Source organism: Bdellovibrio sp. HCB117, assembly GCF_047305915.1.
Lineage (GTDB): Bacteria > Bdellovibrionota > Bdellovibrionia > Bdellovibrionales > Bdellovibrionaceae > Bdellovibrio > Bdellovibrio bacteriovorus_B.
The window spans coordinates 2808553-2923895 of record NZ_CP178622.1; the positions used below are offsets into that span (position 1 = coordinate 2808553).

The 115343-nt window shown below is 45.6% G+C and carries 109 protein-coding genes, 5 tRNA genes and 1 riboswitch (2 of these 115 only partly in view); of the genes, 33 read left to right on the forward strand and 81 right to left on the reverse strand.

The window, feature by feature from the left end; all coding sequences use genetic code 11:
* The 15 genes from ACLWBD_RS13340 to pyrF all read right to left on the reverse strand — a co-directional run.
* On the reverse strand, window positions 1-61 hold the beginning of the coding sequence (locus tag ACLWBD_RS13340) for a hypothetical protein (RefSeq protein WP_413568512.1). 419 nt of this gene lie to the left of the window's left edge; only the first 61 of its 480 coding nucleotides appear in the window; its start codon is at window positions 59-61; the stop codon falls past the left edge of the window.
* Between the two features lie 704 nt (window positions 62-765).
* Entirely contained in the window at window positions 766-1134 is a 369-nt protein-coding gene (gene rplL, locus ACLWBD_RS13345) for a 50S ribosomal protein L7/L12 (protein WP_063204871.1), read from the reverse strand.
* A 65-nt stretch (window positions 1135-1199) separates the two neighbouring features.
* Window positions 1200-1724 carry a 50S ribosomal protein L10 gene (gene rplJ, locus ACLWBD_RS13350; protein WP_063204872.1) on the reverse strand — a complete coding sequence of 175 codons (525 nt, stop codon included), beginning with the start codon at window positions 1722-1724 and terminating at the stop codon, window positions 1200-1202.
* Between the two features lie 222 nt (window positions 1725-1946).
* Window positions 1947-2654 (reverse strand): 50S ribosomal protein L1, encoded by a 708-nt coding sequence (rplA, locus tag ACLWBD_RS13355; RefSeq protein WP_041876464.1) that lies wholly within the window; start codon window positions 2652-2654, stop codon window positions 1947-1949.
* A gap of 9 nt (window positions 2655-2663) precedes the next feature.
* Window positions 2664-3086: a 50S ribosomal protein L11 gene (rplK, locus tag ACLWBD_RS13360; protein ID WP_038448239.1), complete on the reverse strand. Its 423-nt coding sequence runs from the start codon at window positions 3084-3086 to the stop codon at window positions 2664-2666.
* Between the two features lie 89 nt (window positions 3087-3175).
* Complete coding sequence (gene nusG / locus ACLWBD_RS13365) at window positions 3176-3709, reverse strand: transcription termination/antitermination protein NusG (RefSeq protein WP_063204873.1); 534 nt, start codon at window positions 3707-3709, stop codon at window positions 3176-3178.
* A gap of 10 nt (window positions 3710-3719) precedes the next feature.
* Entirely contained in the window at window positions 3720-4097 is a 378-nt protein-coding gene (secE, locus tag ACLWBD_RS13370; RefSeq protein ID WP_063204874.1) for a preprotein translocase subunit SecE, read from the reverse strand.
* A gap of 27 nt (window positions 4098-4124) precedes the next feature.
* A tRNA-Trp gene (locus ACLWBD_RS13375) sits at window positions 4125-4200 on the reverse strand.
* Between the two features lie 260 nt (window positions 4201-4460).
* Window positions 4461-5651 carry an elongation factor Tu gene (gene tuf, locus ACLWBD_RS13380; RefSeq protein WP_063204875.1) on the reverse strand — a complete coding sequence of 397 codons (1191 nt, stop codon included), beginning with the start codon at window positions 5649-5651 and terminating at the stop codon, window positions 4461-4463.
* Between the two features lie 87 nt (window positions 5652-5738).
* Window positions 5739-5813, reverse strand: a tRNA-Thr gene (locus ACLWBD_RS13385).
* 151 nt (window positions 5814-5964) lie between these two features.
* Window positions 5965-6041 (reverse strand) — tRNA-Gly (locus ACLWBD_RS13390).
* Between the two features lie 65 nt (window positions 6042-6106).
* Window positions 6107-6192 (reverse strand) — tRNA-Tyr (locus tag ACLWBD_RS13395).
* Window positions 6193-6219: 27 nt separating this feature from the next.
* Window positions 6220-6295 (reverse strand) — tRNA-Thr (locus ACLWBD_RS13400).
* A 67-nt stretch (window positions 6296-6362) separates the two neighbouring features.
* Window positions 6363-7262: a TrmH family RNA methyltransferase gene (locus ACLWBD_RS13405; protein ID WP_413568517.1), complete on the reverse strand. Its 900-nt coding sequence runs from the start codon at window positions 7260-7262 to the stop codon at window positions 6363-6365.
* Window positions 7249-7968, reverse strand: coding sequence for an orotidine-5'-phosphate decarboxylase (gene pyrF, locus ACLWBD_RS13410; RefSeq protein WP_413568518.1), 720 nt, complete (start codon window positions 7966-7968; stop codon window positions 7249-7251). Before pyrF ends, ACLWBD_RS13405 begins: the two co-directional genes overlap by 14 nt.
* Before the next feature lie 161 nt (window positions 7969-8129).
* Here pyrF and ACLWBD_RS13415 point away from each other — a divergent pair, with 161 nt between their 5' ends.
* Window positions 8130-8552 carry a HAMP domain-containing protein gene (locus ACLWBD_RS13415; RefSeq protein ID WP_413568519.1) on the forward strand — a complete coding sequence of 141 codons (423 nt, stop codon included), beginning with the start codon at window positions 8130-8132 and terminating at the stop codon, window positions 8550-8552.
* Window positions 8553-8691: 139 nt separating this feature from the next.
* A complete protein-coding gene (locus tag ACLWBD_RS13420; RefSeq protein ID WP_413568520.1) occupies window positions 8692-9126 on the forward strand; it encodes a hypothetical protein in 435 nt (144 codons plus the stop codon).
* 39 nt (window positions 9127-9165) lie between these two features.
* Here ACLWBD_RS13420 and purM read toward each other — a convergent pair whose 3' ends face one another.
* The 13 genes from purM to ACLWBD_RS13485 all read right to left on the reverse strand — a co-directional run bounded on the left by purM (window position 9166) and on the right by ACLWBD_RS13485 (window position 24135).
* The gene (gene purM / locus ACLWBD_RS13425) at window positions 9166-10167 is read right to left on the reverse strand and encodes a phosphoribosylformylglycinamidine cyclo-ligase (RefSeq protein WP_413568521.1); all 1002 of its coding nucleotides are present in this window, start codon (window positions 10165-10167) and stop codon (window positions 9166-9168) included.
* Between the two features lie 13 nt (window positions 10168-10180).
* Complete coding sequence (purH, locus tag ACLWBD_RS13430; protein WP_413568522.1) at window positions 10181-11701, reverse strand: bifunctional phosphoribosylaminoimidazolecarboxamide formyltransferase/IMP cyclohydrolase; 1521 nt, start codon at window positions 11699-11701, stop codon at window positions 10181-10183.
* Entirely contained in the window at window positions 11698-12432 is a 735-nt protein-coding gene (locus tag ACLWBD_RS13435) for a phosphoribosylformylglycinamidine synthase subunit PurQ (RefSeq protein ID WP_063204881.1), read from the reverse strand. Before ACLWBD_RS13435 ends, purH begins: the two co-directional genes overlap by 4 nt.
* The gene (locus tag ACLWBD_RS13440) at window positions 12416-15460 is read right to left on the reverse strand and encodes a phosphoribosylformylglycinamidine synthase subunit PurL (protein WP_413568523.1); all 3045 of its coding nucleotides are present in this window, start codon (window positions 15458-15460) and stop codon (window positions 12416-12418) included. The genes ACLWBD_RS13435 and ACLWBD_RS13440 overlap by 17 nt, the downstream gene beginning before the upstream one ends.
* On the reverse strand, window positions 15460-16080 hold the full coding sequence (gene purN / locus ACLWBD_RS13445; RefSeq protein WP_413568524.1) for a phosphoribosylglycinamide formyltransferase: 621 nt from the start codon (window positions 16078-16080) through the stop codon (window positions 15460-15462). Before purN ends, ACLWBD_RS13440 begins: the two co-directional genes overlap by 1 nt.
* Entirely contained in the window at window positions 16077-17309 is a 1233-nt protein-coding gene (purD, locus tag ACLWBD_RS13450; RefSeq protein ID WP_413568526.1) for a phosphoribosylamine--glycine ligase, read from the reverse strand. The genes purN and purD overlap by 4 nt, the downstream gene beginning before the upstream one ends.
* Window position 17310: 1 nt before the next feature.
* Window positions 17311-18342, reverse strand: a complete 1032-nt coding sequence (locus tag ACLWBD_RS13455; RefSeq protein ID WP_413568527.1) for a phosphoribosylaminoimidazolesuccinocarboxamide synthase — start codon at window positions 18340-18342, stop codon at window positions 17311-17313.
* Window positions 18333-19052, reverse strand: coding sequence for an AIR carboxylase family protein (locus tag ACLWBD_RS13460; RefSeq protein WP_413568528.1), 720 nt, complete (start codon window positions 19050-19052; stop codon window positions 18333-18335). The genes ACLWBD_RS13455 and ACLWBD_RS13460 overlap by 10 nt, the downstream gene beginning before the upstream one ends.
* Window positions 19049-20506 (reverse strand): amidophosphoribosyltransferase, encoded by a 1458-nt coding sequence (purF, locus tag ACLWBD_RS13465; RefSeq protein WP_413568529.1) that lies wholly within the window; start codon window positions 20504-20506, stop codon window positions 19049-19051. Before purF ends, ACLWBD_RS13460 begins: the two co-directional genes overlap by 4 nt.
* A gap of 299 nt (window positions 20507-20805) precedes the next feature.
* A complete protein-coding gene (locus tag ACLWBD_RS13470) occupies window positions 20806-21657 on the reverse strand; it encodes a cation:proton antiporter (protein ID WP_413568530.1) in 852 nt (283 codons plus the stop codon).
* 84 nt (window positions 21658-21741) lie between these two features.
* Window positions 21742-22284 (reverse strand): hypothetical protein, encoded by a 543-nt coding sequence (locus ACLWBD_RS13475; protein ID WP_413568532.1) that lies wholly within the window; start codon window positions 22282-22284, stop codon window positions 21742-21744.
* Between the two features lie 58 nt (window positions 22285-22342).
* Window positions 22343-23035, reverse strand: coding sequence for a L,D-transpeptidase (locus ACLWBD_RS13480; RefSeq protein ID WP_063204890.1), 693 nt, complete (start codon window positions 23033-23035; stop codon window positions 22343-22345).
* Window positions 23036-23181: 146 nt separating this feature from the next.
* Window positions 23182-24135, reverse strand: a complete 954-nt coding sequence (locus ACLWBD_RS13485) for a hypothetical protein (protein WP_413568533.1) — start codon at window positions 24133-24135, stop codon at window positions 23182-23184.
* Between the two features lie 16 nt (window positions 24136-24151).
* Between ACLWBD_RS13485 and ACLWBD_RS13490 the strand changes: the two genes are divergently transcribed.
* Complete coding sequence (locus ACLWBD_RS13490) at window positions 24152-24796, forward strand: hypothetical protein (protein ID WP_413568534.1); 645 nt, start codon at window positions 24152-24154, stop codon at window positions 24794-24796.
* Window positions 24797-24847: 51 nt separating this feature from the next.
* On the opposite strand, the gene proS is transcribed toward ACLWBD_RS13490, so the two are convergent.
* Genes proS through ACLWBD_RS13520 form a run of 6 tightly spaced genes read right to left on the reverse strand, consistent with a single transcriptional unit; the run spans window position 24848 to window position 32225 of the window.
* On the reverse strand, window positions 24848-26347 hold the full coding sequence (gene proS, locus ACLWBD_RS13495) for a proline--tRNA ligase (protein WP_063204893.1): 1500 nt from the start codon (window positions 26345-26347) through the stop codon (window positions 24848-24850).
* 14 nt (window positions 26348-26361) lie between these two features.
* A complete protein-coding gene (locus tag ACLWBD_RS13500) occupies window positions 26362-27738 on the reverse strand; it encodes a sigma-54-dependent transcriptional regulator (protein ID WP_063204894.1) in 1377 nt (458 codons plus the stop codon).
* A 13-nt stretch (window positions 27739-27751) separates the two neighbouring features.
* Window positions 27752-29956, reverse strand: coding sequence for an ATP-binding protein (locus ACLWBD_RS13505; RefSeq protein WP_413568536.1), 2205 nt, complete (start codon window positions 29954-29956; stop codon window positions 27752-27754).
* A gap of 15 nt (window positions 29957-29971) precedes the next feature.
* Window positions 29972-30496, reverse strand: coding sequence for a 6,7-dimethyl-8-ribityllumazine synthase (gene ribH / locus ACLWBD_RS13510; protein ID WP_063204896.1), 525 nt, complete (start codon window positions 30494-30496; stop codon window positions 29972-29974).
* Window positions 30496-31626, reverse strand: a complete 1131-nt coding sequence (gene ribB, locus ACLWBD_RS13515) for a 3,4-dihydroxy-2-butanone-4-phosphate synthase (RefSeq protein WP_063204897.1) — start codon at window positions 31624-31626, stop codon at window positions 30496-30498. The genes ribH and ribB overlap by 1 nt, the downstream gene beginning before the upstream one ends.
* Window positions 31626-32225 carry a riboflavin synthase gene (locus tag ACLWBD_RS13520; RefSeq protein WP_063204898.1) on the reverse strand — a complete coding sequence of 200 codons (600 nt, stop codon included), beginning with the start codon at window positions 32223-32225 and terminating at the stop codon, window positions 31626-31628. The genes ribB and ACLWBD_RS13520 overlap by 1 nt, the downstream gene beginning before the upstream one ends.
* A gap of 211 nt (window positions 32226-32436) precedes the next feature.
* Here ACLWBD_RS13520 and ACLWBD_RS13525 point away from each other — a divergent pair, with 211 nt between their 5' ends.
* Entirely contained in the window at window positions 32437-34290 is a 1854-nt protein-coding gene (locus ACLWBD_RS13525; RefSeq protein WP_413568539.1) for a hypothetical protein, read from the forward strand.
* 60 nt (window positions 34291-34350) lie between these two features.
* On the opposite strand, the gene ACLWBD_RS13530 is transcribed toward ACLWBD_RS13525, so the two are convergent.
* Window positions 34351-35517 carry a hypothetical protein gene (locus ACLWBD_RS13530; RefSeq protein WP_253696367.1) on the reverse strand — a complete coding sequence of 389 codons (1167 nt, stop codon included), beginning with the start codon at window positions 35515-35517 and terminating at the stop codon, window positions 34351-34353.
* A 381-nt stretch (window positions 35518-35898) separates the two neighbouring features.
* On the opposite strand from ACLWBD_RS13530, the gene ACLWBD_RS13535 reads away from it, so the two are divergent.
* The gene (locus ACLWBD_RS13535) at window positions 35899-36252 is read left to right on the forward strand and encodes a hypothetical protein (RefSeq protein WP_063204901.1); all 354 of its coding nucleotides are present in this window, start codon (window positions 35899-35901) and stop codon (window positions 36250-36252) included.
* Here the strand turns inward: ACLWBD_RS13535 and ACLWBD_RS13540 are convergent.
* The 3 genes from ACLWBD_RS13540 to clpB are packed head-to-tail and all read right to left on the reverse strand — an operon-like array spanning window position 36249 to window position 39816.
* A complete protein-coding gene (locus ACLWBD_RS13540; protein ID WP_413568541.1) occupies window positions 36249-36746 on the reverse strand; it encodes a hypothetical protein in 498 nt (165 codons plus the stop codon). The two genes, ACLWBD_RS13535 and ACLWBD_RS13540, sit on opposite strands and share 4 nt — an antisense overlap.
* Before the next feature lie 32 nt (window positions 36747-36778).
* Entirely contained in the window at window positions 36779-37219 is a 441-nt protein-coding gene (locus ACLWBD_RS13545) for a DUF2127 domain-containing protein (protein WP_413568543.1), read from the reverse strand.
* A gap of 11 nt (window positions 37220-37230) precedes the next feature.
* Complete coding sequence (gene clpB, locus ACLWBD_RS13550; RefSeq protein WP_413568545.1) at window positions 37231-39816, reverse strand: ATP-dependent chaperone ClpB; 2586 nt, start codon at window positions 39814-39816, stop codon at window positions 37231-37233.
* Window positions 39817-39879: 63 nt separating this feature from the next.
* On the opposite strand from clpB, the gene ACLWBD_RS13555 reads away from it, so the two are divergent.
* The 4 genes from ACLWBD_RS13555 (at window position 39880) to ACLWBD_RS13570 (ending at window position 43202) form a co-directional block, all read left to right on the forward strand.
* Window positions 39880-40143: a hypothetical protein gene (locus ACLWBD_RS13555; RefSeq protein ID WP_063204905.1), complete on the forward strand. Its 264-nt coding sequence runs from the start codon at window positions 39880-39882 to the stop codon at window positions 40141-40143.
* 480 nt (window positions 40144-40623) lie between these two features.
* Window positions 40624-41457: a flagellin gene (locus ACLWBD_RS13560; protein WP_063204906.1), complete on the forward strand. Its 834-nt coding sequence runs from the start codon at window positions 40624-40626 to the stop codon at window positions 41455-41457.
* Window positions 41458-41739: 282 nt separating this feature from the next.
* A complete protein-coding gene (locus ACLWBD_RS13565; protein WP_063204907.1) occupies window positions 41740-42504 on the forward strand; it encodes a hypothetical protein in 765 nt (254 codons plus the stop codon).
* Window positions 42505-42623: 119 nt separating this feature from the next.
* Window positions 42624-43202 (forward strand): hypothetical protein, encoded by a 579-nt coding sequence (locus ACLWBD_RS13570; protein WP_063204908.1) that lies wholly within the window; start codon window positions 42624-42626, stop codon window positions 43200-43202.
* Window positions 43203-43233: 31 nt separating this feature from the next.
* Here ACLWBD_RS13570 and ACLWBD_RS13575 read toward each other — a convergent pair whose 3' ends face one another.
* The gene (locus tag ACLWBD_RS13575) at window positions 43234-43773 is read right to left on the reverse strand and encodes a YdcF family protein (protein WP_413568548.1); all 540 of its coding nucleotides are present in this window, start codon (window positions 43771-43773) and stop codon (window positions 43234-43236) included.
* A gap of 68 nt (window positions 43774-43841) precedes the next feature.
* Here ACLWBD_RS13575 and ACLWBD_RS13580 point away from each other — a divergent pair, with 68 nt between their 5' ends.
* Together ACLWBD_RS13580 and ACLWBD_RS13585 are read left to right on the forward strand one after the other, a co-directional pair.
* Window positions 43842-45008 (forward strand): aminotransferase class V-fold PLP-dependent enzyme, encoded by a 1167-nt coding sequence (locus tag ACLWBD_RS13580; RefSeq protein WP_413568550.1) that lies wholly within the window; start codon window positions 43842-43844, stop codon window positions 45006-45008.
* A 171-nt stretch (window positions 45009-45179) separates the two neighbouring features.
* Window positions 45180-45668, forward strand: coding sequence for a hypothetical protein (locus tag ACLWBD_RS13585; RefSeq protein WP_063204911.1), 489 nt, complete (start codon window positions 45180-45182; stop codon window positions 45666-45668).
* Window positions 45669-45715: 47 nt separating this feature from the next.
* Here the strand turns inward: ACLWBD_RS13585 and ACLWBD_RS13590 are convergent, their stop codons facing one another.
* Genes ACLWBD_RS13590 through ACLWBD_RS13600 form a run of 3 tightly spaced genes read right to left on the reverse strand, consistent with a single transcriptional unit; the run spans window position 45716 to window position 50924 of the window.
* Window positions 45716-46228, reverse strand: a complete 513-nt coding sequence (locus tag ACLWBD_RS13590) for a MarR family winged helix-turn-helix transcriptional regulator (RefSeq protein ID WP_063204912.1) — start codon at window positions 46226-46228, stop codon at window positions 45716-45718.
* A gap of 17 nt (window positions 46229-46245) precedes the next feature.
* The gene (locus tag ACLWBD_RS13595) at window positions 46246-49476 is read right to left on the reverse strand and encodes an efflux RND transporter permease subunit (protein ID WP_413568553.1); all 3231 of its coding nucleotides are present in this window, start codon (window positions 49474-49476) and stop codon (window positions 46246-46248) included.
* Between the two features lie 2 nt (window positions 49477-49478).
* Window positions 49479-50924 (reverse strand): TolC family protein, encoded by a 1446-nt coding sequence (locus ACLWBD_RS13600; protein WP_413568554.1) that lies wholly within the window; start codon window positions 50922-50924, stop codon window positions 49479-49481.
* Window positions 50925-51080: 156 nt separating this feature from the next.
* Between ACLWBD_RS13600 and ACLWBD_RS13605 the strand changes: the two genes are divergently transcribed.
* Entirely contained in the window at window positions 51081-51728 is a 648-nt protein-coding gene (locus tag ACLWBD_RS13605) for a TetR/AcrR family transcriptional regulator (protein ID WP_063204914.1), read from the forward strand.
* A gap of 57 nt (window positions 51729-51785) precedes the next feature.
* Here ACLWBD_RS13605 and ACLWBD_RS13610 read toward each other — a convergent pair whose 3' ends face one another.
* Both ACLWBD_RS13610 and ACLWBD_RS13615 read right to left on the reverse strand, forming a co-directional pair.
* The gene (locus ACLWBD_RS13610) at window positions 51786-52814 is read right to left on the reverse strand and encodes a hypothetical protein (protein WP_063204915.1); all 1029 of its coding nucleotides are present in this window, start codon (window positions 52812-52814) and stop codon (window positions 51786-51788) included.
* Between the two features lie 228 nt (window positions 52815-53042).
* A complete protein-coding gene (locus ACLWBD_RS13615; RefSeq protein ID WP_373998108.1) occupies window positions 53043-54098 on the reverse strand; it encodes a sigma-54 interaction domain-containing protein in 1056 nt (351 codons plus the stop codon).
* A gap of 186 nt (window positions 54099-54284) precedes the next feature.
* Here ACLWBD_RS13615 and ACLWBD_RS13620 point away from each other — a divergent pair, with 186 nt between their 5' ends.
* Window positions 54285-55160: a tyrosine-type recombinase/integrase gene (locus tag ACLWBD_RS13620; RefSeq protein WP_413568555.1), complete on the forward strand. Its 876-nt coding sequence runs from the start codon at window positions 54285-54287 to the stop codon at window positions 55158-55160.
* Here the strand turns inward: ACLWBD_RS13620 and ACLWBD_RS13625 are convergent, their stop codons facing one another.
* From ACLWBD_RS13625 to ACLWBD_RS13635, 3 genes are all read right to left on the reverse strand, one after another.
* Window positions 55161-55604, reverse strand: coding sequence for a hypothetical protein (locus ACLWBD_RS13625; protein ID WP_413568556.1), 444 nt, complete (start codon window positions 55602-55604; stop codon window positions 55161-55163).
* Window positions 55605-55709: 105 nt separating this feature from the next.
* Window positions 55710-56306, reverse strand: coding sequence for a DNA repair protein RecO (gene recO / locus ACLWBD_RS13630; RefSeq protein ID WP_063204919.1), 597 nt, complete (start codon window positions 56304-56306; stop codon window positions 55710-55712).
* Window positions 56303-57289: a hypothetical protein gene (locus ACLWBD_RS13635; RefSeq protein WP_413568558.1), complete on the reverse strand. Its 987-nt coding sequence runs from the start codon at window positions 57287-57289 to the stop codon at window positions 56303-56305. Before ACLWBD_RS13635 ends, recO begins: the two co-directional genes overlap by 4 nt.
* 121 nt (window positions 57290-57410) lie before the next feature.
* Between ACLWBD_RS13635 and ACLWBD_RS13640 the strand changes: the two genes are divergently transcribed.
* A complete protein-coding gene (locus tag ACLWBD_RS13640) occupies window positions 57411-58028 on the forward strand; it encodes a hypothetical protein (RefSeq protein WP_413568560.1) in 618 nt (205 codons plus the stop codon).
* A 48-nt stretch (window positions 58029-58076) separates the two neighbouring features.
* Window positions 58077-59183 (forward strand): fatty acid desaturase, encoded by a 1107-nt coding sequence (locus ACLWBD_RS13645; RefSeq protein WP_413568562.1) that lies wholly within the window; start codon window positions 58077-58079, stop codon window positions 59181-59183.
* A gap of 47 nt (window positions 59184-59230) precedes the next feature.
* On the opposite strand, the gene ACLWBD_RS13650 is transcribed toward ACLWBD_RS13645, so the two are convergent.
* Entirely contained in the window at window positions 59231-60769 is a 1539-nt protein-coding gene (locus ACLWBD_RS13650) for a YiiX/YebB-like N1pC/P60 family cysteine hydrolase (protein WP_413568563.1), read from the reverse strand.
* Between the two features lie 240 nt (window positions 60770-61009).
* Here ACLWBD_RS13650 and ACLWBD_RS13655 point away from each other — a divergent pair, with 240 nt between their 5' ends.
* Window positions 61010-62290, forward strand: coding sequence for a transglycosylase SLT domain-containing protein (locus ACLWBD_RS13655; RefSeq protein WP_413568565.1), 1281 nt, complete (start codon window positions 61010-61012; stop codon window positions 62288-62290).
* The gene (locus tag ACLWBD_RS13660) at window positions 62278-62700 is read left to right on the forward strand and encodes a hypothetical protein (protein ID WP_413568567.1); all 423 of its coding nucleotides are present in this window, start codon (window positions 62278-62280) and stop codon (window positions 62698-62700) included. The genes ACLWBD_RS13655 and ACLWBD_RS13660 overlap by 13 nt, the downstream gene beginning before the upstream one ends.
* Here ACLWBD_RS13660 and ACLWBD_RS13665 read toward each other — a convergent pair.
* Window positions 62690-63592 carry a LysR family transcriptional regulator gene (locus ACLWBD_RS13665; protein ID WP_413568569.1) on the reverse strand — a complete coding sequence of 301 codons (903 nt, stop codon included), beginning with the start codon at window positions 63590-63592 and terminating at the stop codon, window positions 62690-62692. The two genes, ACLWBD_RS13660 and ACLWBD_RS13665, sit on opposite strands and share 11 nt — an antisense overlap.
* A 96-nt stretch (window positions 63593-63688) precedes the next feature.
* On the opposite strand from ACLWBD_RS13665, the gene ACLWBD_RS13670 reads away from it, so the two are divergent.
* The gene (locus tag ACLWBD_RS13670) at window positions 63689-64663 is read left to right on the forward strand and encodes a TerC family protein (RefSeq protein ID WP_413568571.1); all 975 of its coding nucleotides are present in this window, start codon (window positions 63689-63691) and stop codon (window positions 64661-64663) included.
* A gap of 43 nt (window positions 64664-64706) precedes the next feature.
* Window positions 64707-65324 (forward strand): RNA 2',3'-cyclic phosphodiesterase, encoded by a 618-nt coding sequence (gene thpR, locus ACLWBD_RS13675; protein ID WP_413568573.1) that lies wholly within the window; start codon window positions 64707-64709, stop codon window positions 65322-65324.
* Window positions 65325-65351: 27 nt separating this feature from the next.
* Here thpR and ACLWBD_RS13680 read toward each other — a convergent pair whose 3' ends face one another.
* Window positions 65352-65738 (reverse strand): hypothetical protein, encoded by a 387-nt coding sequence (locus tag ACLWBD_RS13680; RefSeq protein WP_063204928.1) that lies wholly within the window; start codon window positions 65736-65738, stop codon window positions 65352-65354.
* Between the two features lie 99 nt (window positions 65739-65837).
* On the reverse strand, window positions 65838-66401 hold the full coding sequence (locus tag ACLWBD_RS13685; protein WP_172795501.1) for a hypothetical protein: 564 nt from the start codon (window positions 66399-66401) through the stop codon (window positions 65838-65840).
* A 570-nt stretch (window positions 66402-66971) separates the two neighbouring features.
* Between ACLWBD_RS13685 and ACLWBD_RS13690 the strand changes: the two genes are divergently transcribed.
* On the forward strand, window positions 66972-67748 hold the full coding sequence (locus tag ACLWBD_RS13690) for a hypothetical protein (RefSeq protein WP_413568575.1): 777 nt from the start codon (window positions 66972-66974) through the stop codon (window positions 67746-67748).
* Between the two features lie 52 nt (window positions 67749-67800).
* Here the strand turns inward: ACLWBD_RS13690 and ACLWBD_RS13695 are convergent, their stop codons facing one another.
* The 7 genes from ACLWBD_RS13695 to ACLWBD_RS13725 form a co-directional block, all read right to left on the reverse strand.
* Entirely contained in the window at window positions 67801-68097 is a 297-nt protein-coding gene (locus ACLWBD_RS13695; RefSeq protein ID WP_063204931.1) for a hypothetical protein, read from the reverse strand.
* Between the two features lie 232 nt (window positions 68098-68329).
* The gene (locus ACLWBD_RS13700; RefSeq protein ID WP_041870091.1) at window positions 68330-68854 is read right to left on the reverse strand and encodes a NuoI/complex I 23 kDa subunit family protein; all 525 of its coding nucleotides are present in this window, start codon (window positions 68852-68854) and stop codon (window positions 68330-68332) included.
* Window positions 68851-70434, reverse strand: a complete 1584-nt coding sequence (locus ACLWBD_RS13705; protein WP_063204932.1) for a 2Fe-2S iron-sulfur cluster-binding protein — start codon at window positions 70432-70434, stop codon at window positions 68851-68853. Before ACLWBD_RS13705 ends, ACLWBD_RS13700 begins: the two co-directional genes overlap by 4 nt.
* Complete coding sequence (gene nuoF / locus ACLWBD_RS13710; RefSeq protein WP_063204933.1) at window positions 70415-71707, reverse strand: NADH-quinone oxidoreductase subunit NuoF; 1293 nt, start codon at window positions 71705-71707, stop codon at window positions 70415-70417. The genes ACLWBD_RS13705 and nuoF overlap by 20 nt, the downstream gene beginning before the upstream one ends.
* Window positions 71707-72180, reverse strand: coding sequence for a complex I 24 kDa subunit family protein (locus ACLWBD_RS13715; RefSeq protein WP_063204934.1), 474 nt, complete (start codon window positions 72178-72180; stop codon window positions 71707-71709). Before ACLWBD_RS13715 ends, nuoF begins: the two co-directional genes overlap by 1 nt.
* A gap of 82 nt (window positions 72181-72262) precedes the next feature.
* Window positions 72263-73945, reverse strand: a complete 1683-nt coding sequence (gene nuoD, locus ACLWBD_RS13720) for an NADH dehydrogenase (quinone) subunit D (protein WP_063204935.1) — start codon at window positions 73943-73945, stop codon at window positions 72263-72265.
* Complete coding sequence (locus ACLWBD_RS13725; protein ID WP_172795516.1) at window positions 73932-74426, reverse strand: NADH-quinone oxidoreductase subunit B; 495 nt, start codon at window positions 74424-74426, stop codon at window positions 73932-73934. Before ACLWBD_RS13725 ends, nuoD begins: the two co-directional genes overlap by 14 nt.
* 319 nt (window positions 74427-74745) lie before the next feature.
* On the opposite strand from ACLWBD_RS13725, the gene ACLWBD_RS13730 reads away from it, so the two are divergent.
* The 4 genes from ACLWBD_RS13730 to ACLWBD_RS13745 all read left to right on the forward strand — a co-directional run bounded on the left by ACLWBD_RS13730 (window position 74746) and on the right by ACLWBD_RS13745 (window position 78450).
* Window positions 74746-76164: a S8 family serine peptidase gene (locus ACLWBD_RS13730; protein ID WP_063204937.1), complete on the forward strand. Its 1419-nt coding sequence runs from the start codon at window positions 74746-74748 to the stop codon at window positions 76162-76164.
* A gap of 78 nt (window positions 76165-76242) precedes the next feature.
* A complete protein-coding gene (locus ACLWBD_RS13735) occupies window positions 76243-76848 on the forward strand; it encodes a YceI family protein (RefSeq protein ID WP_413568578.1) in 606 nt (201 codons plus the stop codon).
* 8 nt (window positions 76849-76856) lie between these two features.
* Window positions 76857-77711: a DUF692 domain-containing protein gene (locus tag ACLWBD_RS13740; protein WP_063204939.1), complete on the forward strand. Its 855-nt coding sequence runs from the start codon at window positions 76857-76859 to the stop codon at window positions 77709-77711.
* Window positions 77680-78450: a DNA-binding domain-containing protein gene (locus ACLWBD_RS13745; protein ID WP_063204940.1), complete on the forward strand. Its 771-nt coding sequence runs from the start codon at window positions 77680-77682 to the stop codon at window positions 78448-78450. The genes ACLWBD_RS13740 and ACLWBD_RS13745 overlap by 32 nt, the downstream gene beginning before the upstream one ends.
* On the opposite strand, the gene ACLWBD_RS13750 is transcribed toward ACLWBD_RS13745, so the two are convergent.
* From ACLWBD_RS13750 to ACLWBD_RS13760, 3 genes are all read right to left on the reverse strand, one after another.
* A complete protein-coding gene (locus tag ACLWBD_RS13750; protein ID WP_063204941.1) occupies window positions 78447-79904 on the reverse strand; it encodes a cache domain-containing protein in 1458 nt (485 codons plus the stop codon). The two genes, ACLWBD_RS13745 and ACLWBD_RS13750, sit on opposite strands and share 4 nt — an antisense overlap.
* Window positions 79905-80021: 117 nt before the next feature.
* Entirely contained in the window at window positions 80022-80771 is a 750-nt protein-coding gene (locus ACLWBD_RS13755; protein WP_413568580.1) for a murein L,D-transpeptidase catalytic domain family protein, read from the reverse strand.
* Window positions 80772-80833: 62 nt separating this feature from the next.
* A complete protein-coding gene (locus tag ACLWBD_RS13760) occupies window positions 80834-81553 on the reverse strand; it encodes a hypothetical protein (RefSeq protein WP_063204943.1) in 720 nt (239 codons plus the stop codon).
* Window positions 81554-81772: 219 nt separating this feature from the next.
* Between ACLWBD_RS13760 and ACLWBD_RS13765 the strand changes: the two genes are divergently transcribed.
* Complete coding sequence (locus ACLWBD_RS13765) at window positions 81773-85918, forward strand: tail fiber domain-containing protein (RefSeq protein WP_413568582.1); 4146 nt, start codon at window positions 81773-81775, stop codon at window positions 85916-85918.
* Between the two features lie 3 nt (window positions 85919-85921).
* Here ACLWBD_RS13765 and ACLWBD_RS13770 read toward each other — a convergent pair whose 3' ends face one another.
* Window positions 85922-86668, reverse strand: coding sequence for a helix-turn-helix domain-containing protein (locus ACLWBD_RS13770; RefSeq protein WP_063204945.1), 747 nt, complete (start codon window positions 86666-86668; stop codon window positions 85922-85924).
* Between the two features lie 261 nt (window positions 86669-86929).
* Here ACLWBD_RS13770 and ACLWBD_RS13775 point away from each other — a divergent pair, with 261 nt between their 5' ends.
* Together ACLWBD_RS13775 and ACLWBD_RS13780 are read left to right on the forward strand one after the other, a co-directional pair.
* Complete coding sequence (locus tag ACLWBD_RS13775; RefSeq protein WP_413568584.1) at window positions 86930-88687, forward strand: ABC transporter ATP-binding protein; 1758 nt, start codon at window positions 86930-86932, stop codon at window positions 88685-88687.
* A complete protein-coding gene (locus ACLWBD_RS13780) occupies window positions 88680-90491 on the forward strand; it encodes an ABC transporter ATP-binding protein (RefSeq protein ID WP_253696377.1) in 1812 nt (603 codons plus the stop codon). The genes ACLWBD_RS13775 and ACLWBD_RS13780 overlap by 8 nt, the downstream gene beginning before the upstream one ends.
* Here ACLWBD_RS13780 and ACLWBD_RS13785 read toward each other — a convergent pair.
* Together ACLWBD_RS13785 and ACLWBD_RS13790 are read right to left on the reverse strand one after the other, a co-directional pair.
* The gene (locus tag ACLWBD_RS13785) at window positions 90422-91402 is read right to left on the reverse strand and encodes a hypothetical protein (RefSeq protein ID WP_413568585.1); all 981 of its coding nucleotides are present in this window, start codon (window positions 91400-91402) and stop codon (window positions 90422-90424) included. The genes ACLWBD_RS13780 and ACLWBD_RS13785 overlap by 70 nt on opposite strands.
* 49 nt (window positions 91403-91451) lie before the next feature.
* Window positions 91452-92237 carry a GYF domain-containing protein gene (locus tag ACLWBD_RS13790; protein ID WP_413568586.1) on the reverse strand — a complete coding sequence of 262 codons (786 nt, stop codon included), beginning with the start codon at window positions 92235-92237 and terminating at the stop codon, window positions 91452-91454.
* 219 nt (window positions 92238-92456) lie between these two features.
* Here ACLWBD_RS13790 and ACLWBD_RS13795 point away from each other — a divergent pair, with 219 nt between their 5' ends.
* Window positions 92457-93371 carry a chemotaxis protein CheX gene (locus tag ACLWBD_RS13795; RefSeq protein WP_253696379.1) on the forward strand — a complete coding sequence of 305 codons (915 nt, stop codon included), beginning with the start codon at window positions 92457-92459 and terminating at the stop codon, window positions 93369-93371.
* A 79-nt stretch (window positions 93372-93450) separates the two neighbouring features.
* Window positions 93451-93548: riboswitch (purine riboswitch) on the forward strand.
* Window positions 93542-94402, forward strand: a complete 861-nt coding sequence (locus ACLWBD_RS13800; RefSeq protein ID WP_063204950.1) for an endonuclease I family protein — start codon at window positions 93542-93544, stop codon at window positions 94400-94402. Its footprint overlaps the riboswitch before it by 7 nt.
* Before the next feature lie 69 nt (window positions 94403-94471).
* Here ACLWBD_RS13800 and ACLWBD_RS13805 read toward each other — a convergent pair whose 3' ends face one another.
* Genes ACLWBD_RS13805 through ACLWBD_RS13820 form a run of 4 tightly spaced genes read right to left on the reverse strand, consistent with a single transcriptional unit; the run spans window position 94472 to window position 97547 of the window.
* Window positions 94472-94876, reverse strand: a complete 405-nt coding sequence (locus tag ACLWBD_RS13805; protein WP_413568588.1) for an acyl-CoA thioesterase — start codon at window positions 94874-94876, stop codon at window positions 94472-94474.
* Window positions 94877-94884: 8 nt separating this feature from the next.
* Window positions 94885-95898, reverse strand: coding sequence for a phosphonate ABC transporter, permease protein PhnE (gene phnE / locus ACLWBD_RS13810; protein ID WP_413568590.1), 1014 nt, complete (start codon window positions 95896-95898; stop codon window positions 94885-94887).
* Window positions 95885-96652 (reverse strand): phosphonate ABC transporter ATP-binding protein, encoded by a 768-nt coding sequence (gene phnC, locus ACLWBD_RS13815; protein WP_413568592.1) that lies wholly within the window; start codon window positions 96650-96652, stop codon window positions 95885-95887. Before phnC ends, phnE begins: the two co-directional genes overlap by 14 nt.
* A 1-nt stretch (window position 96653) precedes the next feature.
* Window positions 96654-97547, reverse strand: a complete 894-nt coding sequence (locus ACLWBD_RS13820) for a phosphate/phosphite/phosphonate ABC transporter substrate-binding protein (RefSeq protein WP_063204954.1) — start codon at window positions 97545-97547, stop codon at window positions 96654-96656.
* Window positions 97548-97639: 92 nt separating this feature from the next.
* On the opposite strand from ACLWBD_RS13820, the gene ACLWBD_RS13825 reads away from it, so the two are divergent.
* Genes ACLWBD_RS13825 through hrpB form a run of 3 tightly spaced genes read left to right on the forward strand, consistent with a single transcriptional unit; the run spans window position 97640 to window position 101554 of the window.
* Complete coding sequence (locus tag ACLWBD_RS13825) at window positions 97640-98368, forward strand: HAD family hydrolase (RefSeq protein ID WP_081112172.1); 729 nt, start codon at window positions 97640-97642, stop codon at window positions 98366-98368.
* A gap of 1 nt (window position 98369) precedes the next feature.
* Window positions 98370-99023, forward strand: a complete 654-nt coding sequence (rsmI, locus tag ACLWBD_RS13830) for a 16S rRNA (cytidine(1402)-2'-O)-methyltransferase (protein ID WP_063204956.1) — start codon at window positions 98370-98372, stop codon at window positions 99021-99023.
* On the forward strand, window positions 99023-101554 hold the full coding sequence (gene hrpB / locus ACLWBD_RS13835) for an ATP-dependent helicase HrpB (protein WP_413568593.1): 2532 nt from the start codon (window positions 99023-99025) through the stop codon (window positions 101552-101554). Before rsmI ends, hrpB begins: the two co-directional genes overlap by 1 nt.
* 789 nt (window positions 101555-102343) lie before the next feature.
* On the opposite strand, the gene ACLWBD_RS13840 is transcribed toward hrpB, so the two are convergent.
* Together ACLWBD_RS13840 and rpsD are read right to left on the reverse strand one after the other, a co-directional pair.
* Entirely contained in the window at window positions 102344-102571 is a 228-nt protein-coding gene (locus ACLWBD_RS13840; protein ID WP_063204958.1) for a hypothetical protein, read from the reverse strand.
* On the reverse strand, window positions 102571-103197 hold the full coding sequence (gene rpsD, locus ACLWBD_RS13845; protein WP_063244188.1) for a 30S ribosomal protein S4: 627 nt from the start codon (window positions 103195-103197) through the stop codon (window positions 102571-102573). The genes ACLWBD_RS13840 and rpsD overlap by 1 nt, the downstream gene beginning before the upstream one ends.
* A gap of 184 nt (window positions 103198-103381) precedes the next feature.
* Here rpsD and ACLWBD_RS13850 point away from each other — a divergent pair, with 184 nt between their 5' ends.
* Window positions 103382-103738: a hypothetical protein gene (locus tag ACLWBD_RS13850; RefSeq protein WP_063204960.1), complete on the forward strand. Its 357-nt coding sequence runs from the start codon at window positions 103382-103384 to the stop codon at window positions 103736-103738.
* A 453-nt stretch (window positions 103739-104191) separates the two neighbouring features.
* Here ACLWBD_RS13850 and ACLWBD_RS13855 read toward each other — a convergent pair whose 3' ends face one another.
* The 11 genes in view from ACLWBD_RS13855 to ACLWBD_RS13905 are tightly spaced (at most 21 nt apart) and all read right to left on the reverse strand, a layout consistent with a single transcriptional unit that may run on beyond the window.
* Window positions 104192-104626: a DUF962 domain-containing protein gene (locus ACLWBD_RS13855; protein ID WP_413568596.1), complete on the reverse strand. Its 435-nt coding sequence runs from the start codon at window positions 104624-104626 to the stop codon at window positions 104192-104194.
* Window positions 104627-104633: 7 nt separating this feature from the next.
* Window positions 104634-105140 carry a serine O-acetyltransferase EpsC gene (epsC, locus tag ACLWBD_RS13860; RefSeq protein ID WP_413568597.1) on the reverse strand — a complete coding sequence of 169 codons (507 nt, stop codon included), beginning with the start codon at window positions 105138-105140 and terminating at the stop codon, window positions 104634-104636.
* Window positions 105133-106101 (reverse strand): 3'-5' exoribonuclease YhaM family protein, encoded by a 969-nt coding sequence (locus ACLWBD_RS13865; RefSeq protein ID WP_063204963.1) that lies wholly within the window; start codon window positions 106099-106101, stop codon window positions 105133-105135. Before ACLWBD_RS13865 ends, epsC begins: the two co-directional genes overlap by 8 nt.
* Window positions 106101-106802 carry a hypothetical protein gene (locus ACLWBD_RS13870; protein ID WP_413568598.1) on the reverse strand — a complete coding sequence of 234 codons (702 nt, stop codon included), beginning with the start codon at window positions 106800-106802 and terminating at the stop codon, window positions 106101-106103. Before ACLWBD_RS13870 ends, ACLWBD_RS13865 begins: the two co-directional genes overlap by 1 nt.
* Window positions 106802-108580 (reverse strand): tetratricopeptide repeat protein, encoded by a 1779-nt coding sequence (locus ACLWBD_RS13875; protein ID WP_413568599.1) that lies wholly within the window; start codon window positions 108578-108580, stop codon window positions 106802-106804. Before ACLWBD_RS13875 ends, ACLWBD_RS13870 begins: the two co-directional genes overlap by 1 nt.
* Before the next feature lie 6 nt (window positions 108581-108586).
* A complete protein-coding gene (locus ACLWBD_RS13880) occupies window positions 108587-109957 on the reverse strand; it encodes an MlaD family protein (RefSeq protein WP_063204966.1) in 1371 nt (456 codons plus the stop codon).
* Window positions 109954-110721 (reverse strand): ABC transporter ATP-binding protein, encoded by a 768-nt coding sequence (locus ACLWBD_RS13885; RefSeq protein ID WP_063204967.1) that lies wholly within the window; start codon window positions 110719-110721, stop codon window positions 109954-109956. Before ACLWBD_RS13885 ends, ACLWBD_RS13880 begins: the two co-directional genes overlap by 4 nt.
* The gene (locus ACLWBD_RS13890) at window positions 110721-111548 is read right to left on the reverse strand and encodes an MlaE family ABC transporter permease (protein ID WP_063204968.1); all 828 of its coding nucleotides are present in this window, start codon (window positions 111546-111548) and stop codon (window positions 110721-110723) included. The genes ACLWBD_RS13885 and ACLWBD_RS13890 overlap by 1 nt, the downstream gene beginning before the upstream one ends.
* Window position 111549: 1 nt before the next feature.
* On the reverse strand, window positions 111550-112752 hold the full coding sequence (gene alr / locus ACLWBD_RS13895; protein WP_063204969.1) for an alanine racemase: 1203 nt from the start codon (window positions 112750-112752) through the stop codon (window positions 111550-111552).
* A gap of 21 nt (window positions 112753-112773) precedes the next feature.
* Window positions 112774-114261 carry a GGDEF domain-containing protein gene (locus ACLWBD_RS13900; RefSeq protein WP_413568602.1) on the reverse strand — a complete coding sequence of 496 codons (1488 nt, stop codon included), beginning with the start codon at window positions 114259-114261 and terminating at the stop codon, window positions 112774-112776.
* Window positions 114262-115343, reverse strand: partial view of an ATP-binding protein gene (locus ACLWBD_RS13905; RefSeq protein ID WP_413568603.1) — the end only. The gene runs 1225 nt beyond the window's last position; 1082 of the gene's 2307 nt are visible here — the last part of the coding sequence; its start codon lies off the right edge, out of view — the gene reads right to left on this strand; it ends in the stop codon at window positions 114262-114264.

The window sequence follows — 115343 nt, forward strand, 5'->3', positions numbered from 1 at the left end:
CCGGTCGACGAAGACTCCATGCCCATCTGTCATTTTTAAGTGTCTTTAAATATTCATCCATTTGCTCACAAGGAGTATATCGATAGTCAAAGACTTCAAAATTACACTCTCTCGCGAAATCAGTTATATATTTCTCCACATTTACGTCAGGAAATTTTTGGTGCTTCATAGTTTGTTTACCTCTCCGAAAATATTTAATACTTCTATAAAACTCGAGGGATCGAATCCGGACCTATAAAGCAAAGTAAGCGCCAACAAAAAAAAACCTCAAAGGACCCTTATTTAAGCTGAAGAGTTTCATTTCTGATAAAATGGATGACGTCTGAAATTAAAGAAAAAAAATACCTGCTTCCTATTCACGAAAATAGGAACCTGGTACCTTATTAACACGAAGGGAAGCAGGTACCTTTGGGCAGAGAATAGCAAATCATCCCATCAATCGGCGCGACAGCGTTGATTCGATAAATAAAAAGGACGTCGTTAAGAGTTTAATTTTTGATGCAGATAAATGCCCTGATACGGGCTTGATGTTTTCTTTCGTTGTAGCATGGAGCCTTGGAGTGGAAGGGTGAGGTATTTTAGAAAATTCAGACCTCCGGCCCCGCAGGATGCGGTATTCAAGGCCGGCGAGCGCCGGATGCGCGCGTCTGAATTTTCTAAAATACCTCACCCTTCCACTCCAAGGCGGCCCCGCTACGAACGAAAGGCAAAAAAAAAGCCCCGTGTTTCCACGAGGCTTTCGATTCTTCGCAAGAAGAGCAAAAACTACTTAACAGTAACTTTCGCGCCTGCAGCTTCAAGAGCTTTCTTGATTTTTTCTGCGTCTTCTTTAGTAGCGCCTTCTTTAACAGCTTTGTTACCAGCTTCAACAAGGGCTTTTGCTTCAGCAAGACCAAGACCAGTCAAGCCACGAACTTCTTTAATAACGTTGATTTTGTTGGCGCCAGCGTCAACAAGGATAACGTCAAAAGCAGTTTTTTCTTCAACAGCAGCAGCAGGACCTGCGCCAGCAGCAGCTACAGGAGCAGCAGCAGAAACGCCCCATTTTTCTTCAAGCATTTTTACAAGTTCAGCGATCTCAAGAACAGTTTTTTGAGACAACGCATCAACTAATTGATCGTTAGTTAGAGACATTTTAAAATCCTCCAAAGGATATAAATTTATTGTTAATTCAAATATTCAGCACCCAAACGTAACTATTACGCTTGTGGAGCTTCTTCAGTAGTAGCACCGCCACCAAGTTTCTCAGCGTAAGCATTTAAGCATCTAGCAAGTGCAGAACCTGCACCCAATAGTGTACCGAGGAACATAGCGCGAAGTTGGTCTTTGCCTGGAAGAGTCGCCAAGAATTTGATCTTAGCATCGTCCAACGCTTCACCGTCCATAACACCAGACTTGATCTGAAGAACTTCAACGTCCTTCGCGAATTCAGCCAATGTTTTTGCAGTAGCGTTCACTTCACCGTATGAGAATACGATGGCGTTAGTACCTTTCATTGAATTAGCAAATGCCTTTTCAATAGCTGGGTGATCTTTGAACGCTCTTTTTGCAAGAGTGTTGCGGACAACCTTCATCTCTGATTCAGCAGCATTCAATTTTTTGCGCAAAGTAGTAACTTGCTCAACCTTGATGCCTTTGAAGTCAACGATGAAAGCTCCTTTAGCTTTTCCGAATTTCTCCGTGATTAGCTTAATCTCTTGCTCTTTATCTGCGCGAGTGATCATAAGTGAGCCTCCTTTCGTTAGATTCTTTCTACTCCAGTTTGCTGAAGTAGGTTGTGCGATTCAGGTTGGTTTGGAGTCACCTAGAACTAGGAAACTTTTTGCCTTATCTCGGTAGGCCCCACACCGTCGTGGGATTACATCTACTAAAAGAAACCTACTGTCTCTGATCGCAATAAAAACTTAAGCTCCGATTTGCACCGGAGCTTTTAATTACATTTAAAATTATGCGTTAGTAGCAGTTAGAGCTGCTGCCGCATTTGGCTCAATCTTAACACCAGGACCCATAGTTGAAGCTACGGAGATAGTTTTAAGATAGATACCTTTAGACGCTGCTGGTTTAGCTTTAACGATAGCACCCAACAAAGTTAGGAAATTATCGCGAAGTTTAGCATCGCCCATAGATTTCTTACCGATACCAGCGTGAACGATACCTGCTTTATCAACGCGGAAATCAAGCTTACCTTTTTTCTCGGCAGCTACTGCTTCACCAACGTTCATAGTTACAGTACCGATTTTTGGATTCGGCATCAAACCACGAGGTCCCAAGATCTTAGCAACTTTAGAAACAGTCGCCATCATATCTGGAGTCGCGATACATTTGTCGAAATCCAACCAACCACCTTGAATTTTAGCTACAAGGTCGTCAGCACCAACGAAGTCAGCGCCAGCCGCTTTCGCTTCAGCCTCTTTAGGACCTTTTGCGAAAACAACAACTTTAACTTCTTTACCAAGACCGTGAGGCAAAGAGATCGCGCCACGAACTTGTTGGTCAGATTGCTTAGGGTCAATACCCAAGCGCAAAGCTACGTCGATAGATTCATCAAATTTAGCTGGAGCAGTCGCTACCACAAGTTTGAATGCTTCTTCAACAGAGTATTTTTTTTGAGAATCAACCTTCTTAGAGGCTGCTTCGAATTTTTTACCTGCCATACATCACCCCTATGCGATATCGATGCCCATGCTCTTAGCTGTACCAGCAACTTGTGACATTGCGGATTCAACTTTCAAGCAGTTCAAGTCAGGCAATTTCGTTGTAGCGATTTGCTTGATTTGATCGTTATTGATTTTGCCTACTTTGTCTTTTTGCGGTTGTTTGGAACCAGATTCCAATTTCAACGCCTTTTTGATCAAAGAAGACACCGGTGGTGTTTTCGTAATGAAAGTAAACGATCTGTCTTGGTAAACAGTGATGATGATAGGGATGATGCTATCACCCAACGCTTGTGTACGAGCGTTGAACTGCTTACAGAATTCCATGATGTTTACCCCGTGCTGTCCAAGTGCCGGTCCAACGGGAGGAGCTGGATTAGCTTTCCCTGCCGGTATTTGCAGCTTGATCATTCCTGTAACTTTTTTTGCCATGACCCACTCCTGCAAGAGGTTTGTTTTAAGAGTGCCTCGACCTATTCGAAGCGCCCCGTGCTTAAAGTGCTACCTATGTAGCGCTTAAATTATTGTTTTTCAACTTGAATGTAGTCCAATTCCACTGGAGTTGGTCTACCGAAGATGCTGACAAGGACTTTCAGCTTACCTTTGTCCTCGTTCACTTCTTCTACAGAACCCTGGAAGTTGCTGAATGGACCGTCGATAACAGTCACATTCTCACCTACAGAGAACTTCACTTTTGGCTTCGGTTTTTCAGCTACGCCCGCCATTTGCTGCGTTACGCGAAGAACTTCAGCTTCCGGTACTTCTGGAGGACGAGTTTTAGTCCCGCCTACGAAGCCGGTCACTTTAGACGAATTGCGTACTAAATGCCAAGTCTCATCATTCAAAAACATCTGAACGAAGATATAACCTGGGAAAAATTTACGCGATTTAGTTTGTTTTTGGCCTTTTACAAGCTCAACAACGCTTTCCGCAGGGATAAGGATTTCCCCGAAGAATTCTTCCATTTTATTGGATTTGATCTTTTCTTCGATCGCCTTTTTAGCGGTGTTTTCACAACTTGTTTGAACGTTAACGATATACCACTTTTTTTCCATGGTCCGTTCCTTACTTCATGAGGTAGTTGATAAAGAAGCCAGAAATCAAATCAAATGAGCTGATGATCACGCTAGAGATAAGAACCATCACCACACAAGCAATTGTCATGGCAGTGGTGTCTTTACGAGAAGGCCATACCACCTTACGAATTTCAGAGACAACTTCTTCACCCCAAGCCATTACTTTAGGATTGAATTGAAGGACTGCGAAGACAACCAAGCCCAAAGCGACCGGAACACCGTGACGGATAACGTCTGAGTCCGCAGCTCTTGCTACAACCCCGAACGCGCCCGCGAAAGCTTTGATGAGAAGAGATGTTGTCAAACCGACCAAGATAGCTGCGATGGCAAAGCTGATTGTCAAAATCTTAGAGTTGGCCTTTTCCATAGTTCCTCTTTGTTTGGATTTCAAAATTGGCAGGGGCGGAGGGATTCGAACCCACGACCTAACGATTTGGAGTCGTTCGCTCTACCACTGGAGCTACACCCCTGCTGATCTTCTTGATGACAATCGCTTATTCCCTTCGTTGCTCGGTCGTCGGCGTACTATTAGTACGCTCTCCTCGGTCGCGCCTCGGGCCTAAGCAATTCTCATCAAGAATCTCCCTATTTGGGAGAACTTTGCAGTCTAAAAGTCGTTCTTAAACTGACTAAAAATTTTATTTTTTAGTCATGCCAAGAAACACCGCGGGGGACCCTTTTGTCAAGGAGTCCCCCAGGTGATTTTAATTTAGCCTATGCTGCGTTATCGTTATTCAACGATTTCAACAACTACGCCGGCGCCAACTGTACGGCCACCTTCGCGGATCGCGAAACGCAATTCTTTTTCCATTGCGATTGGAGCGATCAACTCAACAGCCAATTCAACGCGGTCACCAGGCATAACCATTTCAGTTCCAGCTTTCAAAGTACAAACACCAGTTACGTCTGTTGTACGGAAGTAGAACTGAGGACGGTAACCATTGAAGAATGGAGTGTGACGTCCGCCTTCTTCTTTAGTTAGGATGTACGCTTCAGCTTTGAATTTTTTGTGAGGTTTTACTGAACCTGGTTTAGCCAAAACTTGACCACGTTCAACTTCTTCTTTTTTAGTACCACGAAGAAGAACACCACAGTTGTCCCCTGCTTGACCTTCATCAAGAAGTTTACGGAACATTTCGATACCAGTTACAGTCGTTTTTTGAGTTGGACGGATACCGATGATTTCGATCTCGTCACCAACTTTAACGATACCACGCTCTACACGGCCAGTAACAACTGTACCACGACCAGAGATAGAGAATACGTCCTCTACTGGCATCAAGAAAGTTTTGTCAGTAGCACGAACTGGTTCAGGGATGTAAGCATCACAAGCGTCCATCAATTTCATGATAGCTGGACGACCGATTTCAGAAGTGTCACCTTCCAAAGCTTTCAAAGCAGAACCTTTAACTACTGGGATTTCGTCGCCAGGGAATTCGTACTTAGAAAGAAGCTCACGAACTTCAAGTTCAACAAGGTCCAACAATTCTTTATCGTCAACCATGTCAACTTTGTTCATGAATACAACTAGAGCAGGAACACCTACTTGACGAGCAAGAAGGATGTGCTCACGTGTTTGTGGCATTGGACCGTCAGCAGAAGAAACTACTAGGATAGCTCCGTCCATTTGAGCGGCACCAGTGATCATGTTTTTTACGTAGTCGGCGTGGCCTGGGCAGTCAACGTGAGCGTAGTGACGTTTGTCAGTTTCGTACTCAACGTGAGTTGTAGAGATAGTGATACCACGTTCTCTTTCTTCAGGAGACTTATCGATTTGATCGTAAGACATCGCCTGAGCTTTACCAGCTGCTGCAAGAGTAGTAGTGATAGCAGCAGTCAAAGTTGTTTTACCATGGTCAACGTGACCGATTGTGCCGATATTTACGTGCGGCTTCGAGCGGTTAAATTTCTCTTTAGACATTATTCCTCCTGCAGAGATTTATTATAAAAGTCGTAAACGCTTTAACTAAAAACTTAACTTCAATTTCCAAATTATCCGAGTAACAAGTGGAGCCCATGATCGGAGCCGAACCGACGACCTCACCCTTACCAAGGGTGTGCTCTACCACTGAGCTACATGGGCAAGTGCATCGCCAGATAAATCTTCTCTTCGTTGCTTTGTCGTCGGTGTGCGGTGCACACCTTCCTCGGTCGCGCCTCGATAAGATTTACCTGTCGAAGCACTTCCTCACAACTTAGAAAACTTATCTCGCGATACCCAACTCTGACAAATTTGGAGCGGGAAACGGGTCTCGAACCCGCAACCCTCTGCTTGGAAGGCAGATACTCTAGCCAATTGAGCTATTCCCGCCCTATCAGAGTGCCCGAAGAAGAGTAAACTCCTCTTCCCATTTTCATCTGGGTTAACATTCAAAATGGTGGGCAGGGAAGGATTCGAACCTTCGTAGACGCAAGTCAACGGATTTACAGTCCGTCCCCTTTAGCCACTCGGGCACCTACCCATTTTGTGAATGTTGACCCAGAAAAAATGGAGCTGGTTATGGGACTCGAACCCGCAACCTGCTGATTACAAATCAGCTGCTCTACCAATTGAGCTAAACCAGCCTTACTGAGATAACCGAAATGTTTTACGGATAAAATCTAAGTCCGTCAAAGATAATTATTTGCCAGATTACGATTTTTTTCGGTTTCCGCGCGGTGCGTGCTGCCTGAGAGTTTCAGTTAACGCCATAGCTGTCGCTACAGAAGCGTTATAACTCGCCGAAGAACTAGCCTGCGGAATGAAGACCAATTCATCACAAAGTCTTTCTGTTGTCACTCTCAAACCTTTGTCTTCCGAACCAATCGCCCAAATAACTTTATCTGGAAGATCCAATTCAAAAATAGATCTTTTTCCACGCGGACTAAGACCAAAAATCCAATAGCCTTTTTTCTTTAATTCTTCTGCATAGTTAGCAAAATTGGTCGTTTCCTCAACCGGAACGTGCTCAACTCCACCACAAGCGACTTTATGAACTGTCGGAGTTAGACCCACCGCGCGATCTTCGGGAATCAATACGCCGTGAGCACCTGTAAGCCAAGAAGTTCTCATAATTGCGCCCAGGTTGTGCGGGTCTTCGATACCGTCCAACATTAACACGACGGACTTATCGAAACTATCCAGACCATCCATATCCAAAGTCGGTGCGCCATCGACGAAAATCGCAGCACCCTGTTGTGAAGAACCGAACTTTTCGATCACGTTCTCGGGCTTGATATCGACCTTCACTCTTTTCTCTGTCGCTAGATCGTGCATGTCGCGAAGGTCACCGGAATGCTCCCATCCTTGACGGATCCACATGCCTTTCACTTGGTTAGGACGCACGTTTAAGACTTCATTGATCGCATGTGTCCCGATCACGATACGCCAGTCGCGTGGAATCTGATTTTCAGAGCGAGCGGCAGGATGAGGACCACGTCCCTGCTGTGGACGGCCGCTTTGAGGACGACCTCCCCCAGAGGAGCGAGCACCGCTTTGTTGCGGACGTTGAGATTGAGAACCACGAGACGGACGAGAATTATTTTTCTTCATAAGCAGCCATTACAAAATCTGTTGCAGTTTCCTTGATGTTATTTGATTCAAGGATGGGTCTTCCAACGACCAGTGCCGAAGCTCCTTTACGAAGAGCTTCTTTGGGACCCATGATACGCTTTTGATCGCCGGAATCCTGCATACTAAATCGAATTCCAGGTGTGACAAGGTAAAGATCGCGGTTTTGTAAAAGGTCTAATTCATGCGGAGAGCAAACCACGCCTTGAAGGCCCGAAGAGCTGACTAAATTCACCAGATCGGTCACGTGCTGAGCAATCGGTTGTTCTTTCATATTCCCAGGGACAGAGGCTTGATCCCAAGATGTTAGAATAGTGACCGCCAAAATCTTAAAAGGCCTTTGGCTTTGCAGCTCTTTTTCTACGGCGGCCATCCTTTTTAAGGCTTCGGCTCCGCTGAGAGCGTGAACTGTGACTAAAGAAGCCCCTGCTTCGAAACTTGCGCGAACAGCGGCCTCCATTGTGGAAGGAATATCAAAGTGTTTGTTATCCAGGAAAATCGGGCCTCGTTGCGCCATCTCTTTTACGAATTCCATGCCATAGCGAAGACAAAGGCGCGGACCCAGCTTAAATCCGCCCACGATCTCACTGAGATCATCAGCAATTTTTAAGGCTTGATCGCGAGTGTCGACGTCGAGAGCTAAAATAATCGGATTTCTCATCGGATGAGCACGAAGATTTTTTTTCAAAGGGACTCCTGACATAATGGATTTTTGCAGTTTCTCATTCGGGGATGAACGAGGCAACTATCGGCGCGGGTCGTCTCACCCAGAGACACCTCTTTTTCAGCTTAGAGAATTCATTTAGCCACCTTGGCGGCTGAGTTATACTAAGAAAAAGGCTGAAAAGTATGAAAATCTTCAATCAAAGACGCCGTCTGATCGTCAATCGCGAAGTTCAATACGATGTGCTTATGTACGTGGGCATTTTTGTCATGTCCGTCTTTGCGGTTCAAGCGTTGGCGATGTACATATTTTTAAGCCAGCTTGAACACGTTGTCAGTCATATGACGGCTTTGGAATTTGTCGCTAAGTACAAAGTCAGTATTTTGATCTATCAACTGATTCCGGTCGGTTTCGGAATGATTGTTGGAGTGTATGTTTTTAACAAACTGACCAGTCGAATTGTCGGTCCTTTGTACAACGTTAAAAGAATTCTTCATAATGCCGTTGAAACCCAGCAAATTCCGCAGGAAATCAAACTGCGTGAGCACGACTATTTCCGGGAAGAAATCAACGACATCAATGTCATCTTAAAAAGACGAATCAAGTAGACTCTTTTTTGCGCCTGAGCACCAGACACTTCTTCGACACCAGCCTAGATGGACTTCCCATGAAATAAAAAGAAGAAATCAAAAAAATTTTGCGACTTCCTTTGAAGCAGAAAAAAATAAGGCCATCAAAGGAGGTTCCATGAAGTATCTAATTCCATTTCTATTAAGTATGGCTTTATCCACTCCTGCTTTCGCGCAGGATGTAAATGATAAGACGTCGAATGAAGAAACGTTTGAAATTGTTTTAGGTGAACAAGGAGACGTTGAAGCGCAAACCCGCCATTTTTACTACAACTTCGGTCGCACGTACTTGAATCAAACAAAATCGGCCCGCTTTTATATTCGTAATACGGGAGGCTTACCAATCTATTTCAATGATTTCGACATCAGTGGAAATGGATTTTGGTATAACGAAAACTGCCCACGTTTGCTTTTCTCAGGACAAAGATGTTCGGTGCGCGTTTACTTTAGACCAAATTATATCGGGAACTTCAATGGTCGATTGGATATAGAAATGACCGGAGCTGAAGACATCCGCATTCACCTTCGTGGCCGAGGCATTTGGCCGTTCTAAAAAAATCAAAAGGGGAGTTTTTCGACTCCCCTTTTTTATTTATAGCTTCCAATCCATCATCGTTATTCGACCCGAACCGCGAGAGATCTGTCCCAACTTCCACGCTTTTATTTTTTTAGCATTCAATTCGGCAAGGACTTCCTCGGCCTGAGCTTTCTTAACCAAAACGGTGAAGCCAACACCCATATTGAACGTACGGAAAAGTTCTTCTTGTGATAAATCCGCTCGCTGAAGCATGGGTTTAAAAACAGGCGCCATCTCGTCGACGGAAGGCCAATAGGAAATCGTGTAATCGAAGTTATCACTCATACGTGGAATATTGTGAATACCTCCCCCTGTCATATGGGCGGCGGCAAGAATTCCGTGTTGAAACTTTTGGCGAAGATGAGTGAAAGTTTCCACATAGATTTGCGTTGGCACAAGCAACTTTTCTAAAAGGTCTGTTTCTGTATCCTTCACTAATTTTCGTAAAAGCGAATAGCCATTGGAATGAAAACCACTGGAGGCTAGACCGATTAAGACATCGCCTTCGCTCATGTGTTCTTCTTTGAACATTTCTGAAGGCGCTAACTCCCCGACACTAAAGCCTGCCAGATCATACTCTCCGTCTTTATAGATTCCCGGCATTTCGGCGGTTTCTCCGCCAATTAATGCCATGCCTGACTGACGGCAGCCGTCGACCATGCCAGTAATCAATTCTTCACTGATGCGTGTATCCAGCTTCCCGAAAGCCATGTAATCCAAAAAAAACAAAGGGCGCGCACCAACACACAAAAGATCGTTCACACACATCGCAACCAAATCAATTCCGATACCGTGGTGTTTATCGAGGTGCTGACCAATCTTCAGCTTAGTCCCTACGCCATCGGTACAAGATGCGAGATATTTTTGGTCATTCAATTTGTAGACGGCAGCAAATCCGCCAATTCCTTGCAACACCTGATCGTTGAATGTTGTCGGAACAAGCTTTTTAATTCTTTCAACAAAGGCATCGGCTTTTGTGATGTCGACTCCGGCTTCTTTGTAATCTACTTGTGACATACTTGTTCCTTTCTTAATGAAGAAAATGACGGCGACCCGTAAAGATCATCGCGATATCCAGACGGTCCGCTTCAGCGATCACATCGCTGTCTTTGATAGAGCCGCCCGGCTGAATGATATATTTAACCCCTAAATTCGCAGCAACCTGAATCGAATCGGCAAACGGAAAGAAAGCATCTGAAGAAAGCACGACATCAGAAATATCTTTGATGCCTTTATCACTAAGACGTGAATGGATCAGTTTTTCAATACAATCCACGCGGTTTGTTTGGCCTGACCCCATGGTGAGGAGTTCAAACTCAGGGCCCTCTTGTCGACACAAGGCAATCGCGTTGCTTTTTAGATTTTTAACGGCCAATGCCGCAAATCCCGCGAGCTTTTCTTTATCCACTGCAAACTTTTTCTGAGTTACGGTTTTCATCTGGGACAGATCAAAACTATCTTGTTCTTGCATCAGCACACCGCCTTCAATCGAGCGCACTTGCCAAGAGGAATGGGGTGTTAAGCCGACTTCCATCACGCGACAGTTCTTTTTCAACTTTTCACGAGCCGAGTCGGTGAAAGAAGGCGCTAGAATCACTTCGACAAATTTTTCGGAAAAGAATGTCGCGACTTCGTCGGTTACCGGGAAATTCAAAGCAATGATTCCGCCGAAAGAACTTTTTTCGTCGCCCTTCCAGACTTTTTCTAAGGCGCGCAGAGGCGACTCCGCAATCGCCAGACCGCAAGGCGTATTATGTTTCACCACTACAGCGGTAGGTAAAGCTCTGTCTTTTTGCCATGAATGCACATCTTGCAAAGTCTTTAGAGCAAAATCCGCGTCTAAATAATTATTGTAAGACATCTCTTTTCCTTGAAGGGATTTTGCGTGCGCCAAACCTTCTTCAAATGGATTTTTCAGAACGAAGGCTTTTTGGTGAGGATTTTCACCGTAACGAAGTGCTTCTCCACTTTTCTGAGTCAGAAAACCTGCGATGGCCATGTCATAAAAAGCTGTCATCGTATAGACGCGCGATGCACATTTTTGGCGGAACTCAAAAGAAGTGCTACCCGTATTCTCAAATTCTTGAACAAACTCTGAATACTGATTGGATTCACAAAGCACAGTCACAGACTGAAAGTTTTTTGCTCCCGCACGAAGAAGAGTGGGGCCACCGATATCAATGTTTTCAATACACTCTTCAAAGCCACTTTGCTTTTTCAAGGTTTCATGAAAAGGATAAAGATTTACGACGACTAAATCAATCGGCTGAATCCCAAGCTTTTCAGCTTGCTCGATGTCGCCGGCATCGTCACGACGGAATAAAAGACTTGAGGCAATTTCAAAGCTGATGGTTTTCATTCGGCCTTGAAAGGCCTCTCCATGCCCACTCAATTTTTCAACAGGTGTGACGTTAAGGCCTGCAGTCTCAAGAGCTTTAGCCGTTCCACCGCTAGCGATCAACTCGACATTTTTTGCCGCCAGAGCTTTCGCTAATTCTACTAAACCCGTTTTATCAGACACGCTTAATAAGGCGCGACGAATCTGTCTCATAGTTTTCCCCTTAAGAATTCAACTGCACTTTTAAAAAATTCAAGACCCCAGGCTTTTCCCGCGAATGGCAAATGCCAATCGTGCAAAGCGGCTTCGGGATGCGGCATCAGGGCAAAGACCAGCCCCGAAGGATCACAGACACCGGCGATACGCTCGGTGGCTCCGTTAACATTTTCTTTATAGCGAAGGACGGCTTGTTGGTTTTGCAAGAGGCGTCCCAAAACCTTTTCGTCCTGACAAACAAAGCGACCTTCTCCGTGACGGATCGGCAGCACAAATTCTGCAGGTAAGTTTTTCGTCCAAATACAAGGCGATGAAGAGTTTTTTTCAAGTGTCGTCCAATGATCGATGAAGTGACCTTGTTCATTCTTCACTAAGGCGCAAGATCTTTGAAAATCTGCATCTGGCAAGAGTCCCAATCGTACCAGCGTCTGAAAGCCATTGCAGATTCCAAGAACGGGTTTGCTTTTCACGAAGGTCTGCAACTCTTCTTTCAACGTGTTCTCGAGCTTTAACGCGAGAATTTGCCCACTTCCAAGATGATCTCCAAAAGAAAATCCTCCTGGAAAAACCATGGCCTGATGATCCCTTAAAAGCGCGGGATTTTTTAGGAGCTCGTTCACATGCACTTTGCAAGCTTCACCGCCCGCTAGATCAATCGCTCGCGCCGTTTCGTTTTCACAATTGATTCCATCACCCCAAAGAACTAAAAACTTAGGCTTCATAGACATTTTTAACCCCTTCGGACCAAGGTTTTTGCAAGCTCTGTAAAGATGTGTTCGCCGAGGTCCCGGCAAATTCCACTTTGAATTCCGGCTCGTTTAAAACGGTGCCAAGGTGTTTAAACCATCCGGCGAAATGCGTTTCAAAAGCGACTTTTTTACCTTCAGGAACACTGACCACGAACAAGGATCCCGTCTCGGACCAAAGCTCTTCCCAAGAAAGATCTTTGAACGAAAGCTTCATTCCCAAAGAATTTCCGAAACCACTTTCAGCAAGAGCGGTCATCAATCCCCCTTCCGAAATATCGTGGCAAGAAGACAGCACAGAAGCTTGGTGAGCTTCATAAATCTTTTGGTAAAGTTCGATGTTTTTGTGCAAGACAGGATACTCCGGTTTCACATCGCTTTGGACTTCGAACTCTTGCGCAAACGCCGAAGCATACAAACTGTGTGTCAAATTTCCGACGACATAAATTTCGTCGCCTGCATTCTGAAAAAATCCTGGAGTGATTTTATCAGCGTCAGGAATTTGACCAATCGCTGTCATTAACAAAGTCGGAGGAACAGATATTTTGACAGTCTCTCCGCCTTTTGTCTTTCCGATAAAATCATTTTTCATGCTGTCTTTACCACTGACAAGCGGAGCCTTGTAGGCAAGAGCGGCCTCGTACATCCCTTCGCAAGCGCGAACCAATTGCGCCATCTTGTGAGCGGCATCAGGATTTGTTTTTTTACCAATGGGATCTGGCCAGCAAAAATTATCTACCAAGGCCATTTTCTTTGGATTAACACCCGTTGCGACAAGATTGCGAACAGCTTCGTCCACCGCTTTTTGTGCCATCAAATAAGTGTCATAGTAAGAAAACTGAGGACACAGCCCGTTGGACACCGCTACGGCATTGTTTGCTTCACCACCATGGACAGACAAATCAATGACACCCGCATCGTTAGCGCCGTTCTGAGTTTTACCGGCGTAAGGCTTCACTCTTGTGGCACCTTGCACTTCGTGATCATAGTAGCGCACAAGAGGTTCTCTGGACGCGACATTAGGGGACGCTAAAACATTTTTAAGAGCTGAAAGAAGTCCCTCTGCATTTTTCTGTGGAGCCGTCTTACGAGGAGATTCGCGATGATATTCCTGATAGTTTTTGGGTCCTTCAAAGTGAGCCGGGATCTTCATGCGGCTAAGGCCTTCATGGAGAAAGTGCAGCTCTAACGACGCCAAAGGAGTTTCCCCATAAGAAACATCAAATCGTCCTGAATCCGTAAATTCCCCCAGGACGGTGGCTTCTACACCCATGTCTTTTGCAAGAGACATAAAGTTTTGGATATCTTTTGGGTCCACCGCATAGGACATACGCTCTTGAGATTCGCTGACCAACATCTCCCAGAATTCAAGATTTCCATACTTTAAAGGATGCTGACTTAAATCCATTCTGGCGCCGTCTGAAAACTGCGCCATTTCACCAATGGAAGAACTGACACCGCCAGCACCATTATCCGTGATAGCCTGAATCCAACCACGATCGCGAGCCTGTAATGTAAAATCAAGGAGACGTTTCTGAGTGATGCTGTCGCCGATTTGCACGACGTTCGAAGACACTTGGTCATGCAACGCTAAAGAGCTGAATGTCGCCCCGTGAACACCGTCTTTTCCCAGTCGTCCTCCGGCAACGACAATCAAGTCGCCGGGTTTGATTTGCTTTTTTTCGCTCGGACGCCCGTGCACCGTCTTCGGCATCACTCCCAGAGAGCCCACAAAGATCAAAGGTTTTGCAGCAAATTCGCTGGCAAAATAAAAGCTCCCGTTCACGGTCGGAATGCCACTTTGATTTCCGCCTTCTTCGACCCCTTGATGAACGCCACGGAAAATCACGGCGGGCTCTTTCAAAAGTTCAGGACGCTTTGGTGAATCTGCAGAAGGAAATAAGTCTTTCTTGGAAAGACAGAAGACATCCGTATTTGCGATGGGCTTAGCCCCTAAGCCACAACCAAGGATATCGCGGTTCACCCCTAGAATCCCCGTCAGCGCTCCGCCGAAGGGATCCAGTGCAGACGGACTGTTGTGGGTTTCCACCTTAACACAGACGTTGATGTTTTTATCGAAATCGACGATACCGCCATTGTCTTTAAAAACCGAAACTAGGTAGCCACATGATTCCAGTTCTTTTGTGGCCTTTTGAATATAAGTTTTATAAAGACTTGTGATGTTTTTATTTCCAACGGCGGGGAAGTCCCCTTTTTCTTCGGTGTAATTGACTTCCGCTGCGAAAATTTTGTGCTTACAGTGCTCGCTCCAAGTTTGCGCCAAGCACTCTAGCTCTACTTCCGTGATTTTATTCGCCCACCCTAAAGAAGCTCGCGCTTGATGCATTTCCGAAGACGAGAAGTGCTGAATAATCGTTGTGATTTCTTCATCCACCAAGGCCAGACCGCGCTCTTCATTGATTCGCTTCAATGTTTCCAAATTCAGATCAAAAAGTTGAAGACGACGATCTTCTAAAACCGGTGACTGCCAAAACTGACGAAATTCTCTCCAAGGATTGGAGCGCTGAAGTTCAGCTCCTCGGGCAATTTCCAGTTTGTGCAAAAGAGGATTTGCCAAAGATTGAAAAAGAATTTTTTCGATTTGTTTTTGAGAATAATCCCCGTCTATTTCAAGTTCCCAGCCACTGTGCGCTTCGATTCCAAAATCCTGCCAAGAAGAATTATGTTGCGAAGAAAAAAGCATCAAAGCTTCGGTTGCTGATCTTGCTAGATTGTCTGTCACGCCCGCTAAGAAACGCAGTTCAACGTAGGTGGATTGAGAGCGGAATTCTGGAAAGCCATGTTGAATTTCTTCAGCAACAGGATCGAAAAAAATTTTATCCATCAATGTGTCTAGGCGAAGTTCTTTGCCGAATCCTGGTTTTTTTTCTAACAGCCAATACACACGACGCAGACGAAGATCTTTCAAAGGCGCTTCTTTTTCAAAAGCCTTTTTTAAAGCATTTTCGGTACTGTGATCATAAAGACTGCGAACAGAAATTCTTTGCATTACGGAGTCTCCTTAAAATAGACCGTATCTTGGCTTCCCAAAGCCACTTTCTCTAGAAACTGACAATAAAGGCGGTGTTCCACTTCATGAAATTGTTGTGTCCATTTCGCAAGATTCGCTTCTTCTTTGCGCGAGACAATTTCTTGAACTAAAACCCGTCCCGTATCCATGCCCTCATCCACCAAATGAAGAGTCACGCCGCTTTCTTTGACTCCGTCGTTAAAAGCGCGTGCTATAGAGTCGACACCAGGATAAGCAGGCAATAAAGAAGGATGAATGTTCACAATTTGCTCCGCTCCGGCATGCCAGTGGCGAAATTGCTGAATAAAATCGGCTGAAAGCAATCGCATGTAACCCGCAAGGAAAATCCAGTCTATGTGATACTCACGAAGAAGTTTTAAGACTTCACTTTCGTGCGTTTTACGATCTGTCTTCTTTTCCACAAGATAAGTTCGCACGCCGGCGTTCTGCGCTTTTTCAAGGACGGGAGCTGCCGATTTGTCAGAAAGAACAAAGGCGACGTCGATTTTTTCTTTTGAAAGCTCTTGAGCTTTTGCGACAAGAGCCATCGCATTAGATCCTGTACCCGAAGCAAAAAGAGCGATACGCACAGGTCTCATAGTCCGATATCCTCGCGCACGTACATTCCTTTAAAAGAAACCTTTTGGATGTCTTTGTAAGCAAGTTCACGAGCTTCTTTGCGCGATGACGCCAATGCCGTCACACCTAGAACCCGTCCGCCAGAATTAACCAAAGCGTTCTGTTTTTCACTGACGCCAGCGTAATACAACTGATGATGGACCTTTGATTCGATCATCACCGGGTGTCCCGTATTCAATGGACCTTGGGGATAACCTTCACTGACGGCCACAACATGCACAGAAGTTTCTGCTTTCACCTCGCACTTTTGATTTTTCAACTCGTGAGTGACGGCAGCGACTATGAGTTTTGCCAAGTCTGTTTTTAGCCTTGGCAAAAGAGCTTGTGTCTCGGGGTCGCCCATACGGACGTTGTACTCTAGAACAAAAAGTCCTTCGTTGGTTTTCATCAAACCCGCAAATAAAAAACCTTGATAAGGAAGATTCTTCGCCTGCAAGCAAGACAAAGTCTTAGAAAAAATCTGTCGAATTGTCTCTTCGTCTTGGGAGGTGATAAAGTCGCACGGGCTGTAAGCTCCCATGCCACCGGTATTCGCACTGAAGGGATCCGGAGTGATGCGCTTATAATCACAAGCTGTTCCCAAAAGAACAAAGTCCTTTCCGTCACACAAAGCAAAGGCAGAAAGCTCTTTTCCAATCAAACACTCTTCTAAGAGTAAGGGATAGCCATACTGACTGCCTAAAACACGAACTGCTTCTTGGGATTTTTCTAAACTTTCACAAACCCAAACACCCTTTCCTTGCGCCAACCCATCGGCTTTGACAACGATGGGTTTCTGGAAGTCGTGCTGCTCTAGGAATGTCATCGCTTCTTTTTCAGAGTATCCTACGTGACAAGCGGCCGTAGGAACTTGAGATTCTTTAAGAATACCTTTACAAAAAAGTTTTGAAGACTCGAGTTCGGCCACCTTCGCTGAAGGGGCAAAGCAAGAAATACCTTGAGTTTCCAGTCGTTGTTTCAGATCAGAAAGAATTGCGGCTTCCGGTCCGACGACCACCAAGGACACCTGGTTTTGCAGGCAAAAAGCCTCAATTTCAGCAGGTGATTCGGCTGCCTTACATTGAAGACCCGCGACCTGCATACCGGGATTCCCAGGGCACACCCAAAGGTCATGAACTAAAGAAGACTCTTTTAGCTTTTGCGCCAATGCGTGCTCTCTTCCACCTTTACCGACGACAACGACTTTCATTTTATGACTCCAAAACTTTTTGCGCTTTTTGATGCCACTGTTTTAAATTCAACTCTTCCGCGAAAGGCTTCTTTCGGCCGACCACAAAAGCCACTTCATTGGCCAAGGCTTGATACAAAAGTGAACTGACTTCGATTTGTGCGGCATTTAAGCTTTGAGGAACTTCGCGAAGTTCTTCGCGACAGATCCCTTTCCAGTCTTGAGTTTTGCGTTCTTGCGCCATCTCTTTGGCTTTTTTGACGGCGGAATGCCAAGACGTTGGCGCATACAGCTGGCGAAGGAATTCCTTAGATAATGGAAGACCTTCATAAGTCAGACGAAGTTCGTCTGGACCAATAGAATCAACAAGAAGGAGCGTCCTTGCTCCAGAGGGACCTTTATCTCCAAAAGCAAATTCTAATTTTCCATCCCACAATTTCACACCGAAAGACGCAAAAAGCTTTTCCAACTCTTGCACGACGGCTTGGGTGTGAAGACGCAGATTTTTAAGCTCTTCTTCAGATACAATATTCATTTGTGCGATTTCCGCACGACTGAGATAGCGATCGGAAGTTTCAAGCTTGGTCGAAAACTCGATCAACGCCGGATTAAAAACCGTCGATGCGTTTGGCATTTCTGTAAGCTGCAAATCTTGCAGGTAAGAAGGATTTTTCTTTAAACGACCTTCTAAGGAATTTCCCTGTCCCAGGAATTTTCTAAAAATCACTTCTAAAGGGACCAGACAATTCGTAGGGACATCTTTATAGACAGAGTAATCGTATTGGCCTTCATACCATTCCGGGCGCAGCACTTTAACGGGCTTTACGGCGATCGTATTTTCTCCGGTCGTTTTCACGAAGTGAGAAGGAATTCCTTTATTTGATAAGTATTCAAAGAAAGAAGCCGCCATAGAAGCCAAGGCCGCACCTTTCATCGGGATTTCATTGGGCATTTCACCCCAATCAAAGATCGAGTAACGATTGCTGTAATTAAAGACCAGGCTGTCGCCGTTTTTATAAAGATCTTTGACTGAGCCCTTATAAATTAGTTCCATGCCGATCTCCTCATTTCAGAAAGCTTTTTCCATTGCAAAACAAAGTTACCGATATTGTTGGCACCGACCCAGGCTCCTGAGTGACGTGCTTTTGCAAAGAAATCCAACGCCAAGTTCGAGCTTGTAATCTGCTCTTTTTCGCAAAGGAAAAGGTTTAGGCCGATGACTTTGGGAAGCTCCCAAGGACTGACAATTTCACCCAGACATTTTTCATCTGTGTGTGAACACCATTGAACTTCCGCGCCGCTGTCCTTTTGAATATCCTCTAAAGATTTTTGAATCGGAGAATAAGACTCAAGACTGCGGTTCCAGTGAAGATAGATTTTGTCTTCTGGAAGGTTCTTCCAGCGCAGAAGAAGGTCTGAAATATGTTTGTAATTTTCTTCCGTCACAGCCATGACCGGAACACCCTTCGGCATTTGAACGATCGACAAAAAGGAATCGAGCCCTGCAAATGCACCATTCACGGCAACACCGAACACGGGCTTCGTTGTCAAAGAAGCGACAACGCCTGGTAAGTGAGCCGCTAATCCCGCACCGGCGACAAATACGTCTGCACCGCATGTCGTGACGATTTCGCGCACGCGATCGGGATGACGGTGGGCCGACGCCACTTCCATTTTTACTTCACCGCACTTTTCTAATGAGTGACACAAAGGACCGAAGACTCTTTCATCACTCGCACTGCCGAACAAAACCTGAATTTTCATAAAGGCACCTCGCTTTTACCATCTCCACCAATATTGTGATGTCTTGTTTTCATAAATTTTTCTGTAGCCACTGGAACTGGATAATCTCCGTCAAGGCAGGCACTGCAAAGATTGGATAGCCCTAACCCCTCTTGCAGACGAGGCAATGGCAAGAACACCAGCCCGTCGACTTCTAAAACCCTGGCGATTTCGTCTTCCGATTTTTTGTGAGCTACTAGAGATTCTCCGTCGGGAAAATCAATGCCGTAAAAGCATGGATGACGAATCGGAGGACACGTACTTGCTAGATAAACTTTTTCAGCACCCGCTTCGCGCAAAAGACGAATGATTCGCGCTGACGTCGTTCCCCGCACAATGCTGTCATCCACTAAAAGAATTTTCTTTCCGCGAATTTCGCTTTCTACAGGAGACAGCTTTAGATTTACCATCATTTTTCGCAGCTCGGGCTGATTGACGATAAAACTTCTTTGCACGTAACGATTTTTAATCAGAACTTCACGATAAGGTTTTTCCAAAACCTCTGCCAATCGGCAGGCAGCTGCGCGAGACGTATCGGGAACCGGCGCAACGACATCGACATCCAAACCTTTTTTCTGAACCTCTTCCGCTAAGATTCGCCCTAGATTCAATCGGACTTCATAGACCGGACGGCCATGCCACTCTGTCTCTGACCCCGCAAAATAAATCCATTCAAACATACAGGGACGGGCTTTCTTTTCACTCAAAAGGAATGAATGCAAATTTAAATCTTTATCAACGAAGACGAGTTCTCCGGGGCGCAGATCACGGAAATATTCAAATCCCAGTCCGAAGAACACCTGCTTTTCCGAAGCAAAGCAGTAACTGTACTTATCCCCGTTCTTTTTTCGCCCTAAAAGCAAAGGCCTGATTCCGTGAGAATCACAGAAAGCAAAGAGTCCTTGATCCGCCAGCATCCCAATGGCGCTGTAAGCCCCCTGCACTTGCTGCAAGAGTTCACGAATTGATTCCGAAAGATTTTGCGCAAGCTCTCCAGACTCTTTCCGGGAAGCAAGTCCAATCGCCGTCATGTGCAGCAGAATTTCTAGATCATTGCGGCTGAAAGTCCAACGCAGTTTGCGATTGCGAAGATAATCAACGACTTCGTCATAATTTGTGACGTTCCCGTTGTGAATCATGCCAATTCCATAGGGATAACTTAAGAACAAAGGCTGAAGATCTTCTTTATCAACCGTTCCTATCGTCGAATACCGGGTGTGCCCTAGGGCCATGGAACCTTTTAATCGAAGCTGCCTTTCAGAAGTGAAAACGTCTTCGACCAAGCCAAGGTCTTTTTCAAGATGAAACTGAGAACGTTCAAAATCATAACTCAGAATTCCCGCGGCATCCTGACCACGATGCTGAAGAGCGAATAAAGCAGGATAAAGTTTTTGACCGGCTTTCTCTTCTCCAATCAGACCAACGACTCCACACATGGATTAGGACTCCCCTTGAAAAAACAAAAACGGCGTCATAGAGACGCCGTTTTTATTAAGATACATATTCAAATTTTTTAGACACTTCGGGTATTCAGACACACGGAGGGTGTGGAGTCGGGATTTTTCCCCCGGACTGCCCCCTGATGGAGGGCCATAGAGCGAATTTCTTAAGAACAGTCGCTGAGCCATACACTCTCTACTTAGAAGATTTAAAAGGATGCCCAACGCTATCGACTGTGACAGAGTTCGGTCAAGAGCCCTAACACAATCCTGACAATTCAACACACCTAGACAATTTACGAATGCGGAGCCGACTTCACCGTCGGAATTGCAAGCAAAGCTGTTGCGATTCCCAACAATACCAATGCCGCAAAAACTTCCGCAGAAATAATTTGGGCTTTGTACGCGTAAGACGCAGCCAGTATCTCCATGGCCCCACGAGCATTTAGAAGAGAGCTTAAGTTGAAAGCTTCCGCATGGGAGGCGCCGGCACATCGAGCCGCCACATAAGAACCCAGATACTTTGATGTCACTGCCGCAGCAAAAATAAGTAGGAACGTCTTGAACTCGAATAAGGCAAAGAAGTTTAAACTCCATCCCAAGACAATAAAGAACACGGGAGCACAAATTCCCATCTGCAAGAAAGATAATGATTTTTTTGGGGGGAACGATTTGAGGCGACCAAAGAAGATGCCCAGAAAAAATGAGAGAACTACCCAATGGCTGAACAACCAACCCGTGACATCTTTTTTAGGTAATAGAAATGCCAGAATAATCCACGCCAACACATCACACAGACTGGCCAGAGTAATGACTCTTCTTGCCAGCAAAGTGTTGTACAACTTTTTTTCTTTCAAAAGCTGTATCGCTACCGGTAATGCAGATATTGCAAACGCCGTGGCGACGAAAAAGCTTTTTTCGAAAAGAATGTAACCTGTTAAAAATGGTACTAAAAAAGTACCGATGAAGGTGATGGAGTAAAATCGGGCCTCTTTAAAGAGATGAAAGAACTGAAGCTCCCACCCCGCTAAAAAAAGAAAAAGTGCACCGAAAAACTGGGCCGCTGTGTTGAATCCCGTAGGAAGGGGCAGATTCAAGACACCAGGCCCCAGACATATTCCAATGACAATCCATAATAAAAGCTTCAAAGCATCCTCGCTTCAGCGATGGTTTTTCACGATACAGGAAGACAGTTTTTGTTTTCTCATTTTGAGTTCAACTACCATGCGCAACTACATGGCCGAAGACGAACCATCATTCTTGGGGTCCTTCTTTTTTTTCGATTTGCGATAAGCAAATACCCCTAAAGAAATAAAGGAAAAGGCAATAGCAAGAAGCACATAAATGCGTCCCTCTGTCGTGTCTTCTTCAGCTGACTTGATACCGAAATAAAAGACGGCGGTTTTTGTGACCAAGGTTGCCTGCAGTAAAATCCAAATATAAGAGAAGAGTTCCCAAAAAATTTTGTCTTCTTTGGTTTCAGGCTTCTTTTCTTTTTTAAGTAACCTTTGTTCGCCCCACTGATTTTTATGGAAATCACGAATGACCGAAATCCATGCACTTTGAAAGTCACTGCGAGAAGGCCCTTGCACCTCTGCCGCAAGCTTTTGCATGGCTAGCTTTCGAAAATTTTGGGTTGTTTCTAGGCTCCAATGGCCACCGGCACTTTGCCAAAGATCCTGAGCGATGGTTTTTTCTAAATCTGCGAGAAAAGAAGCTCCCTCGATAGAAAGGTCTTTGTATTGGCTAAATTCATCTTTGAGGGAATGGCTCATGCAGAATTTCTATCGCAAAGACGATAGCCTGACAAGCCACACCTCTATTGAAACGCAATTAGCGATCTTCGACGATGATCAGAGTACGATAGTTCACCCGACGGATGACGTTTCCACGACGATCTCGAGAAACGGTGCCATTTCGGTTGATCACGGGAACCAGGCCACGTCCTTCGGTTTGGATGCGATTAAAGATAAAAGCGGCATTTTCGTGTTGAAGACGGACACAGCCTCCCGACGCGCGGGATCCCAACTGCTTATAAAGTCCCGGAGTCGTAGCGTGCACGGCGATTCCACCATTAAAAAAGACGGCATAAGGCATCGGAGTTTTCCAAGTTTCTGAATAATGATCTTTATTCAGCATGTAAGGATAAAAATATCCGGTAGGAGTCACGGAGAAATAGGTGCGACCACTTTTAGCCGTTTCCCATCGCTCTCGTCCTGTCGAGACCAGCCAGTCATAAGTTAAAAATCCGTTCAGGTATACGCGCATGCGCTGGGCACCGACCCCTGCGGCTTTTTTATTAATGATTAAGATAACGCGAAACTCACGAAAAATATCCATGGATTCGGTGCGCGCGATATCATCGATAGATTTAACGACGATGGGAATTTCCGTGCGCGGAAAACCGCTTTCTTCAGCGATTTCATCGGGTGACATCAAGTCATCCAGGGGTTGAGGTTCTAAGGACTCTTGTGCCTGGGCGTTCAGCGATAGCAACAACAAGAGCGGCAAAAGATATTTCTTCATGGTGTCTCCTTCATATTTTTCTGAGTCGTAAAAAGACCGGACTCAACGCTACTCTCGCGATGAAGGGGGGCTCAAGACGATATTATTTAGTTTGTCTGAATAAACTTTTGACGAGGGTGTACGAAGGATGTCCGCAAAGGCAGCGACTAAAAATGCAGATTCACGTTCACGGTGACGCCAGGGTTTCTAACGAAGTTAGTCTCTCGGACAAAATCGATATTGGGAATGATGTCGTAATCAAGGATACGATTTAAAACGATATGTCGCCATGTCACTGAAAAGTTATAACCTGCTAACTGATAGTTAGGACGATTTGATGATGTGACGAAAATGGCATACGACAAAGAACGACTCTTAGAAAAACTTTGTCCTAAAGACAAACCATTCGTGACCGTAAAAATATGCGGACGACTTTGGTAGTCTCCTTCGTTAATCAAAGTAACTGAGTACTTCGCACTTAAGGGCCAGTTGAAATTCAGCGCCTCAAAGATTCCGGCCCCTTTGCCTGGGGTCGCATAGAACTCAAGCTCTGGATTGATACGATAGGATTTTTCTTCAACGATAGTTTCAAATTTCAAAGAGTGCGATATCGCGGGGGTTCCCTCAAAAGTGATACGCGGCTGAAATGATGTTCTAATATCACCCATTCTTTTAAAAAGGCTTAAGGAGGCCCCGTAATTTCTTTCACGTGGCTCTGTACGAAGATACTTGGTTTTTGCATCTCTTTCTTCATTTTCATCATAACTGGTAAAGGTCAGCTGCCAGTACTCTTCCACGTTCGGAAGACGAAGATCGATATTGAAGTTGAAGGCGCCCGAGGTGCCGTCGAGCTCGGTGTAATAACCCGAAGATTCTAGGGTGACGACGGTTTTATTCGGACGCTGTGTGTACCGTTCTCCCGCCAAAAACACGTCCAAACCGTCGGCCACGCTGTCTAGCCACTCGGATACATTGACGTTCTGCCGAATGATGGTCTCTTCGACAGTTTCATAAGCCCCGAGACTTGAAGGAGCATACAGCAAAAATCCAAGACATAAAAAGGCCTTCCACGACGTGAAGTTCCTTTTGCCTGAAGATTTTGATTGTATTTTCTCGCTCAAAATTTAATCTCCCTACATGGACCACTCTAAACTAATTCTTAGTATCTTGTCCTTTATTTTGTTGTTTTCTTTCAATGAAAACTCTGAAGCTTATATTCCCCAAAGAGGCAACGTCCACACATCGATTGGTCCCTACTTTTTTCGCACCAATTATGACGGAGAAGGTTCAGAGCCAGGATATAAAACAGGAGTAAATTGGGTCATTATCGGAGATGTGAATGATCGAGGCAGTCTTGAGTTCACAACGACTTTCATGAACAAACAATTCGTAGGTCGCGACGATGGTTATGTCGTTATTGAAGAAACTCAAGTGGTGCACGCTGCCGCCGGTTATCGCCGCTGGTTTGGGGAAAGATTCAGTGCGGTGATGTCCCTTTATACATCCTACCCTCTTGGAGATTCGGAAAAAATCTATAATACATTTCCCGGAAATCCCGTGACAACGTACGCCCAAGAAAACGCTGAAACAGGTTTGGATTTTGGTTTGCAGGCCGAGCTCTGGTCCCGTGGACGTTATGCCCTCACTACGGAAGGCCGTTACTCCTGGGCTTTAACAAAAAAGCACGACGAATTTTCAGATCAATACGGCTTGATGATTGTCATACGCTATTTCTTCCAGGGGCAAAACACACCCCGCGAGGATATAGATATTCTAAAATAAAAAGCCCCAGCTTTGAGGCTGAGGCTTTGTTATCTAGCAAATATAAAATATCTAGTAAGACTTCGCGAACAGGACCCATTTCGTCGCTGGTTTACCAGAGAAGATGCAGTTTCCTGTCACCCCTTCCTGCTGCAAAGGCGCACATCTTGGTGTCACTTTAAGTTTTGCCAACAATTCATGCCCCATGCCTTCTTCACACCATGGCACCATTGCAAATCCTGGAGCCGATGCTTCATCGCCCGAGAAATACTTTTCAAAATCGTTCAATGAAGTGATGCGCTTGATGTTGTCGTCACGAAATTTCTTTGCTCTTTCAAAAAGCCCATCTTGGATTTCTTGAAGAAGATTTCCGATATTTGCGACAAAATCCGCCTTCGTTTGCGAAGCTTTTTCTTTAGGGCCACGATCACGGCGACCGACGAAGACCTCGCCTTTAGCCATATCCCGTGGTCCGACTTCTACACGCACGGGAACACCTTGCTTGATGTACTGCCATGCTTTTTCTCCGCCACGCATATCGCGATCATCAATTTTCACGCGCACTGAAGATCCAGAGAAGTTTTGTTGCTTAAGTTCTTTGGACAAAGTTTGAACATACTCAAGAACTTGGGCTTTTTCTTCGTCATTGCGATAGATAGGAATAATCACCACGTGAAGAGGGGCAATTTTTGGCGGAGCCACAAAGCCGTTGTCATCACTGTGGGTCATGATCAAACCACCGATAAGACGAGTTGAAACGCCCCAGGATGTTGTCCATGCGAACTCTTCTTTGCCTTCCGCGCTGAGGTATTTAATCTCAGAAGCCTTAGCAAAGTTTTGACCCAAGAAATGTGAAGTCCCTGCTTGAAGTGCTTTTCGATCTTGCATCAAAGCTTCGATGGTGTAAGTGTCCACCGCTCCCGGGAATCTTTCATCCGGCGTTTTCATACCTTTAATCACCGGCATCGCCATGTACTTTTCAGCAAACTCTGCATAGACATCCAACATTTGCAGAGTCTCTTCTTGGGCCTCTTTCGCCGTGGCATGAACAGTATGACCTTCTTGCCATAAGAATTCCGCTGTTCTTAAGAACATGCGCGTGCGCATTTCCCATCTCATCACGTTACACCATTGGTTCACCAAGATAGGAAGATCGCGATAAGACTTCACCCATTTTGCGAATTGGTGCCCGATGATAGTTTCAGAAGTAGGACGAATGATCAGAGGCTCTTCAAGTTCTCCGTCGGGAACCAATTTGCCAGTGCCATCACCTTTCAGGCGGTGATGAGTGACCACTGCGCACTCTTTCGCGAAACCTTCAACGTGAGCCGCTTCCTTTTCCAGGAAGCTCAAAGGTATCAACAGAGGGAAATAAGCATTCACGTGTCCCGTGTCTTTGAACATACGGTCTAAAACAGCCTGCATGTTTTCCCAAACAGCATAGCCCCAAGGTTTGATCACCATACAACCACGGACCGGAGAGTTTTCCGCCATGTCCGCTGCTGTGATCACCTGTTGGTACCACTCAGGATAATTTTGTGCTCGTGTAGGAACAATCGCTGTATCTGCCATCTGTCTTCTCTTTCTTAATTGTCTTTAGTATCGATACCGTAGGCTTTGATCTTTCTGTGAAGATAACTTCTTTCAAGACCAATGACTTCTGCTGTCTTACTGATGTTTCCGCTATTCTCGGAAATCTTACGAAGCAGATAATCTTTTTCAAACTGAGCGCGGGCTTCACGGAATGTGGAAAGATCCTGCATCTCTACCGCTTTTTCATCGTCTTTGTCGATGAGACCCGCGAAACGCAAGTCATGCACGTCGACGAATTCACCTGGAGTCAAAATATAAACGCGCTCGATAAAGTTTTTCAGTTCGCGCACGTTCCCCGGCCAAGTATAAGCAATCATTTTTTCAATCGCTTTTTCAGAAAAAACTTTTTTTGGATAACCGCTTTCGCGCGACACGTTGTCAGAGAAATAAGACACCAGCACAGGGATGTCTTCCATGTGCTCACGAAGTGCAGGAATGCGGAAAGGAATAACGTTCAGACGATAATATAGATCTTCGCGGAAGCGCCCCTCCTTAACCTCTTTCTCGAGATCTTTAGAAGAAGCAGCAATGACACGAACATCATTTTCGATCAGTTCATTACCACCAACGCGGGAGTATTTTTTTTCATCAAGATATTTTAAAAGTTTCGCCTGACATTCTTTGTTCATCTCGCAGATCTCTGCGATGTAAAGCGTTCCACCTTGGGCGAGATCGAGTTTGCCTTTTTTAACTCGGTCTACACCCGGCATAGCGCCTTTTTCGATACCGAAGATTTCGGAATCAAGAAGGTCTTCCGGAATACCACCACAGTTGATTTCAACAAACGGACGGCTGGCGCGCGCACTCATGTAGTGCACATTTTGCGCAACAAGCTCTTTACCCGTGCCCGCCTCGCCTTGAATCAACACCCAAGAGTTTGTCGGTGCTACACGCGCGATGATTTGTTTCGTCTGCATGATGGAAGCCGCTTCACCGATAAGCGCGATGGACTTGCGGAGTTTATTTAACAACAGCGCTTTTTCTTCTTTTTGTTGTTGGTAACTAAGAATGTTTGAAATCACGATCAGGATTTTATCCATGGACAACGGCTTTTCGATAAAGTCCCAAGCGCCTAACTTCGTCGATTTCACCGCAGTTTCAATAGTTCCGTGACCCGAGATCATCACGAACTCCAACTGAGGGAATTCTTTACGAGCCATCGTCAGCACTTCGATACCATCGTACTTGCCTGGCATCCAGATATCTTGAAAGACGATATCAGGTTGAATTTCACGAATAGCTTTCAGTCCAGACTCTCCATCGTGAGCTAGAAAAACTTGATAGCCTTCGTCTTTCAAAGAAGCCGAAAGCACATCACGAATCGGAGCCTCGTCATCAATAATCAGAATTTTTGTATTTTGAGCTGTCATCTAAGACCTCTTTCTACTCGCCAGCAGGTTTCCAAGCACCTACTTCATTGACTGGCATTTCGATCACCATCTTGACCCCTTTGGGTTCATTGGCTGTCGCACGAATGAATCCATTATGATCTTCGATGATCCTTTTCACAATGGCTAAGCCTAGCCCAGTTCCGCCTTCTTTTGTAGAGTAGTATGGCTCAAAAATGCGACTTCGATCTGCCGCAGGAATACCTTCACCATTGTCTGACACCGTCAAACGCACGGTTTTGATGTCCTTGTCGTATCGAGTCACGATTTCCACTGTGGCCTGTGGCTCTTTTGCAACAGCGGAAACCGAGTTATCGACCAAATTGACGATCACTCGTTTGATCTGATCGGGGTCAAATTTAAAGTCTGGGAGGTCAGTGTCTTTCGAGAAAACAAATTTCACGTTCCCATGAGCTTGTCGATAAAGCCCTAAAGATTCTTCAACCACGCTATTCAGGTTAGCCACCACCGGACGTGCTTGCGGCAGACGCGCAAAATTACTAAACTCATTCACCAGGTTCTTCAATCCATCCACCTGTTTTACAATCATCGTCGTACATTCACTGAATGCCGGATCCGTGATTGAAGCGCCGAACTTTCTTTGCAGGCGCTCCGCGGAAAGTTTGATAGGGGTCAGTGGATTTTTAATTTCATGCGCGATACGACGGGCCACTTCCGTCCAAGCAGCCGCGCGTTGGGCATTGGCAATCGGAGTCAAATCGTCAAACACCAAGATCTTGCCCATCTCGTGGCCTTTTTCATCCTTCAAAATCGAAAGAGTCATCAAAAGAGGCAAGGCCTCCCCTTGCACGTTCAGGCGAAGCTCCTTTTGAATACTTTCGACTTTGTGATCAGCCATGGTCTTCTGCAATTCAGCGAAAGTGCGGAAGTATTCCAACGTTAAAAGATCACGAACAGACTTCCCAATGTATTTTTCAGGATCAATCTTCAAAAGATGAGCCGCATGACGATTGATTGTTGTAACAACACCGTGTTCATCAACGGAGATAACACCCGCGCTGACGTTCTTTAAAACTGTATCTGTGTAACGCGCGTGCTGATCTAGCTCCTCCAGCGTCTTTTCCAGGGTTACGGTCATCTGATTAAAGCTTGAAATCAAGTCATTGATTTCTTCAGAGCCAGCCTGAATTTGCAAAGGTGTGTAATCGCCCCCGGCAACTCGGCGAGTGGCACGACCTAGTTGCACGATCGGAATAGAAAGTTGTTTTGCCAGATAGAATCCAAACCACGTTGCGGCAAGCAGGATCACAAAGGTCATCAAAACCAAGATATAAAGGTAGATCGATTTCAAAGGATATTCCAGCGGATTGATATCTCGGAATTCGTCATAAGCCGTCGAGATGTCATTCATCTTGGAAATCAACGACAATGGCAAGAAACTAGAGACGACGATCGCTCCTTTTTCTGAACCTTCTTGCACAGGCACAATCACGCGCACCAAGTTCCCGTCGCCGAACTGGTGAATGATACTGGCTTCGGCCTGAAGCTTAATACCTTTTTGCAAGAACTCCAAAGACACCGCCGGCACGTTAGGGACGGTATCATCTTCGGCCGCAGAAACTACACGCTTACCGAACAATGAAGGATAGTATTCCACGGCATCCAAACTGAATTCTTCACGCAAGTTTTCAATGCGCTTTTTGATCTCGTTCGGATTTTTAACCGTGCGAATAGAGTCTGCGATCTTGTGAGCGAAGTGGTAATTGTCTTTCTTCGCATTAAAGTAATAAGCGTTCGTGACTTCGATGGAGCTTTTTAAAACGCCCGCCATCTTTGCACTGAACCACTTATCAAAACTCGAATTGATATAAAAGACCGAGATGATGAACATCAAGACGGTCGGAACAAAACTAAACGCCACGAAGGCGGCGATCAATTTGGCTTTCAGGCTGCTACCGAAAACCTTCCCCTGTCTTTCGACGAAAACCTTCACAACGTTGCGGAAGATCATGAACAGAAGAAGTAACAACAAGATGATGTTGAAGTTTACAAGACCGAAGAAAAAGATACTGTGAACAAACGGAAGCTGTTGGCTGGTGGCGAAAAGACGAATTTCAAACCACGTCAGAAGACCAAATAAAAACGACACCAAAAGAACTAAAAAGATCTCGCGGCGTCGTTTCTTAAATTCCTGAGGACCAGGAGGCAAAAAATCGTCGTTTACAGGGGTGTTTTCCATCACCCCTATGCTAGATTACTTTTTTGCTTTTTTCTTCTTTTTTTGTGTTTTTGATGCGGCTTTCGAGGACTTCGCCGCCTTAGGTTTGGCCATCATCGCTGCTGTTTTCAAAGTTGCAGGAATCTCTTGAGTCAAACCGATCATTTCCATAACAACTTGAGCCGCTTCTTCACCTTTATTACCGTGAGCGCCGCCAGCGCGAGCCAAAGCCTGCTCTTCATTTTCCGTCGTCAACACGCCAAAACCGATTGGTTTTTTGTAATCAAGCATCAAACGAGTGATACCGTCAGTCACAGAATTACATACATAATCGTAGTGAGAAGTTTCACCACGGATCACCGCCCCCAAAGCAATAACGCCGTCACAGCCTGCATCAAGGAAAGCCTGGCAAGCCAAGGGAAGCTCTACCGCTCCTGGAACCAAAGCCGCGAAAATCTCAACACCTTCGCAAGACTCTAAGTAAGAGATCGCTCCCTCTTCCAGTTTTTCAGTGATTTCATTATTAAAACGAGCTGTTACTACTCCAACTTTAAGTCCCATTACTTGTGCCCCTTTACATTTTCAATAGCTACGATTTCTACAATTTCAATTCCGAAAGCTTTCAGGCCGACTTTCTTTTCTGGCTTGTTCGTCAAAAGTCGAATCTTATGTGCACCGATTTCGCGCAAAATTTGTGCACCGATACCATAATCACGTTCATCCATCAGCGGCGTTGAAGGACGAACATCCTCCATACCAACAAGAACATTCAATTCTTGCACAAGACCTTGCGTGCGGTTGTTTCCACGAAGCAAGACAAAAGCGCCCGAGCTTTGCTCATTGATGAGCTTTATACTTTCAAGAACTGTGGAGGCGCCTCTTTGTAAGACCGCCATGAAGTCACGAGTGAAATTATCGACATGAACACGCACCAAAGTTTCAGTCTCAGGTGTGATTTCACCTTTTTGGATCACCAAGTGCTCAAGTCCATCCACGGTACTTCTGAAGACACGAGCTTTTAAACCCTCACCGAAAGAGGCTGGCAAATCAACGCTTGCCAGTTCTTCGACCAAAGTTTCATTGGCCAAACGATACGCAATCAAATCAACGATGGTTCCAATTTTCAGATTATGCTTTTTCGCGAACTCTTTAAGATCACCGACGCGAGCCATGCTGCCATCTGGATTCATGACTTCACAAATCACCGCTGCTGGATTCAATCCCGCTAAACGAGCTAAGTCCACGCTGGCCTCTGTGTGACCGGCGCGCTTTAGAACACCGCCTTGCTGAGCACGAATAGGGAAAATATGCCCCGGCATATGAATGTCGGAAGGTTTTGCATGAGGGTTCGCCGCCACACGAAGAGTGTGAGCGCGGTCCGCCGCTGAAATACCGGTCGAGATTCCTTCAGAGGCCTCGATACTCACCGTGAACGCAGTTTTGTTCGGCGCAAAGTTCATGTCGTCACGTACCATCAAAGGAAGTTGCAAACGCTCGATCTGCTGAGCCGTCACCGTTAAACACACAAGACCACGGGCTTCAGTAATCATGAAATTCACGGCCTGAGTCGTGACATGATCCGTAGCTAGAATCAGATCTCCTTCGTTTTCGCGATCTTCATCATCGACAAGGATGACCATTTTTCCATTACGAATGTCTTCGATGATTTCAGGGATTGTATTAAATGACATTAGTCTTTCCTTACTTCAAGAGAGCGCTGAATCGCACGAGCCATGTAGTCGGGCTCGACGTTCACTGAAGAACCTTTTTTTATTTCGCCTAAATTCGTGCGTTTGATAGTTTCAGGAATCAAACACACCGACACGATATTGTCTTTCAATTCGTTCACCGTCAGACTGACCCCATTCAAAGTGATGCTGCCCTTCTTCCAAACAAACGGAAGAATGCTGTCTTTCACCTTCACATCAATGAACAGGGATTCGCCTTCAAGATCAGAACGAAGAACCTCACCCAAACTATCTACGTGCCCAGTAACAAGGTGGCCGTGAATACGATCACCAAAACGCAGGGATCTTTCTAAGTTCACTTTTTTGCCAATCCAGCTTTCCGGATTCCAGTTAAGAACTTTGATAGTCTCTGCCGCCAAAGCAAAGGTCATTTGCTCGTCATTGAAAGCTTCAACGGTCAAGCAAACCCCGTCACAGGCGATGCTGTCGCCAAGCTTTATGTCATTGAATTCACTCGGTTTTTTAACTTGAATTCGGTAGGCATTATCGAGTTCTTGAGAACTCAGAATAGGCATCACCGATTCTACGATTCCTGAAAACATAAGGGCCTCGGTTTGATGCCCAGGAAACTACACTTTTGCCCTCGGGAAGGCAAGGAATCCATCCCAGATCTCAGACCTTGTCCGAGGGTTCGGACAAAGTCGAAGCGATTTTCCCGTCAGCTCAAATATAACGCCACTACAGCCGTCCAAGATCCGGAACGCCAAATGCTTTAGAGGGATTTCGCAAAACAAACTCATAAAAGGAGAAACCATGAACCCTTTAAAAAACGCCCTCTTATCATCGGCTCTGTTAGCAGCCCTCTCTGCTTGCGCCCCTCAGGGAGACTCTACTCCCGAGGCCAAACCTAAAGCGGTCAGCATGACCTCTGACATCTACGTGAACAACGAAAAGGTCGGAGAAATTTCCCGACAAGTAAAATCAGAAGCCGAAATAGAAAAATTGAAAGAGAAAAAACGCTCCTCTTCTCTGACTCCGATTCCCGTGTCACCGGAACACTCCGCCACTGTTTACAAACTTTCCGGACAGTCCGTGAAAGATCAGTATCTGGTGTCACCGCGGGTTTTCGTATATAGCGGATCCCGGCTGAATAGTTTTATAAGAAACAGTGATGGTTCGGTTGTTATTCCTTTTAATATCGCTTTGATTGATGGCTTAACAAACCGGGTTCACACCGCCGACGTTTCAGGTCCAACACAAGAGATTCCAGAATCTTTACGCGTAAAAAATTATCGCCAACTTCTTGAAGAAGTCGCCCGCTTTAGTGCACAAAAATCAGATGAATTCGCCATCGGCGCACTTCCGGGTTGCCCCTCAAGAATCACCGTGGCGGCAGGCGGACTCAATTATGACGTCACTCCCCCCAACTTAACGGAATCGGACTTTTGTGAAATCAATAAACCTTTCACCGTCAGTCTGAAAGTTCCAGAAAATGTAGCGCAGTATATTCTTGGTGATGCTCTTCGCGCCAGCATGGTGGACGTCATAGTCAATTACGCCATCATGGTGCCAGTACCGGTAAGTGAGCTTTCCGTTCGCTTTGATAAGCAAAAGGTCTATGAAGCCATCTTCGTCAATTTGCAGGCGTCCTACCCTCCGTATGGAGAAGCGGAAGTCGAATACGCCGTGGAAAAAGCGATGAAATCAATGAAAATGCACATTCACATCCAAGGTGACTACAACGATCAGATGAAGCGCATTGTGAGCGATGCCATCACCGCTTTTTTTGAAAAAATGCCGCCGAACCCGGACCGCGCTTCCGCAGGGAAATGCTCGAAAATGGTGTGCTTGACCGTAAAACAACAAAAGTTTGAGCATGAAGAAAAATTTGAAGTCCAATGGTCGCAGATAGAGAACATGCGAATGGACAAGGTTCTTCGCTTAGGTTCAAAACTTCGCCCCGTCAACGATGAACAAACCACGATTGGACAAGACAGTGCCATCGGTGCCAGCAATGCTTCAGAGTTCTCGAATAAAAACCTTAACATTAAAACAAATCCCTTCAACGTTTACACCGTAGGGATCACACCTCAAAAAGGCTCTACAGTTCACTTCAAGCCTTCTCTTTACACGTGGGAAAGAAGAAAGCGTGAAACAGAAACCTTAATCAATCATCGCACCTGGAATGATTGTACGGGACGCGTTGGTATCGAAAATCGTTGCAGCTACACCACTCGCCACGAATATCTTTATACTTGGGAATATACGGGAAAGGACATTTGGGTAAGCACGATAAATCCACTGAGTTCCGTGCCGCAATTTTTAAATGGCATCAAGTTGTACTTCCGCTTTGCTAACGGCGAGCAAATCCGTTGCGCGATTGAAGATTTGTACGGAATTAACGAAGAAGGCCGACGTACAATTCGTATTGAGAACACTCCTTCGTGCCCGCTTTTTGATAATGACAGAAAGGTGATCACAAGCTTCGGCATGATCAATGAAATAAAACTTGATGATATTAGCTATATGTCTGGTCAAAGAATGGACTCTAATTATACGCTTCGTTGGAACAAATACGTTCCCGTCATCTACAGCCCGACGGTCCTTATCGCAGGGCAATTAACTCTGCTTGGAGGGTCTTTCGTGTCAGATAGAAGTTTGCAATAAACACGGAACAATAAAAAGGGAGAGTCGTTGACTCTCCCTTTTTATTTTAAAAATCTTAGTTTAGCGCCCTGGCTTCGTCGATGCTCCTGATCCTGGGTTTGGATTCACCGGAGTCACCGGCGTAACGCCGGGATCTGCTGGTTTGTAATCGGCAGCATGGAATTTGAAAAGCTTTACTTTCGCACCAATCACCGCATTTTCATCGTTTTGTTCGATCACGCGGCCACGAGAAATTTCGTCACCCACCCAGTCGATTTCGATTTTTGCCACTGCTGAACTTGCTTGCGCACCACCACCAAGATAACGAGAGTTGCAGGGCTCTCCATCCCAGTAATAGTCTTCGTTATACACAAGCAACTGATCGCCCGCTTCTAGTTTCACGTCCGCCCCACCCACAATAATAAGATGGGTGTCGTGATTCGCCATCACGCGCGTATACCACTCTTCGGATTTAAGTTGGTTATTCAGTGAAGTGACGCCGAGGTTTAATGCATTCTTAGTTACATTCGCAAGTGGCGTTTGATAGTACGCACTCGGTCCCAACGTGAATGCGCCAAAATTAAGGCCAAAGCTCACTTTGGTTTTTGTCTGTTTGGAAGTTACGTTCGCTGCAGCCATCACTTTAGAAGTTAAAGGACGAGTCGCCACCATGGACAAGTCAAGTTGAGCCCATTCTAAGTTGATACCTGCTGATGCCAATCCATTGGTTGGATATGCTCCGCTTGGATTAAACCCCAGAGTGATACCGCCACCACCAATCAATTCAAACGAATTCACTGAGCCCGAAATCTTCGCTTGAGGAATGTTAACCATACACCAAGCCGTCTTCGCATATTGCACACTGTAATTGTCTTTGCCTGCCGCTTCGGCGAACGCCTTCATCATCTGACCGTCTGTTTTAGTCAAGTTGAAGAAACCGACGTCACCCGTTCTGGCCTGAGATGGCGGGACCGCAATCGGCGGGTTGTATTTCAAGGTGAATTCTTTGCTGTCTAAAAGCACGCTGTAAATCTGTTGATTTGCCACGAATTGGAAATCGAAGGCCGTCCCCCCCGGGAACATCACTGAACTAGAACGGATGGAGCCCAGTTCAACTATCTTCTTTAAAGCGCGAGGTGGTGTGGCAACGGGTTGTTGTTCACACTTTTGATTCCCCATCGTCATGGCAGCGCCGGCTACCAGGATCGTTGCTTTAAAAATCTTCTTCGATATATTTTGTGCTTTCATGAGTCCATCCCTTTCCACTCATTGCGCCCCTATGCGATACAGGCACAGTATACGGAGAAAAAGAGCTAGACCTTAAACTTGCGCTAAGTGTTCGAAGCGACTTGCAAAAACAAAACCGATATCAGCCTGAGACACGCTAAGTAATTGATTTCAAAGACAACCTAAAAAATTCGCATTTACCAAAAAAATTATGTGTGTCGAAACTTTGGACTCTTTCATCAAACTTTATACGGGATGTTCGTAGAGTGAACACTCGAGTTGTCGAAGTCTTGTTCAGAAAATTTTGAAATGAAAAGTCTTCGGAAAAATCTTCCAAACACAATCTTAACTTTCAGATTCATGGCGTCTGTGTTTTAAAGCGGGCACGAAGAAGGAGATCCTATGAAAACTTTGGTTCTTATTTTCACTCTATTAATGGGCTTTTCGGCACAAGCAAACACAGCCTGCCTTTCAGAAGACCAAGCTCGTGAACAACTGCTTTTAAAAGAATCGACAGTGCTAAAAGCACTTCATCAGAAAGCCGGAGTCCGTATTTGCAGAGGCACTCCGAACCAAGGATGCATCACTAAAACTCACTTCGTAAAAGCTATTTTAGCCTCAACATGGAATGAGTATCATCAGGCCTTTGTCTCTAACACTCTTTACGGTTGGGATTGTGCCGCGGGAGCCTCTTGCTGGTTGCAAGCCGGCATATCTTGCCAGGGTGAGGTAAGACTTGTTGAAACGGGCGACTAGAAACTACCGCCGCCCGACAAAGTGATGAAGTACTGGACTTCATCCTTCCCTAAAACAAAATCATTTTTATCCGTGCGGTCTTCTAGATAATGGAAGGCCTGCACACCACCACCGATGCGAAGTCCACCGAGTCCAAAGGTGATTCCGGCTTTTCCAAACACCGCGTTGGATTTTTCCGTCGCCACGCGCAGGCCGGGACCAGCAAAAAACTCAACGCCGAAAGCGCGATTCTGAGTGTACAAGTCATAGTTGAATAAAGCGGCGGAATCCAAACCGTACACCGTTTTTATTTCAGTGCCGAATTGAGTGAATAAAGAGTTCCGCCAGTTCAACCAATTCGTCGCATAGTAATTAAGTCCCAGATGAATTTCTGAGTAGGACTCTCCGTCACGCGTACCTGAAGAACCACTCAAATCATAAGTAAAGCGATTTTGCGCAAAAGATGAGAGGGAAACAAAAAAACAAACGACAAAGAGCAAGATAGAGTTTTTCATTAGAATATTGTGCGGACGGGCTCTAAGGAAGGTCAAACTCTTTTTTGTTCACGCGTGCGCACCAGGTAAACCACGATCGTAATGTTCACCAAAGTGATAAGCACCTTAATCCACGAAAAATGAAATAGAAGTTCGTAAAATTCGTAGGGCAGGTAAATGCCTCCAGACAAGATTCCCAACCATTTAGCCCAAGATTTTTCGCGCCATAATCCATAGGCCTCAAGCCAACGCATAAAACAATAGGCAATGATTCCGATGGCCAAAAGCTGCATGTTTTGTTCAGTAAGACCTGAAATATACTGAGCTAGCGGCTTAGGAATCTGATGATGCGCATTGAGACCCGCGTGTGCTAAGAAGTGTTCGCCGACATGTTGCGCGCGGTAATGCAGGAATTCTAAAAAACCCAGGCCTGCTGTCAGCACCGTCAATCCCTTTAGGAATTCAAACAGAGCAATGACTTGCAGGCCCGACATAGATTTACCTCTTAAAAGCTCAGTTGTTGTCCGTTCCCTTTGACATGAATGGTGTCACCGGCTTTTACTTTGCCAGAAATAATCTCTTTGGAAAGCGGATTCAAAAGTTCTGACTGAATCGCACGTTTTAAAGGTCTGGCTCCGTACACCGGGTCGTAACCTTTTTTTGCCAAGAAATCGACCGCGCTTTGATCAAAATCAATATTGATCTTTTTCGCTTTCAATCTTTGCGCAACAAGGTCTAACTGCACTTTCACAATACCAGAGATTTGTGATTCACCTAAAGAATGGAACATCACGATCTCATCAATACGATTTAAAAACTCTGGACGGAAACGTTCGCGCAAAGCTTCATTCACCGCTTCTCGCTTGGCATTTTCGTTCATGGCTGGATCCAAAATCGACTGCGAGCCAACGTTGGAGGTCATGATCAAAACCGTATTCTTAAAGTCGACAGTGCGACCTTGTCCATCTGTCAAACGCCCGTCATCTAACACTTGCAAAAGAATGTTAAAGACATCCGGATGAGCTTTTTCAACTTCATCCAAAAGGACGACGCTGTAAGGACGACGTCGAACGGCTTCTGTCAATTGACCACCCTCTTCGTAACCCACGTATCCCGGAGGTGCCCCGATCAAGCGAGCCACAGAGTGTTTTTCCATGTACTCACTCATGTCAATGCGAACGACGGCTTGTTCATCATCGAATAAGAATTCCGCCAAAGCCTTGACCGTTTCAGTTTTACCCACACCTGTTGGCCCCAAGAACATAAAGGTTCCAATAGGACGATTCGGATCTGAAATTTCAGCGCGTGCGCGACGAATGGCATCCGAAACTATCGTCAATGCATGATCTTGGCCGACTACGCGTTTCTTCAAAGCGTCTTCCATGTTCAGAAGTTTTTGGGACTCACTTTCAAGCATTTTGCTGACCGGAATACCTGTCCACTTCGCCACAACCTCGGCCACGTCTTCCGGGCCGACTTCTTCTTTCAACATGCGACTTTCCGTCGTGCTCTTTTGCTCTTTGCTACGTTCTTCCAAGCCTTTGAGTTTCTTTTCAGCTTCGGGAAGCTTTCCGTATTTCAGTTCAGCCGCTTTCCCCAGATCGCCCTCGCGCTCAGCGCGTGACACTGCAAGCTTCAAATCCTCGATGTCGGCTTTGAGTTTTTTAATCTGATCAATGCCACCTTTTTCAAACTCCCACTGCTCACGCAAAAGTTGGTTTTGCGCGTTCAAGCGAGTGAGTTCTTTTTCGATGACTCCCAAACGCTCTTTTGAACTTTCGTCCTTTTCTTTCTTCAATGCTTCTTTTTCGATACGAAGCTGCATCAGTTCGCGTTCGATCTTATCGATCTCTTCAGGAACCGAGCGAGTTTCAATACCGAGTTTACTTGCCGCCTCGTCGATAAGATCGATGGCCTTATCCGGTAAAAAGCGATTCGTAATATAACGATGAGAAAGTTTCACGGCCGAAACCAACGCTGAATCGGTGATGCGAATACCATGATGAACTTCGTATTTTTCTTTTAAGCCGCGCAAAATGGTAATGGCGTCTTCAACACTCGGTTCTTCCACCATCACTGTTTGGAAACGTCTTTCAAGCGCGGCGTCTTTCTCGATATATTTACGATACTCATCTAACGTCGTCGCCCCGATACAGCGCAATTCCCCGCGAGCCAAGGCAGGTTTTAAAAGCTGGCCGGCGTCCATTGCGCCTTCCGTCTTCCCTGCACCTACTAACGTGTGAAGCTCATCAATGAACAAAATGATCTGCCCATCACTGGAGGTCACTTCTTTAATGACCGCCTTTAAACGATCTTCGAATTCACCGCGGTATTTGGCGCCGGCGATCAAAGCTCCCATATCTAAAGACATGAGTTTCTTACCAACTAAATTGTCGGGCACGTCGTGTTTGATAATTCTTAGAGCCAATCCTTCAGCAATCGCCGTCTTACCCACCCCGGGTTCACCAATAAGAACCGGGTTGTTTTTGGTACGACGAGAAAGAACTTGCACCACGCGACGAATTTCTTCATCGCGGCCTACGACAGGATCCAATTTTCCTTCGGCCGCTAGAGCCGTCAGATCACGTCCATACTTCTTTAAAACTTCGTATTTGTTTTCAGGATCGTCATCCGTGACTTTTTGATTGCCGCGCATTTCCTGCAAGGCTTGCTTAATATTATCCGAAGTAACCTTATTCTTTTTAAACAGGCCGTTTAATTCAGGGTCCCCGCTTTTTAACATCGCAAGGAAGAAGTGCTCGGTAGAGATGTAAGAATCTCCCCAGGCTTGGGCTTCATCTTCAGCTAATTTAAAGACTTTTTCTAATCGGGCACTGGCAAAAAGCTTTTGGCTACCGCCGGTGACTTGCGGAAAACGCTCAATTTTGTTTCTAAGTTCCGTCAGGAATTGGGCCTGTTGCACGCCCACTTTATCCAGCAATCGAGGAACAATGCCTTCGGACTGCTGCACCAGCTCCATAAGAAGATGTTCTGGTTCGACAGAGGGGCTGCCTTTACGCTCAGCCAACTTTGCGGCCGCTTGCATGGCCTCCTGGCTTTTTCGCGTCATTTTTTCAATATCGTTGCTCATACAACCTCCATCTGGAATAAAGGATGAGTCTTATTTTAGCTTTGTCAATGGAGGGTTTTAAGAATGGCTGTGGGAATCGTAAATCCCAAGGGAAAAAACAAATCGCAGCCGCGAATCCACCCTTCTATTAAAAAAGACACTGTGAACCCTCAAGATTACATGCGCTATGAAACACGCTTTTCGTGTGAGGACTGTTCCCACTTTGATGGCGAAAAAGTCGTTTGCACCATTGGCTACAACCCGCAAAATCACCTTCGTGCGGTCCAAACTCACCAGTACGAGACTGCGGGCAATATGGCCTTTTGTCGCTTCTTAGAAATTGACTGAGCCTTCGCCCAGAAAAATCCCGGTTTTCCATCTGAAAGTATTGTATCTAAGTGGTTCAGGACAATCTTACGTCCTGATTCCCCGATCTGTCGTTAGACTAGTATTGTAGAAAAAAGACAAAACCCGCCTGACGTCCTGTCAAGACATCGTCTCAAATCCCGATCAAATGTGTATCAATGATTCACTCAGAAGGAGTCAGAGAGAGAAGGTCACTCTCTCTGTGTAACCGAAAGGAGGGCCTTCAAGGATGAAATAGAAAAGAACAACAGATTGTTCAAGCGCTGGAAGCAGGAACAATAAAGGGAAAGATCCCTGATTAGAAATTCCAGCGAAAAGGTTCGAAAGAATAAAAAGGCCATTACTTTTAGCACAGACTCGGATGTCAGTGCTCGGCGAAGCAGAGTAGGTTCTGCCAAGCCAAAAAAACAAATCAAGGAGGGTATTGAAAATGAAAAATAAATATTAACGGAGGAATTTAAAATGGGAATGAGAGTAACAACTAACATCAGCGCGATCAATGCTCAACGTAACCTAGTTGGTTCACAAAGAGCGATCAACGACTCAATGGCGAAACTTGCTTCTGGTAGCCGTATCAATAAAGCGGCAGACGATGCAGCAGGTCTTGCGATCTCTGAAGGCTTGAAAGCTCAGATTCGTTCTGCAGCACAAGCTCAAAGAAATGCGAACGATGGTATCTCAATGGTTCAAACTGCTGAGGGTGGCTTGAACGAAATCGGTAACATCGTGGTTCGTCTTCGTGAGTTGGGAATCCAAGCGGCTTCTGACACTGTTGGTGAAACAGAGCGTGGCATGTTGAATAAAGAGGTTCAGCAATTGAAATCTGAAATTCAACGTATCTCTTCTGTAACTACTTGGGGTACTACTAAACTTCTAGATGGTTCATCTCCGAAGTTTGATTTCCAAGTTGGTTTGTTCAACAACGCTGAAGAAGATCGTATCTCTTTCAACGCTGGTGAGAACGTTGCAACTTTGGACGCTCTTGGATTGAGTGGTGTAGACTTCTCTTCTAAAGAAGGCGCTCAAGATGCTCTTGCAATGCTTGATAATGCTCAGACTTCAATCTCTGGAACTCGCGCTAACCTTGGTGCCCTTCAGAACAGATTGACTTCGACTGTTGACAACTTAGGTGTTGCTCAAGAGAACTTGTCTGCAGCTAACAGCCGTATTCGTGACACAGACGTTGCTCAAGCATCTTCAGAGATGACTCGTAACAACATCTTGTTGCAAGCTGGTACTTCAACATTGGCTCAAGCTAACCAATCTAACCAATTGGCTCTTAAGTTGATCGGTTAATTGCGCTAGGCGCACAGAGTGCAGGGCGACGCCCGAAACTGAAGTAGCGCTTAAAAACGTAACTTACTAAAAACCCGATGAGTTCGCTCATCGGGTTTTTCTTTTTTTGGCGAAGGACTGACACCAAAAGAATCTGCTTAGCGAACAAAGTTTAGACACCACCCTGTCCAAGATTTGACTTCTTCAAAAAACTGTAAAACTTATTTACCAATAATTTCAAATATTTAGCTCAAGTATCCAGGAATTTCCGCCGAAAATATGTAAGAAGCATGGAGGAATTCTATGAACACGGCGCAAACAGCAAGATTACTGGTGATGGCATTGATGACGACATCCCTACTTGCAGCCTGCAGTAAAGGCGGCTTTGAAACTTTGGCTACGGACGGCAATTCAGGCCAGGGATCTGTAACCCCGGGCGATGATTCTGGCCAAGGCACTCCCCCGCCTGTACCGAGTGCGTTCGATAAATTAGATATGAATGCTTATGTTGGCAGCGGTACTTATGAAAATGAGCAAGTGCTGGCATTGGACAAGGCTAATAAGGCACTTCTTCTTTATCTTCCTTTGCCTCCTGGACCTTTCAGTTCCGTGTACATTGATGTCCCTAGCGTCAAAGGTGTTTCGGTGAAGACGGTTCTGGACTCGCAACAGAAAGCTCGCGTAGCCGTCAGCATTCCGCTGCGCCTGATCGTGAAAGACAAAGTGACCCTCCCACCGGCAACGACTTTGCCTGGTGGCCGAACATTGCCAATGATGCCGAGCGGAGAATACCCTTCCCTAGCCCTGGGTCTTAATCAGAACTCCAGCAACAAGATCTACCTTTATTTAGGTGTCAATGCGGTCGGACTCTTCGTGGAAAGCTCATTCTTTCCTGAATATGTGGGCATCACTGCTCCGATTAAAAACCAAGCAGGTACCAGAACCCTGGGGTACTTTACCATCGTGCCTAAGCAAGGCGTTAACAACGGTGGTTTGTTCCTGTCTTTCTTGATGCCGAATGACTTGGCTGCAATCATTGATGATCACTTGAGTGGTATTATCAACTAAACAAGACTCTGAAAATCTCATTCTAATTTTCTTTGCCTGCCCCCTTAAATGTCGCTAGTCTAAGGGGGCTAATCATTTTTGAACGAAGTTTGACTTCTAGCATTTTCAGGGAGCGATCAATGGCAAAGAAAAAAGCGAAAACAGCTAAGAAAGCCGCAACTAAAAAAGCAGCAAAAAAACCTGCTAAAAAAGCTGCTGCTAAAAAAGCAACTAAGAAAACTGCAAAACCAGCGAAGAAAGCTGCCACTAAAAAAGCAGCAAAACCCGCTAAAAAAGCTGCGACGAAAAAAGCCGCTACTAAAAAAGCAGCTCCCAAAAAAGCTGCGAAAAAGTCTGCTGCTAAAAAACCAGCTGCGAAAAAAGCGGCTCCAAAAAAAGAAAAAGTAGCTAAAGCCGCAGCCGTTGGCGCGGGTGCTGCTGAAGTATTGAAACCTTCCACTTCTCCGGCAGTTGAAGAAATCTCTTCTGATTTCGACGACGAAGCGGAAATGGACAACATGATCGACATCGAAGAAGAAGACACTGGTTCTGACGACGAGTGGGAAACTGAATCCGATGACGAAGACATGGAATCTGAAGACGAAGAAGGTTCTATCGAAGAAGACGAAGAGTCTGAAGACGTCACTTCATCTGACGATGATGACGACGACGAAGACGATGAAGATGAAGACTTCGGCGACGACGAAGGTTACTTCTAATTCTGAAATCTAAATAACTGCGAAGCTCTTTCTAGAAGATTTTATGAAAGAGCATTTGCGGAAAATATTTAAGATTGGAAAAGCGCTCTTTGATGAAAAACAAGAGCGCTTTTTTGTATCTGCGAGGATCTTCTCCAAACGCCTCTGCCTTCATTCCTAAAGACCGAGCCATCGCTAAGGCTCGCGGTTGATGATACTCTGATGTGACAATCAAAACTCTGGGATCTGTCTGAGCCATTAAAGGCCGGCTGTTTTGCATATTGTCCCAGGTGTTTTTGCTTTCACGTTCTTCCAGAAAGTCCGTATGACCTTCCTTCGCTAGAAGGATTTTATAGACGGCCACTTCTCCCCGTCTTTCATCGCCAGAAAGTATTAGCTGCGCATGCGGCCAACGACTTTTAGCTTTTGCCGCATTGCTGGCGCGATCGCGGGTCACGGTACTCGTTAAATCCCCGTTCGCACCCAATAAAAGAATGTAGTCATAATCAGTCAGTGAGCCGTTGCGGGAAAATCCATAAACATACAGTTCCGCCGCTAGAAAATAAAATAAGAGAATGCCTAGAAGAGTCATGTCGATATTGTAGCGCGAAGTGACCGGTCTTTGTAGTCAACGCCCCCGGTTTTGTTTATGATTTTTATATGTACAAGCATCTTTACCAGCGTTTTTTAGAAGCCCATCCCCAAGAACTTCATTTTGCCTGCCACAGTCATCACTATTGGCCGGATGTTTCTCGGGACGCTCATATTCAGTATTGGGATGATTCTGCTCGTTACGTGGATGATAAGTGGGCGCATATTTTTTCGGTGAAGGTGCCAAGGGCGCAGCAGCTGATCGCCGAGGTTTTAAATATCTCGCATTCGGAGCAAATCGTTTTTGCGCCGAATACACACGAGTTCGTATTTCGACTGTTAAGCTCTTTGGATTGGAAAAAGAAGATCCGTATTTTAACGACGGATTCCGAGTTTTACAGTTTTGACCGTCAGATCAACCGCCTTTCCGAGATGGAAAATTTTGAAGTGGTCAAAGTTCCGACTTTACCATTTGAAACTTTCCACGAAAGATTTGAAGCCGAGATGGCGCGCGGTACTTGGGATCTGATTTTCTTAAGCCATGTGTTCTTCAACTCGGGCTTGGTTTGCGAGGTCCATCGCTTAGCCACGAAAGCTCCGCAAGGAAGCATGTTCGTTATTGATGGGTACCATAGTTTTATGGCTGTACCTTTGGATTTTTCTGCGCTTCAAGATCGCGTCTTTTATATCGCGGGTTCTTATAAATATGCTCAAGGTGGCGAAGGGGCTTGCTTTCTTTATGTTCCACCGCAGACGCGACACCGCCCATTTCATACCGGCTGGTTTGCAGAACTTTCTCACCTATCTGCGGTAGGCAATCAAGTGGGATATCCGCAAGATGCCCTTCAATATGCGGGAAGCACGATGGATTTTTCCGCACTTTACCGCCTGATTGCGGTTTTAGAAAAATTTAAATCTGAGGGTTTGAATGTCGCTAAAATCCATCAAGTGATCAAAGACAATCAACGGACCTTTTTAGCTTCTTTAGAAGAACTTCAACATCCGGTATTGAACCGCAAGAATCTATTTATCTCAGCGTCTGCCACCACCGAGCACGGACACTTTCTGACTTTTGAGTGTCCTAGCGTTGAAGCCACTCAGGCCCTTGTTCACCAGCTTAAGCAAGCAAAAGTCCAAACGGATTCTCGAGGGACCCGGTTGCGTTTTGGTTTCGGCCTCTATCATGACAATGGGGATCTTTCAGAACTGGTGCACAGAATTGGGACTCTAGCATAAATTGCAGCTATTTCCGCATCAGTTGCATTCTCGATTCGGGCCGCAGACTTCCGAATAAAGCATGACGTATTTGTTATCATTCTTTTAGTGCATATATAGTTGTTTCCTATTTTATTGCGGAAGGACGTAAAGGACGATAGATACTTCGTCATTAACAAAACGGAGCTATCCATGAAAACACTTTTATCTATCGCCTTGATTTTGGCCTCTACTACTTCGGCTGTTGCTGCAACTAAAGAACCCGCAAATCTTGAGCTTTGCACTTTAGAACTTTATGAACCTAGCGAAGAACTTTTTATCACTGAAGAAATCTTTGATGTAAGAAAAGCAACAAGCGTTTCTAAACTTGAGCTTAAGATGCTCAACGCTCACTTAAACTACATCAGCTTTGAAGAACCTAAAGAATTTACGTTTGAGGACGTCAAAGCTGCGTTTGCTAATGGCTTCGATGAACTTTACATCCTTAAATTGACATCTCGTAAAACCGGCAAAGTATACTTGGAAACAAAGTCTTATCCAGGTGACAACGCTTACGGATTGGTTTTCGACCTTAAAGGAAATGTGATTGCTCAAAACGGCGATGACTCTTACACACTGATCGGTAAAGATGGCAGTGAGTTTTCTTGCTACGAAGTGAATAAAGACAAGTACGACAACTAAATCTTTGCTACTAAAAAGAAAAAAGCCTCCTTCTCAGGAGGCTTTTTTTATTTGGTTAAAACACCCGTGCTTTTCACCATGTTTTCCAGAACCCCAGTGAATCTGTTTAAGTCTTCATTGTTGATCTGATTCCAGAACGTAGAAATCTTTGGCGCCCATTGCGGGAAGATTTCCTTCACCAAAGCTTGTCCCTTCTCTGTGATCTTGATCACGAAAGAACGTCCATCCTTTTCATGCAACTCACGCTTCACCAATTCAGCCTTCTCAAGTCCATTGATGAGTCCTGAAATCGTGGCCTGAGTTACGCCCACGCGATTTGAAAGCTCAGAAGGCATCATTCCCTCTGGTGCGTCCCCTAATAGGAACAACAACGTGAATCGACCGCTGGACAAGTTGTGCGGCGCTAGCAAACTATCTAAATAGTTTTCCATGTCATTTGCCACCTTCATGAAAAGAAGATTCGCGTAGAGCGCTTGTGAATCCACGGCGTCGTGGATTCGCGACGCCGAGACTCTTAGTTCTTCTTTAGAAGGCAGAGTTTGAATGAATAATTTAGCCATAACATACTCCTATTCTATTATCCTTCTGACAAACCTACTTCGTTGGACTCGACAGAACCTTTCGATTCAGAGCCCACTTTCACTTCAACATGACGATCTGCTTTTTCTTTCTTCATATGTGTCGTGAATCGAGAACCCAGGTTATTAGCCCAAATTCTGAAGCGATCGACATAAGTGAACACCGCAGGTACGACGATCAAAGTCAAAATCGTTGATGAAATCATACCGCCGATAATTGCCACACCCATCGCCGTACGAGTTTTCGAAGCCTCATTCATACCGATCGCCACAGGCAGTGTACCTGCGATCAATGCAAAGGAAGTCATCAAAATCGGACGAAGACGTGTCTTACCAGCTTCGACCAAAGCTTCCGCTCTGGATTTACCTTGCGCCATCATTTGGTTCGTATAGTCGACAAGCAAGATACCGTTCTTACCGGCAACCCCGATCAACATGAAGAAACCAAAGATCGCAAAGATCGTTAATGTTTCGCTCATCAAGAACAAGCCCAGGAACGCACCACACAGAGCCAGTGGCAAGGCCACCATGATCGTGATCGGCGTGATGAAGGACTCATACAGACTTGAAAGGATCAAGTAGATGAACATGATCGCAAATCCAAGAGCCAGAACCGTTGATGTCATAAGCTCTTGCATGTTTTCCGCATCACCACCGAATGTGTAACGCACACTTGGAGGGAAAGCATTTGGACCCGTTGTCATAGATTTAACAACGTCGTTCACGGCATCACTTAAACCTACGCCCGGCGCAAGACCCGCTGTCACTTGGATATAACGACCACGGTCTTGACGTTCGATAGATGCAGGGCCCGTCGCCAAGTCGCCTGTCGCTACGTCAGAAAGCTTCACTAATTTTCCGTTCACGTTGGGAACATAAACTTGGTTGAAGGCTTGTTTAATATCACGTTGCTCTGGCAACAGACGCACACGCACTTCATATTCACGTCCCTTTTCACGGAACTTAGCCGGTGTTAAACCTTCCACTTGAGCACGCAATTCGCCACCCATTGTTTTCGTGTTAATACCGTATAATTTTGCAGCTCCTGGTTTCACATGCACTTGCATTTCGGGTTTACCAGGGCGGAAGTTAGAGTCCACGTCTTTGAAGCGCGGATCCGCCTTCATTGTCGCGAGAACTTTCGTTGCTGAAGCTTCCAATTCTTTGGGATCTGCAGAGATAATATTCAAAACGAATGGTTGATCACCCATACCGCCGGACGCATCGTACTGTTTCACAACCGGATTTGCGTTTGTGAAACCAGCTAACTGTTTACGAATCTTATCGCGGAATTCTTCCGTCGTTAACTCACCACGCTCTTTGCCGTCTTTCATACGCACGTAGAACTGTGATTTATTAGACTCCCCGTACAAGCTACCCACGATTTTCGCCGTGTAGTTCACTTCAGGGTTCGCGCGAAGAATATTATCCACTTCGTCCGCTACTTTATTCATACCATCTAAGCTTGTGCCTGGTTCCATTTCCAATGTGACGGCGAACTCACCCGAGTCGTCATCCGTGATAAAGGCACCAGGAACTTTAGTGACAGTATAGATACTAAGTACGAACACCATGAACGTCGCACCAATCGTCATCAATGGATGACGTAAAGTCACACGCAATAATTTTTCGTAAACGTTTTCTAACCAGCCTTGGAAGCGGTCAAACCCACGCACCAAGCGACCCAGCGTTTTACCATAAAGTGTATTATGATCTTGCGGAGAATGACCGGCACCGTGACCTGCACCACCAAAGTAAGCCGTTAACATTGGAATGATCGTCATCGCCACGAACCAGCTGATAGCCATAGAGAACACGACAGTCATACCGAACTGTTTTAAGAACTGGCCGATAGTTCCCGACATTGTACCTACCGGCACGAATACGGCGATAACAACCAGAGTGATGGCCATAACGGCCATTTGAATTTCCGTTGTTCCTTTTTCTGCCGCTGTCAGTGAGTCCTCGCCGAGCTCCATACGACGGTAAATATTTTCGATAACCACGATGGCGTCGTCGATCAGAAGACCTACGGCCAAAGTCAATGCCAGCATCGATACGATGTTAATCGAGAATCCTGCCACCTTCATAATCATGAAGGCACCGATCAAGGAAATCGGAAGCGAAAGGGCTGTGATCAATGTTGAACGCGCACTGCCCAGGAAGAAGAACACGGTGATGATCGTAAGAACGATACCGATAATGATCGTTTCATTCACGTCATAGATATTATCTTTAATTTTGATTGAACCATTCGTCACGACTTGAACTTTGGGCGCACCATCAAGCTTCGCCAATTCAGGTCCGATACGATCTAATTGTTTAATAACGTCGTCAGCCACACGCACGGTGTTTGAGCCGGATTGACGATACACTTGTAAGAACAACGCTTTTTCGCCATTCAAATAAGCGCGGGATTTTTCATCCTGCATGGTATCGACAACTTTACCTAGATCAGCGACACGTGTTGGAACCTCGTTTCCGTAAAGATTCACAAGAGTGTCTGAAATTTCGGGCACGGACTGGAACTCTCCCAGACCACGGAACACAAGCTCTTTACCACCTTGTTGTTCCACTTTACCACTGGGAATATTTTCGCCTGAAGCGCCGACTTGGCCAGCCACTTGGCTGACAGAAATTTCACGCGCACGCAGCTTATTGCGATCCAAGATCACGTGAATCTCACGCTCACGGCCCCCGAAGATTTCGATGGCACCGACGTTGTTCACTTGCTCAAGACGTGGCTTGATAAACTGGTCCGCGATATCGAAAAGTTGCGCATCATTCAGGTTGTTCGCCGTTAAAGACACCATCAAAATCGGGGTGTCTGACGGGTCAAACTTTTTGATCACAGAATCTTCAGCATCGTCTGGAAGTTTTGGTTTTGCGATATTTACTTTATCACGCACTTGTTGTTCAGCGTACTTCACGTCGACCGAGCTATTGAACTCGACGATAACTTGTGAAACACCTTCTAAACTTTTAGAAGTCAGACGTTTAATACCGGAAATGGTACTCACTTCTTCTTCGATCGGACGGCTGACCAAGGTTTCAATCTCGGAAGGTCCCGCACCAGGATAAGTTGTTTGAACGGTGACAACCGGGATACTGACGTCCGGGAATAAGTCCACGCTCATCGATTTGAAAGAGGCCCAACCCACAACGATGATGGCAATCGTCACACAGGCTGTAAAGATGGGTCTGCTGATAGATATCTTAGGTAAGCTCATGATTATTTTCCTCCTTCAACAGAGGCTTGGTAAAGTTTAACTCTAGCTTGAAGTCCAAGAATCTGAGCGGCCGCTTGCACGCGGTTCACTTCAGATTGCGAGAAGTCTTGTTCAAAAAGAAGAACTTGATAAGTCGTAGTTCTTCCCTGACGAAGACGTGTGCGCTCATTGTCCAATTTGGCTTTTTGCGCGTTGACGATATTTGTAGCCAAACGAAGGCTTTCTTTAGCTTCCGCCATTTGTTCTACTAAATTCGTCCATTCTTGTTCTTGATTGAATTGTTTTGCTTGGTAAGAAAACTCTGCCGCTTTGCTCGCTTTCAGTGCTCCGGCTTTCGCATCGTTCAAAGCGAAAACATTTAAGGGAAGATTGAAGCGCAGGCCTACGAAAGCCGTGTCTCTGCCGTCTTCACCCGCTGCCTTTAAAGCGTCATTTAATTCTTCATTACGACCATTCAAAGCATAGCTGCCATAAAGATCTAATGTCGGTTTGTTTTTCTCTTCAGTGACTTTGGCAGAAGCTTGCGCCAAACGGGACTGTGCTTCGGCTGCTTTCACATCATAGCGATCGCCCGGTCTTGCTTTAGGAACTTCAACCGTTCCTAAAGAAGAATAGTTGATACCGTCTAATGCCGGAGCTGGTTCTTCTGCTTTTCTGTTTAGGAAAGTGTTGAAGGCGCGACGAGCGGCTTTTTCGCTATTTTCGGCTTGTTGCACTCCGAAGATAGTGGCTTCCACCATGGCTTTGGCTTGAAGAACGTCGGCGTTTTCGCCTAGGTTCATACGAGCTTTGCGAGAGACATAATCCAAAATACTTTGAGCTTGTTTCAAAGCGCGTTTCTGAACTTGCACAAGTTCCTGAGCTGATGCCAGTGACCAGTAAGCCGCTTCGGCTTCAACCAAAGTTCCAACAGACTCTGCCTCTGCTCCGAATTTTTCTGCGACATTTTGTTGGCGAGTCAATTCTTCATTCGCGCGTGCCGTGCGACCGAAACCATTTCCCCAAAGAGGCATGTTTAGTTCTAGAAGCGGAGTCGCATCCCAAAAGCTGTTCGGAATTCCTGCTGGAAGATCTGCTCCGACAACTTCCGTGCGATCCATCGCATAGGAAAGTTTTGTTTCAAGACCGAAACTGAAATCTTGAGATACTCCTAAAGAGTAATTCTGCATTTTCAGTTCATCATATGTAATGGTGGAACCAAAAGGCTCTTTACCGTCGTAGCCAATTCTTGCATTGGCAAAAAGACGCGGAGTAAAGAACAAGTCTGCTTCGCGTGTCTTTAGTTGAGAAGCTTCGGCCTGCTCAGAGCTCGCCTTGTACCCTAAACTATGTTGTTTAACTTGATCGAGATATTCACTCAGATTCATTGCGGACGCCGAATTTCCAACCAGGGTGGCTGCGAGAATCAGCGAGAAGCTAGCAATGTTTAAAACGTCGGATCTTTTCATTTCATAACTCCGTTATGTAATCGCTTACATACTTAACCTAACCGAAGACCCCTAAGTATGCAATCAATTACTTTCTTGCGTACTGATTTAGCTTATGATACATTATATAAAGATAAGACATTTCAATTACTTAATTGAAATGTCAGGAGATTTTCAATGACGGATTCATCTCAAGTTAAGATCCAAAATGACGAAAGTCCTGCTCATGTTAAGGGCAAAAAAAGGGACCGTTCTGCTTCTGAAGAAAGATTGATTCAGGCAGGCTTAGAGATCTTTGCGAAAAACGGATTTAATGGTGCAACGACAAAAATGATCGCAAAGAAAGCCGACGTGAATGAATCACTGATCGGTCGTTACTTCGATGGCAAAGAAGGTTTGTTGATTGCCATTATTGAAAAGTTCTTAGAGCAAGTTATTCAAGACGAACTTCCCTACCCTCCCCAGAATACCTTAGCTGCGGAACTTGAAAATTATGTGCGCTTTCGTGTGAACCAAGGATGTATGCACGAAGAGTTTGCGCGTATCGTGTTTTCGCAGTGTCTAGTGGATAGAAAATTTAAAAAGAAAGCACGTGAAACGATTCCACTGCTCATTGACCCTAAACTTATTGATCGCGTGCAAATGTTAGCTGATAAGGGCCGCTTGAAAGAAGGCGCCAATGTCTTAGAGATCTGTGAACATCTTGATACTTTTTTAGACGGGATTTTCTTTTTCGATCATATCCTGCATGAGGAACCGCCTGAAGTCACCGGAGAGAAAGCCGCTCGCTTCGTAAGGACTTACTCTCGCCTTTTTGATAAATAAAATATTTTATAACTGAAAAAATAAAAAACCCACAGTGAGAGCTGTGGGTTTTTTGTTTTATTCGTCGAACGCCGGAAGATCGTCGATCGTTGTTGTTGGTGGAGGTGGAATCACTCCAGGTTCTTCCGTTTTTGTCGTGCTGCCAGTACCTGAGTTTGTGCTCGTAGATCCTGTGGAGCCTGTCGAAGTGCCCGAAGATGACGAAGAACCTTTTTTCTTATCTTCCTCTTGCTTTCGTTTTTGCTCTTCCGCTTTTTTACGAGCTTCTTCTTGTTTTCTTAGCTCTTCTTGTCTGCGAGCTTGTTCTTGATTTTGAGTTTGTGACTGACGACGTTGCTCTTCAAGGCGACGTTGTTCTTCGGCTCTACGTTGAGCTTCGCGCTGTGCTTCGATGCGACGTTGCTCTGCCACTCTTTGCGCTTCTTGCTGACGTCTTTGTTCTTCGAGGCGCGCTTGCTCGGCAGCGCGACGTTGTGCTTCTCGACGTGCCTTGATTTCTGGATCGTGTTTCTCTAAGCATGCTCTTGCGACGATATCTGAGTTCTGACCGCGGCGAACTCCATCTTTGATACATGTGTTAAGTTCAAAGTTGGTTTGATTACGGCAAAGTCTTAAGACATCCGTCGTCGCGCGAAGGTTTTCAAATTCTTGTCCGCCGTTGATGTACATATCAGCTGCGCACTCAGCAAAGCGTGGGTTCACCGCCTGCGAACAGATAGAAACGAAATAGTCTTGATAGTCTTTTGAAACCTTCGCAGACAATTGAAGAGTACAGTCTTGAACTCGAGAATCCAAAACTCCTTTTGCGCAGAAAAAACCAGCAACATCTACTTTGCCGTCGCCAAATTTATAACGAGCCAACTCAACCGTACATCTTTGGAACTCGAAATCAGTACGGCCGTAAGAACAAGCTTGATCCGTCAACGACTCGAAAGTACCTAGTTGGGAATATAGATTTGCTGAACACTCTTCACGAGAAACGTAATGAGGCGCCGGCGGTGGCACTTGTCTGTCACGTTTTCCCCAAGCCTGTGCTTGGTTTGCAAATGTTAAAGTCACTAGGACCAATGCAAGAATGTTCTTCATATAAACCTCTTAATCCGGATCTATGTTTTGCAAGGCATAGGCCACGTCATCTCGTTTTAATACGGTTTTTAGGTCGGTGACGTGGCGAGGGTTTTTACAGAGTGACAATTCAGTTTGGCTCGTGAAAACGCTGGCTTGGATAGTTTTTAGGCAAAAAAAAGCCCGAGGTGGGAAGAGAGAAAACCACCTCGGGCTAGCTAGTAATACTCGTACTTTCGTACTTAAGATCTATTTCATGGGCTTCGTGTGAACTGCGAATTTTTCGAACTCGCCGTACTCATGAAGTTTGTTATAAAGAGTCTTGATCGTAATACCCAAGTTGTTAGCTGCTTGAGTTTTATTACCACCAAAGTGCGCTAGAGCTTTCAAGATATAGCGCTTCTCTAGGTCGTGAAGAGTCATTGTAGGATCATACTCAATCACATCTTTTTCAGTCTCACCGTTACGGATATTCTCTGGAATATCGTTCAACATGATCATGTGACCTTCAGAAAGGATCTGAAGTCTTTCGCACACGTTTTGAAGCTCACGGATATTTCCTGGCCAATCATAACGGATCAAAGCTTTCATCGCTTCTTCATTCACTGAACGACCACGATTCAAATACGCGTGTTGAGAGTTGTTCAAGAAGTGGTTGATCAACGCCGGGATGTCTTCTTTACGACGACGAAGAGGCGGAGCACTGACCACGATCGTGTTGATACGATAGAACAAGTCTTCACGGAAGTTACCTTTAACAACTTCTTGGTCCAACTCTCTGTTCGTTGCACAGATCAAGCGAATGTCTACTTTGATAGGGTCTTTACCACCCACGCGGTAAATTTCACCTTCTTGGATGAAGCGAAGAAGTTTAGCTTGGATCGCTGGATCCAACTCACCGATTTCATCAAGGAACAAAGTTCCGCCGTTAGCCGCTTCAGCCAAACCGATCTTACGATTGTAAGCACCCGTGAACGAACCTTTTTCGTGACCGAAAAGTTCAGACTCAAGAAGAGTTTCGCGAAGAGCGCCGCAGTTGATAGCTACGAAAGCTTTGTTTTTGCGGTTAGAACGATCATGGATAGAACGAGCGATAAGTTCTTTACCCGTTCCAGATTCACCAAGAACTAGGATGTTCGCCGTGGAAGGAGCCACGCGGTCGATCATCTTCATCAAGCTTCCCATCACCTCAGATTGGTAGACGATGGTCTTGTTTTCCAAAACTTTGGAAGTTGTATTTGTATTCCACATCACTTGATTTGCATTCTGAGAAGAGGGCAAGATCATAGAGTTGTTATCGTTCATGGGTTCCACCTTTCGGTAACGTACTTTATAAATCTGGGTGGGTGTCTCAGATTGAATATCTCGTTCTGATACACCGCAGCAACGCATTGAGTTATAACTTTGGTCGTGTAAGTTTTGCAAGTAAATTTTTGCATGGCGTTAAATTTTTTTTAGGGCCTATGCTTCAACCCATAGGATTTCAGCATCATGGCAAAGCCGTTTAAACTGGCCGAAAACATTGATAAATATCTGAAATTCATGACTTTTGTGAAGTCGGCCTCCCCCCTCACAATCAAGCACTATAGCTTAGATCTTAAGCAGGCTTTTAATTATGAGAATTCGTCGGCTTCTTTGAGCGAGGCTGAACTGCTGGCTACGGCTCGCAGAGCCTTCAACCAGTGGGCTCACCTTTCTTTGGCCTCCCGGAATCGCAAAGCCGCCACTCTGAAAAGCTTCTTTTCCTGGGCTTTTGACGAGTCACTGACCGAGAGAGATTTGTCTCTGCAAATCACTTGTCCGAAGGTTCCAAAAAAACTTCCGCACTTTCTAAGCGTCGATGAAGCTCTGGCAGTTTTTAAAAGCTTTGATAGCGACAAAGAGGTTTCACTGAAAGAAAAGGTCTTATTCCTGCTTCTTTATGGTGGTGGCCTGCGCGTCAGTGAGGCTTGCAATCTAAAATGGTCCGAAGTCTTCATGGCGCAGAAAATTCTGCGTGTGACAGGTAAAGGATCTAAAGAGCGCGTGATTGCTCTTCCCACTTTGACGGTGCAAGTGCTGCATACATGGAAGAAAGAAAGTGGCTTCAACGAATTCGTCTTTGGCGAAGAACCGCTAAACCCTCGCACGGCCTACGACATGGTAAAATTAAGTGGTCAGCGTGCAGGGCTTTTAAAGCCATTGCATCCGCATGCTCTTCGTCACAGTTTTGCGACTCATTTATTATCTAGCGGAGCCAACTTAAGAACGTTGCAAGAGCTATTGGGCCACGAAAGTCTGCAGGCCACTGAAAAATACACTCATTTAGGGATCGATCAATTGGCGAGGACGCTTGAAAATCTGCATCCTCTGGGAAAAGGAAAGTGATTACTTTCTGATAAATTCACACGTGATCTGATAACCCGCGCCTTCATCCAGCGCCAAAACCACTTTATCACCGTAATTCGTAAGAATATAAGTCTCTGAAAGATAGGCCTCACCGACAAGAGGATACATGATAGTTTTTTGAGTAAGAACATTTCCGTCGACGGTTCCGACAACGTCATAAGCAGAGTAATGACCTTCCTTTAAAGTTACGCGGCGAAAACCTTCTTCTAAAAGAAAGCCTACAGCCTCTTCGCCGTAAACGTTGATCTCGATGTCCTTCGGATTAGACGTCTGCTTGCTATAACTGATGTAAGCTCTTTTTCCCGGAGCTAATTCACATTCTTCTTGGTTCACGGAGTAAGCTCCTAGGAACTGCTGTAGACCCTGAGCGTGAGACATGTTTGAAAATAAAACTATCGCGATAAGTGAGGATACGAATTTCATAAAACCTCCGAGAGAGGCCTTTATAAGCTATCTTCGTCGTAGATCAAAATTCGCCGTGCAAAACTTGTAATAGGTATAAAGCATATTCGAAATTGTCGCTTAGTTTTACAGAGTCGCGTGTTCAAGATAGTGGCGGACCATAGCTTCGACATTGCGAAGTTCCTGATCCACAAGTCCACGTTGGGGAGCAAGCTTGTCCGTATCCGCAAGATGAGCCTTAAAGAAAGGCGCCATCCAAGGTTCTGCATTCACAACACCTTGCTGAAGAAGAAACTTGATATAAAAGTGCATCTTTAAAACGAGAGGATCCTTTGCGGTCTCGACAGCCTTTAGAGCATTCCCTAAAAGGTTGAAAAGAAACTCAGAAGATTTATCACCTTCCTGACTGACTTTGCTCACACAATCAATCATGTGCAGAGCAAGTTCCAGGCGGTCATAGTCTTTACGAATACCAGGGAAGTCGTTCAGCAGAGTCGCTTCTTGAAGAACATTCAGCTGTCCTTCCTCGGCCTGTTTATAGGTGAAACTCACGAAATGGGTGGGTTCAAGCACTCCCCCACCGAAGCGCTTTTTACTTTTCAAGGCACCCCGAGCGATGAATGACAGCTTTTCCCCTACTGGCGAAAGCGCGTGAAGAATCAAGTCGGCTTCCGAGTATTTGATTTTTCTTAGAATGATGAAGCGGTCTTTGCCTTGAGTCACACGTCCCAACTTTGCTGAAGCTTTACTTCTTCATACGAAGATATCACAAGCTTGGCAAAGTCTTTTGTATTCAGAAGATCCAATCCCACAATCAACAGGCCGCGCAGTTGCTCAAGGCTTGGTGTGGGCTCCCACCAGTGACGAAACATTTTTATAGCTGACCAGTGGCACATATTGGTGCTCGCCATTTTCTGCCAGCCCTCAGCTTTTGAAAGACCCAGTTTATTAAAAAGATTTTCCGCAACGGCTTCCGCGCTAACATCCGAAAAACTAAAAACGGCGCGATCAAACAAACGAGCAGCTCCAGATTGAAAATACAAACTAGCTACCACTGAAATTTCTTTTTCGAAATTTTCGACTAACAGGGGGTTGCTTTGATGTTCGCTACGCGCTTCAGAAAGTTCCTTAACAAAGGCTTCCGCCTTCCAACTCATGTTCTGCGCCATCATCGCGGGCGAACGAAATCTTTCTCCGACAACAGCGACCGCCACCGAGGGCGTGTACGAGCATAACCGGACAGTGTAAGGACGAATTGCCATCGACTCTTGAAAATGTTTTGCGTGGGAAACGCGAAAAGAGAAGATGCGTTTTTCATTGAGCAATTTGTCTAGTTCTTCTGCGAACGGAAAAACCTCTCCGGTCACCGGATGATCTTCGGCAAATAGAACAAAACAAGTTTCTTTCTTTAAACTCTCGACCCATTCTTTCACATCGTGAAGTTTTAAATGTGAAAGCGCAGCCACTTCGTAAGTTTCTTTGTAGTAGTAAGGAAGCAGACTTTCGAACACAGAAGTTTGCCCCTGAATCACACCGATGGCTTTTTTATGGGACATAAATTGTGCTGTGCTTTGTGAAATTTCAAAAACAGCAGAGGCAATACCAGGAAAACTACGTGCACGAGCTTTGGGTTCCAAACCTAAGGCGGTTTTGACTTGATCATTTAATTCTTCCCAAGCTTCCGGTCGTACAACGTCGATAAACATCTTTAAAATTTAGCAGATTCCCTCACAAAAGAGAGTGCGACGAAGGTCTTATTTTCATCAGGAAATTGAGTGTTGACCCGATCCCAAAGTAAACTTACTAAGTTCACGTGGGAGTACGTTTATGAAATGGAATATGTTTGTTTTATCTATGGCTTTCTTCACCGTCGGTGCTTTGTCTTCTCCTGCGCACGCTCTTTTTGAAACGCGCGTGACTTACGGAATGCTTGCGAACAACCCTGATTTAGATCCCCTATGTCCAACGTGTGCTGCAGAAACTCCCTCTGTTTCTAATGCTTATGGTCTTGGCGCTGACGCGATCCTAACAATTCCGTTCCCTTTCGTTCCAGGTGTAGGTCTGCGTTATGAAAACATGAGCTTCACGACAAGCGGTATTGACTACACGATGGATTACACTCGCACAGCATTGCTAGTTAATTGGCGTCCCATCGACAGTTTGTTCTTCTTGGGGCCTATTTTCACTTGGGGACTGTCTCACTCGACTCGTCTCAAGGCGGAAGAAGGTGGTGTATTAAAAGCAGATTTTTCAAGTGATTCCGTGAAATCCTACAGCCTGGGACTAGAGGGTGGAGTGAAACTGACAGGCTTCGTTGTTGGAGCTGAAGTCGGTTACCTTGATTTTCGCTGGGATGGCGCAGAAGACGCGACGGGTAATGCAGCCACGCAAGACATTAATATGAGTGGAACTTACGGCAAAATTATCCTTGGCTTTTCTATTTAAGTGTCGAAATCTACACACCTCTGCTAGACTTGATTCTGAGAGGTGCTAATGACAAAAAAACGTATCGAATGGCCAGTCGCCTTATTCCTGATTATCAATCCGCTGGTCACGCTTATTCTAACTCCAATTTACTTCTACTATTATGGTTTCGAGTTAGACATTCTTCTTTTCGCTTTGATCTTTGCGGCCGCGACAAACTTGAGCATCACAGCGGGCTATCACCGTCTATTTTCTCACAAAAGTTATGATGCTCACCCAGTGGCTAAAGCGCTTTTCTTGCTTGTAGGTGCATCAGGCTTTCAAGGCTCAGCTTTAAAATGGTCTTCGGATCACCGTCGTCACCACACTCACATTGATGGAGAAAAAGATCCTTACAACATCAATGAAGGTTTCTGGTACGCCCACATGGGTTGGTTGTTCTTTAAAGACTCTGTCGACCAAAAAATCCACGCTCCTGATCTGCAAAAAGACTGGATGGTGGAATTCCAACACAAATATTATGTGCCTCTGGCGATCTTGACAGGCTTTGCTCTTCCCACATTGATCGGCTGGGCGATGGGTTCGGCGTTGGGAGGCTTGGTTATCGGCGGCGGTCTTCGTATCGCGTTGACTCAACAAAGCACTTTCTTCGTGAACTCTCTTTGCCATACTTTGGGTAAACAAACTTACTCAAAAGAAATCTCGGCTCGCGACTCTTGGTTTGTGGCGGTTCTTACGCATGGTGAAGGTTATCATAACTTCCATCATAAGTTCCAAATCGACTACCGCAACGGAATTAAATGGTATCACTGGGATCCAACAAAATGGGTTATCAAATCTTTGAACCTTATGGGCCTTGCCACGAAACTTCGCCAGATTTCAAATGCAGAAATTCTGAAAGCGCGTTTGCAGGCCGAAGCCGCGGAGTTAACGAAACACGGATTTGCGGAAGAAAAACTGCAAGCTATGAGAGAAAAAATCTTAGAAGCTCAAAACAAAATGAAAAAGCTTCGTGACGATTATGAACAATTCAAAGTGGATGCGGTTCGTAAACGCGAAGATCTTAAAGAAGCTTACGATTTAAAACTTGCGGAAATCAAACGCGAGATGGAAATTGCCAAGCTTGAGTTCCAAATGGGCATGAAGCAGTGGCAGGTGTGTCTAAGATCGGTTTAAGAAATTCAGTTTAGAAACTAAAAAGGGAGCTTTTCAGCTCCCTTTTTTTATTTGCAGTCTTTCGACTTATTATAGAAGAAATAGTGGAATTGAGAAGACTCCGGATTCCCACCGATATCCCTATCATTCGGATATCTGTTGGCTTCGCGGAAAGCTTGCTGCTTCTTACAGTCTTGATATCGGTATTCCTCGTTAATCTTCATCATGTCCTGGAACGAGGGCAAATAGCCTTTCTTTTTATAGAACTCGGCCTCTTTCGCATAAATATTCTTTTCAAGAGTTTTCGCGACCGCTTCAAATTGCACGTTTGTTTTAATACTTCCGATCGGCATGTATTTAGGAAGCGTGTCTTCCGCAATACCAAACTGACGTACAAACTTAGCAAAATAAGACTTGATCGAGTGTTGCGGAGCCCAGTGGTACTCATAGCCCTTCTCAATCATCCAAGAATAGATACTTTGCAGAACCGCATCCTGCATGCGCACTTGACGAAGCAGAGGATACCAACGGTATTCCGCAACGAAGTCAAATCTTGGGTCCACTTCGATATCATAAGGAGCGAACAAGGAAGTCTTAGAAACACCTAAGCTTTTAAGATAGTCGGTATTTTTAAACTTTGTTGCGCCACTGCGATATTTCGGAACCATAAAGCGACCATTGGAAGCTTTATCGTAAGCCATGCGGATCACTTCAGAACAGAAGATCGTTGAGTAGTCATCGTCATCCATCGCAAAGTCGTAACGAATGCCCTTTTTCTTATCTAATGCTGCCTTAGCAATATCGTACATTTTTCTTGCGGCCGATTTCGCTAATGCCTCATCAGGCTGGCGGTACAAAGCAACGCGCGCGTCTTCCGCCTTTCTCCATTCTTCAAGTGGCGTCACAATCACACCATACTGAATCAAGGCTTCCACGACGAATTTCTTACCGGCTTTATCTTCGCCGACAAGGGCCAAGTGTGAGAAGTTACCTTCTTCATCGCCGATACGAGCGATCATCGCTGACACGTGCGATTTTCCGCGCACAAGCATCACGTCACCGCTTTTCAGTTTGAAATCCGCAAACTTGGGATTCGTCCAAGTGCTAGGCTTTGTATTTGCCATAATCGGCGCCTTTTCAAACTTAAAGACTTTCTGGTTATACAGCCACTCTAAGAGATACTCTTCAGAAAAACGCGCATACTGGAAACCTTCACGGATCTCTGTGATACATTCTTTTGAAAGTTCGTTGCGAGAATCAAACTCCTGAAGTTTATCATGCAAGACAACGCGGATTTGGAAGATCGTGTCCATCACTTCACTGCCGCGAGTTTTTAATAGCTCTACTTCTGCAGGAGTTTTAGGAATGAAATGATCCGCTGGAAGATAATAAAGATAGTCCGTGACTTGGTTCACGAATTTCGCGCAAGTTTGCGGATTAAAGATCTGCGGATTGTTTAAATCATTCAACACTTTTTGACTGCCCGTCAGAAGCTCTTCCGTGCTGGCGGGACGACGATAGGATTCTATCTCGCCGGTCTTTGAAAAGGGACTTTGACAGGCTGCCAGTGCCAAAAAGGCAGAACCTAGAAGTAAGCATTTTTTCATTAGGATTTCCCCCGTTTCCCCTTCTTCGGAAAAATCTTGGGTTTCCGTAACTGGACTTTCGAAGCGAAGCAAAATTCAGCTCGGGTTAGCTGTCTAAGTCTTGGTCGTGGCTATGACCGTTTAGGCGTTTACGCAGGATTGTCTCACTCTGAGACATCCATCCGCTTTGTAATCTATTGAAATCATTGATCCGTCTTTGGCAAAGCTCTTGCTTTGTAAGTCCTGTGAGGAGATCTATCCATGAAAACTGGAACACCACTATTATATAAGCTGTTGTTGTTGAACTTGTGTTTCAGCGTGGGTTGGAGCTTGGGTTCGCCTGTCTTTTCTACGTTCGAATTCGCTTCAAGTGATAAAGGTCTTTCTGTTCCATTTAATATTGATGAACAGCCAGCTCCCATCATCGAGCATGCTCTTGATCAGATTGATAAAGCTAAGAATGTTCAAAACCTTTTAGGCAGTCTGAACAATATGAGCAATAAGAACTGCCCTGACTGTGAAAAACAGTTGGCAAATCTGCGCTATAATCAGTGCAACCGTCAAAATGACTACTTGGAAAAAGAACTTGCGCAGACTTCGCAAGGGAACTCATTGCTATCGGCCCTCACTCGCTCCCCTATTCGCGTGAATTCTATTATTAAGCCGATGTGCATGCGCATGTCGATGGAAGCAAAATTTTCGGCTAGCAGTAAATCTTTCCGCCAATGCGCTGCGAACGGAACTACATCTCAAGCATTCCGTCCTTGTATCTCTGAAAACTATTTCAAACTTATCAACAACAGCTTCGACGTCGTCAGCTCATGCATGAAGGACTTCATTGCGCCAGGTGAAAGTGAAGAGATGCAAAAGCTGGATGTTCGCGCCGTTTACGCTCTTATTAACGTTGAATCTGGGTTCCACGTGAACGCGATGAGCGGCACGGGGGCTGGAGGTATCGGTCAATTCACGCAACCAGCCATTCAAGATGTCAACACGAATGAATTAAATGACATCCGTATCGCTTTAGAGAGCAGCAAGAACCGTTTGTGTTCACGCCTTTCCATGGAGTTCTTGGATTCCATGCAACCGATTCGTCCGCAAAAATCTTATGCTTGTGATCGTATCTCTTTAAAGCGTGGCAACCCTGTGACAAACATGATCTACACTTACGCTTATCTTAAAGGTGTTAAGAAAGACATGAACTCGATGATCTTCAGTAACAAAAATTACAAATCGAAGTTCCGTCTTTCCGAATATGACATGAACAAAGTGAAAAGAGCTTTGATGGTTTGGTCTCATAACACGGGCCCTGCAGGAACTTGGACTCCAGCGAAGACTCTGTTGAATACTTACTACCGCAATCGTCAGGTGACGAACGCGGATGAGTTCATCAACCAAATGCAACAGTACATGCAAAAGTTCCCGGCGAGCGCGAATAAGAGTTCCGCACGTCGCAAAGAAACGTCATCTTATTTCCCTGCGATTACTAAAACACTGAACGATATCGAAAAGAATGCTGGAGGTGGATCATGCGTAAATTAATTCTGATGATTTGTTTACTTGCTTCCCAATCGTCCTTGGCTTTTACCGACTCTTTGACCTTGCAAACAGCCGACAATCTTATTGCGCACTTGCAGCGCCAGGACAACATCGTCGCTCGCCTGCAATACTTAGAGACTTACAAACAATTTCTATTCGAGCGTCTTAACACGATCGAGATTCCAGATCTTGCGACAACTCCTGATGACCATCCGGCACTAGAGGAATACCGCAGTCTGACAGAGTACGATAACTACGTGAATTTGATCCGCATGAAAGATATCAATGCTTCGACTTGTCAGCGCACGAAAGTTCGCATTGAAAACTCCACCAGCCGTGACGGCGGACTAGTGCCAGAGGCTGTCGAGGCGATGAAGATTCTCAATGCGCTTTGCAGTCCTACTACAAACTAAAGCCCTTCATGAGTTTTGCGGCGATCGGATTATTGATCTTACGGTCCGCCGCCGCAAGCCAGATTTCCTCGCTCACGCCTTTTAACGTTCCTAAAACCACCAGTTTTTTTTCTTTGATAAGCTCATCTGCGGCCATGAGCGAAATAGGAATGAGCCCTACCCCCTCTTGCCCTAAAAGCTTTTGTAAGCTTGTATCTTGAGTCTCCGCGATGCGGTCCACCCTGATGCCATTGACCTTAAAATAGTGATCTAAATCCCGACGTAATTTGCTATGCACGGTTGGAAACACGAACGGCTGCCCTTCGAGAGATTGCGGGAAGCCTTTTTTTAAATGCTTATACTTCGCAGAGGCGCACACAACGACATCCAGCTTGGCAATGGGTCTTGCGTAAATACTTTTCGTGTCGACATTGGGAGGATAGTTGGCAAGAAGCAAATCGATCTGATGCGCACTGAGTTCGCGCAGAAGTTCGCTTCCTCCCCCCTCGACGACCGAGACTGAGCAGTTCCCCTGCTGATGGGCCTGCAAAATAATTTCTAACAGGATGTGTTTGGGCACGCTATCCAACGCGCCTATCTGCACGTGCACGCGATTGTTTTGAAGACGGTCATGCAGAGCCTCCACCATTTCTGAACCTAAATGGAACACCTGGTCCGCATATTCGTAAGCCAACTTTCCGGCTTCTGTCAGATGCAGCCTTTGCTTGCGGCGTTCAAAAAGATCTTTGCCTAATGACTCTTCCAGTTGGCGCAACTGAGTGCTTAAGGAAGGTTGTCCAATTTTAAGTTTTTCAGCAGCTTTGGCAATGCTCCCCTCTTTAGCGATTGTATAAAAGTAGTGAAGGTGATGATAATTAAGCCACTGCATTTGGTTTGCCACTTTAACAGGCATAAGACCTCTTCGTTAAAATCAAATAACTTGTTAAAGATTATCGATTTTTTATAATTTAGAAAAGCCCTTATACTCTGAGTCCGGAGGTCCTTTTTTGTGACGCAGACTCTATTGTTTCCTTTTGCAGAATATTGGTGGTTTTATGCTGGTTTTATCGCCTTCGTTTTGGCGATGCTTGCGTTGGACCTGGGTGTCTTTCATAAACATTCCCACACCGTAGGCTTTAAAGAAGCTACGATTTGGTCCATTGTTTGGGTCAGCTTGGCTTTGCTATTTAACGCTGGACTCTATTACTACGCCCTAAATAAGTTCCCCGACCCTACCACGGCTAAAGACGTTGCCCTGCAATTCCTTACCGGATACGTCATCGAAAAATCTTTATCTATAGATAACATATTTGTCTTCGTCGTCGTCTTCGGATTCTTCGGCGTTCCACCGAAATACCAGCATCGTGTTTTATTCTACGGTATCTTGGGTGCCTTGATCTTCCGTGCCATCTTCATCGCTCTAGGCTCAGTGCTGATGCAGTACCAAGCCGTAGTTATGCTCTTCGGTGTCTTCTTAATTATCACCGGTCTAAAGATGATGATTCAGCCGGAAAAAGAAATCGATCCCACTCAAAACTGGTTGATCAAGTTCATGCGAAAATACGTGCGTGTTCACGAACGTATGCATGAAGATCATTTCTTTATCGTTGAAAACGGCATTCGTCATGCGACTCCATTGTTCGTTGCTTTGATTTTCCTTGAAGCCACGGACATTATTTTCGCAGTGGACTCAGTACCGGCGATCTTTGCGATCACGAATGAGCCTTTGTTAGTTTTCACTTCGAATATTTTTGCGATTCTAGGCTTGCGTTCTTTGTACTTCTTGCTTGCCGGTGTCGTCGACAAGTTCCATTTGCTGAAGTATGGTCTAGCTGCCGTGCTTATCTTCGTGGGCTTAAAGATGGTGTGGCTGAACAAGCTGTTTGATGGCCACTTCCCTATTCTGTGGTCTCTGGCTATCATCGCTTTCTTTATCGGTGGCTCGGTGGCACTTTCTTTAATGATTAAGCCAAAGAATAAATGACAAGCACCCCTAAGATCAGGATAATGATCTTAGGGGGCTTTTTATGACTAGAAGACTGTTCTTCGCTCTTAATGCCACGGATCCTCTTTCCGAATCCTTCCTACCCACTTACAAAAAATTGAAAATCAATGCCGATCGGCGAGAAATCAATGTGAAGTGGGTTCCCGTTGATAACTTTCACATCACCGTCAGTTTTTTGGGCGAACAGCCTGAAGAAAATATTCCGGCTTTGATGGAGGCTTTAAAGGAGGTTTGCACCCTCTTCACTCCCTTTGACTTAAAAATTGAAGATATGGGAGCTTTCTCTAATGAACACGACGCCCGAGTTCTGTGGCTGGGTGTTCAAAATAAAAGATACTTAGGTGAATTTAAGTATGCTCTGGACGATCTGCTATTAGAACGCGGATTGATTCAACACCCGGATGCTCGCGAATTCAAACCTCATCTAACCTTCGGAAGACTTCGCAATCCCCGCAGCGTGAAAGACATGATTTCACCATTTAAAAGAAAAAGTTTTGGAAAAATTCATGTGAGTGAAATCGTGCTTTATGAATCAAAACTTCAAGGCGTGTTTCCCGTTTATACGCCGATTTTACGCTGCCCTCTTTCGGGCGAAGAAAAGCTCGTGGAAGAAGAGGCTTTCCCGATTATCGCACCATAAAAAAAGGGAGCTGACGCTCCCTTTGCTTTATCTGTGGGCCCATCCGTAAAGGCGGATGTAGATAGTGCTGTTCTTTAAATAGAACATCAAATCGCCATAATAATGACCTTCAAATTGCGGCCAGAAGAAAACTCTTGTCCAGCATGTTTGGCGCGGAGGCAGAACTTTCGGGCAATTCGAAGTTGCATCGTAGGCTTGCCCACGAATGGAGATCCCTTGCAGATCTACTTGTTGGTCACCCGCAGTTAAAGAAAAATCCGCATACATACGGCTATTCACCCAAGTAGAACCAAAGTTGTAACTATAGTATTGGTCCTGTTGCTTGCCTGGCTCCACAGTCAGAGCTGTGACGTCATTTGCTGAAGCCATCACGCTTGAAAAAATCAAAGACGCGAAAAGAAGTAGTTTCATCATAGTTCCCCCTACTCATAAAGTCTGAAAGACCCAAGCTTGTGAATCAATGCAAATGCTCTAAATTTACGCACAGGGTTGCAAAAAAGAAGCAGGCACCTGCTACATGCTTTCTAAGACGCGAATCATGGCGTCTTCATGTGGCTGAATGAGCCCCCGCCCGGGTCTATCTAAATCTTGGATAAGCACAATGACGACGGCAAAGAGGATTCCTAGAACCAGAGGTGCTTTGGCGCTGTGCTTTTTTATTCCAAGGGAATAACTTAATGAGGCGAGGCCCATCGCCGCAATCAGAATGAGAACATCGAAGACCACTTCGGGCACGTGATTTTCAGAAGCAAAAAGTCTTTCTCCGTCTACATCAATCAGATCGTTATTCGCTTGAATGAACGTGGCGGCAACAGGGGACATGTTGTTTTTTACAAGCTTCGTGGTTTCTTGCCATATCTTGGTTTGCAGAGCTTGCATATTCTGGATGAACTCGCGCTTTCCATTACGAATCGACGTGAAGAATTCAATGCGCTGTTGAGTGTATTCTTTTAAAAGTCTTCGGTACTCTTGAACTTGATCTTGGGGAAACAAGTCACTGCGCAAATAGGCTGTGCCGATAGTGTTGGACTCTTTTAATACCAACGAGCTGCGCGTATCAAATCTTGATATTGCCATTGAAAAAGTAAATCCCAGTAATAGAGCTAATAGACCGAGAATCGTGGTTGAGAGAAATTCTGTCGAACCCGGTTCGGCTTTATCTTTTTTGCCGGCGATATAGTGAGAAAGCAGTGAAACCGCGCTAAAAAAAACGATAAGCACAATGAATATCACCCAAAGTTTGGTGTTATAAAAAAATTCCATCTGCATTCCCTTGACCCCTGTATAAGCTTATTAAGGCACACAAATCTAGGCAAAACAAATCGGATCTCTCAACAGCGGAGCGGCTCTCTCCACAACTTACTAAACAGAATTCTTCAATAAAAAAGCTGTCAAACACGTACGCTGAGCGCGCGTTTTTCTTATATAGGAACAATGCTTTTCGCTATAGGAAGGACCTAAATTAAGGCTCATTTGTGTCACTCTCTCGCTTCTTATGGGTATAGGCAGGTTTATTTAGTTTAGAGTGCCTAAAATATCAACGGCGCAAAAGTGGCCCCTGTCAAAATCATTACAGTGGAATTTTTTCTGAGGAAACTCTAACTTCACCTGGTTGGAAAAAATCAAAAATCTAGAAAGGTTCCTGTTATGAAAAAATTGGTTTTACTTGCCCTTTTGGTTTCAGCCACTTCGAGCCTTGCTTATGCTGACAATCGCTGCGGCGGAACTCAGGGTGTTTCCTGCAATGGTTTTTACAATCGTTTCGATGCATTGAAGGTTCTTTTAGAAGTTGAAAACAGCACTCAAGATGCTGAACAGAATCTGGCTATCGTAGAAGCTGCACAAAAGCGATACAACTTGAACTTGCGTTACGTCGTCGACAACTTCGTTCATCTACAGCAAGCCTTAGGTGGCGGCGGGGCAACTGCGGACACCCGAAAAGCCTTCAATCTAATCCTTCAAGCGCTTCGTGGACCGAGAACTCTGGATATGCTTGTTACGAGTTACATCGAACTTCTTAGAGCAGAGAACTCTAAAGAAGACGCGGCATTAAATTTTATTCTGGTGGCGGAAAAAGTGAGCTCATCACCCGCAAGTTTTTCACAGGCCAATCGTTTTTTCACTTCACTACTTCTGCTATTGGGAAACAACCATACAAACTATGCGCGAGATGTGTTTTCTAGAGCGATGTTCGTCAGTAAAACTTATTCACTAACAGACCTGCACAGCAGCTTTAAAATGCTTCTAAATACTGAAAACAGCATCGAAGACTCGATTGGGAATTTTGATCTTGTTTTAAGAGGTGCGGACCGTTGCGGTGACTTGACTAAAGCTACTTTGGATTTTCTTCAGGTTCTTCAGCAATACAGCAACTCGCAAACGAAAGAAGCCCGTAATATGTTTATTCGTCTTTACGAAATCTAATACTCTCTCAAAACAAAAGGAGTCTTTGCGACTCCTTTTGTTCTTTCAGGAATTACTGGCACTGTACGTTGGCCGTTGCATTCACAAAGTAGTACGGTCCATTCGCGTAAACATAAGCGTACTGGAAGCCACCTGCTGGCACCCATACTTGGAACCAAGAATTCATCCACACACCTGTTTGTGTCAGACCGAAAACTTGTCCTTGGCAGAAAGCATTGAAACCCGTGTAGTTGTAAACCTGAACAGCCGCCCATTGAGGTGTCACTTGGAATTGCATTTGCGGAACCCACCAAGCAAAGCTCAGTGAAGGAAGCATAAAGCCCACGATAGCTACAAATAGATTTCTCATAAAAACTCCTCGGTTAGAACTTTCCAGAGCCTCGTAACATAGGCCTCGATGCCGTTTCAACGAAGAAACGACAGACTTGTACTACAAAGAAATTAAGATCGTGAATTGTTGTTTATTTGTATTTGGAACAGATGTTAAGGGACTCGCAAATGCTGTTTATGCGATGGGTTACAAAAAAGAAGCAGGCACCTCAAAAAAAAGGAGCTATTTCTAGCTCCTTTTTTTGTGGTGATTAGATGCCTGATTTTAGACGTTCTTCGTCGTCGACGTGGGTTTGGATACCGCCTTTTAGGTTTGGACGGTAAGCCAGGTGGTTGATGTCGTAGATGAAGTTCGCGCCGTTCACGCCTGGAGTTTGCCACTCAGGGCCCAAACGGATGGCGTCCACGGGACATGCTTCTTCACAGTAGCCGCAGAATACGCAGCGAAGAATGTCGATTTCGTAGCTGATCGGGAATTTTTCGACGTGAGGGTCGTTGTGTTCCGCAGCCACGATTTTGATACATTCTGCAGGACAGTTTGTCGCGCACAACATACAAGCTGTGCAACGAAGTGAACCGTCTTTTTTCACTGTCAAAACGTGATTCCCTTTGAAGCGAGGAGAGTATTCATACTTTTCCTCTGGGTAGTTCAACGTCATCATTTTCTTGCGGTTGAAAAGGTTCACCAACAAGTGCTTCATGGTGATGCCAAGGCCACCAAGGACCCCGGGCAAGTACCACTTTGCTTTTTCAGAGTTATTTTGCATTACGCTCATAGGCTGCCTCTTCTAAATACAAACTCGTTCTTTTTACGAGCTTCCAAAGTCACCTGATCTTCACGCTGATTCATCGGCATGAAAGGCTGAGCTGTCGCTGTTGGGATTGTCAGGTTTTTACCTGCCAACAACAACGCGGCTTCCGTCAAAGTCAGAGCTTCAGAAACAATCGTCGTTACTTTTTTGAACTTCTGTTCAAGACCTGCGTGGTTGATGAACGTGCCATCTTTTTCCACGAAAGTTTTTGTTGGGATCAACCATACGTTGCCAGTCAAAGACATCAACGCATCGTTTTTACCTGCTTGCAACCAGATCAAGTTTTGAGCTTTTGAAAGCTCTTTCACGCGCTCTTGGAAGTCAGGGAAAACCGCTTGGTTTTCAGGACCCGCAACAACCACAGTTTTGATCGAACCGTTACCAAGACCTTGAGTCAAATCAGCCCAAGTTGCTGTGATACCGTGTTTTTCCAAAACTTTAAGAAGACCTTTTGTATTCGGATTTTTATCACCGCGAAGAAGAAGGCCGTCAAAGCTGTCGAAAGTTTCTTTGTTGTTAATCCAGAAGAAGACCTTCTTAGTTTTAAATTCATTCACAAATGTAGAAACAATCGCGTCGAATTCTTCCACTGTGTATTGTGCTGTCAAAACAAGAGCCAAAGAGTCGCCTGAAGTGTTTTTCAAAACTTCATGAGCATTCTTCGCTGCTGCTCCGCCAGCCATTTCTGTCCAACCGGAAGCACCGCGAACTTGCGCTTTCAACAAGCGAGTCTCTTTGTTCACGAACTTATAGATGTCGCGACCTTCGTCACACATCCAGTATCCGTTCACTTTTTCATTGTAAACAGGCTTCACGCGGAAGAAACCTTCCTTGTTGAAGTACACTTTTACGTTACAACCGTTTGAGCAACCGTTACAGACTGTTTCAGCGTCCTTGAGATACCATACACGTTGACGGAAACGGAAATCTTTCGACGTCAATGCACCCACTGGGCAGATATCAACCGTGTTCAATGAGTATTTGTTGTTAAGCTCAACACCTTCGTGAGTTCCGATCTCAGAACGATCACCACGGTTGAAGATACCCAACTCATTTGTCTTAGAAACTTCTTCAGTGAAACGAACACAGCGAGAACACAAAATACATCTTTCAGAGTCCAAAACCACTGTTGGACCCAAGTCGACCACTTTGTGTTTTTTTACTTTGGCTTCAGCCATTTCTGGATCGTACTTACCGTACTCCATGTATTGGTCTTGAAGACCGCACTCACCCGCTTGGTCACAGATAGGGCAATCCAAAGGATGGTTGATCAAGTGGAAGTCCAAGCCCCACTTTACAGCATCACGTACTTTTTCAGACGTGTTGTTGATCTTCATGCCTTCCGTAACCATTGTGTTACATGCGATTTGTACACGTGGATTTCCTTCGATCTCCACCATACAAAGACGACATACACCTGCGACACTCAAACCAGGGTGCCAGCAGTAGTGCGCGATACGATCGCCAGACTGTTGCATGGCTTCGATAATCGACGTGCCTTCTTTTACTTCGACTTCTTTGCCATTAATGGTGCATTTCGGCATATGTCGTTCCTTTTACTTTCGAACGTCCTTCGCGGACATAGAATTCAAATTCATCTCTAAACTTAGTCACAAAGCTCAAAACCGGAAGAGCGGCTGCATCTGAAAGGGCACAGATTGTTTTCCCTTTCATGTTGTCAGCAACTTTGATCAACAAGTCGATGTCTTGCAAACGACCGCGACCTTCCAAGATCGAGTGAAGAATCTTGTTCAACCAACCTGTACCTTCACGGCAAGGTGTACATTGACCACAAGACTCATGCGCATAGAAGTGAGTTAAAACACCCAACATATCCACCATACATTGAGAGTCGTCGATCACGATCACCGCACCGGAACCAAGCATGGTTCCAAGACCCGCCAATGATTCGTAATCTAGATTTGCTTTCGCCACTTCTTCTGCTGTCAAAACAGGAGCTGAAGAACCACCAGGGATAACCGCTTTGAGTTTGCGGCCTGGTTTCATGCCTCCGCCCTCTTTCATAAGCAAATCCATCAAAGGATAGCCCAATGGAACTTCGTAGTTTCCTGGAGTCATCACGTTTCCAGAAAGAGAGAACAATTTTGTTCCCGCAGATTTTTCAGTTCCATGTTTGCGGTAAGTTTGTGCGCCATCGCGAACGATGTAAGTCACAGCCGCCAAAGTTTCCACGTTGTTCACGATTGTCGGTTTACGCAAGTAACCTTGAACCGCTGGGAATGGAGGCTTCAATTTTGGTTGGCCTTTCAAGCCTTCCAAAGAAGAGATCATGCCAGTCTCTTCACCGCAGATATAAGCGCCGGCACCACGGTACACATCAAGGTCAAAGTCGAAACCTGAACCCAAGATGTTTTTGCCAAGAAGGCCTGCTGCATAAGCTTCTTTGATCGCTTTATTTAAGCATTCGATCGGGTAAACGTATTCACCACGAACGTAGATATAACCTTTATTAGACCCCACCGCGAAGCCAGAGATAATCATGCCTTCGATCAATTGATGTGGAGCACGCTCCATCATCATACGGTCTTTGAATGTTCCAGGCTCCCCTTCATCGGCGTTGCAAAGAAGGTAACGAGGTTCTCCATTTTTAGGAAGGAAGCCCCATTTCATACCCGTTGGGAAACCCGCACCACCACGACCACGAAGACCAGAAGCTTTCACTTCGTCGATGATTTGCTGAGGTTGCATTTTCAAAGCTTTCGGCAAAGTTTCGTAACCGCCTTTAGCTTTGTAACCAGCCAAAGTTTGATACTCTGGCAAGTGATAGAATTCCGTCAGTAATTTTGTTTCAGCCATTATTTCATTCCTCGTAGCAGATTCATTGCTGATTCCGGAGTGAGTTTCTCATGATACGTGTCGTTTACTTGCATCATTGGAGCCGTTCCGCAGGAACCCAAGCACTCCACTTTGCTGACTGTGAAACGGCCATCTGAAGTGACTTCGCCGTATTTCACACCCAACTCGTGGCAGATGTGGCTAGCCATCTCACGACCACCTTCAAGAGCACAGGAAATATTCGTGCATACTTGCACGTGGTATTTACCCACCGGCTTTTGATTGAACATCGTATAAAACTTAAAAACTTCGTTAATACGTGCTTCAGGGATGTCCATCACTTTAGAAAGATATGTGATCATTTCTGCAGTGACGAAACCGTTGTTTTCTTTTTGTGCGATGTAAAGGCTTGGGATGATCGCAGAATCTTTCGCTTCATAGCGATTCAATTCTTTTTTTACTTCCGCCAAACCTTGTTCACTTAGTTGAAACATTCTTTTTCCTTTAAATTTTTCAAAACTCTAAGCTGCTTTAGCTTCGGGTCTTGTGACCCTCCGCTTTGAGGGCTGTCGCCCACTATCTATCCAACTCACCCGCAATAAGATTCATCGAAGCGACAGTTGCGATAGCATCTGCCAACATCGCGCCTTTCACCACCGTTGGATACGATTGGTAGATCGCGAAGCATGGTGGACGAACTTTCAAACGGTATGGATTTGCAGAGCCGTCACTCACTAGATAAAAACCTAGCTCACCGTTGGCCGCTTCCGTCGCATCGTAAACTTCACCCACTGGAGGACGAAGACCTTTGATGATCAACATGAAGTGATTCATCAAACCCTCGATGTTTCCGTAAACATCTTTTTTCTCTGGAAGAACGATACCTTTGTCGCGGATCGTGTAATCGCCACCAGGAACGTTTTTGCAGACTTGCTCGATGATACGAACAGATTGGCGCATTTCTTCGAAACGAACCAAGTAACGGTCGTAGATGTCGCCTGTTGTTCCTACTGGAACATCAAAGTCCAAAGCGTCGTAACCGTAGTATGGTTTTGCTTTACGCAAATCCAAGTTCACACCCGAAGCGCGAAGAAGAGGACCTGTGTAACCCCATTGAATCGCATCTTGAGCAGAAACCGGGCACACGTTTTTCGTACGAAGGATGAAGATTTTGTTGTCCAAAACCATCGATGCCATTTCGTCTGTGCCTTTACGGATCTCTTTACAAAGAGCCAAAACTTCGTCGAACCAACCTTCTGGCGCATCTTGAGCCATACCACCGACGCGAGTCATAGATACAGTCAAACGAGCTCCGCAAAGTTTTTCGAACAATCCGTAAACCTGTTCACGAAGACCGAACATATAGAAGAAAGAAGTCAAAGCACCCAAGTCCATCGCACCGGTACCGATAGCAATCGTGTGGTCGATGATGCGAGAAAGCTCTGCCAAGATCACACGCATCGCTTGCGCTTTCGGCGGGATTTCCACGCCCAACAGGCGCTCTACTGCTTTGCAGTAACCAATGTTGTTCATTGGCGCTGAACAGTAGTTCAAACGATCTGTGTACGGGATCACTTGGTTGTACGGATGAGTCTCTGCCATTTTTTCGAAACAGCGGTGAAGATATCCGATTTCATTGTTACAACGAACGATCGTCTCGCCATCCATTTCAGCCATCACACGAAGTGTTCCGTGCATCGCTGTATGGGCAGGACCGATATTCAAAGGAACATATTTATCATTCAACACATCACCTGGAGAACCTGGCTCGTTGTTGAAATGAATTGGCAATGAAGACGTGCAAGGTTGTTGCAAGTTTGCATCGTAGTCTTTACGAAGCGGATGACCCACGAATTGGTGGTGAGTCAAAATGCGGCGCAAGTTCGGATGACCATCGAACTTGATACCGAACATGTCGTAAGCTTCGCGCTCAAACCAGTCAGCCCCCTTCCACGCCGGAAGAACTGTGCCGATAGATTCGTTTTCACCCACTTGCGCTTTTACGCGCAAACGAGAAGAGTCTTTGGAAGAGAATAAGTGATAGACAACATCGAAACGCTTTTCACGGTTTGGATAGTCGACACCACAAACGTCCATCAAGAAATCGAACTGCCCGCTTTCACGAAGATACAAAAGCAACGCCGGAACGTCTTCCTTAGGAACTTCAAGAACATCATCACCCACAGCGTGGATGAACTTGTAGTTCTCGATTTTGAATTTACCCGCCAGGTTTTGTTTTAAAGTCTCAAGTTTGTTCATATGGATTCTTCCAGTTGTCTTTCCAAGGACGTGGTTGATGAGTCGCAATCATACGTTGCAATGCCATGATTCCATCCATCACCGCTTCTGGTGTCGGAGGGCAACCTGGGATGTAAACATCGACAGGAATGACTTTGTCGACACCTTGAAGAACGTGGTAAGCACGGTAGAAACCACCTGAGCTTGCACAGGCGCCCATTGAGATCACGTATTTTGGTTCAAGCATTTGTTGATAAATACGAGTGATAACCGGTGCCATTTTCTCTGTGATAGTTCCGGCAACGACAAGCAAGTCCGCTTGACGAGGAGAGAAACGAGCAACCTCAGCACCGAACCGTGCTAAGTCATACTTCGGTCCCATCACTGACATGAACTCGATACCACAACAAGCAGTACCGTAAGGCATTGGCCACAAAGAATTTTTTTGCCCCCACGCCACCAAAGCATCGAGCCTTGATGTGAAAGCAACATCTCGTGACATATCATCTATGGCTTGAGTTCCGCTTGCGCCTGCGAGAGACACAGAACCCTGCACTTGATCTTTGTGCATAAATACACCTCTGCAATTTCATTTAGCTATCATTAAGTAGTTACTGAAAATCCGTAATCCTGACAACTAGATAAGTAATATAAGGGGCGCGTCTGATTTCTTCAACGCGGCATTCCGAAACGAGGTAATTGAAATTGATTCTCTAGTCGTCTCATTTCAAACTTTAATTTCCACCTAACATCACTCGAGGAGAAGTCCAGTTGTTGATCAGCAGGACTTCGAGGGGACCTCGATAAGAAGGGAAAACAGCATGAAGAAGATGGCTCTGTACGTGAGTTCTGCCATGCTTGCGATCAGCTTAGGGGCGCAAGCTAATTCAAAAAGACAAGATTTGCTCATTAAACTAGCACCGGGCTTTGTTGAGTTCGAAATGCAGGGAGCAAAAATCGAAAAACTGAGCGAATCCTGGGTTCGCGTTCAAGCTCCTCGCGGCATGAGCATTCAATCACTGGAGAAAAATCCAGCTGTTGAGTACGTTCAACCGAACTACAAAGTGAAATTACTTGAAGATTATCGCATTGAAGACCCATTGCGCCGTGCTGCTTTGGCAAAAATGCTTTCTAGAAATCCTCAACTTCGCGCAGCCGCTCGTCAGGACAATCCAGTGATTCCTGACGCTCCGCAAACTACAACAGGCGCAGATCCTTTGTTTTCAAAACAATGGGGCATGATCGATAACGGCGTTGTCGACGCTTGGAAAGTGACTAAAGGAAGTCCAGATATGATCGTTGCCGTGATCGACACGGGCGTGGACTACACTCACGAAGACCTTCTTCCAAATCTGTGGAGAAACGCGAATGAAATTCCAAACAACGGGATCGATGACGACGGCAACGGTTATGTGGACGACGTGATCGGATGGGACTTTGTTGGAAACGACAACAAGCCTTACGACCTGGCTGTCGATACTTTGGATGGATTGTTTAAAGGTGGAAACCCTGGTCACGGAACTCACTGTGCAGGCAACGTGGCGGCTCGTGGAGACAACGGTAAAGGCATCGCAGGTGTTGCACCAAACGTAAAAATCATGTCATTGCGTTTCATCGGCATGACTGGCGGCGGAACAACAGCGGATGCGATCAAATCAATCCGTTACGCTGTTGATAATGGCGCGAAAGTTTTAAACAACTCTTGGGGTTCTGAAGGTGAAGAGCCCGGCGCTCCGGAAAACCAAGCTTTGCGTGATGCTGTTCAATACGCACAAGACAAAGGCGTTCTATTTATCGCGGCGGCGGGCAACGGTCACAAAGGTGTTGGTTATGATAACGACAACGATGCCAACCCTGCCTACCCGGCTTCTTATCCGCACGACAACATCATCGCTGTTGCGGCTTTAGATTCTAATGATCGTTTGGGTTCATTCTCAAACTGGGGCCACAAGTCGGTTGATATCGGCGCTCCCGGCGTCAAAGTATTTTCGACAGTTGTCGCTCAAGGCTACACAGACACAGTGATCGACAAGTTTGGTTTCAAGGCGACTTGGGATGGAACTTCAATGGCAGCTCCTCACGTCGCGGGTGCGGCGGCTCTTTACTGGTCGGCTCATCCGGAAAAATCATGGCAGGATGTGAAAGCGGCGATCTTGGGTTCTTCTCGTAGAATTCAAGCTCTAGACGGAAAATCTGTGTCGAACGGCAAGCTCGATGTTAAAGCTTTGATGAATTACTAAAGCTTTCATCAACTTAATTTGTAAAAGTTTAGCACCTCTAAAAAAGTAGAACGAGCACTTACCGAAAGGATTTCAAAGATGCGCGTTCTACTTTTTTCATTTCTAGCCACTACTCTTTTTTCTGCAACATCATTTGCCGAGAAGTTTGAGCTTGATAAGTCTCACACGGATGTCAGCTTCAGGGCGCCTCACTTAATGGTTTCCAAAGTCAAAGGCCGTTTCGAAAAATTCGAAGGCACATTCGACTTTGACGAAAAAACTCAAAAACTTGAAAATGTGTTCGTCAAAGTTTTCACCACCTCTTTGAACACAAATGAAAAAGACCGTGATAAGCATCTGCGCACGGCGGATTTCTTTGATGTAAATAAGTATCCTGAAATGACTTTCAAGGGTACGAAAGTGGACTATGACAATGGCAAACCTGACAAGATTCACGGGGATCTAACGATTCGCGGTATCACCAAGTCGGCGGTGTTTGATATCGACTACAAAGGCGCCGTGAACGATCCTTGGGGAAATCGCGTGATTTCTTTTGAAGCCGAATCCAAAGTGAATCGCAAAGATTTCGGTTTGAACTGGAACAAAGCCATGGATAAAGGTGGCTGGGTTGTCGGCGACGAAATCGAAATTGAAATTGATGGCGAAGCAAAAGTAGCAAAACCCGCAGCTCCGGCTAAAAAATAGGAGCTGACATGCACCCCTCATCAAGAACACATAAAGTGGGCTTAGGCCTTCGCCAGCCCCATTATTCCTATTTAGAAACGCGACCTCAAACAGAAGCTGCTTGGTTTGAGGCGATCACTGAAAACTATATGAATTCGCGCGGGCGTCCTTTAGAGATGCTCAAACTGATTCGTCAAGACTATCCGGTCGCTTTGCACGGTCTTTCAATGAACATCGGTTGCCCCGAAGGTTTGCGCTTAGATTACTTACAAAAACTGCGCGAACTGATTGAGCACGTTGAGCCTTTTATTGTTTCAGATCATCTGTGTTGGACTGGATCTCCGGAGCAAAATCTTCACGACCTTCTGCCCCTCCCGTTTACAGAAGACAGCATCGAGACTTTGGTGAACAACATTGATTTCGTGCAAAACTTTTTGCGACGTCCGCTGATCTTGGAAAACATCTCCACCTACATCAGCTATCGCAATAACGAAATGAACGAATGGGATTTCATCAGCGAGGTCAGTCGCCGCTCAGGTTGTGGTCTTCTGCTCGATATGAACAATGTCTATGTGAACTCTTACAATCACGGTTTTGATCCGAATTATTTCTTAAACCACGTTCCTCTGGAGCGCGTGGTGCAAATTCACATGTCGGGACCGACGAAGTTCGAAGACATTCTTTTTGACAATCATGGGCAGGAAATTCCGGAACAAATATGGGACTTATTTAAACTGATGGCACCCAAAATCCGCCACTTACCTATTTTAATTGAACGCGACGAAGACATCCCGGACTTCAAAGAACTGGAAGTCGAAGTGATGAAGGCTGTTTACATCTTGGAGGGCTCTCATGAATCTGAACGAAGCACAGAACCTGTTTAAAAAAGGCCTTCTTGGCGAAAACGATCAGGCATTTCAAAAAACTTTAAAAGCCGTGGGACAGATGTCTTTGGAGCGTGCGTTTAAGGTTTATAATCATAGCTACATTCGCCGTCTGACGGAAAGCCTGAAAGAAACCTATCCTGCCATCTTCTGGGTGCTAGGAGCGGACTCATTTCAACAAGTGGCCGCCGATTATATCAATGCACAGCCTTCGTTGTCCTATGACCTTGCGGCTCACGGTGCAGAGTTTCCGGCCTTCTTAAAGACATCGTCGGCCACGACGAACATTCCTTTTATTTATGAATTGGCGCGCTTTGAGTGGACGATTAAAGACATGCATCACACACCGACTCCGCAACCTCTTTCGGAAGAGCATATCGAAGAACTTTTGCGCGAAGAGGATTTCAAAATCCACTTCATCGAATCTATGCATGTCTTTGAAAGCCCTTATTCGATTTATGATGTCTGGAGACAGCGAAACGAGCGCTCATATCACTTTGAAGATATTCACTGGAGCCATCCAGAGCATCTTTTGGTTTATAAAAAGCAACGAAAGATCTACGTGCAAAGAATCGACGCCGTGGAAGCGCAAATTCTTTTGGATTTGAAAGAAGGAAAATCAGTGGCGACGGCTTTGGCGGATTTTTCACATGCTTTGAATGCGGAAAAAGTAACGCAGCTCTTAGAGATGATCACAAGAGCTGGTATTATTGAAGACGTTTTAGTTTTAGAGAATTAAGCCACTTTTTTCCCAATCACTTCGTTAGCCATGCTATTCACCATGTGTTGAAGTGTATTGGCTTGAGCGGACATTTCTTCAGAGGTTGCGGCAGTTTCTTCTGCCGCTGCCGAAAAGGCTTGAGTCTGTCTTTCCAAAGAACCCATGGCCTCATGAATGGCTTTAATACCATCCGACTGATGGGAAGACGTTTCAGAAATCTCTTGATTGAGAACTGTCACCTTTTGCACGGAGCTCACGATTCCATCCAGAACTTTATCGCTTTTTTCTGCAAGTTCTAGCGACACTCGTGTTTGCTCTACACTGCTTGTGATCACAGTCTTAACTTCTTTCGCGGCACTGGCTGATTTAAGTGCCAATCCACGAACAGCCTCTGCAACAACTGCAAATCCTTTTCCTTGCTCTCCAGCACGGGCCGCTTCGACGGCCGCGTTTAAGGCCAACAAGTTCGTTTGAAAGGCGATGTCATCAATAATATCCATGGCTGACGTGATTTCGCCTGAAATTTTGGACATGACGGTAATAGCTTCGATCAATTTCTTTACTTCATTGGCACCTTCAGAGGCTCCCACCTCGGAGGTCTTCGCGAGTTCTGCCGCTGCCTTAGCACGATCTTGATTGGCCTTCACGATTTCATTTAAATCTGTCACCGAACGCAAAGTCTCTTCAATTCGCGCAGCAGATTCCACAGCTCCTTGAGCCACGTTTTGCCCCGCCGTTGAAAGCATATTTGATGCCTCTAACACCTGCTGACTGGCCGTGTTCGTGTCGGTCACTGTCTGTGCTAAAAAATTCATAAGACGGCTGGCAAACAAATAGAAAACCCCAAACGCTAAGACGAAAGCCAATGAAAAACCAATCAGAACTTTGTCGCGGAAGGTAGCCACTGCTTTTTCAACGTCATCAACGTAAACACCACTTCCTACAATCCACTGCCAAGGCTTGAACTGACGCACGAAACTGATTTTAGGTTCAGGCTGCGGCGAACCTGGTTTCGGCCACATATAGTTTGCAAACCCTTCGCCTTCGGCCGTTTGACCGATGCGTGCAAATTCTACGAAGAGCTTAAATCCCGTCGGGTCTTTCATGTCAGAAAGATCTTTGCCATCAAGTTCTGGCTTAATCGGATGCATCATCATGCGAGGGTGAAGATCGTTGATCCAAAAATACTCATTACCACTATAGCGAAGAGCTTTGATAGCTGCTAGGGCCTGTTGCTTGGCTTGTTCTTCAGTGATCTCTTTCTTTTGAAAAAGCTCGTACTTGTGCTCAATGATTTTAGTCGCGAGATCAACAGTGCTTCGGATGGCCACCTTACGATCTTCATACATATTGTCGCGGACCAAAGGAAGAACATAGAATAGAACAATTGCCCAAAGAGGGATGATCGCTACAATGAGTAACGCCAAGGTTTTATATCGATAGCTCCGCGTTTTCCAAATACGATCCAACATGGAATACTCCCTGGGTTGAATGGCCCAGGGCTACATCGTCAAAATATTTTTGCAGCTGAAGTAACTTCTTAATATTCCGAAACACTTTTTGATTTTCGCGCCAGAATGAGGCACATCTCACCTTCCTCCGCCACCTTCCCCAGAGGTACGTCTTGGATTTACTCCGGGCGGAATAATTTCAGAGCCTGCGAGCTCTTGTTGCCAAGGCGAAAGTCGAGATGATCGCATGAGGTCTTTGTGATAGGACAGAAGCAAACTTCCATTTTGCAGAACATCGATCAAATAGTCACGGTCTTGAAGACTGACTGCAAAGCAACCTTCACTCCACCCCAGCCGTCCGTTTTGTGCGATAAATGCTTCGCTGACGTAACCGGCGCCATGCAAAACAATGGCGCGTTCCTTAGCACGATCATTGGATTTATCGATCCCTTCAAGATACAGCGAGCGCCCGTTCACTTTGCTCAGATAAGTTCCTTGCGCAAAGTAAAATCCCAGAGAGCTTTTCCAAGAGTCCACGTAGTTTGAAAAGCTGCGCGCTTCAAGAACGCCGGAATTAATCCCGTGCGCGACATAAAATCTTTCAACATATCCATAATCCAAATGCAGAAGATAAAGCCGCTTCACCGTCGACGGCTCCGAATAATTGACAATCACTACGTACTCGGTATTCGGGATCAGGCCTACGTTGTAGTCGAACATGCGAAAAGTCAGATCTAAGGCTTCTTGGGGAATGCCTTGTTGTAAGAACACGTCAAAAACTTTGCGGCCGTCAGCGATTCTTCGCTCGAAGAGGGATTCAGCCAAGGACACACCGGTAAGAAAAATTATGAATAGAAAGACGGCGATGAAACGCAAAGAGTTTTTCATCCGAATACTCTTGCGGGGAATGATGGGACCCGCAAGTTAAGAATCGGAAACAGTGTTAGACGTTACGGCCAGGGAATATAAGGTACGTCCTGACACACAATCGGTAAGGCGTCTGCTTGAAGCGGAGCCGCGACTTGGTCAATCTCCGATGATTCTTCTAGTAGATAAATATGAGAACGCAACATCAGATTCGCAATGAACATCGTGGAGTCACCCAAACGCTCCATCGCCATTTTTTCGTGACGTGGAATCAAGACAGCGATGCGACGGATAGACTCCAAAATATGACGAACCATGCAGTTATAGCGTGGTTCACGCTCCAGTTCATGGATCAATTCATCGGCATAGTTTGCGAGTTCCGTGTATTCTCGTTCTTTATAGAACTGCAAAAGATACTTCTGCATCACTTCCACGGCGGCAGGACGGAAATTATCTAAAGAGTCCTTACCCGCAGGATTCACCGCTCTGAACTTCGGAGTTTCGTTCATCGAAATGAAGTAATCGCAAGTCATCGGGATGCCGACTCTTTGAAACGGCTGAACCAAAAGATCCGCAACGGGAGAAATCAGTCGCAGCTTTCGTTCCATCGAGATCAAAAGTTTGGTGACCTTTCTGCTTTTCCCGTCAGAGAGCCTTTCGTAGTGAGGCGCTCTTTTTTTATTCAACTCCAAGGCTTCATCAATGTGTTCAGTCAAACAGGCGCGCGGTTTGGTACCGGCAGCTAAACTTGCACTTCCTAACATCAAACTTAGAATAAAAATAAGGCCGTGGCTGAAATTCATAGAGAGGTTATAGCATAGTCCCCTTCGTCCACCCCGTGAGCTCAAGAATCTCTGTAATAAGGGAAGGCTTGTCTAAGCTTTAGACATTCTTACGACCCAGTCATTCTTCCTGCTTTGGTCGAGCTCACGTCCCAAGTTGATACGCTCTATCACCAATACAAGGCGGTTTCACTTAATACTGTTAAGATTTCGACAAATAAAGACCGAAAAGAAGAGAGTATGAAATACACCGGCACGTTCTTATTCATATTTCTGTTTCTAACGGCGGCGTGGGCAGGGCCCAATTCGCTGACTTATCAAGGGCGTATTCTGCGTGCTGACGGTTCTCCGCTTGAATTTAATAACGTCAGTTTTCAGTTTGAAATCACAAGTCCCGATGGTCTTTGCGTTCTTTACCGCGAACAAGTGAATGGCATTAACATGACAAATTCTGGTGGCGTGTTTGACGTCGCCATCGGCAGTGGCAGCAAAAGCTTTCCGACCGACGCCTCTTTTAAACTCTTAGATGCCTTTGTGAACTCAGGCTCCTTAGCCTGTTATGGAAGTTCTAATTACAGCCCAAGTTATGATGATATTCGACGCTTGCGCGTGCAGTTTCATGATGGTTCCGGTTGGAAAGTCATTTCGCCGGATTCTGAAATCCGCTCGGTCCCTTTTGCGGGCTATTCGTATTCCGCAACAAAGCTAGGTACGAATAGCGCTTCTGACTTTCTCTTGAAAGCCGGAATTCCTACGTGTGCCTCGGGAACTTTTTTATCGTGGAATGGCTCGGCATTAACATGCTCTGGTGTCGCGGGCGCGAGCGGAGGAACGGTCACCGATGTGACGTCTGCTAATTCTTACTTAACTATCGTCAATGGGACATCCACTCCCACGCTCACGTTGAATGTTGGAACTGCAGCTAACACCGTAGCCGCTGGTAATGATCCACGTCTTTCAGATGCGCGTATTCCCACGGGCGCAGCCGGTGGAGATTTAAGTTCCACTTATCCCAATCCCACAGTAGCAAAAATTCAGGGCGTGGCGGTTTCTACCACCGCTCCTAACAGCGGCGAATATTTAAAATACAACGGAGCTCAATGGCTTCCGGCGGTCATTACTAGTTCCGATGTCTCAGGACTGGCTGCGACCTTAAGCGGTTATGTTACGCAATCGTATTTTAGTGCCGCAGTCGCAAGTGCGAACTGTGCTCAGCACCAAACAATGTATTGGGAAGCGGCGACAAACAGTTTTAAGTGTCTGGCGATCAACGTCAGTGTTGCAGGTGATGTCAGTGGATCTATTGGTTCAGTCAGCGTAGATAAAATCAAAGGCGTGGCTCTCGATTTTTCCGTGGCCCCTACTTCAGGACAAACATTGAAGTTTAATGGTACAAGTTGGGCTCCCGCTAACGACAATAACGGTGGCGGAACTATCACGGCACTGACTGGCGATGTGACGGCGAGCGGCTCAGGTTCGGTGACGGCAACAGTGAATTCTGTCGGCGGCTCGACGGCGGCAAATATTCATAGCGCGACTCAAGCCGCTAATGCGGCAACGGACGCGAACACGGCTTCAACGATTGTTAAAAGAGACGCCTCCGGAAACTTTATTGCGAACAATGCAACGCTAAACCGAGTCGTCTTAAAAGATTCTGGCTCTAACACGGTGACTTTACAGGCACCAACGGCAGTCTCTACGAGCTATGTACTTAAATTTCCGTCAGCGCAAAGTGGCGCCAATCAATTGCTTTTAAATGACGGGGCAGGAAATCTTTCTTGGACAAGCCTTTCTTCTGTGGGCGTGACCAGTGTGGGTGTGACTTCGCCGATTGTAAATTCGGGAACGGCATCGGCGCCGACCATCGGAATTCAACAGGCCAATGGTTCGCAAGCGGGTTACCTTTCCAGTGCCGATTGGACAAGCTTCAATAGTAAATTGGGCACAACACTCAATTCAGGAAACATCTGGATTGGCAACGGATCGAATGTTGCGACGGCCGTAACACCTGCGGGAGACGTCACGATCTCAACAACGGGCGCGACTTTGGTGGGAAAAATTCAGGGCACCGGCGTTGTCAGTACAACACCGACAGCGACAAACAATATTTTTAAATACAACGGAACAAATTGGGCACCGGGATTTATTGGCGTCGCAGATATTCGCTCTACGGCGGCGGGAAATGCGCAATTCTTCCCTACGACTTGCAGTGCCGCGCAAACTTTGAATTGGGAATCTGCGACGGATAAATATATTTGTACAAACATTGCAATTGGTGATTCGCAAATCACTTACGCTTCCAAAGCGGCGAAAACATTCTTGGCAGCCCCTACAGCCGGTGGCGTTCCATCTTTTAGAACGATCGCCTCTTCCGATCTTCCCACGACAGGCGCTGATGGAGCTTATATCAACGGAGGAAACTCTTTTGGTGCAAATGCCACCCTCGGTGTGAATGATGCCTTTGGGTTAGACATTGAAACTAACAACGTGGCTCGTGTTTCCATCGGCAGCACTGGGAAAGTCGGTGTGAATGCTTCCGGCGCCTCATCTCAGCTTCAAGTCCACGGCGCCGCGAGTGTTCAAACTGACTATGCAATTGCGACTTTCCAAGATTCTTCAAACAATGGCTTAAGCTTCGGTGTCGATACGTCAAATGGTTGGAGCTGGTTGTATTCGCGAACGGCTGGAGTTTCTCCCCGTCCGATCGCTCTTTTTGCTCACAACACAAATCAAACACCGGATCTTTTGGTTGATAACGGGCAAGTCGGTGTGGGAACTGGATCTCCGCAAGCTCCTTTGCACGTTGTCGGAAATGCCAATGGCGGCATTCTTGTTCAAAAAAGTTCCAATGATAATGGTGGCGCCACAATAGTTTTTGCCAAATCTCGTGGGACAAACACGGCGCGCACACCCGCTCAATCGGGCGACCGCTTGATGGGACTTTATGGATCTGGCGCCTACGATGCGACGAACATTTCTAATAACTCCGCGGCCATTCAATTTCTTGCCGCTGAAAATTTCACAAGTACGGCGCAAGGGACGAGCATTGATTTTGGAACGACGCCGATTGGCGGCACGGCTCGACAAACACGAATGACCATTCTTCCTTCAGGCCAGATTGCTGTCGGAGCAATCACGGCTCCCGCCGGTATGCTTTCAAATACGACCATCAACCTTGGGGACTCGGGAACTATTGCGGCGATCAACGGAAATGGGATCGGTCCTGGAGGACTGCAATGGGAAGCTGCGGGTACCGGATATGCGACGACACTTTTTAACTCGACCAATTTAGCAAATGCTCATGGACTCCAACTTTACACCGCTTCAAGCGATGCTAACGTGAACGTTCTGTACGCTCGCGCCAATGGCAATGCAAGATTTTCTATCAAAGGAAACGGATACGTCGGGGTTAATACTGCCAGCCCTCGAGAAACAATGGAAATTAATAAAGGACACTTCCTGCACACCGGTGGGGATTTAGTTCATTTCTTCAATAGCTATCATAACGGTACTCAGAGATACGGTGGTTATGGTGGGGCTTCGGGTTATGCGGGCGGTATTGGATTCAGTCCGTCGACAGGCACTCTTTATTTAACGACGTCTTCAGCTGCCGGCGCTGCGGATGTCGCTGTATCTGGCTCCGGCAACCACGTCCAACTTGATAGATTGGGTAACTTAGGAATTGGCGGCGGAGCTCCTAGAAAACTGAGCGTGACCGGTGACGGGGCCTACTTTTACAACCCTTCGGGCAATGTCGTGCAAGAGTTCCAAAGTGCAGGAGGATATTTATTCCGTTTGCAATCAAGTCCTGCAGGCTTTGATATTTTCGACGCCTCTTCGAATGCCAACAGACTGACAATTCTTAATAACGGAAATGTGGGAATCGGAACTGCGGGTCCCTCTTACAACCTTCACGTTATCGGTAGTGCGGGCTTAAGCTCAGGAACAGCATGGATCAATGCCTCGGACATCCGATTGAAAGATATTAAAGGCGACTATGAGTACGGATTGAATGAAATTCTGAAACTACACACAGTTCGCTTCAACTATAAAAAAGGAAATCCTTTGGGACTTCCATCTGACCACAGGATGACGGGTTTCATTGCTCAGGAAGTTCAGAAAGTTATTCCTGATGCGGTAAGAACTCGAGCGGACGGCTATCTTGAATTGAACGTCGATCCGATTCACTGGGCGACAGTCAACGCCGTTCAAGAACTTCATGGCATTTGTAAACAGTCTGAAGAACAAATGAAATCCGTAGATGCCCGTTTGCAACGTCATGATCGTGAGATTGCGTCTTTAAAAGAAGAAAATCGTCTTTTAAAAGAGCAGCTTGAAAAACAAAGCAAAGATCTTGAAGAGATCAAGAAGAAGTTAGGCCTTTAAAGCCTAATCTTCTTTACCCTCTTTCTTTTTAATAGCACCCATATACGAATACTGCCAAGGGCGGAAGGATAACAAGACACCCGTGTCTTGCACGGGCACGTTGTGCTCCCCTTCAAAGCGTGACTCCTCTTGCATCTCTAACAAAATGCGCTCGAGTTTTGCTTTGTACTTGGCCAGCGCCGGAGGACTGATTTTTAGAAACGAAAAGCGAATGTAGTCTTCGGGCCTAAAATCGTAACTCAAATAGCTGGTCTTTGTTTGATCGAACAAGGCTTTACCTACAGGTCCATCGCGACGGAAACGCAAAAAGCCTTGGCGCTTGAACTTCACTTTGTCGCGAGGATGAAGCTCGATCAAATTCAATCGGTCTAATTGGAAAAGATATTTTTTCGATTCAGAACTGGCGATCTGATAGTCGCGCTCAATCTTCTGTGGAGTCTTCCCCTCTTGTAACATCATGAAGTAATGCAGAAGGCGCGCATTTTCCGCGAGGGCCTTTTCTTGTTCGTCGGAAAGCGTGACCGCTTGATTGGCCTCTTCCAGATTTGCGGATTTCACGACTTCAGAAAAACTGATATCGGCCACGCGACAGATTTCTTCCAGGCGTTCAAGACTTAAACTCTTGTTGGAAAGAATGCGCTTCACGCTAGATTCGCTTAAACCCAAGGGTTTCGCCAAGTCACGATATAGAACATTCTTCGCTTTTAAAGCGCGTTTGAGTGAGTTTAAAAACTGGTCAATTTGCGACATCTCAACCCCCAAAACTGAGGGTAGCGTATTTTAATACTCTAAGCAAGGGTATTGAATAATAGGACCAACCTGCCGATCCTAGAGACAAGGCACTGTAGGAGGTTTTATGGCCATCTTGAAGTTTCTAGTAGACCGTTTATTCCAGTCTCGCCCTTTCTTTTATGGCTGGGAACAAAGAGCATACGAACGACGCCAAGAGCAATATCGAGGGGAAACCCAAAACTCTTGCAGAGTCCGCTGGGATTAACTAAAGTTCCGACGATGCAATCTGCGACAGAGAACTCTTCTTTATTTAATCGCCCTCTTTGGTTCTACATAAAAAACAATCCCCGAGCCTTCAGCTTGGGGATGCTTTTTTTGTTGATCACCAATGCGCTGGACGGAATTTATCCGTTGATTATGAAAACGGCAATTGATCAGATCGAAACAAAAGTTCCGCTCGATGACATCGGTAAAACATGCGCGATGTTTTTCGCGATCATGGCAGGTTTAGCTGTCAGTCGTTATGGCTGGCGCGCGTACTTCGGAAAGTTTCACACTTTCGCAGCCGAACATATTCGTCAAAAACTTTTCCGCCACGTCACCTCGTTAGGACCTAACTTCTTCCACAAAAACCAAGTGGGCGAATTGATGAGTCTTCTTACAAATGACGTTCAATCTTTCCGCCAAGCCATCGGCCCGGGACTTTTAATCCTCGCAGACGGCATTATCATTATCGGCGTGGTGCTGCCGATCATGATTTCTTTGAACTGGGAATGGACTTGGAAAACCCTGGTGTTCTTGCCGATCGTTCCCTTTTTAATTTGGCGAGTGATGCGCCTAATTCATTCAAACTACAAAACTCAACAAGACCGTTTCTCTGAGCTGACTGGTGTTGCGCAAGAAACCGTGGGCGGCATCCGCGTTATCAAAAGTTTTGCTCAGGAAGACAATCGCACAACGCTTTTCAATAACGTCAGCTCCGCTTTTGAAAAAGCCTGTAACAAAGTCGCACGCATTGATGCGTTCTTTATCCCTGTGATGGAGTTCGGTGTCACCTCGGGCAGTGTGATTCTGCTTTTTGTCGCTCGCGATGATATTTATTCTGGCGCCGTTACGATTGGCACCTTCGTCGCTTTTCATCGTTACATCCAAAAGATGGTGTGGCCTATGACAGCATTGGGCATGGGCTTTTCTTATTTCCAAAAAGGTTATGCCTCTTTTGATCGTATTAAAGAGGTTCTGCAAACAGAGACTGATATTCCCGATCTGGGAAAGCACGAGCTGACTTCGTTCCAAACCTTAGAATTCAAAAACGTGTCTTATAAGCATAAAGGCAGCTCGGTCTACGTTCTTAAAAATGTGTCTTTCACTCTGAACGCCGGTGAATCCTTGGGCATCATGGGGCCTGTCGGTGCCGGTAAAACTACAATACTGAACCTGCTTTCGCGCATGTATCCGCTGGAAGAAGGTCAGATATTGATCAACGGGCACCCTATCGAGAACATCACCCAGGAATCGTTAAGAAGAACTTTCCTCCTGGTCCCGCAAGAGGCTTTCTTATTTAGCGAAAGCATTTCTGACAATGTCAGCTTCGGCCTCAAAGCTCGGGCCGCCGACGAAGACATCGTTCGTATGACTGAAGTTGTCGATTTAACGACTGAAATTGAATCACTTCCGCATAAATTTGAATCCCAACTGGGCGAACGCGGCGTGAATCTTTCAGGCGGACAAAAGCAGCGTCTGACGATCGCGCGTGGATTGATCATGAAAACGCCAGTTCTTGTGCTCGACGATTCATTAAGCGCGGTTGATACGCAGACAGAAAAAGCCATCGAGGCCGAATTAAGCAAAAGTCACTCAACGATGAGTCGTATTATTGTGGCTCACCGTCTTTCATCTTTGAAAGCCGTGAATAAACTTTTGATTTTAAAAGACGGACAAGTCGAAGCTTTGGGTCCTTATAACGAGGTTTTGGAAAGAAGTCCGACGTTTCAAAAAATTGTGCAGATTCAAGGAAAGGGGGATCATCATGAGTGAAAATTTCATGCATGAAGATCTAGTCAAAACTAAGATCACCTACCCCGAATTATTCCGTCGCCTGTGGCCTTACGCACGCAAGGAAAAGCTTTTGCTATTTTCAGCCATCGCGGCTGTCGCCGGTGGCGCGGCCGTCGCTCGTATGATTCCATTCCTAGTGGGATACGCGATCGATCATGGTGTGAAAGAAAAAGACTATAGCGTTTTTATCAATGTCGCTTATGCGTATTTGGCTTTAGAAATCTGCCGTTCGATCTTTTCTTTCGGAAATGTGTACCTGTTTCAACGATTCGGAAACCGCATGCTTTTTCACTTGCGTGAAGATCTGATGTCGCATGTCCAGCGCCTGCCTCTGCAGTTCTTTAATAAAACCCCGACAGGACGAATAGTGACTCGCCTGACGAATGATGTGATGTCTTTAGGGGAACTTTTTTCTGAAGGCGTTATTGCGGTCTTTACTCAAAGCGTGGTGATTGTTTCTGTCGTGGTGGCCCTGTCTTTGATTTCTTGGAAACTCACTTTGGTTTCTTTGATCTTAGCTCCGTTTTTTATTGGCGCTTCGATCTACTTGAGCAATCGCATTCGCGAGATCTTACGCGAACAAAAGAAGAAACTTTCTTTGATCAATGCTTTCTTAGCGGAAAATCTGAACGGCATTAAAGTCGTTCAGTTGTACAATCGTGTCACCCGCAATCGGGAGCTGTTCGGAGCACTCTCCACCGATTATCGTGATACAAACATGCGTTCGATCCGTGCGTATGCGCTGATGCAGCCGATTATGAACCTGTTTAATGCCACGACAATCACTTCAGCATTGTACTTCGGTGGTTTATTAAGTGCGCAAAATTCAATCGCGATTGGCTCTTTGGTGGCTTTCTTGATGAACATTCAGGACTTCATCCCGCCTCTGCGCGAAATCTTAGAAAAGTATCAACAGTTTCAAAACTCTTTAACCAGTGCTGAGCGTATATTCACGCTCATGGACGAAAAGAAAGAGTTTGAACTAGAGAACCTTCACAGTCCCCAAGTCGTTCAAGGCGATATTGAAATTCGCGATCTGACATTTCAATACGAGCCCGAGCTTCCTGCGGTATTAAAGAACATCTCTTTACATATCAAAGCCGGTGAATCGATAGCTCTCGTGGGAAGAACTGGAAGCGGAAAGTCCACTTTCATCTCTTTACTTCAGCGCTTTTACGATGCTCCGGAAAAGTCGATTTATGTCGATGGCGTCGCTTTAGAACGTATTGCCCGTCATGAAATCCGTCATCACGTGGGCGTCGTGCAACAGGATAACTTTATTTTCCGTGGCACGATTCGCGACAATATCGGACTCGGCGACCCAAAGGTCACGGACGAACAGATTCAAAGAGCCTGTGAAAAAACGGGATATATGTCGTTGCTTCTGCGCACAGGACGCGATCTTTCAAGTACCGTCGATGAACGCGGCGCCAATCTTTCTGTCGGCGAAAGACAGCTTATTGCCTTCGCTAGGATTCTGGCATTCAACCCCGATATTCTTATCTTGGATGAAGCGACAGCAAATATTGATTCTGAAAGTGAGCACATCATTCAGGAGGCGACAAAAGAAATCACCAAAGGCCGTACTAGCATTATCATAGCTCACCGTCTTTCAACGATTGAGCAGTGCGATCGCATTGTTGTTTTAAATCAGGGTGAAGTGGCCGAGGTGGGCTCTCACGCAGAATTGATGAAAGCCCAAGGACTGTATTATCAGTTTGCTTCTTTAGGTTTGAAATCCACTTTGATGGATGCATCCGCTGCTGGCACGGCGGAACCATAGAAACGAACGGCATTGCTAGACTCAATATAGTCCCAACCATTCACGTTGCTACGAGGAATGGAGACACCATTGATTTTAACCGTGATAGTTTCCACCAGAGGTTTTTTTGAAAGTTTAAAGTCCGTCAAAATCTGATAGATGCGAGATCTAATATTCGTGACCGCTGTAGTCAGACTCGAACTGCAAATGGACTCTGTCACGCCACCGGACGCTTTCGCAATATCAATAAAAGTCAAACCAGACTCAGAGTAATCATTGAATGTGGAGCAATTAATACTGGTAGGCAGTACGCCGATGAAATTGAAAACCCAAGAACGACTGCCGTCCACCCAAGGTCTTTTCAAGGAATCTAAAACATTCGTGTAATACGCTACTGGATTTGATACCGGGCTCTTGTCGTTTTCGTTAGATAAAGCAATGACGACAAGCAAGGCGTCTTCCCTAAAGAAACCACGGCCTTCCCCAGCAAGATAGGAGGGCGATAGGGCGATTTCCATGGATTGAAGACCGCGTTCATTGGAGCTCCCCGCCTCACCCACGATCATCCGACTTTTTAAACTGTTCACTAAATCAGGCGTCGACTTCGTCACAAACTTTGGCGAACCGATGAATTTACCGCCGTCGGGATTTGTACCGCCCACGCTGGTCGTGACGACCGCCATGTGATAATCCATTTTTAAGGAATTTAATTTCGTCACAAGATCAGGCAGTTGACTCGACAAACTTTGCTGATGTTTTAACATCGAAGACGAGTTGTCGACGATCCAAAGAATATCCACCTTATTATTGTAGGTGACATTTTGATCGAAGTTGTCGGAATCCGCCGGTAGATCGAACTTCACATCCTGTGCACACGCCATTAGCATCATCGCACTGACGCCCACTAACAATGCTGAAAATCCTTTTTTCATAGTTCCTCTAAAAGTTGCGGAAGAGGCCTGGGAACCTCCCCCGAAAAAATTAAGCTGCTTTTGTAGTAAAGTTCTTAATGCTTTCACGGACCGACTGACTGAGGGTCGTGAACTTCACACCGTACTTCACAGATTCAGAATCCGGAGCCGCATCTTTCACAAACTGCTTGCTGACGATCTGGCAGACAGCATTGAAAGGAGGAACCCCATCACCCGGTTGGAAATGCAAGAAGAGAGACTGACCCGGTTGCAAATTCGGAGTGTCGATAAGAACACCGGCTCCGCCTGCGCTGATTTCAAGCGCCTGACCACGGAAAACGGTTTTGTTATTATGAACGATCAAAGAAGCGCCGTAAGAAGCTCGCGCATGACGGCGACGGAAAAAGATCTCTGCCACATCGGCATCTTTGGATTCTTTCATTCCGCGGATACTTTGTGACGAAAACTCGTCCACCTCAGCAACACGTTTCCAGGCAGGAAGTTTTGCGTGCCAAATGTAGTCGTATTCAAAAAGAGTTTTTTCTTGCAGCATTTGCACAAGCTCCAGTCTGCAGAAAGGGCCATAGTTATTGCCTTCCTTCAGAATGAACCACTCTTTGTCTTTGAGGTTTTTAGGTGCCGGTGCCGGAGAAGCGCCAGGACGAACCGCAGGCTTTTGGGCTAGCTTGGTTGCAAACTCGGGGTGCTCTAACAACATCATCCATTCGCCGACGTTGTCGTCGTAAACGTAATCTGTCCATTGATGTTCCTGGGCCTCGATCTTTTTAAGAACCGTCTCATGCGTATACGGTCCAATATGGGTCCCATTGTTAGATAAATAGTACTGTTTTGCCATCTCAGAATACTCCTTAGAAAGTCTATCGGCACAAACAAGACCTGACTTAACTGTAGGAAATTAGACAGTTTCTCAAAGAAAATTCGTTATGTTTCGTCGAACTTTTTGACGAAAATAAGGTTAAAGCCTTCCTCATGAAAGCCCGATCAGATTACTGGTGGTTAAGGTTAGTAATGCTCAAACTGATTGAAGCTTATGGTTTTTGTACAGAAGAAAGAAATGAAGACTAGAAAGAATATCCTCATAGTGGACAACAAGTGTGATTTGGAGCACCAGCTCCGCGAACCACTATTTAAGCAGCTGGAAAATTCAGCTGTTGCGCCCATACTTGTACGAGCCAAAGACGGTGCGGAAGCGGCTATCAAATCTGAAAATCAGAAATTCGACATGGTGATCATCGATACAGAAGTTCCCCGTCTGATGGACGGCGGCTTCGTTTATGGCATTCATACTTATAAAAATACCCAAGATGCTGACGTGATCGTGATTTCACAACGTGAAGAAACGGATCTTCCCGAGTCTTTGCAAAATTCGAAATTCTTTAAAAAACCTGTTTCTCCTGGCGAGTTGATTGATGCGATGATTTCAATTTTAAATATTCAGCATCATGGGGCCTCGAAAGAAACACCTCCGGTTGTCGCGGCTTCAAAGTATGCCGTGGATGTGCGCGTGATCAATGCTGTCATCAAAGCCACGACCAGTGTTCTTGGGCAGTTTGGCGTGACGTCAGTCAACATGGGTAAGGCAGGACCAAAATCCCCGCATGAACCTTTGATGGGCGAAGTCTCTTCTGTGATTGATATCAAAAGCCAGTCGTTCCAAGGTTACTTGACGATCTCTTTTGACAAAGGAAGTTACCTTGAAGTTGTTTCGACCATGTTGATGGAAGAGCAAACAGAGCTTACGCAAGACAATCAAGATGCCGTGGGTGAGATCAATAATATCATCTTCGGTAATGCCAAGGCTGAAATCACCAACTACGGTGTGCAGATGACGGTTCCACGCGTGATTTTAGGCGCGGGGCAAACTGTGCACAGTGCTCCGGGAGCTGCGGGCATGATGATTCCGTTTTCAACGGGCAAAGGGCACTTTTATCTGACCGTTGTCGCGTCCCCGATAGCTAAAGTCGCTTAATCCCTCATATTTTAAATGTCAGTATTTTGTTTTGGCGCAGTACGCATTGGATTATGTACTTGCTTCGCTGCCTAATTTCATATTTAAACTTCATACGTTCCGTATATGCTGTGAATAGGGCGCAGCGTTTCTACAAGACACCTAAAATGTCTGTCTATGGAGGGGTTTATATGACAGCAAGTTTACTGTCGGTTCTATTTGTTCTTCTTTCTGGCTCTGTTAATGCAGCCACCATTTCTCAACAAATTCCATACTACGGTGAAGATTTTTATAACGATCTTTCATCGGGTGCTCGAGATGAAGAATTGGTTGAGCGTTTGCACACCGTGCTTAGCAGCCAACACCGTGCGATCCCAGGCCACCTGGATGAAATCACGGATAACTGCAACGGCTCTAACGGTTGTTACCAACACATCTCACTGGGTTATGACCGTGCCCGCATCTTCCTTCTAGGCGTTTATTACCTAGTCGATGAAGGAAACGGAAACTACGGTCTTCCTGATGTTTACTGCGGTAATATCAGACACAGCCACGAATTCCGTGGAACACCTCCTGGTCCTCGCGTCATCCCCGACAGCACGACTCTGAATACAGAGCACACATGGCCTCAAAGCCGCTTCACTGGCAAATTCAACAAAGGCATGCAAAAATCAGATCTTCACCATTTGTATCCCGCCGACTCTGAAATGAACTCTGTTCGCGGCAACAATGAATTCGGTGAAGTTTCCAGAGATTCAAAAATCCTTAAATGTAAAGAATCACGCACCGGCAAAGGCACTGGTGGAAGTGCAGAAATCTTTGAACCACCAACGGCGCACAAAGGAAATGTCGCTCGCGCTCTTTTCTATTTCTCGGTTCGCTACAGCATTCAAATCAGCTCTAACCAAGAAAAAGTTCTTCGCAAATGGCATCTTGAAGATCCAGTTGATGAAGAAGAAATGCACAGAAATAATGAGATCCAAAAAGCTCAAGGCAATCGCAACCCGTTCATCGATTTCCCAGAGTTGGTTGATTACATTCAAAACTTCTAAGATCTGAAGGTCTTAAATGAAAAAAGGCATCCTCCAGGATGCCTTTTTTATTTTCTGCTCCAGAAAAGCTTATTCCATTCCCAAAGCGGCCTTCCACTCTGGCGTAGGCTCGATCAAGCGACGCTCTTTCATATCAAACAACCCGAAAACGAATGTCGCTTCATTTGCGACCGATCCATCCTCTTTGATCATTTGCTGAAGCATGGTCGCAATCTTGCCTTTATAGCTTGTCACTTTAGACACGATCGTGATGTTTTCGCGCAGCCGAATTTCTTTTAAAAATTTGATATTCACTTCAAGGATGACCGGGCCCATCTTCTTTTGATGAATTTCTTTAAAACCAAACCCGCGCGGCGTGATGATTTCCCAACGAGCCTCTTCGTAAATTTGCAAATACGTGGCGTTGTTGATGTGCCCGTATGAGTCCACATGATGTTCTTTGATTGTGATTTTAAAAGGACTTAATTCTGACATAACCACCTCTATTTAAGAGCTTCACGAATATGTGCGGAGGCTAAATCCAGCGCCCACACTACCACGGCGATCACGGCGATAATGCAACCGACTTCGCGCCACATCGCTTGGCCCTGATACTGAACCAACATTGTTCCAATGCCTCCCCCACCAACCAAACCGATGATGGTGGCCATGCGCACATTGATGTCCCAGCGATAGACCGTAAATGAAATATACGGCAGAAGCACTTGAGGAACAATCGCATACCAAATTGTTTGCAGTTTATTGGCGCCGGTCGATTCAATGGCTTCGATGGGACCTTCTTCGACCGCCTCTACCATTTCAGAATATTGTTTGGCGAGCGAAGCAATCGAGTGAATCATTAAAGCGAGCATGCCCGCGAACGGCCCGATGCCAACCCACACAGAAAAAATGATGGCCCAAATCAGCGCTTCGATAGAGCGAGTGATATTTAAAAACGTGCGTAAAACTAAATACACCGTTTTTGCAAACGGTCCGCGCATGATATTTTTAGCGCAGAGAAAGCTCAGGACAAATGCCGCAGGTATCGCCAATGTTGTCGCTAAGAACGCCATAAAGATCGTTTCGATAATATTTAAAACAGCCCTTGGAAGAACTTCCCAATTTGGGTCCAACAGCCCCTTAAAAAGTCGAACGGCGCCAGCAAAGCCGTTTTCATCTAGAATTTCTATTAGCGAAAATTCCGTTTTATAAATAGAGACGATCAAAGCCGTCAGTAACGAAATGATGAGCTGCCACCCCCAGAAGCGGCGAAACCAAGCTTTGTCTTCTAAAGTGGGTGGCGAGGTCTTAAATAAGATGTCACCCAGAGTAACGACCTTCATTTTTTTTAATAAAATACTGAAGCCGCATCCGACGGCAAAAAATGCAAGCGCACTGCCCGCCACCACCGGAAGGTTCAACATCGCGTCCTCTGAAGAAACAAAAAAAGCGACCGTTAAGACGGAAAGAAAGAACCCAAAAATAATTCCATCAAATATAATTTTACGAAATGTCATGGGCGTCTTCTCCGTAAATACGATGGAACCACTCTTGGGTGATCTCTTCTGGCTTTCCGGTGAAAACAATTTCTCCTTCTTTGAGCGCCACCACCCGTGTGGCGTATTTACGCACTAAAGAAAGAAAATGCAGATTCGCGATCACCGTAATACCAAGCTCTTGATTAATCTTTTTAAGATAATCCATCACCGCATGCGAGGTTGCGGGATCTAAAGACGACACGGGCTCATCCGCCAAAATCAACTTCGGTTTTTGAGTCAGCGCTCGCGCAATGGCCACACGCTGTTTTTGTCCTCCTGAAAGATGATCCGCTCTTAGCAACGCTTTGTCGGCAATCCCGACAAGTTTTAGATTTTGCAGGGCCTCTTTCTTATCTTCGTCAGAAAATAAACCGAAGAAACTTTGCCACGTCGATTTTTCTGCCAGTCGTCCCATCAACACGTTCTTCAGAACACTTTGCCTAGGAATCAAGTTGAAGTGCTGAAAAATCATGCCGATGTTCTTACGCAGCCGACGTATGTTTTCACCCTTTTTTAATTGGCCGACATCTTCGCCTTCGAAAAAGATGTGTCCTGACGTTGGTTCATGCAGACGATTCAGACAGCGAAGCAAGGTCGACTTTCCTGAACCACTTAAGCCGATGATGACTAAGAACTCCCCAGGTTGAACTTCTAAATTCACCTCTTTTAAAGCGCGCACCCCATTGGGATAAGTCTTTGAAAGATTTCGCACACTCAGTAAAGGAGTGGTCATTTTATTTTCCTTCAGGCGGCGCCAAGGTTTTTAGCATTTCACGAACGCTGTCGTAATCGCTGTCGGTGGCTTTTTTAAAATTCGTCGCTCCCAACATCAGATCAATAGCTTTAAGTCCTTCGGGAGTTGCCGCAAATTGCAGAAGTGTGTCCACGATTTTTTCTTTCATCTCTTCTGGCATGTCTTTTCTGAAAACGATCGGATCATTGGGGATGGGTTCAGAAAGCTCAATAATTTTTACTTTCTGTTCGACATCAGGATATTGAGTTTTCACCAAACGACGAGCATCTTCAATCTGGCCATTCTGTGCCGGGCTATAGTAGGTAGCTCCGGCATCCACTTGGCCTTGATAAATCATCGTCACCACCGAATCATGTTTCATCGCAAACACAGTGTCTTTAGGTTCGATCTTCAGATCCTTCAAAGTCTTCAGCGGCAAAAGATATCCGGAGGTGGAGGCGGGATCGACAAACGCCACTTTCTTTCCGGCCAAGTCTTTCAGTGTTTTGATTTTGCTGTCCGCACGAGCGAGAAACTGAGATTGATACGTCGCAATTCCGTAACGAATCACCGTCAGTCGGGCTTCAACACCGTACTGCTTATGGGCAAGGTAATAGCCATAAGTGTTGATGGCGGCCACGTCGGCCCTTTTTGTGCCAAAAGCTTCAACGACGGCGACGAAAGATTGAGGGATGGTGATTTCGTACTTGTAGGGAGTGTTTTTCTCTAAATACTCTTCAAGCACTTTGGCATTATCAGCAAGCACCTTAGCATCGACAGCAGGCACAAGATGAAACTTGATAGGATTTTTTTCAGTGCCCAAGGCATCTTTTTTTAAGTTACATCCCGATACCAAAAACGAACTGATCAGGACCATTGTAAGAAGTCTTGTCATGCTGTAAGCCTCCAAAGCTATTATAGAAAATCACTCTGACAGGGCAAGAAAAGTCTTTGATTTCACTGGACTTGTATGGCTAGATGGCCCTTATGTTAGAGCAGGTTCTTGATAATATTCGAGCGATCACTCAACAAGGCGAAAAAAGCCTGGTTGTATTTGATTTAGATTCCACCCTTTTTGATGTCAGTCCGCGGGTGGAAAGAATTCTTCTCGACTTCGCAGCCTCCCCCATCAATCAAAAGAAATTTCCTGAGCAAACGACTTTGCTTAAGAACATTAAAACCATGCGCTCAGATTGGGGTATCACCGCCGCTTTGGAACGCGCAGGTCTTGATGGTGCTCATCCCGAATTTCAAGAGGCCATTCGCGCTTATTGGCAGAAACATTTCTTTTCAAATCACTATCTTCAATTCGACTCTTTGTATGATGGTGCTTTGGAGTTTGTTCTTGAAGTTGAAAAAGCCGGAGCAGACATCGCCTACCTTACAGGACGAGATGTGGAACGCATGGGTATTGGCTCTGCAGAAATTCTTCATCAATGGGGTTTCCCGATGAATGATCGTGCGAAGCTCGTTTTAAAACCTCATCGCAGCATGGATGATGCTCAATTCAAAACCGATTGGTTTATCGAAAACGATAAGAAGAATTTTAAAAAGATCTACTTCTTTGAAAATGAACCCGTGAATTTAGTGCATCTGGAACAATTCTGTCCGCATGTGGAAATGATTTTCTTTGAGAGCACTCATTCAGGTAAGGCACTGGCTCCGGCGAAACTTCCTCGCATTATTAATTATCTGCTAAACCAAAAGGCCAACTAGCGTGTTATATCTTGTTGCTACACCTATCGGAGAAACGAGCGAGATCACCCTACGCGCTTTAGAAATTCTAAAGTCCTGCGACATCGTCATCTGTGAAAGCACGAAAGAAGCTTCCAAGTTGTTGCGGGCCCACGGCATCACCGGCAAAAATTATGAAGTGCTCGATGAACACTCCACTGCGGAAGACAAGGCGGCCTTAGTTCCTCTTTGTGCGGAAAAGAATGTGGCCTTGGTCACGGACTGTGGCACTCCTGGATTCTGCGACCCGGGGGCGGATTTAGTTCGCCTTTGTCGTCAAAAAAATATTCCGGTAAAGTCGGCTTTAGGCGCCTCGGCACTGATGGGCCTTCTTTCATTGAGTGGCCAACGACTGGATGAATTTGTCTTTCGTGGATTCTTGCCTGCGGAAACTGAAAGCCGCCAACGGGCGCTTAAAGAACTGACTAAAGAAAAGCGCGCCATCATCGTGATGGACACTCCTTATCGTTTGAAAAAAACTTTGAATGATATGAAAGAGCATTTTTCAAATCGTAAAGTACTTTTAACGCTCAATCTTTCTCAAGAAGATGAAACAGTTTTGGAAGGACCGATTGATAAAGTGATGTCGTCGGTGCCTTTTGAAAAAGCAGAATTCATGCTTCTGATCTATCCTTAATGACGAATTTGATTTCACTTCCCATTGATAGCTTTATTCCCGCTATTCAGGAAAAACTGAGAAGTGAAAGCAACCTTGTGATCACCGCTGCGCCCGGTGCTGGTAAAACCACACGCCTCCCCCCAGCTCTTTTAAGTGTCGTTGCAAAAAAGGTGATTGTTCTTGAGCCAAGAAGAATGGCCGCGATTGCCGCTGCTCATCGCATCGCTGAAGAACAAGGCTGGCAAGTGGGCCGTGAAGTTGGATATCAAGTTCGATTTGCCAATAAGACTTCAAAAGAAACTCGTCTTATTTTTATGACTGAGGCTTTGCTTGCAAGACAGATGATTCAAGATCCTGAATTGCAAGACGTGGATCTGGTAATTCTGGATGAGTTTCATGAACGCTCCATGCATGTGGACTTGGCGTTGGGGCTATTGCGTGAACTTCAAGAGCTGGGCCGTGATATTAAGATTCTTGTCATGTCTGCCACATTGGAGGCAGACAAAATTTCTGCTTATCTTGGGGGTTCTGGAATTATCAGCGTACCCGGAAAACTTTTTGAGCTGGATGTTCGCTATCAAAAGTCTTCTCAGCATCTGCAAACCTTTCCTGGGTTTTACGACACTGTTTTGCAAACGGTGAAAGAAGCACAAGCTCAGACTGATAAGGATATTTTGGTGTTCCTTCCCGGCGTGGGAGAGATTGATCGAGCCCTGAATGCTTTGCAAGCCTGGGCGGACGGAAAAAACATTGAGCTAGTGCCTTTGCATGGATCCTTAAATATCGAAGATCAACGACGAGCTTTGCAAAAGTCTTCTCGTCAACGAGTGATTCTTTCTACGAATATCGCGGAGTCTTCGGTGACCATTGATGGCGTGAATACCGTGATTGATTCGGGTCTTGCGAAGAATATGAAGCAAGATCATCGTACGGGATTTTCACGCCTTGAGCTTGGCCGAATCAGTTTATCAAGCGCCATTCAAAGAGCCGGCCGCGCCGCTCGTCAGTTTCCCGGCGTTTGCTATCGTCTTTGGAATAAGCACGATGAACTTTCCTTTAGTAAAAGTGAAATCGCTGAAATTCAGCGAGTGGATTTGACCGAAAGCCTGCTTTTTCTGAGTGCTCAAGGAGTGACGGACTTTGAAGCCTTTAGTTGGTTTGAAAAGCCTGCCGCGGTGGCGATTCAGAATGCATCGAGGTTTTTAAAAATTGCGGGCGCCATTGATAGCGCTAATAAAATCACCGAACTCGGAAAGCGCATGCTCCACTTCCCTCTGCCGGTGCGCTTAGCAAAGCTCATGATTGTTGGAATGGAACTGAAAGCGACGGAACTTGCGTCTGAAATGGCGGCTTTGCTTCAAGAGAGAGACATACTGCGCAAAGAAGGCGTGAATTCTTTTATCGGTGATAATTTAGAATGTGACCTTTCTGCGAGACTGGAAGTTCTGCACCAATTCCGTAAAGACAAACGCGCGCCGAAGGAAGCCGCTTTTTTCGCATTACAGACCGTCGACCAAGCCGCTCGCCAAACCGAAGAATTGGCGAAACGCCTTCTGAATAAGGAAGAAAAGTCCTTGTCGAAGGATGAACAAAAGGTTTTAACGAAAAAGATTTTGTTGTTAGCCTATGCCGATCGTTTGTGCCGTCGCCGAGGAAAGTCTGAAAGAGCCCTTATGGTCGGCGGTCGCGGAGTCAAACTTCAACCGGAAAGCTTGGTTAAGAATTCAGAATTCTTTGTGGCGCTGAACGGCGTCGAAGGAAGCTCTGACGCAGAAACTGTCGTCAGCCTGGCTTGCGGATTTGAGAAAGATTTTATTCTTCAGACTTTCAAAGACAGCATCACGAAGGTGAAAGATGTCACCTTCATTGAGGAAAAAGGCCAGTTCTTCTCGCGCGAATATCGATCATTGCATGGCTTGGCCCTAGATGAACCGACTTTATCACCTGCTTCCAGTGAAGACATCGCAAACAAATTGCCTCAAATCTTGAGCGAAAAATTAGAACTCGTTTTTAAATCCAATGAAAAACTTGCTGACTGGTGGCAACGCCTGGAGTTCTTGGAGAAACAAGAACCGCAGAATTTGGATTTAGAAAGTTTGAAATTAGAAGCGTTCACGCAAGCGTGCATGGGTGAAACTAAAATGCAGGTTGTGATGGAAAAAGACCTGGTCTTTTTCTTTGAAAACGTCTTCCCCCAAGAAGTCGTTCAGACTTTAAGAAAAGAACTGCCCGATAAAATTCAGGTTCCTAGCGGCAGTCATATCAAAGTCCACTACCCTTTAGATAAAGCGCCGTACTTAGAAGTAAGAATTCAAGAAGTCTTCGGCATGATGGAGACACCCAAAGTGTATTTCGGAAAAATTCCGTTAACATTTCATTTATTGGGACCGAACTTCCGCCCCGTCCAAGTGACATCGAACTTAGAGAGTTTCTGGAAAAACGGTTATCCCGAAGTGCGCAAAGAATTGCGCATCAAATATCCCAAACACCAATGGCCGGAAGATCCTGCCGATGGAACGCCGGAAGCCAAAGGCCGCCGTCGCTTTTAGTCTTTCTTCTTTCGAGCGGGATTTGCCTTAGAAAGCTTTAAAGTAGATTGTCGCTTCGTTCGGGCACGCCGTCCGGGCTCAGTTGCCGCCGCACTTCGTGCGGTTCGCGCCATCGTGGCGCCGGCAAAGGCCCTCACTACGACACTCTACTTTAAAGCTTTCTAAGGCAAATCTTGCTAGATAGAAGAAAGGCTATTCAGCTTCGCTGTTGGGTTTGGGTCGGCATCCGCCGACGTTGGGGTTTGCCCTGTATAGATCAATTTCGAGTTTCCACCACGTACCCATGAATTTGTGATCAGTGATACAATTTTCTAACTCCAGGCAGCTAACCATGTGGACAAAGTGTACAGTTTACTTCCACGGTGGAAGTAAAACATGGGGCATGCAAGCGGTCCAAATCTACCGCCACCGTGGCGGTAACTGCGGACGGTTCTGCCACTGATTTTCAAGTATCGAAAGCTCTTTCAACCAAAAAAACCCGACAGAAACCACATCTGCATTGAGCACAGCCATAAAAATCTCTAGCGATTTAAAAATAAAAACCGAAAGCAAAAAGAACCAAGGAGCCACTCAAGCCGTAACAGAGAAGAGATTTTGATTCCAGCACAGATTTGGGAGTGGGGGAAGGCCCCTCTTGAAGCCCGTCCGAAGGCTCGGCCTTAGCCGGCGCCACGATGGCGCGAACCGCACGAAGTGCGGCGGCGATTGAGCCAGGATGGCGTGCCGACCGAAGCGACGGGCTTCAAGAGGGGCCTTCCCCCACTCCCAAATCCGTCGCTCGAAGCAAAACTAGTGAACCCGCTTACAAGCACAAACGGCCTCGTCGCCGTCCGCCTCCGCAAGCTCTTCTTCACGGTTTTCAAGATACGCTAGAAACGCGGCAGAGCGAAAAGCCAGATCGTATAAAGTGTCCATATCGATCACGAACTTTTCCTCGCCGAGTTTTAGCGCAGCATAAGAATCGGAAATTTCTTCGAAGGCAATTTGTTCTGCCTCGATGAATTTAGAATTTTTCATTAGCCCCTCATTGAGTAGTAACCGATGACAAGACCTGGTTCGAAAGCAAAAGGAACTGCTTCCAAATTCGGTTCATCAGTCAGGCGGCCTTCTTCTTTACCCGCAACTTCTTCTTTCACCATGAATGTCGGAAGCGGAAGGCGCGGAGCTTGTTTCGCCTGCAAGTAGACTTGGTTGTCGTAAGCTTCGTCTTTCAAACGAACCTTGTCGCCGACCTTAATAATAGCGGAAGCGATGTTCACTTTCTTACCATTCACCAAAACTTTACCGTGAGAGATCAATTGTTTCGCCGCTGGAATGCTAGAAGCAAAGCCCAGACGGAAAACCACGTTGTCCAAACGTTTTTCCAAAAGGTTTACCAAAGCTTCAACCCAGTTTGTAGAAGCTGATTTTTGCGCTTTCGCGATGATACGACGGAATTGCTCTTCACGCAGACCGTAGTGGAAACGGATTTTTTGTTTTTCTTCCAATTGCAAAGCAAACTCAGAATACTTACGACGTTGCAAGCCGTGTTGGCCCGGAGGATAAGGGCGTCTTTCTAAAGCGCCAGACTTCCCCATACCAGGAAGTTCCGTGAGTAAACGTCTTTGTCTTTTAAAGCGTGGAGTTTTACCTGTTCTTTTCATTTATTCGTCCTTCACAATATCGTCAGATGATTTAAAAGCCTCTGAGGTGAAAGAACAGAATTTCCTAAAATTTCTGGATCAATGAAAGTATGAAGAAAACGGAATGAAAGCGTGTTGAGATTGAAAACAAGTTGAAACCAGCTTCTTCCCTATGCTAGAACCCGGGCCACAAAAAGGTGGCACTATGAAATTTGTTGTAGCAATTGCGACGGTATTAGTTGGATTCAATGCTTTGGCCTCTACGGAAGTTCTTTTGAACTGCAAACACATCGACCAAGCAGACATCAGCACTGCGGTTGTTCAAACTTACGCAGACCCAGCGAAAAAATTCTCTTTGGAACTTGTCCTGACTTCTCCTGCTGGCGAGACTCAATCTATCGAAATCGACTCTGAAGACTACACTGAAGGTTGGATCGCTCTTCCTGCTGAAGACACAGCAGAACGCTATTTAACTCGCCAAGAAGGCGGCTGGGAAATCTTCGGCACTATCGGCCAAGCGACTTACTTCGCCACAGCAACATGCGAAGAAAAAGCTGAGTAAAAAAAGTCTTCACCGCTCCCCATACCGGGAACCGAGTGATGATCAAAAAGGCTCATATGCAAGGCGGAGGGTTTTTTCCGAAACGGAGGCGTGCTAGAGGCACGTCGGAGTGAAGGAAAAGGCCTGACAACACAGTCAGATGGGCCTTTTTCATCATCACGAATTTAGTAAGATGGGAAAAAGGTCGTTCTTATTAAACCTTTTTCCCATCTCACTTCGCCTAAACTACCAACCAGTTAGGCGACGACGGCGATTTCTTTTGCGAACTGGAATATTTGTTCCTGTGCTCTCTTGATGAGTTGTCGAAGTTGGCACCGTCTGGATTGTTTCTGTCTGCTTCATAGCCGAACTCCTTTCGTCTAGATTAAGAACTCCATCCATTGTCGCAGAGAAGCAGAGCATCAATCGACGCTTTTAATATTAGTCTTGGGTCATGAAAACAGGTTGAGAATACTATTTCTTCCGAAACAGAGATTGTACGACCCACAAAGGACCGATCAGCAAAAATTGTAAGTCTTTGAAAAATGAAGGCTTTTTACCCTCGATTTGATGACCCTTAAATTGGCCTATCCAAGCTAAAACGAATATAACCGACAAGATATAAACGGGGCTTCCTAGCTGACTCACCGCGTAAGTTAGGACGTAACTGAGGATCACTTGCGCCAACATTACCAAGAAAGCCTGGGCTCCGAGGGTCATATACCATCCAAGGGCGATGGCAATAAGGACCTCCCCCACTCGAATAGGTCCCATAGAAAACGGAATTTGGATCAATAAACCCACGATAGAAAAGAAGATCAAGGGCACGCAGATCTTATGAATCAACTGGTTCTTAGGATTCTGATGACTTTCGCTGTATTCAGAAAACCATTGCTCCAGTGATTTCATAGCTCTCCTATTTTTGTGTGGAAAGAGGGCCTACCATCGTGGCTCCTGGTGGAACATCTTTAGTCACAACGGCATTTGCGCCGATCAAAGCGCCATCACCCACAGTGATGGGTCCCAAAACTTTAGCACCGGTACCAATAAGAACTTTGTTACCTACAGTCGGATGGCGTTTAACCGGATCGAACTTTAAGCCCCCCAAGGTGACTCCGTGAAAGATAATGCAATCATCGCCGATAACAGCAGTTTCGCCGATCACGACGCCCATGCCGTGATCAATCACCAAACGCTTACCTATGGTAGCGCCAGGATGAATTTCAATTCCTGTCAGCAATCTTGAAATCTCGGCCACCAAACGGCCGATGAAAAATAATTCGGCTTTGTAACAAGCATGCGCGATTCGATGAAAGAACAATGCTTTCGGCCCTGGATACAAAAGACCAATTTCCCAGAGGGATTTGGCAGCAGGATCATAGTTTTTATACGTGCGCAAGAACTCTAGAATACCATTAACCATTTAACTTCTCATTCATATCATCGAGCAGGAAATAGCGATCAAAGAGTTCATTGTATCGGGACCACTTTTCGCCCGAGCCTCTTTCCGCGTCCATCAACGTCTTTAACGTCGCTACTTTGCTGTCAAAGTCATCGACCATGGCGATCACCATCGCCTCTAAAAATTTAGGTCTTTTCGGGGAACCGTATTCCAGTTTGCCGTGATGACTTAAAATAATGTGCTTACAAATATCGCGCAGTTCCTCGTTGAATCCCAAGATGCGCGAGGCTTTTTTATCGATCAGCTCACAGGCAATTTGCATATGACCAATCAGACGACCGCGGTCTGTGTAGGAGATACCATTGTCGTAAGAAAGTTCCCACAACTTTCCGATGTCGTGAAAAATAGCGCCGAATAAAAGAAGATCTCGGTTTAAAAAGGGATAGTGAGATCCCATGAAGTCCATGATCTTACAAATCGAAAGAATGTGCTCAAGCAATCCCCCCGTCCACGCGTGGTGAATGGATTTCGCTGCCGGAGCTCTTAAAACTTTCGGGCGAATCTCTGGATCTTCTAAAGTATCTAAGATTAACTGACGAAGGTGATCATTCTTCATGGTGCGAACCATGTTCAAAAGCTCAACCAACATGTCTTCGGTATTACGCGAAGATTTTGCGATAAAGTCTTCAAAATTCACCGTTGAAGAATCCACTCTCTCCAAACGGTGCACGACAAGCTGCTTGCGATTCTGAAAAAGTTGAATCTGGCCTTTAATTTTAACAACGTCACCAACTTCGAATTCTTTTGCCAGCTCATCCACGCGATCCCAAAGACGTGCGTCCAGGCTTCCGGTGGCATCACCCAACTGAAGACCCATAAAAGGACGTCCATTTTTTCCGATACCGACATGCTTTTCTTTCACTAAGAAAGTCATGTCTACGCCATCTTTATCCTGAAGACTTTGGATCGATTTTCTTTCCATTACGGGGCCTCACAGAAAAGTGGTGAATATTCTGGGTGCGTGAAAGTGACTTGCGCTAAGTAAACATCATTGTCTTTTTGGGCGGAGAAAAAGAAAGTGCCGCCCAAAACACTGACATAGCGTTCTTGCGTGGTGTTGACCTTAATACCTTCACCTGCCATTTCTTTTAAGAAACGATCAGTGATATCGAAGAACTGATTGCAGCCGGAGCCAAAAATTTGCTGACCAAGGCGACGCTTGCGGGCTTTGCTGACAAAGATAACTTTTTTTGCCGTCGCCGTTTCGAACTGGGGGAACTCAAACCCTACAAAGAAAGATCCCTGCTTCTTTGTGATGTAACGGGATAAATCCACCGTGCCACCACCTTTAGGTAATAAGAGCTTCACAGCTTTGTTTTCGACAATGCCGTCATTTTTTTCGACTAAGAAAACATTCACTTCAGAAAAAACCAGATTTTTACCAACAGCCGACGGAGCTGGAGCCGCCCCATGTTCGCCACCGCCACCTTCGGCGTGCGCTCCTTCCGGAGTCGCTTTGAATTCCAGCATGTCCCACACTTTTGAGGGAACTTTTAAGTCTTCGGCTAAGTCTTCGAATTTAACGTCATGATATTCAGAAACGTGATAACCCGCAGGATCTGAGGTGCAGCCTGCAAGAACTAGAGACATCCAGAATATAGAAACCTGGACGAACTTGATCATCACTCGTACTCCAGTTGATCCCTCAACTCTAGCAACGGAAGAAAGTTAGGTTCTGATTGAAGTCCCGCACGAACGTAATCATAAGCTGCCGTGCGATCATTGTTTCTCATCATAACCCAAGCCAAACCATAAAGTGCAGACGCACTTTGTTTATCTTTATTATACGCATCCGTGTAAGCTTTTTGTGCGCAAGCAACATCACCTGTATTAATACAGATATCGCCCATCAAAAGATCTTTCACTGACAAAGTTGAAAGCTCTGGCATTTTAAGAATCGCTGTGGACTCTGGCAAACGACCGATTTTAGCTAAGTAACTAGCTTGAGTCGAAAGCACATAAGCATCTTTCGGAGCCTCAGCCATCGCTTCTTGCAAAAGTTTTGCGGCATCACTGTCACGATTGATTTCCATCAAACACACCGCACGCAAAGCTTTAAGCTCCGGATTTGGAGGTTGTTTTTGATAAATTTCGTCACAGTATTTTTCTAAATAATCCCATTGCGTGAAACGCCACTCGACATGCAAAGGATGTGTGTAGTTGCGAGCTTGACCAGGCATTTGACTTAGGAACTGCACAACGGCTTGATTCAAGCCATCAACATCTCCCAAAAGGTTCTGCGCATAGACATTGAAAAGAAGAAGTTCCTGACGAAGATAGCCGGTTTTTTGAACGTTGGCTTTGATATCGCGAACCAGATTCTGCAAAGCGGCCGCATCCGAATTTGCTTTTGCATATTCTACGGTCGACATCGCACGGCCAAAAAGAGCTAACACTGAATTTGGATTTTTACGATAGATACCATCGAAGTCACGCATAGCTTCGCCATAATTGCCTTTTTTCTGCTGGATAATTGCTAAATTCAGCAACGCAGAAACATTGAAAGGCTCGTGACCAATGGCTTTTTGCAGAGTGTCCTCGGCCTGTTTTAAATCACCGTCCATCATGTAAGAAACAGCGATACCTAAATAGGCATCCACGATTTCAGCACGGCTTCTGCCCTCTTTAACCAAGGCTCTTTCTAAAATACGACGCCCCATCAAACTTTGACGGTCTTCTGAAATCAATACCGAGGCCATCTGAACTTGAGATTCCGCATCCGGCTCTTTCAGCTTCGTGGCCTTCATATAGGTCTGTAAAGACTTTTCGTAAAGTCCTAACGTCTTATAGCGAATGGCCTGAGACATCAGCTCATCATAGCCCAAGCTGTTCTTCTTACCTTTTTGTGACAAAGAAAGCACGACGACGCCAGCGATGACCAGGGAGGCTGCAATCAAACTCCAACGAAGAACATTGGATTTCTGACGAATTTTTCCTTGAAGACGAGTGTCACCGGAAGCGCCATAACTTTTTGCGGCCGCCGGAGCCGTCGTCGAACGCGACACGGGCTGCTCGCGAACCGGAGTCACATCTTTAAATCCCGTCTCGCGCACAGGCGGTGGAGTTAAATCTAAGTTCGGTGGAACCGGTGTCGGAGTTAAATCATCGGTCACAGGAATGATATCAGTACGAGTCATCGTGTGATGAGCAATCGACTGAGTCATCGTCTGTTCTGATTGAGAGTCCTGTTCTTCACGGATATTTCTGACGATATCCATGAAAACCTTGTTTTCGCGAATGTAACTCCAACGTCCTTCAGGCAGACGGACTTCATCAATAATAGAAACTTGTTTTGTACGAAGCTGCTCCGTGACTTCGGACAACGTAAACGGGCCCAGGATCCTGGTTGAGGATTTGACGAGCCAATTTTTTTCGTTGCCGTTCACGTTGTCTGTACTCATATCAGATTAGAATGGTGCTTTCGTTAAAAGAAGTTTTAAGTCGTCGTTCGTTAAGAATAGACCCGCGCCCAAATAGCTAGAGCGTCTGTCACCCTGATTGAAGGCGTCGTTGATACCACCAGTAATATAGATACCGCGATACAAAGTGTAAGACAGAGAGCTTCGAACATTTGTATTTTCAAAATCAAACGCTTCTAATGTGAATTTCAACTTACGACGGAAGAAGAAGTAGTCGATACCGAAGCCACCCGAGTTCTCGATCAAACCACCCTTTAAAGTCAGGTCCCAGAAATTCTTCGCGTAAAGAACGGTGAACTTGATCTGGTTATAATAAGTTTTCGTTTCCGTGTAATCAGCTGGAGATTCCGGCCCCGTACCTGTTCTTTTATAACCTGTTTTTTCAACTAAGCCCGCAGGGTCATCCACAACAGCGATGTAGTAATAACGATCTAGCCCCGGTTGGATTTGCACCCCAATGTAGGACTTTGTCGCCCCGACATCGTTCAAGTACTCACCACGGAAATCAAAGGCCGTTTGAATACGATTCGCCGAATCCAACATACCGCTCAGACCATCAATTGCAGAAGACACATTTTCAGCGGTTTGCTCATCGCTGACAAGCTTACCGATCGCGCCCTCACCTTTATTGATTTTCGATGTGATCTCATCCAGGTTTTTAACGGAGTTCGACAAGCGCTTCCAAGTCTCTTTCAAACCCGTTTCGCTTTGGTCGTTCATCACTTCTTTTAAAGAAGACGTGATGTCATGGATGTCATCCACGATGTCGCCCACTTTGTCTTTGTTTTCCGTCGTCATTTGCGCCAAGTCGCCTGTCAGCGTCTCGATGTTCTTAACGATACGACCAAGAACGTGGCGACGAGTCCCATCTTCAGATGTTGCCTCTTGCAGGTTTTTCGCAACTTCTTTCAAAGAACTGGTCACTTCAGAAACTTGAGTCATCAGGTTATCTAGCGATCCACCATCACGAACAATCAAGATTTGTGCATTGTCTTCTAAGGGAGGATCTGTCGGTGAACCCGGATAAACTTCCACGTGCTTGTCGCCCAAGATACCTTGTGCTTTCACCTCGATGGAAGCCGAAGTCGTCAAAGGAACATCGGATTTTACCGTGATATCGATACGCGCTTTTCCGTCTTGCAAAGAAATGTTTTTGATCACACCGACAGGAATACCGGCAGAACGAACGGCCGAGTTTTTAACCAAGCCCCCTGCATTCGGAAGTAAGAACCAAGCTTTTTTGGAACGACCAAGGTATGAAGGATCATCACTGACCTGCATCGACATGACGGCGATCAGTGATCCCACCACGACAACTAACAAACCTACTTTAAACTCTGCAGCGCGAAGCCAATTCATTGATGTTTCATCCCTTTATTCACGAACCTCTTCACAAGCTCGATGTCCGTGTTGAAGAAATCCTCTGGAGTACCAAATAATAGAACTCGGCCACTATCTAACATCGCAATATAGTCGGCAATCCTGAATGCGGCGGACAAATCGTGGGACACCATGATAGAAGTCGTCGCACCAGCTCTTAATTTATGAGTACTCAGAATCAAATTATCCACCATTTCAGTCAGAATGGGATCTAAACCCGTGGTAGGCTCATCATAGATCAAGATTTCTGGATCTAGGGCGAGAGCCCGAGCTAGACCGGTTCTTTTCTGCATCCCACCACTGATTTGGCTTGGAAGTTTGTGATAATGTTTGGACTCCAAACCGACTTGCTGCAATTTTTCTTCGGCAATACGAAGGACTTGGGATTCCTTCAAATCGCGGCGATGCTCGAATAAGGGAAAACACACATTTTCTAACACTGTCATGTCATCAAAAAGTGCGGCCGACTGAAAAAGAACTCCGAACTTACAACGAAATTTTGTCAGCTCATCGGGCGGTAAAGTTCCAATATCGGTTCCCAGAACCTCAATTGTTCCCGAAGTGGGCTTAAACAGCCCCAAGAGATGCTTCAGCATCACGCTTTTTCCAGTTCCAGAAAAGCCGATGATTGCGGTCAAACTGCCTTTGGGGATTTCTAAGTTGATACCTTTAAGAACAAACTCTTTTCCACCATCAAAGGATTTTTTCACGTCCCTTAAGGACACTGCTGATTCTTGTTTCATTAAGAAATCCCCATGATGTTGTAATAGAAGCGAATCAAGTTTGTCGCGAAGTAATCAAGAATGATGATACCGACCATGCTTTGCACCACGCCCTGATTCGTCGCATCCCCCACACCCTTGGCGCCGCCGGTGGTATTAAATCCGCGGTAAGTACAAACCACAGCAAAATAAACACCGAAAATCATTCCTTTGAAAAGACCTTCGTTGATGTGTTTGACCTCGATGAAGTCAGCAATCTTTTGCCAGAACACGGCCTCATCTAAAGAAACAAGTTTCACGCAAAGAAAGTAACTTCCCAACATCGCGACAAAGTCAAAAACTGCAACCAATAAAGGCATACAAATGACAGCGGCTACGATTCGAGGAGAGATCAAATATTGTTTTGTATTCACGCCCATCACATCCAAGGCGTCGATTTGTTCGTTCACACGCATGGTTCCTAAGCGGGCTGCCATAGCGCCTCCCGCTCTAGCAGCAACAATCAAGCCCGTTAGAACAGGCCCTAACTCACGCGTGATTCCCAGCGCCACTGTGGGCCCCACCATGTTCACGGCGTTAAACAATTTAAAACCTAAATAAAGTTGGAATGAAAGAGCCAGACCCGTAAACACCCCTGTTAAACAGATGATGCCGACAGATTGATTTCCAATGAACTCCATATGGCGAATCACTTCGGGAAAACGCGAAGGTTTAGCAAAGATCAAACGCACACTTTCAGTGAAAAACATCATGATCTGACCGGTCTCGGCGATACCATCTCGCACTTTGTTTAAAACAAAGGCGCCAATGCCAGAGATGATCGTATAAAATCTGTCCGCTAAGGTCACTTTACTCTCCCCCAACTTCGTCACGGATGAAACGGGCATCGACGCCAGTGTAAACGCGAGGCACACGCTCACCAACACTGGTCAACATTTCCCACGTGATACTGTGAGCCAGTGTTCCGATTTCGTCGGCGGAAAGAAAGCTTCCTCCGCTGCCGTATCCAAATAAGATCACTTCTTGATCTTTAAATTTCTTCAAATCTTCGTTTCCTACAACGTCGGTCACATCAAGCATCAAATAGTCCATGCAGATGGTGCCGGCAATAGGAACTCGTTTTCCCGCGAACAACAGATTCGCTTTATTAGAAAGAATGCGGTGAAAACCATCCGCATACCCCACAGGAACGACAGCGATAACCGAATCGCGTGTGGCTTTCCAAGTGGCGCCATAAGACACAGTTTCACCCGCTTTGACGTGACGGTATGTTGCCACTTGGGACTTAAAAGTCATAACAGGTTTTAATTGGCAGACTGATTTATCCTCTAAAGGATTATAGCCATAGATCATCAGGCCCGGACGCAAACCCCAGTTTTGCAAAAGCAAAGGATGATCTTTACTTCCACCCTGCTGTTTTAAAGCCATCAGGTTCAAAATGCCGGAACTATTTAAGGCGTGGCAGAAAATGTTAAACGGTTTAAAGAGCTGACTGACTTGATCGAGCTTGCGCAACTGTTCGGCACTTTGCCCCTGAGGGTCTAATGCATCATCACCGTTATACAAGTGAGTGACTAAAGCTTTCAGACGGATTTTTTTGTTCTGCCACAGACGATCAAAAAGTTTTTGGCCTTCTTCGGGACGGAAACCCAAACGGTTCATGCCCGTATCAAACTTCAGATGAATATTCACCGGCTGATCGGCCACCGCTTCAAGATGCTCGATATGTTCCCAAGTGCTTACCACCGGAGTCATTTGATACTGAAGAATTTTTTCAGCACCTTCTCTGTCGAAACCACGGAAGACTAAAATCTCGGCTTTCACTCCGAAATTTCTTAGTAAAAGACCTTCTTCAATCAGGCAGACACCTAGATGTTTAACACCTAAAGATTCTAAGAAGCGCGCTAATTGCACGTCGCCATGCCCATAAGCATTGGCTTTTACCATCGGACACAAAAAAGGAGCTTGCGGAAATGACGACTGCAACAAACGTATGTTGTGCGCCAAGTGATCTAAGTTGATTTCCGCAAAGGTGTGTCGATACATTTCCATTAAATTACTTTTTCCATTCGCCTACTCAGGCGCCACTTCAAACTCGGGACGATGAGTTTCCGGAGCTTTATACAAACAAATTTTATTTCCGCCTTTGTCCGTGATGTGCAGAAGAGCTTTGGTCGATGTTTCGTCCAAAGTTTTCGCGGAGTCACACAAAGATGGATACTCACTCACGCCCAAGCTGATTGATACTTTCATGCCATTGTCCATGAAAGACGTGCCTTCGATAATTCGACGTAGTCTTTCTGAACGAAGTGCGGCTCCTTTTTTAGAGCAGTGAGGTAATATCATCGCAATTTCGTTGGCCGAAGTTCTGCACGTCAGATCATTGGTACGGCTGGTCTTAGTGATGATGGTTGCGACGGATTTTAGCAACTCATCTCTCACTGCTTCACCTAAAGATGATTCAATCTCATAAAAATCATCCATGGCGATCTTTACAACCGAGATAGGCTGCTTCAATCGACGCGCCCGCGACACTTCATCGCTCAAGGCTTTCTGATAGAAGTTGCGGTTGTACAGTTCGGTCACAAAATCTTGGACCTCTAAGGAATCCACTTTCTTTTCCAATGTGAAAGTCGAATAGCAAAGAGACAAAAGACTGAATTCTTCCGCCAGTTGGCTGGCTTCAGCTTGAGTGATATTACCAGAATAGACGAAGACACCCTCTAATGCGTGATGCGCATAAAGTGGCAATGCCTTGGGTGGATTGAAATGAAATGCCTCAACCAACATGTCATTAAAACGTGCCGGCAAAAGTCCCATTGCCATCTGTGTCGTTAAATCTTTCGTGTCGCCAGCTTCTAGTTGGACACCGACACCTTGAATGTCGGATGCAGGAATACCTTGCGCGTGGGTTGCCACGAAAGATCGCACTGAAGGAAGAAACTTAAAGAAAATACAAAGGGCGTTGGGAAGATGATTCAAATATTTTTGAATTAAGTCTTCCTTGCTTTGCGCAGAACGATAATCCGTAATGCGCATTGAAACCTTCGGCGTCGACATTTCAGTCTCAGCTTGCTTCAAGCTGCTGACGGCAGCCGCATGGACTTCTTCCACTTTCGCTTTTGTCACTTGCAGCTCATCAAAAAGCTGTTCGTTTTGATAGGTCAGGTAAAGTTTTTCGCAGGCGCGATCCACGGACCAGACGATACGGGACTCTAAAGCCGCCGATTCATCTGAAATCACATCAACAAAACCAAAGCCATTGTACTGTGCTAAAATATCAAATTGCGAAACGCTTGAGACCGCAATGAATTTAATTTCTTCATTGATGTCTTGCACGATTTTTACGAAATCACTTAATGACCCCGCTAATGCGGCAGTTGAAAACACCAGAAGATGCGGTGGATTTTCTTTTAAACGCTGCTCTAAAGTTTCCGGATCTTGGAAGTAGTAAGCGTCGTAGCCCGCTTGCGAAAGATACACTTTCGCCGAAGCCCCCGCATCCACATCGGTGGTGAAAACAAAAACCGTAAACTGAGAACTATAATCGCGAATATTCAACTAAGGCCTCTTTCCAGGTCGACGAATTTCAACGTGATAAGTATCCAATTTGGTTGTTTTTGCCTTCGCGGTCATTTGCGGAGGCATCACAAAATTCACCGGAGTTAGTTCGTCACTCATCGTTGCAAGTTCTTCCGAAGTTGGCGCACTCACAGGCTCAACCACCGGTACCGCGTCAATTGTCGTTGCCACTTCATCGGCAGTCACAGTTTCCGACAAGACCACTTCCGTCACCGGAGTTGGCGCAGGAGTTTCCACCGCAGTGGCTTTTGCCACGGGCGCTTTGGGTTCTTCACCCAGGAAGCCATCGATAAAACTAAATTCATCATTCCCCAATGCGGGTGCCGTAGGTTGCGTCGCTTTCACAGAAGACGTCGACACAATCGGCGTTGAAATTTTTGGTTTCGAAGATTCCGTTGCGGATTCGACTTTTGTTTCTTCCTGTGCCGGAGGAGGAGCCACCTCTGTCACTTCAGGAAGCTCCAAAAGATTATCGATATTCACATCCAACGGTGAAGCTGGAGCCATTGAAGCCTTCACTTCCTCAAAATGCGCCTGGGCTTCTTCTTGATGAACAGACTCTTCAGACAGTTTAGGCAACTCTGGGGAAATCACTAGAGGTTCTTCCTTTGCAACAAGCACATCGGCCGGAGCTTTGAGAACCGACACCGACTGAACTTTTTTAAACAGAATATTTACTTTCGTCCCTTGACCACGCTGCGACTCCACACGCACATCGGCGTTGTGTTCTTTCAAAATTCCAAAAGCCACGGAAAGCCCCAAGCCCATGTGATTGTGGAAAGAGCGTGTCGTAAAGAAAGGATCAAAAATCTTATCGACGTTTGCCGCCTCAATCCCCTCACCCGTATCTTCAATATTCAAGTGCACACCGTCGGCATCCTCGAAAAGATCCACTTTGATTTCTTTTTTCGGCATACGTTCCATGGCTTCTACAGAGTTATGCAGAACGTTTGAAATCGCACGCATGATCGCATCCACGTGAAGATCCAAAGCTGAATTGTCTTGAATATTCTTCGTCAGCTTCACACCTTTTTGCGCAAACAGGGGCTCCATCTCTTTCA

Bases quoted from the DNA above. Each gene is read 5' to 3' on its own strand.
- rplL (WP_063204871.1), bottom strand. From the start codon at position 1,134: ATGTCTCTAACTAACGATCAATTAGTTGATGCGTTGTCTCAAAAAACT.
- rplJ (WP_063204872.1), bottom strand. From the start codon at position 1,724: ATGATCACTCGCGCAGATAAAGAGCAAGAGATTAAGCTAATCACGGAG.
- rplA (WP_041876464.1), bottom strand. From the start codon at position 2,654: ATGGCAGGTAAAAAATTCGAAGCAGCCTCTAAGAAGGTTGATTCTCAA.
- rplK (WP_038448239.1), bottom strand. From the start codon at position 3,086: ATGGCAAAAAAAGTTACAGGAATGATCAAGCTGCAAATACCGGCAGGG.
- nusG (WP_063204873.1), bottom strand. From the start codon at position 3,709: ATGGAAAAAAAGTGGTATATCGTTAACGTTCAAACAAGTTGTGAAAAC.
- secE (WP_063204874.1), bottom strand. From the start codon at position 4,097: ATGGAAAAGGCCAACTCTAAGATTTTGACAATCAGCTTTGCCATCGCA.
- tuf (WP_063204875.1), bottom strand. From the start codon at position 5,651: ATGTCTAAAGAGAAATTTAACCGCTCGAAGCCGCACGTAAATATCGGC.
- ACLWBD_RS13405 (WP_413568517.1), bottom strand. From the start codon at position 7,262: ATGAAGAAAAATAATTCTCGTCCGTCTCGTGGTTCTCAATCTCAACGT.
- ACLWBD_RS13415 (WP_413568519.1), top strand. From the start codon at position 8,130: ATGAAAATCTTCAATCAAAGACGCCGTCTGATCGTCAATCGCGAAGTT.
- ACLWBD_RS13420 (WP_413568520.1), top strand. From the start codon at position 8,692: ATGAAGTATCTAATTCCATTTCTATTAAGTATGGCTTTATCCACTCCT.
- purM (WP_413568521.1), bottom strand. From the start codon at position 10,167: ATGTCACAAGTAGATTACAAAGAAGCCGGAGTCGACATCACAAAAGCC.
- purH (WP_413568522.1), bottom strand. From the start codon at position 11,701: ATGAGACAGATTCGTCGCGCCTTATTAAGCGTGTCTGATAAAACGGGT.
- ACLWBD_RS13435 (WP_063204881.1), bottom strand. From the start codon at position 12,432: ATGTCTATGAAGCCTAAGTTTTTAGTTCTTTGGGGTGATGGAATCAAT.
- ACLWBD_RS13440 (WP_413568523.1), bottom strand. From the start codon at position 15,460: ATGCAAAGAATTTCTGTTCGCAGTCTTTATGATCACAGTACCGAAAAT.
- purN (WP_413568524.1), bottom strand. From the start codon at position 16,080: ATGAGACCTGTGCGTATCGCTCTTTTTGCTTCGGGTACAGGATCTAAT.
- purD (WP_413568526.1), bottom strand. From the start codon at position 17,309: ATGAAAGTCGTTGTCGTCGGTAAAGGTGGAAGAGAGCACGCATTGGCG.
- ACLWBD_RS13455 (WP_413568527.1), bottom strand. From the start codon at position 18,342: ATGGAACTAATTTATAAGGGCTCAGTCAAAGATCTTTATAAAAACGGC.
- ACLWBD_RS13460 (WP_413568528.1), bottom strand. From the start codon at position 19,052: ATGAAAATTCAGGTTTTGTTCGGCAGTGCGAGTGATGAAAGAGTCTTC.
- purF (WP_413568529.1), bottom strand. From the start codon at position 20,506: ATGTGTGGAGTCGTTGGTCTGATTGGAGAAGAGAAAGCCGGTCAAAAA.
- ACLWBD_RS13475 (WP_413568532.1), bottom strand. From the start codon at position 22,284: ATGAGCCATTCCCTCAAAGATGAATTTAGCCAATACAAAGACCTTTCT.
- ACLWBD_RS13480 (WP_063204890.1), bottom strand. From the start codon at position 23,035: ATGAAGAAATATCTTTTGCCGCTCTTGTTGTTGCTATCGCTGAACGCC.
- ACLWBD_RS13490 (WP_413568534.1), top strand. From the start codon at position 24,152: ATGGACCACTCTAAACTAATTCTTAGTATCTTGTCCTTTATTTTGTTG.
- proS (WP_063204893.1), bottom strand. From the start codon at position 26,347: ATGGCAGATACAGCGATTGTTCCTACACGAGCACAAAATTATCCTGAG.
- ACLWBD_RS13500 (WP_063204894.1), bottom strand. From the start codon at position 27,738: ATGACAGCTCAAAATACAAAAATTCTGATTATTGATGACGAGGCTCCG.
- ACLWBD_RS13505 (WP_413568536.1), bottom strand. From the start codon at position 29,956: ATGGAAAACACCCCTGTAAACGACGATTTTTTGCCTCCTGGTCCTCAG.
- ribH (WP_063204896.1), bottom strand. From the start codon at position 30,496: ATGGGACTTAAAGTTGGAGTAGTAACAGCTCGTTTTAATAATGAAATC.
- ribB (WP_063204897.1), bottom strand. From the start codon at position 31,626: ATGTCATTTAATACAATCCCTGAAATCATCGAAGACATTCGTAATGGA.
- ACLWBD_RS13520 (WP_063204898.1), bottom strand. From the start codon at position 32,225: ATGTTTTCAGGAATCGTAGAATCGGTGATGCCTATTCTGAGTTCTCAA.
- ACLWBD_RS13525 (WP_413568539.1), top strand. From the start codon at position 32,437: ATGAACCCTTTAAAAAACGCCCTCTTATCATCGGCTCTGTTAGCAGCC.
- ACLWBD_RS13530 (WP_253696367.1), bottom strand. From the start codon at position 35,517: ATGAAAGCACAAAATATATCGAAGAAGATTTTTAAAGCAACGATCCTG.
- ACLWBD_RS13535 (WP_063204901.1), top strand. From the start codon at position 35,899: ATGAAAACTTTGGTTCTTATTTTCACTCTATTAATGGGCTTTTCGGCA.
- ACLWBD_RS13540 (WP_413568541.1), bottom strand. From the start codon at position 36,746: ATGAAAAACTCTATCTTGCTCTTTGTCGTTTGTTTTTTTGTTTCCCTC.
- ACLWBD_RS13545 (WP_413568543.1), bottom strand. From the start codon at position 37,219: ATGTCGGGCCTGCAAGTCATTGCTCTGTTTGAATTCCTAAAGGGATTG.
- clpB (WP_413568545.1), bottom strand. From the start codon at position 39,816: ATGAGCAACGATATTGAAAAAATGACGCGAAAAAGCCAGGAGGCCATG.
- ACLWBD_RS13555 (WP_063204905.1), top strand. From the start codon at position 39,880: ATGGCTGTGGGAATCGTAAATCCCAAGGGAAAAAACAAATCGCAGCCG.
- ACLWBD_RS13560 (WP_063204906.1), top strand. From the start codon at position 40,624: ATGGGAATGAGAGTAACAACTAACATCAGCGCGATCAATGCTCAACGT.
- ACLWBD_RS13565 (WP_063204907.1), top strand. From the start codon at position 41,740: ATGAACACGGCGCAAACAGCAAGATTACTGGTGATGGCATTGATGACG.
- ACLWBD_RS13570 (WP_063204908.1), top strand. From the start codon at position 42,624: ATGGCAAAGAAAAAAGCGAAAACAGCTAAGAAAGCCGCAACTAAAAAA.
- ACLWBD_RS13575 (WP_413568548.1), bottom strand. From the start codon at position 43,773: ATGACTCTTCTAGGCATTCTCTTATTTTATTTTCTAGCGGCGGAACTG.
- ACLWBD_RS13580 (WP_413568550.1), top strand. From the start codon at position 43,842: ATGTACAAGCATCTTTACCAGCGTTTTTTAGAAGCCCATCCCCAAGAA.
- ACLWBD_RS13585 (WP_063204911.1), top strand. From the start codon at position 45,180: ATGAAAACACTTTTATCTATCGCCTTGATTTTGGCCTCTACTACTTCG.
- ACLWBD_RS13590 (WP_063204912.1), bottom strand. From the start codon at position 46,228: ATGGCTAAATTATTCATTCAAACTCTGCCTTCTAAAGAAGAACTAAGA.
- ACLWBD_RS13595 (WP_413568553.1), bottom strand. From the start codon at position 49,476: ATGAGCTTACCTAAGATATCTATCAGCAGACCCATCTTTACAGCCTGT.
- ACLWBD_RS13600 (WP_413568554.1), bottom strand. From the start codon at position 50,924: ATGAAAAGATCCGACGTTTTAAACATTGCTAGCTTCTCGCTGATTCTC.
- ACLWBD_RS13605 (WP_063204914.1), top strand. From the start codon at position 51,081: ATGACGGATTCATCTCAAGTTAAGATCCAAAATGACGAAAGTCCTGCT.
- ACLWBD_RS13610 (WP_063204915.1), bottom strand. From the start codon at position 52,814: ATGAAGAACATTCTTGCATTGGTCCTAGTGACTTTAACATTTGCAAAC.
- ACLWBD_RS13615 (WP_373998108.1), bottom strand. From the start codon at position 54,098: ATGAACGATAACAACTCTATGATCTTGCCCTCTTCTCAGAATGCAAAT.
- ACLWBD_RS13620 (WP_413568555.1), top strand. From the start codon at position 54,285: ATGGCAAAGCCGTTTAAACTGGCCGAAAACATTGATAAATATCTGAAA.
- ACLWBD_RS13625 (WP_413568556.1), bottom strand. From the start codon at position 55,604: ATGAAATTCGTATCCTCACTTATCGCGATAGTTTTATTTTCAAACATG.
- ACLWBD_RS13635 (WP_413568558.1), bottom strand. From the start codon at position 57,289: ATGTTTATCGACGTTGTACGACCGGAAGCTTGGGAAGAATTAAATGAT.
- ACLWBD_RS13640 (WP_413568560.1), top strand. From the start codon at position 57,411: ATGAAATGGAATATGTTTGTTTTATCTATGGCTTTCTTCACCGTCGGT.
- ACLWBD_RS13645 (WP_413568562.1), top strand. From the start codon at position 58,077: ATGACAAAAAAACGTATCGAATGGCCAGTCGCCTTATTCCTGATTATC.
- ACLWBD_RS13650 (WP_413568563.1), bottom strand. From the start codon at position 60,769: ATGAAAAAATGCTTACTTCTAGGTTCTGCCTTTTTGGCACTGGCAGCC.
- ACLWBD_RS13655 (WP_413568565.1), top strand. From the start codon at position 61,010: ATGAAAACTGGAACACCACTATTATATAAGCTGTTGTTGTTGAACTTG.
- ACLWBD_RS13660 (WP_413568567.1), top strand. From the start codon at position 62,278: ATGCGTAAATTAATTCTGATGATTTGTTTACTTGCTTCCCAATCGTCC.
- ACLWBD_RS13665 (WP_413568569.1), bottom strand. From the start codon at position 63,592: ATGCCTGTTAAAGTGGCAAACCAAATGCAGTGGCTTAATTATCATCAC.
- thpR (WP_413568573.1), top strand. From the start codon at position 64,707: ATGACTAGAAGACTGTTCTTCGCTCTTAATGCCACGGATCCTCTTTCC.
- ACLWBD_RS13680 (WP_063204928.1), bottom strand. From the start codon at position 65,738: ATGATGAAACTACTTCTTTTCGCGTCTTTGATTTTTTCAAGCGTGATG.
- ACLWBD_RS13685 (WP_172795501.1), bottom strand. From the start codon at position 66,401: ATGGCAATATCAAGATTTGATACGCGCAGCTCGTTGGTATTAAAAGAG.
- ACLWBD_RS13690 (WP_413568575.1), top strand. From the start codon at position 66,972: ATGAAAAAATTGGTTTTACTTGCCCTTTTGGTTTCAGCCACTTCGAGC.
- ACLWBD_RS13695 (WP_063204931.1), bottom strand. From the start codon at position 68,097: ATGAGAAATCTATTTGTAGCTATCGTGGGCTTTATGCTTCCTTCACTG.
- ACLWBD_RS13700 (WP_041870091.1), bottom strand. From the start codon at position 68,854: ATGAGCGTAATGCAAAATAACTCTGAAAAAGCAAAGTGGTACTTGCCC.
- ACLWBD_RS13705 (WP_063204932.1), bottom strand. From the start codon at position 70,434: ATGCCGAAATGCACCATTAATGGCAAAGAAGTCGAAGTAAAAGAAGGC.
- nuoF (WP_063204933.1), bottom strand. From the start codon at position 71,707: ATGGCTGAAACAAAATTACTGACGGAATTCTATCACTTGCCAGAGTAT.
- ACLWBD_RS13715 (WP_063204934.1), bottom strand. From the start codon at position 72,180: ATGTTTCAACTAAGTGAACAAGGTTTGGCGGAAGTAAAAAAAGAATTG.
- nuoD (WP_063204935.1), bottom strand. From the start codon at position 73,945: ATGAACAAACTTGAGACTTTAAAACAAAACCTGGCGGGTAAATTCAAA.
- ACLWBD_RS13725 (WP_172795516.1), bottom strand. From the start codon at position 74,426: ATGTCACGAGATGTTGCTTTCACATCAAGGCTCGATGCTTTGGTGGCG.
- ACLWBD_RS13730 (WP_063204937.1), top strand. From the start codon at position 74,746: ATGAAGAAGATGGCTCTGTACGTGAGTTCTGCCATGCTTGCGATCAGC.
- ACLWBD_RS13735 (WP_413568578.1), top strand. From the start codon at position 76,243: ATGCGCGTTCTACTTTTTTCATTTCTAGCCACTACTCTTTTTTCTGCA.
- ACLWBD_RS13740 (WP_063204939.1), top strand. From the start codon at position 76,857: ATGCACCCCTCATCAAGAACACATAAAGTGGGCTTAGGCCTTCGCCAG.
- ACLWBD_RS13745 (WP_063204940.1), top strand. From the start codon at position 77,680: ATGAATCTGAACGAAGCACAGAACCTGTTTAAAAAAGGCCTTCTTGGC.
- ACLWBD_RS13750 (WP_063204941.1), bottom strand. From the start codon at position 79,904: ATGTTGGATCGTATTTGGAAAACGCGGAGCTATCGATATAAAACCTTG.
- ACLWBD_RS13755 (WP_413568580.1), bottom strand. From the start codon at position 80,771: ATGAAAAACTCTTTGCGTTTCATCGCCGTCTTTCTATTCATAATTTTT.
- ACLWBD_RS13760 (WP_063204943.1), bottom strand. From the start codon at position 81,553: ATGAATTTCAGCCACGGCCTTATTTTTATTCTAAGTTTGATGTTAGGA.
- ACLWBD_RS13765 (WP_413568582.1), top strand. From the start codon at position 81,773: ATGAAATACACCGGCACGTTCTTATTCATATTTCTGTTTCTAACGGCG.
- ACLWBD_RS13770 (WP_063204945.1), bottom strand. From the start codon at position 86,668: ATGTCGCAAATTGACCAGTTTTTAAACTCACTCAAACGCGCTTTAAAA.
- ACLWBD_RS13775 (WP_413568584.1), top strand. From the start codon at position 86,930: ATGCAATCTGCGACAGAGAACTCTTCTTTATTTAATCGCCCTCTTTGG.
- ACLWBD_RS13780 (WP_253696377.1), top strand. From the start codon at position 88,680: ATGAGTGAAAATTTCATGCATGAAGATCTAGTCAAAACTAAGATCACC.
- ACLWBD_RS13785 (WP_413568585.1), bottom strand. From the start codon at position 91,402: ATGAAAAAAGGATTTTCAGCATTGTTAGTGGGCGTCAGTGCGATGATG.
- ACLWBD_RS13790 (WP_413568586.1), bottom strand. From the start codon at position 92,237: ATGGCAAAACAGTACTATTTATCTAACAATGGGACCCATATTGGACCG.
- ACLWBD_RS13795 (WP_253696379.1), top strand. From the start codon at position 92,457: ATGAAGACTAGAAAGAATATCCTCATAGTGGACAACAAGTGTGATTTG.
- ACLWBD_RS13800 (WP_063204950.1), top strand. From the start codon at position 93,542: ATGACAGCAAGTTTACTGTCGGTTCTATTTGTTCTTCTTTCTGGCTCT.
- ACLWBD_RS13805 (WP_413568588.1), bottom strand. From the start codon at position 94,876: ATGTCAGAATTAAGTCCTTTTAAAATCACAATCAAAGAACATCATGTG.
- phnE (WP_413568590.1), bottom strand. From the start codon at position 95,898: ATGACATTTCGTAAAATTATATTTGATGGAATTATTTTTGGGTTCTTT.
- phnC (WP_413568592.1), bottom strand. From the start codon at position 96,652: ATGACCACTCCTTTACTGAGTGTGCGAAATCTTTCAAAGACTTATCCC.
- ACLWBD_RS13820 (WP_063204954.1), bottom strand. From the start codon at position 97,547: ATGACAAGACTTCTTACAATGGTCCTGATCAGTTCGTTTTTGGTATCG.
- ACLWBD_RS13825 (WP_081112172.1), top strand. From the start codon at position 97,640: ATGTTAGAGCAGGTTCTTGATAATATTCGAGCGATCACTCAACAAGGC.
- hrpB (WP_413568593.1), top strand. From the start codon at position 99,023: ATGACGAATTTGATTTCACTTCCCATTGATAGCTTTATTCCCGCTATT.
- ACLWBD_RS13840 (WP_063204958.1), bottom strand. From the start codon at position 102,571: ATGAAAAATTCTAAATTCATCGAGGCAGAACAAATTGCCTTCGAAGAA.
- rpsD (WP_063244188.1), bottom strand. From the start codon at position 103,197: ATGAAAAGAACAGGTAAAACTCCACGCTTTAAAAGACAAAGACGTTTA.
- ACLWBD_RS13850 (WP_063204960.1), top strand. From the start codon at position 103,382: ATGAAATTTGTTGTAGCAATTGCGACGGTATTAGTTGGATTCAATGCT.
- ACLWBD_RS13855 (WP_413568596.1), bottom strand. From the start codon at position 104,626: ATGAAATCACTGGAGCAATGGTTTTCTGAATACAGCGAAAGTCATCAG.
- epsC (WP_413568597.1), bottom strand. From the start codon at position 105,140: ATGGTTAATGGTATTCTAGAGTTCTTGCGCACGTATAAAAACTATGAT.
- ACLWBD_RS13865 (WP_063204963.1), bottom strand. From the start codon at position 106,101: ATGGAAAGAAAATCGATCCAAAGTCTTCAGGATAAAGATGGCGTAGAC.
- ACLWBD_RS13870 (WP_413568598.1), bottom strand. From the start codon at position 106,802: ATGATCAAGTTCGTCCAGGTTTCTATATTCTGGATGTCTCTAGTTCTT.
- ACLWBD_RS13875 (WP_413568599.1), bottom strand. From the start codon at position 108,580: ATGAGTACAGACAACGTGAACGGCAACGAAAAAAATTGGCTCGTCAAA.
- ACLWBD_RS13880 (WP_063204966.1), bottom strand. From the start codon at position 109,957: ATGAATTGGCTTCGCGCTGCAGAGTTTAAAGTAGGTTTGTTAGTTGTC.
- ACLWBD_RS13885 (WP_063204967.1), bottom strand. From the start codon at position 110,721: ATGAAACAAGAATCAGCAGTGTCCTTAAGGGACGTGAAAAAATCCTTT.
- alr (WP_063204969.1), bottom strand. From the start codon at position 112,752: ATGGAAATGTATCGACACACCTTTGCGGAAATCAACTTAGATCACTTG.